This window comes from Acidobacteriota bacterium (assembly GCA_018268895.1).
GTDB lineage: Bacteria > Acidobacteriota > Terriglobia > Terriglobales > Acidobacteriaceae > Edaphobacter.
On record JAFDVP010000001.1, the window covers coordinates 171,186 to 286,528 of the forward strand.

At 56.3% G+C, this 115,343-nt stretch carries 93 protein-coding genes (2 of these 93 cut by a window edge); 45 read left to right on the top strand and 48 right to left on the bottom strand.

Annotated elements, in window-relative coordinates; genetic code table 11:
• Window positions 1-300 carry the 3' portion of a helix-hairpin-helix domain-containing protein gene (locus tag JSS95_00775; GenBank protein MBS1798335.1) on the top strand. 24 nt of this gene lie to the left of the window's left edge, so 300 of the gene's 324 nt are visible here — the last part of the coding sequence; the start codon falls outside the window, past its left edge; it ends in the stop codon at window positions 298-300.
• Window positions 301-368: 68 nt separating this feature from the next.
• On the opposite strand, the gene JSS95_00780 is transcribed toward JSS95_00775, so the two are convergent.
• Window positions 369-1,631, bottom strand: a complete 1,263-nt coding sequence (locus JSS95_00780; protein MBS1798336.1) for an LssY C-terminal domain-containing protein — start codon at window positions 1,629-1,631, stop codon at window positions 369-371.
• Window positions 1,632-1,673: 42 nt separating this feature from the next.
• Here JSS95_00780 and JSS95_00785 point away from each other — a divergent pair, with 42 nt between their 5' ends.
• A complete protein-coding gene (locus tag JSS95_00785; GenBank protein ID MBS1798337.1) occupies window positions 1,674-2,414 on the top strand; it encodes a DUF4397 domain-containing protein in 741 nt (246 codons plus the stop codon).
• Between the two features lie 234 nt (window positions 2,415-2,648).
• Window positions 2,649-2,996, top strand: a complete 348-nt coding sequence (locus tag JSS95_00790) for a hypothetical protein (protein MBS1798338.1) — start codon at window positions 2,649-2,651, stop codon at window positions 2,994-2,996.
• A gap of 90 nt (window positions 2,997-3,086) precedes the next feature.
• Here the strand turns inward: JSS95_00790 and JSS95_00795 are convergent, their stop codons facing one another.
• The 5 genes from JSS95_00795 to JSS95_00815 form a co-directional block, all read right to left on the bottom strand.
• Window positions 3,087-4,523 carry an adenosylhomocysteinase gene (locus JSS95_00795; GenBank protein MBS1798339.1) on the bottom strand — a complete coding sequence of 479 codons (1,437 nt, stop codon included), beginning with the start codon at window positions 4,521-4,523 and terminating at the stop codon, window positions 3,087-3,089.
• A gap of 149 nt (window positions 4,524-4,672) precedes the next feature.
• Complete coding sequence (locus tag JSS95_00800) at window positions 4,673-5,989, bottom strand: MFS transporter (GenBank protein ID MBS1798340.1); 1,317 nt, start codon at window positions 5,987-5,989, stop codon at window positions 4,673-4,675.
• A 4-nt stretch (window positions 5,990-5,993) separates the two neighbouring features.
• Entirely contained in the window at window positions 5,994-7,103 is a 1,110-nt protein-coding gene (gene ada, locus JSS95_00805) for a bifunctional DNA-binding transcriptional regulator/O6-methylguanine-DNA methyltransferase Ada (protein ID MBS1798341.1), read from the bottom strand.
• Window positions 7,104-7,253: 150 nt separating this feature from the next.
• The gene (locus JSS95_00810; GenBank protein MBS1798342.1) at window positions 7,254-8,465 is read right to left on the bottom strand and encodes a methionine adenosyltransferase; all 1,212 of its coding nucleotides are present in this window, start codon (window positions 8,463-8,465) and stop codon (window positions 7,254-7,256) included.
• A 133-nt stretch (window positions 8,466-8,598) separates the two neighbouring features.
• Window positions 8,599-9,018, bottom strand: a complete 420-nt coding sequence (locus JSS95_00815) for a helix-turn-helix domain-containing protein (GenBank protein ID MBS1798343.1) — start codon at window positions 9,016-9,018, stop codon at window positions 8,599-8,601.
• A 341-nt stretch (window positions 9,019-9,359) separates the two neighbouring features.
• On the opposite strand from JSS95_00815, the gene JSS95_00820 reads away from it, so the two are divergent.
• The 10 genes from JSS95_00820 (at window position 9,360) to JSS95_00865 (ending at window position 20,672) form a co-directional block, all read left to right on the top strand.
• On the top strand, window positions 9,360-10,775 hold the full coding sequence (locus JSS95_00820) for a hypothetical protein (GenBank protein MBS1798344.1): 1,416 nt from the start codon (window positions 9,360-9,362) through the stop codon (window positions 10,773-10,775).
• A 30-nt stretch (window positions 10,776-10,805) separates the two neighbouring features.
• Window positions 10,806-11,897 (top strand): ABC transporter permease, encoded by a 1,092-nt coding sequence (locus JSS95_00825; protein ID MBS1798345.1) that lies wholly within the window; start codon window positions 10,806-10,808, stop codon window positions 11,895-11,897.
• 142 nt (window positions 11,898-12,039) lie between these two features.
• Window positions 12,040-13,704, top strand: coding sequence for a phospholipid carrier-dependent glycosyltransferase (locus JSS95_00830; GenBank protein MBS1798346.1), 1,665 nt, complete (start codon window positions 12,040-12,042; stop codon window positions 13,702-13,704).
• Window positions 13,705-13,887: 183 nt separating this feature from the next.
• Window positions 13,888-14,721: a glycosyltransferase family 2 protein gene (locus JSS95_00835; protein MBS1798347.1), complete on the top strand. Its 834-nt coding sequence runs from the start codon at window positions 13,888-13,890 to the stop codon at window positions 14,719-14,721.
• A 530-nt stretch (window positions 14,722-15,251) separates the two neighbouring features.
• A complete protein-coding gene (gene rplM, locus JSS95_00840) occupies window positions 15,252-15,686 on the top strand; it encodes a 50S ribosomal protein L13 (GenBank protein ID MBS1798348.1) in 435 nt (144 codons plus the stop codon).
• Window positions 15,687-15,802: 116 nt separating this feature from the next.
• Complete coding sequence (gene rpsI, locus JSS95_00845; GenBank protein ID MBS1798349.1) at window positions 15,803-16,198, top strand: 30S ribosomal protein S9; 396 nt, start codon at window positions 15,803-15,805, stop codon at window positions 16,196-16,198.
• 191 nt (window positions 16,199-16,389) lie between these two features.
• A complete protein-coding gene (gene rpsB, locus JSS95_00850; protein ID MBS1798350.1) occupies window positions 16,390-17,304 on the top strand; it encodes a 30S ribosomal protein S2 in 915 nt (304 codons plus the stop codon).
• Window positions 17,305-17,422: 118 nt separating this feature from the next.
• Window positions 17,423-18,085: a translation elongation factor Ts gene (gene tsf, locus JSS95_00855; GenBank protein ID MBS1798351.1), complete on the top strand. Its 663-nt coding sequence runs from the start codon at window positions 17,423-17,425 to the stop codon at window positions 18,083-18,085.
• Window positions 18,086-18,752: 667 nt separating this feature from the next.
• Complete coding sequence (locus JSS95_00860) at window positions 18,753-19,457, top strand: UMP kinase (protein MBS1798352.1); 705 nt, start codon at window positions 18,753-18,755, stop codon at window positions 19,455-19,457.
• A gap of 72 nt (window positions 19,458-19,529) precedes the next feature.
• Window positions 19,530-20,672 carry an acyltransferase gene (locus tag JSS95_00865; protein MBS1798353.1) on the top strand — a complete coding sequence of 381 codons (1,143 nt, stop codon included), beginning with the start codon at window positions 19,530-19,532 and terminating at the stop codon, window positions 20,670-20,672.
• 195 nt (window positions 20,673-20,867) lie between these two features.
• Here JSS95_00865 and JSS95_00870 read toward each other — a convergent pair whose 3' ends face one another.
• The 6 genes from JSS95_00870 to JSS95_00895 all read right to left on the bottom strand — a co-directional run bounded on the left by JSS95_00870 (window position 20,868) and on the right by JSS95_00895 (window position 28,960).
• Window positions 20,868-22,064, bottom strand: a complete 1,197-nt coding sequence (locus tag JSS95_00870; protein MBS1798354.1) for a beta-propeller fold lactonase family protein — start codon at window positions 22,062-22,064, stop codon at window positions 20,868-20,870.
• Window positions 22,065-22,180: 116 nt separating this feature from the next.
• Window positions 22,181-23,431 (bottom strand): beta-propeller fold lactonase family protein, encoded by a 1,251-nt coding sequence (locus JSS95_00875; GenBank protein MBS1798355.1) that lies wholly within the window; start codon window positions 23,429-23,431, stop codon window positions 22,181-22,183.
• Window positions 23,432-23,512: 81 nt separating this feature from the next.
• Window positions 23,513-24,763, bottom strand: coding sequence for a beta-propeller fold lactonase family protein (locus tag JSS95_00880; GenBank protein ID MBS1798356.1), 1,251 nt, complete (start codon window positions 24,761-24,763; stop codon window positions 23,513-23,515).
• Between the two features lie 248 nt (window positions 24,764-25,011).
• Window positions 25,012-27,072 carry a M13 family metallopeptidase gene (locus JSS95_00885; GenBank protein ID MBS1798357.1) on the bottom strand — a complete coding sequence of 687 codons (2,061 nt, stop codon included), beginning with the start codon at window positions 27,070-27,072 and terminating at the stop codon, window positions 25,012-25,014.
• 190 nt (window positions 27,073-27,262) lie between these two features.
• On the bottom strand, window positions 27,263-28,348 hold the full coding sequence (locus tag JSS95_00890) for an MCE family protein (GenBank protein MBS1798358.1): 1,086 nt from the start codon (window positions 28,346-28,348) through the stop codon (window positions 27,263-27,265).
• A gap of 231 nt (window positions 28,349-28,579) precedes the next feature.
• Window positions 28,580-28,960: a holo-ACP synthase gene (locus tag JSS95_00895; GenBank protein ID MBS1798359.1), complete on the bottom strand. Its 381-nt coding sequence runs from the start codon at window positions 28,958-28,960 to the stop codon at window positions 28,580-28,582.
• 127 nt (window positions 28,961-29,087) lie between these two features.
• Between JSS95_00895 and JSS95_00900 the strand changes: the two genes are divergently transcribed.
• A complete protein-coding gene (locus JSS95_00900) occupies window positions 29,088-29,453 on the top strand; it encodes a hypothetical protein (protein MBS1798360.1) in 366 nt (121 codons plus the stop codon).
• Window positions 29,454-29,601: 148 nt separating this feature from the next.
• On the opposite strand, the gene JSS95_00905 is transcribed toward JSS95_00900, so the two are convergent.
• Together JSS95_00905 and JSS95_00910 are read right to left on the bottom strand one after the other, a co-directional pair.
• Window positions 29,602-30,153 (bottom strand): hypothetical protein, encoded by a 552-nt coding sequence (locus JSS95_00905; GenBank protein MBS1798361.1) that lies wholly within the window; start codon window positions 30,151-30,153, stop codon window positions 29,602-29,604.
• Window positions 30,154-30,276: 123 nt separating this feature from the next.
• Entirely contained in the window at window positions 30,277-30,867 is a 591-nt protein-coding gene (locus JSS95_00910; protein MBS1798362.1) for a hypothetical protein, read from the bottom strand.
• A gap of 36 nt (window positions 30,868-30,903) precedes the next feature.
• On the opposite strand from JSS95_00910, the gene JSS95_00915 reads away from it, so the two are divergent.
• Window positions 30,904-31,680 carry an ABC transporter ATP-binding protein gene (locus JSS95_00915; GenBank protein ID MBS1798363.1) on the top strand — a complete coding sequence of 259 codons (777 nt, stop codon included), beginning with the start codon at window positions 30,904-30,906 and terminating at the stop codon, window positions 31,678-31,680.
• 3 nt (window positions 31,681-31,683) lie between these two features.
• Here the strand turns inward: JSS95_00915 and JSS95_00920 are convergent, their stop codons facing one another.
• Genes JSS95_00920 through JSS95_00940 form a run of 5 tightly spaced genes read right to left on the bottom strand, consistent with a single transcriptional unit; the run spans window position 31,684 to window position 34,947 of the window.
• A complete protein-coding gene (locus JSS95_00920; GenBank protein MBS1798364.1) occupies window positions 31,684-32,106 on the bottom strand; it encodes a TonB family protein in 423 nt (140 codons plus the stop codon).
• 45 nt (window positions 32,107-32,151) lie between these two features.
• The gene (locus tag JSS95_00925; GenBank protein ID MBS1798365.1) at window positions 32,152-33,069 is read right to left on the bottom strand and encodes a hypothetical protein; all 918 of its coding nucleotides are present in this window, start codon (window positions 33,067-33,069) and stop codon (window positions 32,152-32,154) included.
• On the bottom strand, window positions 33,066-33,716 hold the full coding sequence (locus tag JSS95_00930; protein MBS1798366.1) for a carbonic anhydrase: 651 nt from the start codon (window positions 33,714-33,716) through the stop codon (window positions 33,066-33,068). Before JSS95_00930 ends, JSS95_00925 begins: the two co-directional genes overlap by 4 nt.
• A gap of 10 nt (window positions 33,717-33,726) precedes the next feature.
• Entirely contained in the window at window positions 33,727-34,299 is a 573-nt protein-coding gene (locus tag JSS95_00935) for a thioredoxin family protein (GenBank protein ID MBS1798367.1), read from the bottom strand.
• Window positions 34,300-34,353: 54 nt separating this feature from the next.
• On the bottom strand, window positions 34,354-34,947 hold the full coding sequence (locus tag JSS95_00940) for a D-sedoheptulose 7-phosphate isomerase (GenBank protein MBS1798368.1): 594 nt from the start codon (window positions 34,945-34,947) through the stop codon (window positions 34,354-34,356).
• 184 nt (window positions 34,948-35,131) lie between these two features.
• Here JSS95_00940 and JSS95_00945 point away from each other — a divergent pair, with 184 nt between their 5' ends.
• The 10 genes from JSS95_00945 (at window position 35,132) to mqnE (ending at window position 47,823) form a co-directional block, all read left to right on the top strand.
• Window positions 35,132-36,040, top strand: coding sequence for an alpha/beta hydrolase (locus tag JSS95_00945; GenBank protein MBS1798369.1), 909 nt, complete (start codon window positions 35,132-35,134; stop codon window positions 36,038-36,040).
• 14 nt (window positions 36,041-36,054) lie between these two features.
• Entirely contained in the window at window positions 36,055-36,333 is a 279-nt protein-coding gene (locus JSS95_00950; protein ID MBS1798370.1) for a hypothetical protein, read from the top strand.
• Window positions 36,334-36,689: 356 nt separating this feature from the next.
• Complete coding sequence (locus tag JSS95_00955) at window positions 36,690-38,087, top strand: ammonium transporter (protein ID MBS1798371.1); 1,398 nt, start codon at window positions 36,690-36,692, stop codon at window positions 38,085-38,087.
• Between the two features lie 38 nt (window positions 38,088-38,125).
• Complete coding sequence (locus JSS95_00960) at window positions 38,126-38,464, top strand: P-II family nitrogen regulator (protein MBS1798372.1); 339 nt, start codon at window positions 38,126-38,128, stop codon at window positions 38,462-38,464.
• Window positions 38,465-38,546: 82 nt separating this feature from the next.
• A complete protein-coding gene (glnD, locus tag JSS95_00965) occupies window positions 38,547-41,168 on the top strand; it encodes a [protein-PII] uridylyltransferase (protein MBS1798373.1) in 2,622 nt (873 codons plus the stop codon).
• A complete protein-coding gene (locus JSS95_00970; GenBank protein ID MBS1798374.1) occupies window positions 41,158-41,961 on the top strand; it encodes a hypothetical protein in 804 nt (267 codons plus the stop codon). The genes glnD and JSS95_00970 overlap by 11 nt, the downstream gene beginning before the upstream one ends.
• A gap of 65 nt (window positions 41,962-42,026) precedes the next feature.
• Window positions 42,027-42,638 (top strand): NADH-quinone oxidoreductase subunit B, encoded by a 612-nt coding sequence (locus JSS95_00975; GenBank protein ID MBS1798375.1) that lies wholly within the window; start codon window positions 42,027-42,029, stop codon window positions 42,636-42,638.
• Between the two features lie 219 nt (window positions 42,639-42,857).
• Window positions 42,858-44,486, top strand: a complete 1,629-nt coding sequence (locus tag JSS95_00980; protein MBS1798376.1) for a hypothetical protein — start codon at window positions 42,858-42,860, stop codon at window positions 44,484-44,486.
• Between the two features lie 118 nt (window positions 44,487-44,604).
• On the top strand, window positions 44,605-46,626 hold the full coding sequence (locus tag JSS95_00985; GenBank protein MBS1798377.1) for a hypothetical protein: 2,022 nt from the start codon (window positions 44,605-44,607) through the stop codon (window positions 46,624-46,626).
• A gap of 45 nt (window positions 46,627-46,671) precedes the next feature.
• On the top strand, window positions 46,672-47,823 hold the full coding sequence (mqnE, locus tag JSS95_00990; GenBank protein MBS1798378.1) for an aminofutalosine synthase MqnE: 1,152 nt from the start codon (window positions 46,672-46,674) through the stop codon (window positions 47,821-47,823).
• 651 nt (window positions 47,824-48,474) lie between these two features.
• On the opposite strand, the gene JSS95_00995 is transcribed toward mqnE, so the two are convergent.
• On the bottom strand, window positions 48,475-49,704 hold the full coding sequence (locus tag JSS95_00995; GenBank protein ID MBS1798379.1) for an MFS transporter: 1,230 nt from the start codon (window positions 49,702-49,704) through the stop codon (window positions 48,475-48,477).
• 85 nt (window positions 49,705-49,789) lie between these two features.
• Between JSS95_00995 and JSS95_01000 the strand changes: the two genes are divergently transcribed.
• Window positions 49,790-50,221, top strand: coding sequence for a GNAT family N-acetyltransferase (locus tag JSS95_01000; GenBank protein ID MBS1798380.1), 432 nt, complete (start codon window positions 49,790-49,792; stop codon window positions 50,219-50,221).
• A gap of 232 nt (window positions 50,222-50,453) precedes the next feature.
• Here the strand turns inward: JSS95_01000 and murA are convergent, their stop codons facing one another.
• The 3 genes from murA to JSS95_01015 all read right to left on the bottom strand — a co-directional run bounded on the left by murA (window position 50,454) and on the right by JSS95_01015 (window position 52,826).
• Window positions 50,454-51,737, bottom strand: a complete 1,284-nt coding sequence (gene murA, locus JSS95_01005) for a UDP-N-acetylglucosamine 1-carboxyvinyltransferase (protein ID MBS1798381.1) — start codon at window positions 51,735-51,737, stop codon at window positions 50,454-50,456.
• Window positions 51,738-51,843: 106 nt separating this feature from the next.
• Window positions 51,844-51,987 (bottom strand): hypothetical protein, encoded by a 144-nt coding sequence (locus tag JSS95_01010; protein MBS1798382.1) that lies wholly within the window; start codon window positions 51,985-51,987, stop codon window positions 51,844-51,846.
• Window positions 51,988-52,076: 89 nt separating this feature from the next.
• Window positions 52,077-52,826: a carbohydrate-binding family 9-like protein gene (locus tag JSS95_01015; GenBank protein ID MBS1798383.1), complete on the bottom strand. Its 750-nt coding sequence runs from the start codon at window positions 52,824-52,826 to the stop codon at window positions 52,077-52,079.
• A gap of 104 nt (window positions 52,827-52,930) precedes the next feature.
• Here JSS95_01015 and JSS95_01020 point away from each other — a divergent pair, with 104 nt between their 5' ends.
• A complete protein-coding gene (locus JSS95_01020; GenBank protein ID MBS1798384.1) occupies window positions 52,931-54,319 on the top strand; it encodes an amidase in 1,389 nt (462 codons plus the stop codon).
• A gap of 188 nt (window positions 54,320-54,507) precedes the next feature.
• Here the strand turns inward: JSS95_01020 and JSS95_01025 are convergent, their stop codons facing one another.
• The 6 genes from JSS95_01025 to aceB form a co-directional block, all read right to left on the bottom strand.
• Window positions 54,508-54,900 carry a DUF779 domain-containing protein gene (locus tag JSS95_01025; protein ID MBS1798385.1) on the bottom strand — a complete coding sequence of 131 codons (393 nt, stop codon included), beginning with the start codon at window positions 54,898-54,900 and terminating at the stop codon, window positions 54,508-54,510.
• Window positions 54,901-56,436, bottom strand: a complete 1,536-nt coding sequence (locus JSS95_01030) for an aldehyde dehydrogenase (GenBank protein ID MBS1798386.1) — start codon at window positions 56,434-56,436, stop codon at window positions 54,901-54,903.
• A gap of 125 nt (window positions 56,437-56,561) precedes the next feature.
• Window positions 56,562-57,917, bottom strand: coding sequence for a 4Fe-4S dicluster domain-containing protein (locus JSS95_01035; GenBank protein ID MBS1798387.1), 1,356 nt, complete (start codon window positions 57,915-57,917; stop codon window positions 56,562-56,564).
• Between the two features lie 8 nt (window positions 57,918-57,925).
• Window positions 57,926-59,146: an FAD-binding oxidoreductase gene (locus JSS95_01040; protein ID MBS1798388.1), complete on the bottom strand. Its 1,221-nt coding sequence runs from the start codon at window positions 59,144-59,146 to the stop codon at window positions 57,926-57,928.
• Entirely contained in the window at window positions 59,146-60,609 is a 1,464-nt protein-coding gene (locus tag JSS95_01045) for an FAD-binding protein (GenBank protein MBS1798389.1), read from the bottom strand. The genes JSS95_01040 and JSS95_01045 overlap by 1 nt, the downstream gene beginning before the upstream one ends.
• A 24-nt stretch (window positions 60,610-60,633) precedes the next feature.
• Window positions 60,634-62,283 carry a malate synthase A gene (gene aceB / locus JSS95_01050; GenBank protein ID MBS1798390.1) on the bottom strand — a complete coding sequence of 550 codons (1,650 nt, stop codon included), beginning with the start codon at window positions 62,281-62,283 and terminating at the stop codon, window positions 60,634-60,636.
• 98 nt (window positions 62,284-62,381) lie between these two features.
• On the opposite strand from aceB, the gene JSS95_01055 reads away from it, so the two are divergent.
• On the top strand, window positions 62,382-64,469 hold the full coding sequence (locus JSS95_01055) for a DUF4965 domain-containing protein (protein MBS1798391.1): 2,088 nt from the start codon (window positions 62,382-62,384) through the stop codon (window positions 64,467-64,469).
• Window positions 64,470-64,625: 156 nt separating this feature from the next.
• Window positions 64,626-67,367: a TonB-dependent receptor gene (locus JSS95_01060; protein MBS1798392.1), complete on the top strand. Its 2,742-nt coding sequence runs from the start codon at window positions 64,626-64,628 to the stop codon at window positions 67,365-67,367.
• 214 nt (window positions 67,368-67,581) lie between these two features.
• Here JSS95_01060 and JSS95_01065 read toward each other — a convergent pair whose 3' ends face one another.
• The 5 genes from JSS95_01065 to JSS95_01085 form a co-directional block, all read right to left on the bottom strand.
• Window positions 67,582-69,024 (bottom strand): sodium:solute symporter family protein, encoded by a 1,443-nt coding sequence (locus JSS95_01065; protein ID MBS1798393.1) that lies wholly within the window; start codon window positions 69,022-69,024, stop codon window positions 67,582-67,584.
• A gap of 4 nt (window positions 69,025-69,028) precedes the next feature.
• On the bottom strand, window positions 69,029-69,232 hold the full coding sequence (locus JSS95_01070; protein ID MBS1798394.1) for a DUF3311 domain-containing protein: 204 nt from the start codon (window positions 69,230-69,232) through the stop codon (window positions 69,029-69,031).
• A gap of 33 nt (window positions 69,233-69,265) precedes the next feature.
• Window positions 69,266-71,458 carry a beta-galactosidase trimerization domain-containing protein gene (locus JSS95_01075; GenBank protein MBS1798395.1) on the bottom strand — a complete coding sequence of 731 codons (2,193 nt, stop codon included), beginning with the start codon at window positions 71,456-71,458 and terminating at the stop codon, window positions 69,266-69,268.
• 31 nt (window positions 71,459-71,489) lie between these two features.
• Complete coding sequence (locus JSS95_01080; protein MBS1798396.1) at window positions 71,490-74,654, bottom strand: TonB-dependent receptor; 3,165 nt, start codon at window positions 74,652-74,654, stop codon at window positions 71,490-71,492.
• Between the two features lie 197 nt (window positions 74,655-74,851).
• Window positions 74,852-75,760, bottom strand: a complete 909-nt coding sequence (locus tag JSS95_01085) for an NAD(P)-dependent oxidoreductase (protein MBS1798397.1) — start codon at window positions 75,758-75,760, stop codon at window positions 74,852-74,854.
• Between the two features lie 155 nt (window positions 75,761-75,915).
• Between JSS95_01085 and JSS95_01090 the strand changes: the two genes are divergently transcribed.
• Window positions 75,916-76,653 carry a FadR family transcriptional regulator gene (locus JSS95_01090; GenBank protein MBS1798398.1) on the top strand — a complete coding sequence of 246 codons (738 nt, stop codon included), beginning with the start codon at window positions 75,916-75,918 and terminating at the stop codon, window positions 76,651-76,653.
• Between the two features lie 1,050 nt (window positions 76,654-77,703).
• Here JSS95_01090 and JSS95_01095 read toward each other — a convergent pair.
• Complete coding sequence (locus JSS95_01095) at window positions 77,704-78,693, bottom strand: aldo/keto reductase (GenBank protein MBS1798399.1); 990 nt, start codon at window positions 78,691-78,693, stop codon at window positions 77,704-77,706.
• A 331-nt stretch (window positions 78,694-79,024) separates the two neighbouring features.
• Here JSS95_01095 and JSS95_01100 point away from each other — a divergent pair, with 331 nt between their 5' ends.
• On the top strand, window positions 79,025-79,867 hold the full coding sequence (locus JSS95_01100) for a hypothetical protein (GenBank protein MBS1798400.1): 843 nt from the start codon (window positions 79,025-79,027) through the stop codon (window positions 79,865-79,867).
• 85 nt (window positions 79,868-79,952) lie between these two features.
• On the opposite strand, the gene JSS95_01105 is transcribed toward JSS95_01100, so the two are convergent.
• Window positions 79,953-81,044 carry a Gfo/Idh/MocA family oxidoreductase gene (locus JSS95_01105; protein MBS1798401.1) on the bottom strand — a complete coding sequence of 364 codons (1,092 nt, stop codon included), beginning with the start codon at window positions 81,042-81,044 and terminating at the stop codon, window positions 79,953-79,955.
• Window positions 81,045-81,152: 108 nt separating this feature from the next.
• Here JSS95_01105 and JSS95_01110 point away from each other — a divergent pair, with 108 nt between their 5' ends.
• From JSS95_01110 to JSS95_01120, 3 genes are all read left to right on the top strand, one after another.
• On the top strand, window positions 81,153-82,094 hold the full coding sequence (locus JSS95_01110; GenBank protein MBS1798402.1) for an aldo/keto reductase: 942 nt from the start codon (window positions 81,153-81,155) through the stop codon (window positions 82,092-82,094).
• A 54-nt stretch (window positions 82,095-82,148) separates the two neighbouring features.
• Entirely contained in the window at window positions 82,149-82,931 is a 783-nt protein-coding gene (locus tag JSS95_01115) for an SDR family oxidoreductase (protein MBS1798403.1), read from the top strand.
• A gap of 137 nt (window positions 82,932-83,068) precedes the next feature.
• Window positions 83,069-83,980, top strand: a complete 912-nt coding sequence (locus JSS95_01120) for a dihydrodipicolinate synthase family protein (GenBank protein ID MBS1798404.1) — start codon at window positions 83,069-83,071, stop codon at window positions 83,978-83,980.
• A gap of 177 nt (window positions 83,981-84,157) precedes the next feature.
• On the opposite strand, the gene JSS95_01125 is transcribed toward JSS95_01120, so the two are convergent.
• From JSS95_01125 to JSS95_01145, 5 genes are all read right to left on the bottom strand, one after another.
• Window positions 84,158-85,288, bottom strand: a complete 1,131-nt coding sequence (locus JSS95_01125; GenBank protein ID MBS1798405.1) for an exo-alpha-sialidase — start codon at window positions 85,286-85,288, stop codon at window positions 84,158-84,160.
• A gap of 87 nt (window positions 85,289-85,375) precedes the next feature.
• Window positions 85,376-86,152, bottom strand: coding sequence for a hypothetical protein (locus tag JSS95_01130; GenBank protein MBS1798406.1), 777 nt, complete (start codon window positions 86,150-86,152; stop codon window positions 85,376-85,378).
• 52 nt (window positions 86,153-86,204) lie between these two features.
• Complete coding sequence (locus tag JSS95_01135) at window positions 86,205-87,236, bottom strand: C-terminal binding protein (protein MBS1798407.1); 1,032 nt, start codon at window positions 87,234-87,236, stop codon at window positions 86,205-86,207.
• Window positions 87,236-88,447: an exo-alpha-sialidase gene (locus tag JSS95_01140; GenBank protein ID MBS1798408.1), complete on the bottom strand. Its 1,212-nt coding sequence runs from the start codon at window positions 88,445-88,447 to the stop codon at window positions 87,236-87,238. The genes JSS95_01135 and JSS95_01140 overlap by 1 nt, the downstream gene beginning before the upstream one ends.
• Window positions 88,448-88,522: 75 nt before the next feature.
• Complete coding sequence (locus JSS95_01145; GenBank protein MBS1798409.1) at window positions 88,523-89,173, bottom strand: GntR family transcriptional regulator; 651 nt, start codon at window positions 89,171-89,173, stop codon at window positions 88,523-88,525.
• A 199-nt stretch (window positions 89,174-89,372) separates the two neighbouring features.
• Here JSS95_01145 and JSS95_01150 point away from each other — a divergent pair, with 199 nt between their 5' ends.
• The 8 genes from JSS95_01150 to JSS95_01185 all read left to right on the top strand — a co-directional run bounded on the left by JSS95_01150 (window position 89,373) and on the right by JSS95_01185 (window position 104,057).
• The gene (locus tag JSS95_01150) at window positions 89,373-91,169 is read left to right on the top strand and encodes a family 10 glycosylhydrolase (protein ID MBS1798410.1); all 1,797 of its coding nucleotides are present in this window, start codon (window positions 89,373-89,375) and stop codon (window positions 91,167-91,169) included.
• Window positions 91,170-91,323: 154 nt separating this feature from the next.
• Entirely contained in the window at window positions 91,324-94,092 is a 2,769-nt protein-coding gene (locus tag JSS95_01155) for a VCBS repeat-containing protein (GenBank protein MBS1798411.1), read from the top strand.
• A gap of 111 nt (window positions 94,093-94,203) precedes the next feature.
• Window positions 94,204-94,893, top strand: a complete 690-nt coding sequence (locus JSS95_01160) for a GntR family transcriptional regulator (protein ID MBS1798412.1) — start codon at window positions 94,204-94,206, stop codon at window positions 94,891-94,893.
• Between the two features lie 376 nt (window positions 94,894-95,269).
• Window positions 95,270-98,605: a TonB-dependent receptor gene (locus tag JSS95_01165; protein ID MBS1798413.1), complete on the top strand. Its 3,336-nt coding sequence runs from the start codon at window positions 95,270-95,272 to the stop codon at window positions 98,603-98,605.
• 96 nt (window positions 98,606-98,701) lie between these two features.
• Window positions 98,702-100,519 carry an exo-alpha-sialidase gene (locus JSS95_01170; protein ID MBS1798414.1) on the top strand — a complete coding sequence of 606 codons (1,818 nt, stop codon included), beginning with the start codon at window positions 98,702-98,704 and terminating at the stop codon, window positions 100,517-100,519.
• A 116-nt stretch (window positions 100,520-100,635) separates the two neighbouring features.
• Entirely contained in the window at window positions 100,636-101,943 is a 1,308-nt protein-coding gene (locus JSS95_01175) for an MFS transporter (GenBank protein ID MBS1798415.1), read from the top strand.
• 73 nt (window positions 101,944-102,016) lie between these two features.
• Window positions 102,017-102,766: an MBL fold metallo-hydrolase gene (locus JSS95_01180; GenBank protein ID MBS1798416.1), complete on the top strand. Its 750-nt coding sequence runs from the start codon at window positions 102,017-102,019 to the stop codon at window positions 102,764-102,766.
• 55 nt (window positions 102,767-102,821) lie between these two features.
• Window positions 102,822-104,057, top strand: a complete 1,236-nt coding sequence (locus JSS95_01185; protein MBS1798417.1) for an SGNH/GDSL hydrolase family protein — start codon at window positions 102,822-102,824, stop codon at window positions 104,055-104,057.
• Window positions 104,058-104,066: 9 nt separating this feature from the next.
• Here JSS95_01185 and JSS95_01190 read toward each other — a convergent pair whose 3' ends face one another.
• The 5 genes from JSS95_01190 to JSS95_01210 are packed head-to-tail and all read right to left on the bottom strand — an operon-like array spanning window position 104,067 to window position 108,846.
• Window positions 104,067-105,119, bottom strand: coding sequence for a dihydrodipicolinate synthase family protein (locus JSS95_01190; protein MBS1798418.1), 1,053 nt, complete (start codon window positions 105,117-105,119; stop codon window positions 104,067-104,069).
• A gap of 56 nt (window positions 105,120-105,175) precedes the next feature.
• Window positions 105,176-106,666: a M81 family metallopeptidase gene (locus JSS95_01195; protein ID MBS1798419.1), complete on the bottom strand. Its 1,491-nt coding sequence runs from the start codon at window positions 106,664-106,666 to the stop codon at window positions 105,176-105,178.
• Window positions 106,663-107,043: a RidA family protein gene (locus JSS95_01200; protein ID MBS1798420.1), complete on the bottom strand. Its 381-nt coding sequence runs from the start codon at window positions 107,041-107,043 to the stop codon at window positions 106,663-106,665. Before JSS95_01200 ends, JSS95_01195 begins: the two co-directional genes overlap by 4 nt.
• Before the next feature lie 9 nt (window positions 107,044-107,052).
• Window positions 107,053-107,796: a glucose 1-dehydrogenase gene (locus tag JSS95_01205; GenBank protein ID MBS1798421.1), complete on the bottom strand. Its 744-nt coding sequence runs from the start codon at window positions 107,794-107,796 to the stop codon at window positions 107,053-107,055.
• 30 nt (window positions 107,797-107,826) lie between these two features.
• The gene (locus JSS95_01210) at window positions 107,827-108,846 is read right to left on the bottom strand and encodes a pyridoxal-phosphate dependent enzyme (protein ID MBS1798422.1); all 1,020 of its coding nucleotides are present in this window, start codon (window positions 108,844-108,846) and stop codon (window positions 107,827-107,829) included.
• A gap of 251 nt (window positions 108,847-109,097) precedes the next feature.
• Between JSS95_01210 and JSS95_01215 the strand changes: the two genes are divergently transcribed.
• Entirely contained in the window at window positions 109,098-110,048 is a 951-nt protein-coding gene (locus JSS95_01215) for a succinylglutamate desuccinylase/aspartoacylase family protein (GenBank protein MBS1798423.1), read from the top strand.
• Between the two features lie 32 nt (window positions 110,049-110,080).
• Window positions 110,081-111,421 carry an aspartate aminotransferase family protein gene (locus JSS95_01220; GenBank protein ID MBS1798424.1) on the top strand — a complete coding sequence of 447 codons (1,341 nt, stop codon included), beginning with the start codon at window positions 110,081-110,083 and terminating at the stop codon, window positions 111,419-111,421.
• Between the two features lie 49 nt (window positions 111,422-111,470).
• Here the strand turns inward: JSS95_01220 and JSS95_01225 are convergent, their stop codons facing one another.
• The gene (locus JSS95_01225; GenBank protein ID MBS1798425.1) at window positions 111,471-112,382 is read right to left on the bottom strand and encodes a dihydrodipicolinate synthase family protein; all 912 of its coding nucleotides are present in this window, start codon (window positions 112,380-112,382) and stop codon (window positions 111,471-111,473) included.
• Window positions 112,383-112,524: 142 nt separating this feature from the next.
• Between JSS95_01225 and JSS95_01230 the strand changes: the two genes are divergently transcribed.
• The gene (locus JSS95_01230; protein MBS1798426.1) at window positions 112,525-114,435 is read left to right on the top strand and encodes a hypothetical protein; all 1,911 of its coding nucleotides are present in this window, start codon (window positions 112,525-112,527) and stop codon (window positions 114,433-114,435) included.
• A gap of 141 nt (window positions 114,436-114,576) precedes the next feature.
• Here the strand turns inward: JSS95_01230 and JSS95_01235 are convergent, their stop codons facing one another.
• Window positions 114,577-115,343: the 3' portion of a 3-hydroxyacyl-CoA dehydrogenase gene (locus tag JSS95_01235; protein ID MBS1798427.1), read on the bottom strand. 187 nt of this gene lie beyond the right edge of the window; only the last 767 of its 954 coding nucleotides appear in the window; the start codon falls outside the window, past its right edge; its stop codon occupies window positions 114,577-114,579.

The window sequence follows — 115,343 nt, forward strand, 5'->3', positions numbered from 1 at the left end:
CTGGCACTTGCACTGATGTTCACCATGCCGCTGACCATTGCTGTGGCGCAGAAGCCTGCAAAAAATGCAGCCGCTCCGGCAGCCGCTGCCGCAACACCGGACAACAAGCTCGACATCAACACCGCCACCGCAGACCAGTTGAAAGCCTTCCCGGGCATCGGCGATGCGTACTCCAAGCGCATCATCGACGGACGTCCGTACACGGCGAAGAACCAGCTCGTCTCGCGTGGCGTGCTTCCTGAGAGCGTTTACAACAAGATCAAGGACTCGATCATCGCCAGCAAGCCCGCCAAGAAATAGTAGAGGTTCAGGTCGAAAAACGCAGGGCCGGCGCTATAAAGCAGCCGGCCCTGCTGTTTGCTCCAGTCTCACTTGAGATTCATCACAACGATGCGCCCGTCGGAGTGAAAGCTGCCTCCCGTTGCCGTTCGAGCTTCAAGCATCGGATTTGAAGGCGTGACGTAGGCAGCGCTCGCATAGACGCCTGCCGCGTCGAAGCTCTGCAACAGGTAGTCGCGCTCCTTGTCGATCTCGGGATCGATCTTGTGCGTTACTCCGCCCGTGCGCTGGTCCTTCTCGAAGCCGATATCATGCGTTGCCGAACCTACCCATAGAGGCCTGCCGTCCACGGTCTTGCCGGTCTGCCATACACGCAGGTGGTGTCTTTCGGCCGCCACCATCAGAGGATCGGCCCGGGCGAACGACATGTCCTGCGCCCGCCCGAAGAGGTAGAGCGTGCTCATCGGCATCTCGGTATAGGCCTCCTTGCTCAAGGTCTTCAGCAGGCCGTTGAGGAGGGCATCCTGCACCGACTTATCGACAGCAACCCATCCGGCGGCTTTATAAGCTGCTTCAACCTCCTCCTTCGTACCAATCAGCGCGAAGTTGACCATGTCTCCGGGATTGCCGGTGCCACTGGCGCTATCGCTGACCCGGCGTGGGATGTCGGCGAAGATCTCAGGAGTAAGCATTGAATCGATTGGCTTTGAAGGGGCCGCCAGAACATTGATCTTGAAGGTCGCCGGCTTTGAAAACCTGACCTTCACCTTGTATTCGCCACTAAATGTCAGGTCGCTGCCTACATTCACGGCGAGGTACAACTTTCCTGTAGTTGGCATAGCTACCTGCCCAGAGGCTCCAATAGAGAAGGGAACGGAGGCCCCCATATCGCTGATACGCCCAATCACGGCGCCGACCTTTGCCTGATTCAAAGGAAACTGGCGGAGCAGGTCCTTCCACCCGCGGTCGAGTCCGTCGGCTGTGGTCTGACGGTTGTCGGCCAGCGTGAGATTGCCGGTTACGGTGAAGTCAGCCAATTCGCCCGCGGCAAGAAAGACGCCGGTGTCCAGCCAACTGCCGTCCTTCAGCGTGAACTCGTAGTTCTGTTTGTGCGCCGGCACCTCCGTCGCGCTTGCCACCTTCTGGTTGCGCATGCCAATGATCGCCTCAATGTGCGGGGCGATGGAGGGCACGGACGAAGGAAGCGCTGGAATGGTGCTGCCCGGCTGCTCCTGGGCAATGGTGCGGTTCGGCGCAGCGGCACAAAGCCCCAGTATCAACAACAGTACGGCCTCGACCGGCAGACCACTCTGCCGTCGCTTATACCCTTGAAATCGTTTAGAGTGAATCATGTTACTTCCCTATATATGATGCTCAACACAGGCCAGCCGCGAATGTCGCTTCTCGACCTTGTAAGGAAAGGTGCCACCCTTGCCGCAACCGCCGCACTGGCCGTTGCGCTTGCCGGCTGCCAGGGTATTGTATCGAGCCAGAGCGGCTCGCAGGTGCGCATCATCGACGCATCCGCCGACGCCCCTGGGCTGGACGTCTACCAGAACAACGCGGCCATCGCCTACAACCTGGGCTTCGGCACCGTCACCTCGTATGTTCCTGTCGATCCGGGAACCTATACCACCACGGCAACACAGGCGGGCACGAAGCAGGTTCTCACGACATCCAAGGCGACCTTTGTAACCGGGGCCCAGTACACCGTGCTGATCGGCAACGCCGCCGCCAACCTGCAGCAGCTTATCTTGAAGGACCAGAGCCAGGCGGCGCCCTCCGGGCAGATTGGTCTGCGCTTCATCGACCAGGCAACACGAATCTCCGCGCAGGACATCTACCTGGTTCCCGCGGGACAAAAGCTCACGGCTGTCACGCCGGTTTATACCAACATCACCTTCGGCATCAACACCGGCTACCTGAACATCCCCACTGGAACTTACACGCTCGTCATGGTTCCAACGGGAACGGTTCCAGCCAGCGATACAATTGCTACCTACACCGGCGCGCAGGTGACATATACCGGAGGCTCTGTGACGACGATCATTATGATCGACCAGCAGATCGTCACGACACCTGGTCTTCAGGTGATTACAGCGCCTGATTACGTCTCTCCCACAGCGACAAGCTAGTCTGTTCGTTTTTCGTTGGAAAAGCACTCAGACACATATTGCCTGCGAGAGTAGCGCGAAGCTGGAATCGATTGCTCGCCAACCCAGCACGATATCAAAAGTCGTGTCAGAGTGCGCAAATATACTTTTGCGACGCAGCGCAACACGCGCTCGTCACCTGTGTCTACTCCCATCGTAAGACGAAGGACGCTGAAGCAAAGACGTCTTCATAACGAAAGCACAGGAGAAATATCCATGCAGATCACCCGCCTCGCACTCGCTCTTAGCTTTGCCATCGCACCGCTCGCTGTTCTCGCGCAGGCCCCAGCAACTTCAACGACAACCACGCCTCCCCCCACCATCAACCAGCGCAAAGAGAACCAGCAGGACCGCATCGCACAGGGCGTAAAGAGCGGCCAGCTTACTGCGGGTGAGACGCAGCATCTTGAAAAGCAGGAGTCGGCCATAAACCACGAAGAGCGTTCCATGCGCGCGCAGGACAACGGCCACCTGACCAAGGCCGACCGCAGTCTGATCAACAAGCAGCAGAACCAGGAGTCGAAGCGCATCTACCGCGACAAGCACAACAGCAGGAAGCAGTAGTAAAGACGCCGAAGCGAGCAGAGCGATTGATGCTTCACGTAAAAAAAGCCGCCGAGCGATACTCGGCGGCCCTGGTTTTCTGCGCGGATGTCAGTAGCGGTATTGCTCCGCCTTGTATGGTCCTTCGACGGAAACCCCCAGATACTCGGCCTGCTTCGGAGACAATGTCGTCAGCTTCACGCCGATCTTCTCCAGGTGCAGACGAGCAACCTCTTCGTCGAGCTTCTTCGGCAGGATGTAAACGCCCACCTTGTAGATATCCTTGTTCTTCCAGAGGTCCAGCGCTGCGAGCGTTTGGTTCGAGAAGCTGTTCGACATCACGAAGCTCGGGTGACCCGTTGCGCAGCCAAGGTTCACCAGGCGGCCTTCCGCCAGCACGAAGATGCTGTTTCCACCGGGGAAGGTGTATTTGTCCACCTGCGGCTTGATGTTCAGCTTGATAACGCCCTTGGCGCTGTTCAGCTGGTCCATCTGGATCTCGTTGTCGAAGTGTCCGATGTTGCAGACGATCGCCTGGTCCTTCATCTGCTGCATGTGCTCGAAGGTGATGATGTCGAGATTGCCCGTGCACGTGACATAGATATCGGCGCGGCCGAGCGTCTCTTCAAGAGTCGTGACCTCGTAGCCCTCCATCGCAGCCTGTAGCGCGTTGATCGGGTCGATCTCGGTCACGATCACACGAGCGCCGAGCCCGCGAAGCGAAGCAGCAGAGCCTTTGCCTACGTCGCCGTAGCCGCAGATCACGGCAGTCTTGCCGGCGACCATCACGTCGGTGGCGCGCTTGATGCCGTCGACCAGCGACTCGCGGCAGCCGTACAGGTTGTCGAACTTCGATTTCGTCACTGAGTCGTTGACGTTGATGGCGGGGACCAGCAGCTTGCCCTGCTCCATCATCTTGTAGAGACGGTGAACGCCGGTTGTCGTCTCTTCGGCGACGCCCTTCCACTCCTTCGCCATCTTCTGGAAGTAGGAAGAGTCCTCAGCGTGGGTCTTCTTCAACAGATCCTTGATCACCTGCTCTTCATGGTTGCCGGATGGCGTGTTGACCCAGCCGTCGCCCTTCTCAAGATCGACGCCCTTGTGGATCAGCAGCGTCACGTCGCCGCCGTCGTCGATGACGATCTGCGGTCCCAGGCCGCCTTTATGGCGCAGCGCCTGGTCCGTGCACCACCAGTACTCTTCGAGCGTCTCGCCCTTCCAGGCAAAGACCGGAACCCCGGCAGCGGCAATGGCGGCAGCAGCATGGTCCTGCGTGGAGAAGATGTTACAGCTCGCCCAGCGCACATCGGCGCCGAGGGCAACCATGGTCTCGATCAGCACGGCAGTCTGGATCGTCATGTGCAGCGATCCAGTGACGCGAACACCCGCCAGCGGCTTCGACGGAGCATACTTGTTGCGGATCGACATCAGGCCGGGCATCTCCTGCTCGGCGATGTCGATCTCTTTGCGTCCGAACTCTGCCAGCGAGATATCCGCGACCTTGTAATCAGTCGCACCTGCTGCTTTATCGATGGTTGCTGTGGCCATTACGGCACCTCATTTTTTTCTGAAATTGGGGAGACGTTAGAACTTGTTGTCTACCTATGAGGATATCATTCCGACGCTGGTCTTATTTGCCGCAAAAGCGTGTTCGAGTCGCCGGAGTAACAATAGGAAACCTCAACAAAACAGGCAAATTAGCTGTTTGCTTTTGCACTCTTCAACGCCGTCGTCGTCAGGCTGACGATCGCTGCAAGCAGCAAAAACGCTCCAATCGCATAGAGGCCACCAGCAAAGCTGTGAGTGGCTTCACGTGACCTTCCTGTCAGGTAAGGGCCAGTAAAGCCGCCCAGAGCGCCCAGCGTCGTGACCATGGCGACTGCTGCCGCCGCGGCAGGGCCGGTAACGCTGCGCGTCATCAGCGCCCAGAAGGGCCCCATTGCACTCAGCATTCCGATCGTCGCCAATGAAAAACCAATCATGGCGACCGACATTTTGCCTGCCATGCCAGACAGCATGAAGCCCGTTGCCGCGACAAACATGCAACCGGCAAGATGTCCGCTGCGCTCGTTCCAGCGATCGGAGCTCCACCCGGCAACGACCGTGAACACCGCGGCCAGCAGGTAGGGAATCGTCGAGAGTCCGGCGATCGTACTCGAATTATGCTTGACCGTCGAAAGGCTGCTGAGGATCAACGGCATCCACAGGTTTACAACGTAGACGCCGATCTGCACCGCGACATACACAAAGATCAGCAGCCAGAGAATAGGCAGTCTGAAAGCATCCGCGAAGGCATGATGCTGCGTAGCGCCATAACGAGAGCGGTCAAGCTCAAGCTCGCGCGTAAGCCACTGTTGCTCATGAGGAGCAAGCCACTCTGCCTGTGCGGGGCTGTCCTTGAGAACGAACAGCACAGAGATACCCAGCAGCATGGTCGGTATACCTTCAGCGATAAACAACCATTGCCATCCACTGAGACCACCGAATCCATCGAGCTTCAGCAAGCCGCTGGAGATGGGGCCGCCGAAGACTCCCGCCAGCGAGGTTGCCGTCATGAACTTCGCAACAGCGCGTGCGCGCTCGTGCGATGGAAACCAGTAAGTGAGGTAAAGCAACATGCCGGGTACAAAACCCGCCTCGCCCACGCCGAGGAGAAAGCGCATGGTGTAGAACGATCCCGGCGAGCGTACAAACGCCATCGCCGCAGCGATCAGTCCCCAGGTGATCATGATGCGAGCGATCCACAAGCGTGTGCCAACTCGTTGCAGCACCATGCTGCTTGGCATATCGAACAGCGCATAGCCAATGAAGAAGATCGCCGCGCCCGTGCCGTAGACCGAATCGCTGAAGCCGAGCTGGCGTTTCATGTCGATCGCGGCGAAGCCCACGTTCACGCGATCGATATAGGCGACGATGTAGAGCAGGAAGAGGTACGGAACGATGCGCCGCGTGACCTTCGCATAGAGCGCGCGCTCGTTCACCGTCTCGCGATCCGCCGCCTCTGCCTGAGCCATCGCACTACTGTAATAGGTTTGCCTGTGCCGTTGCGAAGCTCTTTTCAGCTTCGAGCAATCTGCGCTTGCGGTCCGTGCCCCAGCGGTAGCCTGTCAGCGAACCATCTTTGCCGACGACACGATGGCAGGGAACGACAATCGCCACAGGGTTCGCGGCACAGGCCCCGGCCACGGCACGGGTCGCCGATGGCGATCCCAACTCCGCAGCCAGGCCGGAGTAGGTGCGTGTCTCGCCGCGTGGAATCTGCTGCAAGGCCTTCCATACGCGCTGCTGAAAGGCTGTGGCGCGAACATCGAGCGGAAAGGTCGCGGCCAGGGGATGTTCGCCAGTCTGGCTGGCGATAAATTCGATCGCATCGGCAAGCCATCCGTTGGAACTGTTCTCCCGGACTAGCTTCGCGTTCGGGAACCTGTTGCGCAGGACCTCTTCGTTTTCGGCGTCGCTTGCACCGAAGGCGATGGTGCAGACCCCCTTGTCTGTCGTCGCGACGAGCAGGCGTCCCAGCGGACTGTCTGTCGTTGCATAGCGAACGGCGATGTTGGCTGCACCGTTCTTCATCTCGCGAGGAGTCATCCCCAGGCGCGCATTGCTGTTTTCGTACAGCCTGCTGCTCGATCCAAAGCCGGCTTCATAGATTGCATCGGTTACCGTCATCTCAGGTCTCCTCATCTTTTGTTGGAAGCGTTCCATCCGCTGCGCGCGCGCATACTGTGCAGGACTTACGCCAAGCACGCGGCGAAAGGCGCGCATCAGAGTCAGCCGGTCTACTCCGGCGGCGCGTGCAACGTCGCTCATTGTTCGACGCTCTTCAGCGTGTTCGCGCAGATGCTTTGCCACACGTCCTACCAGCTTTGCCTGCGGATCGGGCCGCGGAGAGGTTCTCTCCGGCTCGCATCTGCGACAGGTGCGGTAGCCTGCACCCAAAGCGTCGGCCAGCGTCGAGAAGAACTGCACGTTCTCTCGTGTCGGCCGCCTGCTCGGGCAGCTTGGTTTGCAGACGACTCCGGTTGATCGAACGGCATAGTAAAACGTGCCGTCGGCCGTTGAGTCGCGTTCAAGCACCTGCTTCCACTGATCTGTCGCCCGGACGCTATTGGTTTTACGCGCTGTCATTGCCATGCAAGTATCTTCCTACGCGCTGCAGGTACGCCACACTCCGTTTTGTTCGCGCAAACTTGCTGAAGCGAATCGGCGCTCACATATCGCGCTAAATAAAAGAGGCGAGCCTTAGGCCCGCCTCTCGCGTAATGTTGAACGCCTTGGTTACCTGGCTGCAACCGCGGCGGCCTGCTCCTTGAGAGCGGCTGCCTTGTCGGTCGCCTCCCAGGTGAAGTTCTCGCCACTGCGGCCAAAGTGACCATATGCGGCAGTCGCCTTGAAGACAGGACGGCGCAGCTGAAGCGTCTCGATGATGCCCTTTGGGGTCAGGGAGAAGTTTTTGCGTACCAGCTCAACCAGTTTGGTTTCATCCACCTTGCCAGTGCTGAACGTATCGACCAGTACACTGACCGGCTCTGCCACGCCGATGGCGTAAGCAAGCTGAACCTCGCAGCGATCGGCGAGACCGGCGGCGACAATGTTCTTAGCCACGTAGCGCGCCATGTAGGCAGCAGAACGATCGACCTTGGTTGCGTCCTTGCCGCTGAAGGCCCCGCCGCCGTGACGGCCCATGCCGCCGTAGGTGTCGACGATGATCTTGCGGCCCGTCAATCCGGTGTCGCCCATCGGTCCGCCCACAACGAAGCGGCCGGTCGGATTGATGTGGTACTTGGTGTTCTCGTCCAGAAGGTTCGAGGGGATCACGGCCTGGATCACGTTCTTCAGGATGTCCGAGCGCAGCTCCTCGTTGCCGACGGTCTCGGCGTGCTGGGTCGAGATGACGACCGCATCCACGCGCACGGGCTTATGGTTGGCGTCGTACTCCACCGTCACCTGGCTCTTGCCGTCGGGACGGAGATACGACATGGAGCCGTTCTTGCGAACTTCGCTGAGCTTCAGCGCAAGACGATGCGCCAGCGAGATCGGCGTCGGCATCAACTCCGGCGTCTCGTTGGTGGCGTAGCCGAACATCATGCCCTGGTCGCCGGCGCCGCCGGTGTCCACACCCATGGCGATGTCGCCCGACTGCTTGTTGATCGTCGAGATCACCGCGCAGGTGTTCGAGTCGAAGCCGTAGAGTGCGTTGTCGTAGCCGATCGAGGCGATGGTGCCGCGGACGAGGCTCTGGAAGTCGACGTAGGCCTTGGTCGTAATCTCGCCAGCGATGACAACCAGGCCGGTGCAGGTTAGCGTCTCGCAGGCCACGCGGCTGTAGGGGTCCTGTGCGAGGCAGGCATCCAGAATGGCATCGGAGACCTGGTCGGCAATCTTGTCGGGGTGTCCTTCAGTAACCGACTCGCTGGTGAAGAGAAAACGCTCTTGTGTAGACAATACAAACTCCTTGAAGGGTCGCGGAAGGTTCTCCGCGCCGTACATTTAGGTAACCCATCCATTCTACTCGCCGGGGCACTGGCACAACAAAGCGCAACAGGCATCTGTCGAGATTCGGCAGCCAGTGGTATCTATCTGCATTGAACGGGGTTTGTGTTGTGTATCAGGTCGAAGGGAGCTAAAGAAATAGACGTCCGTGCAGAACGAATTTCCACACGCCCCATCCCAGAACCACCAGCATCGCGACCATGACCGCGACGCCGATCCACTTTGAATGACCCATGTTCTGGCTGGCGCCCCTGTTTTTCCGGACATTTTCTGCGAATTCTACCCAGTCATGGTCGGATGAGGAGACAGCGCCCATCTCCCTGAGTGTGCTTTCGAAGCGTTCCAGCCACGGAGTCTCCTCAAGACCCACGGCACCAAGGTAGCTACGCACGATCCCTTTTCGGAACACTCCGCCGGGCAATTCGGTAAGACGGCCCGCCTCTAACAGTTCCAGATGACGGACAGAGACCTTCGTCATCGAACAGATCGTATCGAGCGTAACCTTCCTCTGCTCGCGTTCCATCCGCAGTTTGTCGCCGAATCGTTCCATCCCGCTCAGTCCCAGATACGCCGGAAAAATTCTACATGCCGGATTCTGCATGGTTTCGGCAGGATAGTCCCGGTTTCAACCTAAGTCAAAGCCCCGAATGGGGGAGGTGGCCGGAGTATCTAGCTAGTTAGTTATATTCCCGTAAATGATGGATGAGTAATGGTTTGCACCGTCACAACTGGCCTCCGGAGTCATGGCGCGGCAAGGCGGTGGGGTATTGTTAAATCGAGATCAGGGTGCGAATTCCTTTTCCAGTCCGTTGCCCCATGTGGGGTGCATGTCTGTTCGCAACCGTACTGCTTCTCCTCCAGTTGCTAGAGGGGACGTCACCCTATTTTGCATTGTGCAGCTTCGCATTCATCCTTGCCGCAACGGCGACGTTCAACCTCGCCGGGGGGTTCTCCAGGACCTCAGGGGCCTATGTCTTCTTTTTTTCGACTCTCACCCTGATCCTTGGCCTCTGCACCAAGGCGGTGATAGGCGAAGCTGCGGATTCCAATCTCCTGGTCCCTCAGAAGACCATTTCACTCTATCTGGGCAGCATGCTTGCAATGTACGGCGCGGTCTTTGCGGCTCGCAGACTCACACCGCCCAAAGCCATTCTGCAAAATCTTGTTACTGAGAAGAACATGCAGAATGCGACCGTCGGTTGCCTCGTCGCCGGCATCATCGTACAGATCGTGATGATCTTCGCGCCAAAGACAGCGGGATCGTTTCTCAGCGCTCTCGCACAGATCAACCGCTTCTTTCCCATGGCTATTATTCTTGGGGTCGTTCATCAGATACGAAAGAGCGGCGGAAGAAGCAGCATCAACTTACCTGTTTTGATTGCCGCAGCAAATATCTTTTACATAGGCATATTGGGATTCTCGAAAGAAGGAATGTTCACTCCCATCGCCTGTTGGATGGCCGCGGTAAGCTGCCAGAACTATAAGCTCTCCCGGACGCAGTTGATTGGAATCGTCGCTGTATTTGTTGGAATGTTTGTTTATCTGGTGCCCTACGCGCAGTATGGAAGGTCATTCGTGAATCCCGAAGACGGCATCGCCGTTCGCTTTAAAACCGCTGCGGGCCTTCTTTCCAATCTTTCTACTGTTCGAGAGGAATACAAGGCGACGCTCGATCCCGAGACGGAGCAGAAGCACGGGTACTTCAATTCCGATGTCGGATTCTTTGATCGCCTGCAGATGATCTCCATCGACGACAGCCTGATCGAGCTTACGGACCGTCTTGGACCGCATGGTCTATCCCCTATTGCAGAAGGCTTCCAAAATCTTGTTCCGCATTTCCTGTGGCCGAACAAGCCACGTGTCACGGGCGGCAACTCCTATGCGCATGAGATTGGCGGTATCGTCGGCGATGACGACGACACCACCGGGATCTCCTTCAGCGCCGTTGGCGAAGCCTACCATCTCGCAAGATGGTTTGGGATTTTGTTCGTGGCTCCTCTGCTGTGGATGATGCTCTTCATTCTTTTCGATTCTTTTTGCGGCGACATCCGGCTGTCGCCGTGGGGCCTGCTGATGGTCGTCTATTACTCCCATATGGCCCCTGAGGGAATGCTCGGCGGCGTGATCTATGCCATGGGGTACGTTGCCTTCGGATTGGTCGTCGCGGCCTTGTCCGCGGCTTATGTGATGCCTATCCTGGGCACCTTGTTCAAGGGGCCGGAGCGAACAGTAGTCCAAAGAGGCGGTCCGGTCCGCTCCTTTGCGCGCCGTAATCGAGAAGTGCCATTTTCCAGCATGGGCCAATAGACCGGCCGCTGCCATACACTGAATATCAGCATGAATAAGCTTGTTGTCGGCAACCTCGTCCATCGTCCTCTCCGTTCGCTCATCAGCGCCCTCGCCATCGCGATCGAGGTCATCATGATCCTCTCGATCTCCGCCATCCTGATGGGCAAGCTCAACGGTTTCAAGGACCGGCAGAACGGCATTGGCATGGACATGTTCGTGCGCCCCAGCACAACGAACAACTTCATCGGCATGAGCGCCGCCGGAGCCTCGATCAAAGTGGCGGACGTGCTGGCGAAGATCCCCCACGTCGTCGTCTCGGCCCCGGTCAACATCCAGATCACCAACTCGTTCGACAACATCTACGGCATCGACTTCAAGACCTACAACGACTTGCTGCCGTTTCAGTTCATCGCTGGAGGACCGTTCCAGGGGCCTGACGACATCATCCTCGACGACTACGCCGGAGAGGGCAAAAAGCCCGGCGATACGATCAAGCTCCTGGAGCACACCTTCCGTATCTCGGGCATCGTCATGCACGGCAAAGGCGGTCGCAAGTTCATCCCCATTGAGACGATGGGCGCCCTGACCGGCACCGAAGGCAAGGCCAGCGCCTTCTATCTCAAGACCGAGGACTACCCGAAGTATGTCGACGATGTGAAGAAGGCCATCCTCGCCACTCCCGGTATGGCGCAGTACAGCGTCGTGACCACGGACGAATACCTCTCTTCCATGACACCCGCGCGCCTTCCGGCGTTCAATATCGCGCTCCGTGTTGTCGTCGGTATCGCGCTGGTCATCGGTTTCCTGGTCATCTTTCAGTCCATGTACACGGCCGTCATGGAGCGCACGCGCGAGATCGGCATTCTGAAGTCCATGGGGGCCTCGCGTGCTTATATTGTTGCTCTCGTTCTGCGGGAGACCGGCCTGATCGCGGCGGTCGGTATTGCACTTGGAATTGCGTCCAGCTACGCCCTCAGCGCCGCTCTCGAGGCGCGCTTTCCCACGCTCGATTTCGTCATCAACCTGCCTTGGGTTTGGAGAGCCATCGGCATTGCATTTGTCGGCGCCCTGCTGGGGGCCATTTATCCCGCGCTCAAAGCGGCCAGCAAAGACCCCATCGACGCTCTCGCTTACGAGTAGAAAGATGTCGTCCTACGTCTCTCGCCAGGCCGTTTGGTGAACTTACCCCGCGAGATTCTCGTATCATTGATACGGCACGTCGCTGCTGCATCGCGCCCGCGCTCTTCTTTGACAGAAAAGGAGTCTTCCCGCTCAGCCAATCATGACCGACCCCTCTACAAGCGGCCCCCGTCCAACGCGGCCATTTTTTTCTGGTGCTCGATGGCTTGAGGTGAGTCTCCTCACCATTGCTGCCTTGTTTTTACTTCTTCACGGCATCCATCTCCGGGCCGACTTTCCCAACCACTCTCCCTGGATGGACTGGTCGAAGTACACCGACGAAGGCTGGTACGGCGACGCCGCAATCCGCCACTTCCAACGTGGACACTGGTACGTTCCCGGCGACTTCAATCCTGCCGCTGCGCTCCCCGTGTGGCCGCTGGCAGAGTCGGCAGTTTTTCGCTTTACCGGCGTCAACATCGTGGCCGCGCGGTCTCTGTCTGTGGCAACGTTTGTTCTCATCGTTCTTGGAGCGTATCTGCTCGTACGGCGCTCTGCGCGTCTCGCCCCATTGCAGCAGGAGCGCAGCTATTCGCTCGCGCCGGCGATTGCCGCCCTCCTGCTTGCGGTAAGTCCCTTCTGCTATGCCTTCAGCCGGTTGGCCATCCTGGAGCCAATGCTGATTCTGCTCACGGTCCTGGCACTGCTCGCTGCATCGTATCTTGCACCTCGCGGTGCGACCTCTGCGTTCCGTTACTGGGTTCCCGTCGTGGCGCTGGGGGTCCTGCTGCCGCTGATGGTCCTGACGAAGACCACAGCGCTCTTTCTCTTTCCCTGTGTCGCATGGATGGCCTTTGCGCGCTCCTGTTACAAGCCGCGGCAGTTCTTCCTCATGGTGGCCCCGGCCTTTGCGATCGGGGCCGTTATCTGGCTCACCTATTTCGGCTTCGTTGTGCGCCCGCGTTTCCTTGAGGACTATCGGTATCTCTTCAGCGCAAACTCCTACACAGGAATCACGTCCGGCAATGCCGTCTCCGTTGTCCAGGACACTCTTCTCGATGGCGAATGGCTGGGCAAGCTGCTCTACCCGCTGGCCCTCATTGCAATTGCCATCGTTCCGTTTGTGCGGCAACGGCTGCTGCGAAACCCTCTAGTGCCTTCGCTGATGCTCTGGGCCGCGGGATACGCATCGTTCCTAGCCTACCATAACAATCTTCAGCCGCGTTACTACCTCGTTCTTGCTGTCCCGATCACGTTGCTGCTGACCGTTGTCTTTGAGAGCCTGTGGAACCGCCGCAACGTCATCGCCCCCCTGCACCACTTCGCCGGGGCGGCTGCTGCATTCGCCCTTCTTGCCGTGGCTGTCTCCGATGCCCGCCAGACCGTCCACTACGTTTATCATCCCGAATACACCTTTGCGGACGCGGCGCAGCGCATTCACCAGATTGTCGCCTCCGATCGCGCGCATAACCCACTTGTGCTCTCCATCAGCGGCTCCGACCTCTCATTGATGACAGGGTTGCCCAGCATCTGCGACGACTTCGGCACGATGGATCTCGAAGACCGCGTCCGCGCCTATCAGCCCGGCTGGTACATCGCCTGGAACCAGGTCGACGACGACAAGATGGATGCGCTTACCCCCATCTACCACCTCAACCGTGTCGCTGCCTTTCCGGCGATGGACGATCCGGAGCGCAACCTGCTCATCCTCTACCGGCTCGATCCGCCAGTGCCGTCTACGCCGCGCCGCCGCCGCTCAAGACCAGTGCCTCGTTTTCTTGAGACAAACTTCGGCCAGCAGCCGTCTCTCCCGCAATTGCAGCATTAGGATGGTGAATCTGAAAAATTCACTCCTGCTGATTTGTCATCCCGACCGAAGCGTAGCGGAGGGATCTGCTGTTTGTAATTGGCTGGCACTACTGTTGGTCGTCGTCGCTGACGACTTCAGCACCAGCCTCGACTCTTTCTGTATCGTAGAGAGCAAGCCGTAAATCTCTCCCCGGGAGTCATGGTGCGTCCGTCGGTCATCATTCTCACCTTCAACTCCAGCGACTCGCTTCCGGCCACGCTCGCCAGCGTCAAGGCGATCACCGACGACATCCACATCGTCGACTCAGGCTCGACCGATCAAACCGTCGCCATCGCCGAAGCCGCCGGGGCCTCCGTCTCGCATCATCCGTTTGAGAACTATGGTGCGCAGCGCAACTGGGCGATCGATAACCTCACGACCCGTTACCGCTGGCAGCTTCATCTCGACGCTGACGAGCGCCTGACGCCAGAACTTCAGCAGGAGATCGCCGCTCTTCCCGAGGACTCGCCGCTTTCCGGCTACTTTCTCCCGCGCCTGCTTCAGTTCATGGGACGCATCCTGCACCATGGCGGCATGAACCCCACCTGGCACATGCGCCTCTTCGTCAAAGGTCAGGGACGCTGCGAAGCGCGCGAGTACGACCAGCACTTCCTTTGCACCGGAGCGACCGCGCGGCTTGGCAATCCCATGATCGACGACATCCGCATGTCTCTCTCCGAGTGGACCTACCGGCACAACCGCTGGTCCGACGCCGAGGTGCGCGAGATGCTCGTGCAGCAGAGCACCGAAGGCGACGTCGAAGGCCGCATCGGCGGCCGTCTTACCGGAAATCCGATTGAGCGCAAGCGGTTTCTGCGCCGCTTCTACACCGGCGCACCCGCCTTCACCCGCCCTTTCGCGCTCTTCTTCTATCGCTACTTCCTATGCCTCGGCCTCCTCGACGGCAAGGAGGGGTTCATCTTTTACGTGCTTCAGACCTTCTGGTTCCGCTTCCTCGTCGATGCGAAGCTCTACGAGGCAAAACAGAAGCGCTAGAAAGCCCCTCGGGCAAGCTGGCACCCCGGGAAGGCGTGGAACCATAAAGTGCAATTAAATCAATTGGATGCAGCTTGAGCGCCACTGTCGCCGACCTCTGGATCGTCGGCGGAAAATCCTCCGTAACCTCTCTTTCATCAGCGCTTTCTGGATTTTCCACGGCGCAGGAATCGTCGTTGACTGCCTGCAAAACCTCAGCTATTCTTAAATCTCGCGCAGTCTCGCGTCTGCACGACTGTGGGCCGTTACGCCCGCAGTTACGGTGAGACATCGTGGTGGATCCATCCGGGGCATTCTCTTCTTTGCTCCCAAAGCACCCACACCTCAGGCCCAGAACCAGGCTCTGTGCGCAATCCAGGCGGCTGGGTTAATCGCGTCCCGGAGATTCAAATCTCCTTCGCGGGTCCAGCGTCCCGGCAGCTTGTTGGTTCGAAATCGGTATTACGCAAGACGCAGCAAAAATCTGTTCCACGATTCTTCCGCACCACGCCGACCACGGAAGACGGCAGAAACAAGGAGTAAGCAAAACGATGTCCACCAGGATTCCGAGCGCGAAAGAGATTCAGCGCAAGTGGTTTGTCCTCGACGCCAGCGGTAAGACGCTTGGCCGCCTCGCCACGCAGGCAGCCAATGTGCTGTCGGGCAAGCTCAACCCGATCTACACGCCCTACATCGATACCGGCGACCACGTCGTCATCATCAACGCCGACAAGATCGTCCTCACGGGCCTCAAGGCCGACCAGAAGCTCTATCGCCGCTACACCGGCTTTCCCGGTGGTCTTCGCGAAGAGTCGTTCGTCGACCTGTTGAAGCGCCGCCCCGAGGCCATCGTCGAGCAGGCCGTCAAGGGCATGCTGCCGAAGTCGAAGCTCGGCCGTCAGATGGCCACCAAGCTCAAGGTCTACAAGGGCGACAAGCACCCGCACCTGGCCCAGAAGCCTGAGCCGCTCGAGGCGACCGCCTAAGGGTTTGTTAAGGGTACGGCTTTAGCTGTGCCGTAAGAGTTTGACTCAACGATGGGGCTGGTAGCCCAAGGCTTTAGCCTTGGGTCTCCCCTGAGGGAAAAGGTTCAAGGAGCATCATGGCAGATCTCGTCCAGTACTATGGCACCGGCCGTCGCAAGAGCTCGATCGCGCGTGTTTTCCTGCGCCCGGGCAGCGGCAAATTCTCCGTCAACAAGAAGGACGTTGACGTTTACTTCGTGACGGCGCAGCAGCGCGCCGCCGCCAAGCGTTCGCTCGGCATCAACGACATCGGCGAGACCTTCGACGTCATCACCACCGTTCGCGGTGGCGGCGTCATGGGCCAGGCCGACGCCGTCAAGCTCGGCATCGCTCGTGCACTGATGCAGTTCAACCCCGAGCTCCGCAAGGCGCTCAAGAGCGAAGGCCTCGTCACCCGTGATTCGCGCGCCAAGGAGCGCAAGAAGTACGGTCAGAAGGGCGCCCGCGCTCGCTTCCAGTTCTCCAAGCGCTAAGCTTCGGGAGCTGTTGGGCCATACGCTTTGGCGGCCGGTTCTTCGCATGACGACCCGGCCGCTCGCATCACCCTCCGGCAGCTTCATCGCTTGAGGCAAGGAGTTAAATCTCCCCCACGGGGGATCAATACAGTGCTTCGGATCATGTGCTGGATGTTCACACTCCGACGCCCTCAACCAAGGAGATCGAATTGGCTACCATTACGATGAAAGAACTGCTCGAGGCAGGCGTACACTTCGGGCATCAGACCAAGCGCTGGAACCCCAAGATGAAGGAATACATCTTCGGCGAGCGCAACGGAATTTACATCATCGACCTTCAGAAGACGCTCAAGATGTTCAAGGATGCGTCGAAGTTCGTCACCGACCTTACCGCCACTGGAAAGCTCATCCTCTTCGTCGGCACCAAGCGCCAGGCACAGGACGCCGTCGCTGAAGAAGCGACCCGCGCCGGAATGCCGTACATCAACTCGCGCTGGCTCGGCGGTCTGCTGACCAACTGGGTCACCGTGCAGAAGTCGGTCAAGCGCCTGCAGGAGCTCGACGACATGTCGACCGACGGCCGCTACGAGCTGCTCACCAAGAAGGAAGTCATCAAGCTCGAGCGCGAGCGCAAGCACCTGTCGACGAACCTCGCCGGCATCAAGAACATGAAGCGCCTGCCGGACGCGATCTTCGTGATCGACTCGAACAACGAGGCCATCGCCGTCTCCGAGGCACGCAAGCTCGGCATCCCGGTCGTCGCCGTGGTCGACACCAACTGCGACCCGACCGTCGTCGACTACGTGATCCCCGGCAACGACGACGCTCTCCGCGCCATCCGCCTCTTCACCACGAAGATCGCCGACTCGGCTTACGAGGGCGCGCAGATGGTCTCCGAGCGCGCGTTCTCCGACGAGGTTGCCGACGTCCAGCAGGCCGAGATCGCTCCCGAGCACATCGGCGAGGATGGCGAGCATGAGATTCAGGCCACCATCTCCGCCGCTGACGCCGATGAGGACGACAACGTCGACCTCGCCGCCGTCCTCGGTGGCAACATTCGCAAGGCGCCAGCCGCTGCCTCCGTCGATGAGCCCGACACGGCCATCGCAGAGACCGGAGCCTAAGCCCCTACGCACCGCGTTTGCAGTGCTGTAACCACCATCTGGCAACATCAGGGGGCGCGGGTCTTATCCCGCGCCCCCTTTGCCTGAATCATGCTTTACACCAAGAAGGGAACTACCAATGTCTGAGACTGCCGTAAAGATTGATGCGAAACTGGTCAAGGAACTCCGCGAAAAGTCCGGTGCCCCCATGGGCGACTGCCTGAAGGCGCTGCAGGAGGCCAAGGGCGATATGGAGGAGGCGTTCGTCGTCCTCCGCAAGCGCGGCATGGCATCTGCCGCCAAGAAGGCCTCGCGCACCACGAACGAAGGTTCAGTGGGAACGTACATCCACGCCGGCGGAAAGATCGGCGTCCTCGTAGAGCTCAACTGCGAGTCCGACTTCGTCGCACGCACGCCTGACTTCCAGGAGCTGCTCCGTGACATCGCGATGCACATCGCCGCGGTCGATCCGCGTTATGTGCGCCGTGAAGATGTCACTGCAGCAGACATCGAGCGCGAGAAGGAGATCTACCGCGCCCAGGCTGCCTCCTCCGGCAAGCCGGCCAACATCATCGAGAAGATGCTCGAAGGCAAGATGAGCAAGTTCTACGAAGAGGTCTGCCTGCTCGACCAGCCGTTCATCAAGGACCAGGCGCAAACGATCTCGCAGATTATCGCAACCCGCGTCGGCAAACTCGGCGAAAACATCAGCGTCCGCCGCTTCGCCCGCTTCAAGGTAGGCGACCCCAACTGGACCGTCGCCACCACCGCCCAGACCTCCTCGGAGGAGGCATCGGCTTAAGCGTATGGCTTTAGCCATACGATAGGCCTCGACATGAAGTTGTAGAGAAGTGAGCCCGGGCGACAGCCCGGGCTCTTCTTTTTGCTTTCGATGCGATGAGCGCTGACGGAGCAACCCAGCCCGGCTACCATTGGCCACAACCAGCCGGCAGCCAGAAAGGAACTATGGAACACCATGCAGTACATAGACAACATTCCCGTGTGGGGATCGCATGAAGAGAACACCTTGATTGACCTCGCGCCTCTCATCGAATGCTGCAAAGGTAGGAGGCCTTCTTCACCTCACGTTCAACATATCGCTCGTAGAATCTTGTCAAGAGGGGTAAGTAGGTAAACCCCATCAATCCAACAACATCTGTTTGCCGATTATCTGGCGTCAATTGCTATACTTAAATCAGTAGAAAAAACAGACGATCGCTTGATTCCTTCTCGACGCAAGCTGTTTATTTCTAATACTTTAGATGCAAGTCTCATGGAATGAAGGCTTTGAAATTAAAGTCCAACCCTAACTCCAATGGTTTTAATACTTTGCGCAAAACCGGTACGGGTGTACCCCGGTATGGATCTGTACTGATTCAGACGCTTGGATACGATAAACGCACTCGTGTCTGACATCAGGAAACGCAGCCATTACGTTCCATTCTCACCATGCGATACTAAGACCTGACATGTACAAAAGAGTCCTCCTCAAGCTCTCGGGAGAGGCCCTGGCCGCAGGCCGTGGCTTCGGTATCGACGCCGTATTCATTCACAAAGTAGCCGAAGAACTAGCCGCCGTTCACGCTCTCGGCTGCCAGATCGGCATCGTCGTAGGGGGAGGGAACTTCTTCCGCGGGGTCGCCCAGCAGGCCATCGACATGGATCGCGTCGCCGCAGACCACATGGGGATGCTCTCGACCGTGATCAACGCGATCGCTCTGCAGGACGCGATCGAGAAGCGTGGCATCTTCGCCCGCGTGATGAGCGCCATCGAGATGCACCAGGTCTCCGAGCCTTATATCCGCCGCCGCGCCATGCGCCACCTCGAAAAGGGGCGCATTGTCATCTTCGCCGCCGGAACCGGAAACCCTTTTTTTTCGACAGACACCGCTGCCGCCCTGCGCGCGATGGAGATCAAGGCCGACATCCTGTTGAAGGCCACCTCGGTCGACGGCATCTACTCCGCCGACCCGAAGAAGGTCGCCGATGCCGAGAGATTCGAGCAGATCACGTACAACGATATCCTGCGCCTCAACCTGGGCGTGATGGACACGACGGCGGTCTCGCTATGCCGCGACAACAACATGCCGATGATGGTCTTCAGCATGCGCGAGCAGGGAAACATCGCCCGGGTCGTTTCGGGCGAGAAGATTGGCTCCCTGGTTACTGCCTAAGGCTGTCGACGCGCAGCCTATTTCCCGCATCAAAAACGTGGGAACTGCGTTCAATGGAAACAGGACACCACGATTTTGGCGACAACAGCTACCACCCCGCCGGCTAAAACAGCGCGCAAGCCGCAGCTTCCTGCACTTACAGGAATCCGCACGCTGCTCGCGTTCAACATCGTTCTGTTCCACTTCACGCCGCCGTATCTTGGTCCGCTGCGTCCCTTCGTTCAGCACGGATTTGTCTTTGTCAACGTCTTCTTCCTCATCTCCGGTTTCATCCTTTCGTATAACTACTTCGACCGCGGCGCAAACCTGATCAAGCGAGATTTCTGGATGGCGCGCTTCTCGCGTCTGTATCCGGTCTATCTTCTGGTGTTGCTGATCTCCTTCAAGATGCTTGAGATCGAGTGGAACGCACGCTCACATACGGAGTTCTGGCAGGGACTCATCCTCACCCCGCTGCTGTTGCAGGGCTTCAGTCCATCGCTGGCAACATTCTGGAACACGGTTGCGTGGACGCTCTCCTGCGAGGTGGCTTTCTACGCAGCATTTCCCTGGATCATCCGCGCTCCCTGGCCGAAGAAGCCGTCGCGGCTGCTGCTGTTGCTGGGCATCTTTTGGATCATCGATCTGCTGCCCGCAATTCTCTACCTGCTGACCAATCCCGACCACCTCGCGACTCCGGTTGATCGTTATACGTCAACCACGCTGGTCCGCTTTCTCAAGTACACGCCTCTGCCATACGCTGCAACTTTCCTCTCGGGAGTGGTCCTTTCGAGGTTACAGCTTACCGTGATGGTTACACGGCGCCAGCGCTTTGCCATCGCGGCAGGAGCGCTACTCGGGCTAGGCCTGTTTTTCTTCTTCGCCTCAGAGCACGTACCCTATCTCTTGTTGCATGGAGGTCTGCTGCTGCCGCTCTTCTCGGTGCTCGTCTTTGGGTTGTGTGGGCCGCATCTCATATCGAGTATCTTCTCGTGGGGGCCGTTGCTGCTTATCGGTGAAAGCAGCTATTGCCTGTATCTTCTACACTTCAATGTTTTCATCCTGATCCACATGTATAAGCTGCCGGAGCGGCTGCATGTGGCCGCTCTCGATCCATGGATCTCCTACGCGGCCCTTATTGCGCTGTCCATTTTCGTCTACCGCTTTATTGAAAATCCAGTGCGTAAAGCGCTGCTGAACCGCTTTCCTCCAGCTTCCCGCAAACAAGCTGCTTGATGCACGACGCAGAGCGGTTCCAGAGTAGATATACAGGATCAAGGAACAAACAACAGCAAAGACAAAGACAAACGACGGGGGTTCTTCCCCTTCGCTTTGGTCAAGCGGAAGAACGACGGCAGTTACAGAGACTCCAGAATGGCAATAGAAAAGCCTCGCTGCGCGAGGCTTTTCTATTGAAGCAATGTAGCCAGCCTATGGTTGGACGACCTGCGTCGCATGAGCGCCGTTGGCCACGGCAACAATGCAGGTAGGAGTTCCGCTCGCGGGATACGGAGAGTTCTGAGTCGACTTCAACGTTCCGTTGTGCGGATCGAGCTGCATGCCTGTGGTGGTGTTGTCCAGGTTGTTCGACGAATACATGTAGATACCCAGCGCAGGCTCGATGGCCAGGCAGGTAGGCCCGGTGCCCACGCTCGTTGCGTTCGAACCGACCGCACCAACCGCGGCTCCGGTCGACTGGTCGATCACATAGGCCCCAACCGTGTTGGAGTTGAAGTTGGAGACATAGAGATACTTTCCGCGAGGATCGACGGTGACAGCAACCGGAAGCAAACCGGTAGCGAATGGCGAGTTCTGCATCGGCTGAAGCAGGCCGCCGGCGATTACCAGATTGCCGTAGAGCTGATTGGTTGCGCGGTCCGTAACATAGACGAATCGCGACCGCGGATCGACAGCGATTGCGCTGGGAACCGTTCCCGCACCGTAGCCGGTGGCAACCGTTCTGCCGCTGTTGTCGACCGTGATTTTAGTGGCGCCAACCGGGGTCAGTGCGCCGGAGGTTGCATTCTGCGAGAAAGCCAACAGGACGCCGAAGGGCGATCCGGAACCGATCGCAGGCTCAGCATCGATCGCGTATACATAGTTGTTGAAGTTCGTCGTTGCAACGCCAACCGGATTATTGCCGACATTTACGTTGGTCGGAGTGCCAAGCGAGTTGTCGGCGCTGACCGGAAAGATGTTGATGCCGCCAGGACCCGGGTTCGTTGCCGAGTAACCCGGCTGATAGGTATAGGTGACGTAGAGGAACTTGCCCGCAGCATCCAAGGCCTGGGATGTGGGGTGTGTTCCCGTCTTATAGGTATTCTTCGAGGTGAGCTTGCCATCCGTGCCGACCGCGAACTCCTGAACGGTTGAGTCGCCCTGGTTCAGCACATAGAGAAACAAGCCGTTGGAGGTCGCAACAATCGAGACCGGGTTGTTGCCCGTGGCTACCGGCGTGCCATTGATCGGCACCAACGCTCCCGACTGGTACGCGATGCCATACTCGTTGATAACGCCGGGCGCGTTATTGCCCGCGGCCGTGGCATAGAGATAAGCGACCGTGTAATCGCGAGAGCAGGCGGTCAGGCCCAGCATTCCGCTTAGCAGCACCACCGAGGCGGCTCGCATAGCCCTGACTTGCTTCTTCGCCGTCGATCCAAAGATCTTTTCTGTCAAACGCATCTGTTTCCTTCATCCCCGGCGGAACTTCCCGCCTTGATTGTCTATCTTCGCACCTTATCGGATCAGCGTCCTGATACTGCCGGCACCGTCACAAGGCAGGTGGGAAGCGAATTCGCTCCAAATGGAGTGTTTTGAATCTGTCTCAGGCTGCCGTCTGTAACGGACATCTGTGTGCCAGTCACGTTATTGCTCAACTGGTTGGAAGCGTAGAGATAAACTGCGTGAATCGGTGTACCGGTCGCGGGAGCGCCAATTGTGGCCAGGCATGTGGGGCCATTGCCAGCCTGAACACTTCCGGCAACGGTGGACTGAACAGGTTCGCCGCTTGCGCCGAAGGTGTACCCATTGATGGTGCCATCGGTGTAGCTGGCAACGTAGAGATACTTCCCGCTGGCGTCGATCGTCATGCCTGCGGGAAGTGCGCCTGTCTTGACGGAAGCGAAGAGGGTGGGAACTCCAGTAGCGGCAATGTTGTATGCCAGCACTGCATTCGCGCTCTGATCCGTAACGTAGAGGTGGGTTGCCGAAGCATCCTCGACGATTCCGCCAGGCGTCGTCCCCGCAGGATAGCCGGTCGAAACATTATTACCCGGGTTGATGACTATGCCGGGAAGGGGGGTCAACGCGCCGGTACTTGAGTTTTGAGCGAAGCCGAAGAGGTTTGCTGTTGTCGCCGAGTCCTGCGCAATCACATAAACGAAGTGGTTCTTGCTGGTCGCAGTAACTTTGACAGGAGCGCGGCCCAGGTTGAAGTTCTTCGCGCCGCCAAGCGATCCGTCGGAGTTGATCGGAAAGACGGTCACGCCGCCGGGGCCGGGGTTCGCCGGCGTATAGAGTTGGCTCTGCGAAGCGACAGTGCCGTCAGAATTGAGCGTAAGCGTGTTCTGGTACGTGTAGGTCACGTACAGAAACTTGCCCGCCGCATCGATCGAAGCATCGGTGGCAAAGCTGCCGCTGATGTTGTAGGTCTTCTGCGGGTAGATTTTGCCGTCGGTCCCGATGAGGAAGTGAACGACGTTGGAGTCGTCGCGATGCACGACGTAGATGCTCAGGTGGTCTGGTGAAGCGACAACAGTAACCGGGTTCTTGCCGCCTGACGGGGTAGGAGAGTTAGCAAGCTGAACGAGGTAGCCCTGCTGATAGTCCACCTTGTAGCCGTTGACCAGGCCTGCAGTTGCCTGCGCCGTGGTGGCGTAGACATAACCGACTGTGTAGTCGCGGCCGCACGCCGTAAGGCCAAGCCCCATGGCTATGGACAGAATCGAAGCCATCGCGCCATGCGCGGTTCTACGGCCCTTCGTCTTCAACGTCATGCGCTCCCTTGCTCCGATACCGATTCAGTTGCCGGTCGGTATCATCCCCGACCGGCCATGCTTGCTGCCGTTCCGAGCCGGCTAGTTGACGTTTCCGCTGAGCGCCATACAGGTCGGCTGCCCGACCGTGGGGAAGGTATTCCCGCGATTCAGGTCTCGCAACTCACCGGAGTTGGAGTCGATCCGCTGTCCTGTCAGCGTCGAGTCAATGTTGTTGGAGGTATAGACGTACTGGTTCGTCGGGTCCTCCACCATGCAGACTGGGCCGGAGCCGGTCTTATACGGATTGCCTGCCGCAGGGCTGCCGCCCGTTCCGAGGAAGGCGAGCTTGCCGGTCGTCGGGTCGATCGTAAAGGCCGAGATCGAGCTGGTCTTGTTGTTCGGGTCGAGCGAGGAACGGTTCAGCACGTACAGCGTCTTACCCTTGTTGTCGGCCATTGAATAGACCGGGTTCGAGGTCAGCGGCAGGTTGTTTACCGGACCGCCAGTCAGCGTGTTCAGTGAGCAGGCCGAGGAGCCGGTGCCTACCGTGTAAGCCAGAACGCGGCCGCCGGGGCTGTCCGGGGTGGGCGCGGCATCGGTCAGATAAACGTAGTTGCCGCTGTTGCTGATTGAGGTCAGGTTGCCTGCGCCGGTTGTAATCGTCGAGTTCGCTGTCAGCGTAAGCTGTCCGCTGGCGCCTGCCGAATACGGGAAGACTGTCTGGTCGCCGGAGTTGACCGTAAAGACGCAGCCATTGGCGACGCGCATCATGAGGGGCTTCGGGCCGACAGGGAAGAAGGTCAACTGCGTCTGATTGCTGTCCTTGATCTGCTGGTTCGGGACGAGCTGCAGACGTCCAGTGTCGTTTGCGATGGCAAAGACTGTAATGTCGCCCAGGCCGTTCGGATTCGGATACGACGGCGTATCCGGATACAGCGTATCGAGTACGTACAGGTAGCTGCCAGACGAGTCTACGGTTGCCCACACGGGGGTGGATCCTCGGCTGGTGTACGACTGCTGGAAGGTGAGCACACCGTCGCCGCCTACACTGAAGAGGGAGATGTTGCCGGCGGTCTTGGAGTCCCCTTTGTTGATGACGTATACATAGCGTCCGCCGGGCTTCACGACGATCGCAACCGGGTTTGTTCCATTGGAGCTATAAGGTGAGCGGACAACCTGGGTCAGATTGCCGGTGTAGTTGTCGACCTTGAAGCCGGCAACCTGGTTGTACTGCGTGCCAAGAACCCAGATATAAGCGACCGTGCCGCCGCCGCACGCTGTCATGCCCAGACCCAATGCAACGGACACTGCCAAGGCCAGGGAGAACCGGCCAATCCTGCTCAACCTCATGCGTTTCCTTAATCCTCGCCAGCACCGTTTGCCGGATGCCGTCTATTTGCGAGCAAATCTTAGGGATAATTTCCTCTGCATATTGTAGAAGGTGCGACGAGTTTGTGCCACCTTCGAGGGATGGAATCGTCGTGCAAATCGCGGACACCCTCCGGACGGACATCTCCCGTCTGCCACAATAGATAAGCCAAACAGATAAGCCCGGACTCAGTCCGGGCTTATCTGTGCTAAGAGACGGCGATGTATTGTTACCAGACCCGGCAGGCGTTGACCGGCATCATCGGCTGGCCGACTTTGCAGGAGAAGGCCTTGCCGAACTCGTCAAAGTTCTGCACGCTGCCGTTGATGCGCCAACGCCCCGATGAGTGCGGGTCGGTCTTCGCGCGCAGACGCGCAGCCTCTTCCCGCGTGTTCTCGCACCAGACCTGCCCGAAGCTGATGAAATAACGCTGCGCCGGCGTGTAGTTATCGGTCTTCGCCGTGGTCGATGCGTTTTGTTCTGCCAGCGTGTCCATCAGCGCCTTGTAGGCAATGCGGAGCCCGCCGTTGTCGGCGGTGTTCTCGCCGAGCGTCAGCTTGCCATTCAGGTTCTGACCGGGAGCGACCTCGAAGCCCGAATACTCCTTCACCTCGCAATCGGTGCGCTCGTCGAACTTTCTCCGGTCCTCGGCCGTCCACCACATCCTCACATTCCCCTGAGGATCGAACTGGCTGCCCTGGTCGTCGAAGCCGTGCGTCATCTCGTGGCCGATTACAACGCCGATGCCGCCGAAGTTCACCGCAGGGTCAACCTTGAAGTCGTAGAACGGCGGCTGAAGAATCCCGGCAGGGAAGTTGATGTCGTTCATGCCTGGGTTGTAGTAAGCGTTGACGGTCGGCGGCGTCATCGACCACTCCTTCTCGTCAACAGGCTTGCCGATCTTCGCCAGGTCGCGCCGGTCGTTGAAGGCCGCGATCTGCTGTACGTTGTAAATCGGATCGTCGCGCTTGATCTTTACCGAAGAATAGTCGCGCCACTTTTCGGGATAGCCGATTTTGCTGCGGAAGGCGTCGAGCTTTTTCTTCGCTTCGACCTTGGTGGCGTCGCTCATCCAGTCGAGATGCTTGATGTCGTCGTCAAGCGCGACCTCTAGCGCCTTCACCATCTTCTCCATGTTGTCTTTTGCCGTCGGAGGAAAGTTCTTTGCAACCCAGTCCTGCCCAACCGCCTCGCCGAGCGCGCGGTCGGTCGACTGCGTACAGCGCTTCCAGCGCGGAGCCAGCTCCTTCTGCCCCGTAAGCGTCTTGCCATAGAAGGCGAAGTTCTCATCGACAAACGCTTCGCTCAAGTTCGCGGCATAGCGGTGAACGGCGTGCCAGCGCATATAGCTCTTCAGCGCATCGACATCGGCTGTGGCGATCTGATGGTTCATTGCCTTGAAGAACTCCGGCGTGGCGACGTTGACGGTCTTCAGAACGCTCTGCTTTTTGGCGGTGAAGTATACCTTCCAGTCGAAATCCGGCGTCAGTGTCTGAAGCTGGTCGATGGTCATGATGTGGTAGACATTGGCTGGGGTGCGACGGTCGACGCGAGCCATCGAACCCTGCGCCAGCGCCGTCTCAACGGCGAGGACGCTCTGCGCCTCCTTGGCCGCCTGCTCGGGCGTGTCGCCAATCAGCGTAAACATCTTCGTAACGTGCTCGACGTATTGCTCACGCAGCTTCTTCGAGCGGTCATCCTGCGACAGGTAGTAGTCGCGATCGGGCAGTCCAAGACCTGCCTGGTCGATCTCGCCGATTTGTTTGGTAGAGTCCTTCTGGTCCTGGTCGGAGCCGAAGCTGAACAGAAAGCCCAGGGCGTATTTGTCTTCCGTCTCGCCCATCAGGGTCGCGAGCTTCTTGCGATCGCTCCAGCCGTTGATCGTCTTCAGAATCGGCTCGATCGGCTTGGCGCCCAGTTTGTCCGCAAGGTCCACATTCATGCAGGCCGCGAAGTAGTCGCCGTATTTCTTCTGCAGCGGTGTCTTTGGAGCATCGGCCGCAGCCTTCAGGTCGGAATAGAGCAGGTAGTTGTTGTACTCCGCCAACTCGTTGAAACGGCCCCAGCGGGTCTGGTCGGCTGGGATGGGGTTGTTCTTCTTCCAGTTCCCGCAAGCGTACTGGTAAAAATCGACGCAGGGGTCGGCCGAGGTATCGATTGCCGCCAGGTCGAAGATGACAGGCTTTTTGGGGACAGACTTCGGTCCGGAGGCATCTTCAGCGCCGGCGACGGGAATGATGGTTGCGCCCAGTGCAAGGGCGATCAGTGATTTGGATAATGTAACGTTCATGGCTCTCCTGAGGGCTGCAAATGCTCCACGTTGCTAATTGTTGGCAGAGTTCAACATACTCCCTGATCCTTGAGCGGATCAAAGACGGTCTGCGCATTTAACAGGATTGCTCTTGCCGGCCAACGGCGACGACGCATTTGGTCACAAAAACGCGGCCAATCCACGCTGCCGGGCCGCATTTTTCGCCAGATCAGAAGATCTTCAGATGGATGGTCAGGTATTTCTTCGGGTTTTGCCGGATTGCCGTGACCAGGTCGCTGCTGTTGGTCAGCAGGTTGTTCATGTTGGTATGGAGCGTGTCTTCCGTCGCCAGCTTGCCCAGAGTGCCGCGGCCCTGGTTGATCCCGGTTACCAACTGGTTGATCTGCGTGAAGGTGTCATCCAATTGCTTGCGGAATTTGGGGTCCTTGGCAATCAGGCCCAGCCCGCCCTTGCCCGCATCCGCATCGGCCATCAGGGAGTTGGCATGCTTCAGGGTCGAGTTCAGGTTGTCGAATAACGAGGGGTCCTTCAGCAGCTTCCCGGTTGTACCGTTGCCTTTGTCGAGCTCCGTGGCGATGTTGTCCAGCTTGGACACGGTATCGTTCAGGTGGTTATAGAGCGTGTCATCGCTCATCAGCTTGCCGATGGAACCCTTACCGTTATTCAGGTTCACCGTCAGCTTATGCAGCTCGTCGACCGTAGCATTGACCTTGTTGTAGAGATCGGGGTTATTGACCAACTGGCCGAGCGAGCCCTTGCCGGACTGCATGTTATCCACAATCGTGTTCATCTTGGCGAGGATCACGTTGAGGCTCTCGATCGTTCCCTGGCTTGCCTTGACGACATCGGTAAGGCTCGGGGTCTCCAGCGTCTTCAGTTCGTCGCCGTCGCGCAAGGGAGAGCCAACGGCGAATTGGCTGTTAATATCGACGACGGTATCGCCCAGAACGCCGATGGTGGAAAGCGACGCCTTGGAGTCCTTCCTCAAGTCGTCGGCATACTTCTCGTTGAGCTTCATCACAACCTGCACCGGCGTGAGCTTGCGCTCGGGCGAAGAGACGACAGTCACGGTCTTCACCGTGCCAATGGTGACGCCCTGCAGGTTGACGGCGGCCCCCGGCTTAAGACCGGCTGAGTTCTCAAAGTAAGTGACAACGGTGAGTTTGTGCGAGAAGATGCCCAAGCCGGCAGAGCTTGTCATCAGGAACAGCAGCGCGACCAGGATGACCGCAGCTACCACGACGATGACGCCGACCTTCAGTTGCGACCATCGTACCTCCTGCTGGCTGGGCATAGCTCTCCTTGAAGATCGGTCGTGCCGGGAGTCGTCTGTCGATCGGCACCCACCGATCCACTCCCCTCGCAAAGCTGGGTGCCTGTACCTGTTTGAGGATACATGACTGCCACCGGATTCCATCCGGTTCTTTTCTTCGAAACACTCCTGGGCGATTGCGTCCGAAGTGCTTTGCTTCTGTATGGATGCGCACGCTACGTTGAAGTTTCAGCGCGCCAGACAATGTCAGCTTCAATCTTCTGCGATGACGACTGCAAGGGCGACGTCGCGGCTGTGCGAGAGGCTCAATGCGAGGCGCCGGATCCCCATCGCACGGGCCCGCTCCGCGGCGCGACCGCTGAGGTGCAGCGTCGGCCTCTCGCCCGGCTCGCGGCGGACCTCAAGCTCCTTCCAGCTCACTCCGCGGCTGATGCCCGTTCCCAGGGCCTTTGCTCCGGCCTCTTTGGCCGCAAACCGGGCCGCAAAACTCTCAGCGGACTTCTTTGTCTTCATCCGGCAGTAGGCAATCTCGCCAGGGGTGAAGACGCGCGCGAGAAAACGCTCTCCGAACTGGGCGATGCTCTCTTCGATCCGGGTGATCTCGATCAGGTCCGTTCCTACGCCAAGCACCATTTGCTTACCTCTCCCTAACGCCGGTCACATGACCACCGTACCGCGCGACCCGTCACGCTTCAAGCCCGGCGCTCCGATGAAGAAGCTGACGGAAAAACTCAGCATGAACGGAGCAGAACGAACCTCGATGCAAGCGCTCGAAATCCAGAGCTTCAGTTACGACAATCGCACGGACCTGTTGCCGGAGCTTCTTTCGGGCCTTGCCGATGGTGGAGGCTGGGTGCTCGACCGCCGCACGCTCTCGCCCAGCATGGTGGAATTGCGTGTCGAGGCCCAACTCCGCTCGATCGTCGACCTGTATGGAGCCATCGTTGCCGCGGGGCTTGAGCTTACCCGGTCGTCTCACCTGAGCCTGACCGATCTGTGCACCTGCCGTCGAAATGCGCTGCGGTCGGCCGATCTCGGCCAGCTTCTTACCTTGCGTATCGAAATCAGCTTTCTCGAAGACATAACCCTGCACTCACTGATGGCAACGGGAGCTGCCCCCGCCTGAAAGAAAAATGGCGATGGAGATGTCGCCCATTGCACACTCCACCGCCGAGGCAGATGCAGGCCGGTTCATTGGACCTGCTCGCGTTGAAATAAACCTACGCCCAGCCGGACAGCGATTTGTCATGCAGTTGTCGTTGCGTTGTGATCTTTCAGTGGACATCCACTCGCGGTTTCCACAGGGTGCGGCGGAAGGGGAACGCCACGGAGAATTGAAGGTTTGGAGTGTCCGGAGTCAGGCCGACGCCAAAGCTGAGATCGACGGTTCTTCCAGCTGCGTACATATACGATGCGCCAAGGCGAAGCGAACCTTCGACAAGGTACGACGCTGGAATCGTCTGTCCGTTCAGAATCGTCGCCCGCGTGAAGCGCTGGTCCCAGCCGATGGTCATGGAGGTCTCGGGATTCAGCGCAAGAATAGATCCAAGCTGAAAGCCGATCGCAGCGCCCGGCTCAAACTTCCCGGGGATCATCTGTCCGGTGTTGTTCGGGTCGGGGATCGAGTGCGTGCCGTTCAGGTTGGCAGTGTAAGAGAGATTGCCGAAGAAGACGACGGGGTCGTTCGACTTGGCGGCGGTGAGATTACCCTGCAGAGCGTAGAAGCCTGTGCCCAGTGCGGTCTGGCTGCTGTTCAGGTTGAAGCTGTCGATACCGGTCGTCGTCTCAATACGGGCACGTAGGGAAGCAATTGCCGTGCCAATCATTAACCTTTGTAATGTGCATGATTTACAAAAGGTCGCGGGCTTTTCGTGCAAGGAGTTGCAAGGGAAACAGTAATCCCACGACTTTTACTCCGCGATATGCGAGCCAAGAGAGTAAAGCGAGCCTTATCTGGGCAGAAGCGCAATCGTTGGACGATGAAACAGGCTGTCGGAGTCACCGATCACCAGCACCCCGGGCTGCCATCGTCCATGAGTAAAAACGATGCCTTCAGGAACTGCATCGCCATCAACTTTAAAGACAGGCTCGCTGACCGTCGATCCTCCTGCGGGCACTCTCGTTGTAAGCCGTACACCGGACAGTCCAGGCACCTCACTCCAACCGCCGCCTTGCTTGCTTATCAGGAAGGCGCGAATCCGCGACTCGCTCTCAGGTTTGTGTCCCCGGTTCGCTATGCCTATCTTCACGCGCACCAGCCTGCTGCCATGCAGCAGATATCCCGGGATCTCATCGAAACCGAGCACCGTGAAGCACATCTTGCCGTAGCACTGTGGAGTGCCTGCGGCAACGAACTTCTGCGGCTGTAGAAGCGAAACCCCGATCAGAACAGCGAGATAGATTACCCATACTGCCACGATCCATGCGGCATGGCGCACTGCTTTTCGGCGTTGCCGCTGCATCAGGGAGACGCCAACACCCAAGGCTCCGACGGTCGTCCACCCCACCAATACCAGCAGCAAAAACTCCGTCGCGCGCACTCGGCCCCCCTAATCACGATAAACTCAAAGCAGCTCATGGCGATCAACGCATCCTCTTCCTCTTCGACCACCTCTGCGCAAAGCAGCGCTGGCAGGCCCATCATCGTTGCCCAGAAGCTGGGCAAGACCTATCGCTCGGGTAAGCTCGAGGTTCCCGCACTGCGCAGCGTCAGCTTCTCCGTCGATCCGGGCGAGTTTGTCGCCATCGTGGGGCCATCGGGATCAGGTAAATCGACGCTCTTCTATGTGCTGGGCGGATTGACCTCGCCCACAAGCGGTTCGCTGACGATCGATGGCGCCGACTTCTCACGGTTGTCCGATATTGAGCGAACACGCCTGCGTCGCGCCAAGATCGGTTTCATCTTCCAGAAGTTCAACCTGCTGCCCACGCTTTCAGCCATGGGTAACGTCGAGATCGCGCACGACATCGCCAATCTCGGCGCGCCAGAAAAGAAGCCGCTCGATCGCGCTCTGCTCGACCACCTCAGCGATCTTCTCGGCATCAACGGGCGCTTGGAGCATCGCCCCAACGAGCTTTCAGGCGGCGAACAGCAGCGTGTTGCCATCGCGCGCGCGCTCATCTCAAGGCCGTCGATCGTGCTGGCCGACGAGCCCACCGGCAACCTCGACACGAAGAACTCCGACGCCGTTCTCGACATGCTCCACCGATCGAGCCGCGAAATGAATCAGACGGTGCTGATGATTACCCACAACCCCGAGGCCGCACAGATAGCTGACCGCATTCTGTATATGCGCGACGGCGAGATTGTGAATGTAGAGCGGGGTTCGGGCCGAGTGGCCCACGAAGCGTAGCTGTCAGCCTCCGAAGTCGATGTTCATCATTATGGTTGTTTGAACCCATACTGCGGTTCCATTGAGTAGATAGGGTTTGTAGACCCATTGTTGCACGGCATCTAAGGCGCGCTGTCGGAGAGATTCGGGGCTGGAGATAACACTTACACGATCAACGTTGCCATTCGGCGTGATGATCGCATGCAAGATAACAGCGCCACTTTTATATGGCCCTTCTGCGACCGGATAGAGCGGTAGTTTATGTGCCAGCAAAAGACCTGCCATAACCCCAGAAGAAACCCGCACAGGATTCTTCGCGCTGCCTACAGGGGCCTGAGGGTCAATTTTTACCGTGGAATGAGGGGTATCCGCAGTCTGGCTGATAGTCGGGGTAGTACAGGTTGCCGACACCGCCGCAACGAGCAGTGAAAGAATCTGCTGTCTCATACAGAGTCGCCTCCGCATTGCACGGAGATGATAAATCCTGCACACCTACCAGAGCACATCCTTGACCGCAGCCACCGGCGGCGGCAGTTCCTGTTCGCCGAGCATCTGCCGCAGGTTGATCTCGATCGTTCGCGTGATCGACGTCAGCGGAATGTCATAGACGGTATTGTCGAAAGGGTCTTCGAGGTCGCGGCCGATCTTGTCGAGTGCAAGGAAGATGAAGCCAACCAGAGCCGAACCGAGCGGCGTGAACCATCCCATGCTTGCACCCATTGCAAGGGGAAGCACGACGCAGAAGATTTGCACGCACAGCTGCGGAATGTAGTCGTACTGCCGCGGCATCGGCGTGTTCTTGATGCGTTCGGCGCCGCCCTGCGCGTCGACGAGGTCGTTCAGCGTCTCGTCCATCGCGCGCCACCCGGCATGATCGAGCCAGCCCCTTGTGTGGAGATCCATCAGTTGCCTGCTTTGCCACTGCTGAATGGCGACGGGAACATTTACCTGGCTACGCAACTCGACGAGCTCCAGTGGTGAGAGGAGGGCTGCGATCTCTTTACCCGGATCCAGACGGCGAAGATGCTGACGAAGCGCATTGGCCCAGGCAATCTGGTAGTAGATCATGCGCTGCTGCACCTGCTGAAGCTCGTCGGCCGGGACGCCGGACGGCGGTCGAATCACAGTCGTTACCTGGCGTCCCCAGCTGCGTGAGTTGTTGACGATCGCTCCCCACAGAGTCCGAGCCTCCCACCAGCGCGCATACGATGTCGTATTGCGAAATGCGACAAGAATGCTGATGACCGAACCAAGCAGCGACACCGGAATAAGGTTCAACGCCGCCCAGTGGAGATAGCCGTGCTTATACAGCACCACAATGGTGACGTCATAGATCAGCAAAGCCAGCAGCGGCCAGCCGACGTAGCCTAACGTTGCCAGCACCAGCCTGCGCTGGCTGGGAGCGATCATGCCTTCGCGCCCTTTGCCGTCACTGGATGAAAGGTCCTCTCGCCGTTCTCGGAGATGCGTACCTGTCCTGGGCCGATGTCGTAGACCCAGCCGGAGAGTGTCAGCTCTTCGCGCGCCATTGCGCCGGCGACAGAAGGATGCGTTCTCAGATGTTGTATCTGGAGCAGAACATTTTCTTCGGTGAGCCGCTTCAGCCGTTGCTGGTGTGTCTCGTCTTTCCCGCTCAACGAATCGGTCACGCTGAGCGCCGCCTCTGCGTTCCGCATCCAGTTCTTTACTGCCGGCATGGAATCCATGCTGCCCGGACTTAGAAGGGCCTTCATGGCTCCGCAATCGCTGTGGCCGCAGATGGCGATGTGACGCACCTTCAATGCGCTTACTGCGTACTCAATCACAGCGCTGACGCCGCCCAGCATCTCTCCGTAAGCAGGCACAAGGTTTCCGATGTTGCGTGTCACGAAGATCTCGCCAGGCCCGGACTGCGTAATCAACTCAGGGTCGATGCGCGAATCGGCGCAGGTGACGATCAGCGACGAGGGCTGCTGCGGCTCCGTAACGGCCCTGCGATACATCTCCGCCTGCGCGGGGTAGACCTCTGCCTGGAAACGTAAAATTCCTGCCTTCAGCTTATTGAGCACGTCGTCGATCCCTTCCTCGTTATTCTTTCCACTTGATGCTGCATCCGACTGCGAACTTCTGGTTCGGGTCAGGGCGTTTTCCTGCAAGTACAGCCTCGATCGCCGCGCGAAGGTCCCTGCCGTCGACAGGCAGGTCGTTCCCAATGTCCTTGCGCTTCGGCCGGCTGCCGTCGATCTGGCCGCGATAGACCAGCTTCATTTCGTCATCAAACAAAAATATGTCGGGAGTGCAGGCCGCGTCGTACTCGCGCGCAACCTCCTGTGTCTCGTCGTAGAGATAGGGGAACCGGAAGCCGAGCCGCTCGGCCTGGTTCTTCATTTCGACAGGCGAATCCTCCGGGTAGGCGGCAACATCGTTCGATGAGATGGCCACAACGCCGATTCGATCCTGATAGTCGTGTCCGATACGCGCAAGCTCTTCTTCCACATGCTTCACATAAGGGCAATGCACGCAGAGAAACATGACGAGCAGGCCCTTGCGCCCCGCCGCCACATCGTCGCGTCCCACGGCCTTTCCCGTTACCACGTCCGGCAACTCAAACGGAGGAGCCACACTCCCCAACTGCACCATCGCCGACTGTGTTCTCGACATACATCCCTCACTCTATTTCGTCCCACGCTTGGATGCAGCATTGCGGGGGGCGGGTTATGTTGCGTCGATGTCTCTTCCGAAGTAAAAGCGTTCAACAGCCATGCAGAAGATGTGCTCCAGCGCGAGATGGCACTCCTGGATGTTCATCGTCACGTCTGAAGGGATGATGACGTTGTGATCGCAGAGCGGCTTCATCGCGCCGCCGCCATTGCCGCTGAAGCCAATGGTCGTAATGCTCATTTCTTTGGCCTGTTGCAGGGCCTGGGTAATGTTCTTCGAGTTTCCCGACGTCGAAATGCCAAGAAAGATGTCTCCCGGCTGTCCCAGGGCCTCGATCTGACGCGCGAAGATGCAGTCGAACCCGAAGTCGTTGCCGCCTGCCGTGATGATCGAGCTGTCCGTCGTCAATGCAATCGCGCGGAGTGCTGGCCGGTTCGCCTTCAACCGCACCACAAACTCGGCGACCAGGTGCTGAGCATCCGCGGCAGAGCCGCCATTGCCGGCGACCATCAGCTTTCGCCCCGCCAGCATCGCATTTGCCGTAAGCTCTGCTGCAAGCGAAACCGTGTCGGCGATGTGGAGATCGGCCAGTGTAGCCTGCATGGCAGCGATGGATTGGGCGAGTTGCTTCTGAACCAGGTGCTTCATCGAAACTCCAGAAAGGCATTTGCCGGCGTCGCTGACAAGGTTAAGGGATTGCGGTCGATAAATCCACACGAGCAGATTCAGCGCTTACGGATACTGCCGGTCTGCCGCCAATACCTCACTCCAGACAGGTGCATATTGATATCCGCGTTGTTACATTAGATGTGATTCGAAGTGAGGAGAAAGCATGAAGTCGGTCGTGAAGAGTTTTCTTGCCGTGGCGATGTTGCCCGTATTCAGTCTTGCGCAACAACCCGCAGCGCCTGTTGCCGATGTACCCGCGCCGTTGCTGCTGTGGCCGACGGGGGCTCCTGGAGCGACAGGGAACACCGAGGCCGACAAGCCCACGATTACCGTCTTTTTGCCAACGGTGCCCAATGCAACTAAAACGGGCGTCGTCGTCGCGCCGGGCGGCGGTTACTCCCATCTTGAAATGGAGAAGGAAGGCTTTGTCTACGCGCGATGGCTGAACCAGCACGGTGTTGCCGCGTTTGTTCTGCGGTACAGGCTTGGTCCGCAATACCATCATCCCATCGAGCTTGGGGACGCCCAGCGCGCTATCCGCTTCGTGCGCGCTCATGCTGCCGAGTATGGCATCGAAAAAGATCGCGTCGGCATGTGGGGGTCCTCCGCAGGAGGACACCTGACCGCCACCGCTGGCACCCAGTTCGATGCCGGCCAGCCCGGCGCCGCCGATCCCATCGACCGCGAGAGCAGCAGGCCGCAGTTCCTCATCCTCTCCTACCCGGTCATCACGCTGATGGCGCCAACGGCCCACGCTGGCTCACGCAAGTCTCTTCTCGGCGACGACCCCGATCCAGCGCTCGTAAGGTCTATGTCAGCCGAGACGCGCGTCACCTCGGACACGCCGCCCACCTTCCTCTTTTCGACCACCGACGACAAAACGGTGCCAGTGATGAACAGCGTCATGTTCTACGAGGCGTTAGTCAACGCTGGCGTTCCTGCCGAAATGCACATCTTCCAGCGTGGTGTGCACGGCGTCGGACTTGCCGCGGCCAACCCTGCTCTCAGCATCTGGCCCGATCTCCTGCTCAAGTGGATGCGCGAGCGCGGATACGCCGCACCAGCCCCGTAGTCGAGACTCCCTGAATGACCCTTGCCGATCTTCGTTCAACCGCCGCCGAACATCTCGACGGTCTTCTACTGGCGTTGTGGCTGGATGCAAAGGGCGACTGGAATCGCGCCCACGAAATTGCCCAGGAGGTAGCCGGACCCGATGGAGCCTGGGTGCATGCTTACCTGCATCGCAAGGAGAGCGACCTCGGCAACGCCGCCTACTGGTATGCGCGCGCAGGACGAGCCGTGGAAAAAGGTGACCTCTCAGCCGAGTGGGAGCGCATCGCAATTGAGTTGCTGACGCGAAGTTAGCGGTCACGAAATCCTGAGCGGGAGTGAATCTCCATTCAGGTAGAAAATGAGTCTTCTCCGCATGAGACCGCAATTCGTGCTTTGTGATGCGCGCTCCGTTGTGTAGATTGATAACTACACGACCAGCTTTTCAACTTCGCTCCCATGCCGCAGCGAAGTGGTTTCGCTCCCACGCCGCAGCGAAGCGCTACTGATGCCCCCACATTCGATTGCTCCACGATTGAGCTTCATGCGATAGGCACGGCATCGTCTCAGCATTTCTGACGTAAAGAAATCCAATCGGACAGGTGATGGAATCCATGCGTGTTGCCGTAGTGAAGGTGTTTTTAGGGCTTCTGCTGACATTGTTTGCAGGCATGCCGATCGTGGCCGGGCAAAATGCCATGGCCCAGACTGCCGCAAGTCCGGTGCCTGCAAGTCAGGCGCCCGCAAGTCAGATCGACCGTATCGCGGCGCTTGAGAAACAGGCTGCCGCCAACGCCACTGCAATCTCTTCTGCCCAGACCTCGGGCGACAACGCCTGGATGCTTGTCTCCGCTGCTCTTGTGCTGATGATGAGCGGCCCCGGTCTGGCACTGTTCTACGGCGGCCTGGTGCGCAAAAAGAATGTCCTCGGCACCATGATGCAGACCTTCGCCATGATGGCGGTCATCACCGTGCTTTGGGCGGTGGTCGTCTACTCGCTGGCGTTCGGGGACGGCAATGCCTTCATCGGTGGCTTCCATAACATCTTCCTGCACGGAGTCGGCCTGACGCCCGACGTCTACGCGCCGACGATCCCATCGCAGACCTTCATGGTCTATCAGTTGATGTTCGCCATCATTACTCCGGCGCTCATCTCCGGCGCCTTCGCCGAGCGCATGAAGTTCTCGGCCATGCTGGTCTTCATAGTTCTCTGGGCACTGTGCATCTACAGCCCGATGGCGCACATGGTCTGGGGCAAGGGAGGCTTCCTCAATGCCGCCATGGGCGGCCGTATCCCATGCCTCGACTTTGCAGGCGGAACCGTCGTTCACGTGACCTCGGGAGTCTCGGCGCTGGTCACGGCAATCTTCCTCGGCAAGCGCCTCGGTTTTCCCAGGGAGCCCATGCCGCCGCACTCCGTGGTCCTGAGCTTTATCGGAGCTTGTCTCCTGTGGGTGGGTTGGTTCGGCTTCAACGCCGGTTCTGCTCTCTCGGCTGGAACACTGGCAACCTCCGCCTTTGTGGCCACGCACTTCGGCGCGGCCGCCGCGGCAGTAGGTTGGAGCGCCGCCGAGTGGCTTCGTCAAGGCAAGGCCTCTGCGCTGGGTGCTATCTCGGGCGCGGTCGCCGGACTTGTGGCCATCACTCCGGCAGCGGGCTTCGTGACGCCGATGTCGGCGCTCTGGATCGGTCTGATCGCTGGCGTCTTCTGCTATCTGATGGTGGTGAAGGTCAAGGCGTGGTTCGGCTATGACGATTCCCTCGACGCCTTTGGCGTTCACGGCGCGGGCGGAACGCTGGGAGCGATCCTTACAGGCATCTTCGCCAACAGTGCCATCAATCCCATCTTTGGCGCGGGCAAGGCGACAGGCCTGCTGGAAGGCAACTGGCGCCAGCTCTTCAACCAGTTTCTGGGCGTGGCCATTGCCTGGAGCATTTCGATTGTGGGTACGCTCATCATTTTGTTCCTCGTCGACAAGACGATCGGGCTTAGGGTGAGTGAGGACGACGAGCGCACCGGTCTTGACCTCTCGCAGCACGGCGAAGAAGGCTACGATTGGGCACACTAGACTGATCCAGGCGAAACGCCGAGAGGAACGAAACGGATATGCAGAAGATTGAAGCAGTCATCCAGCCTTCGAAGCTGGATTCGGTTAAGGACGCGCTGGTCGAGATAGGCATCAACGGAATGACCATTCTCGAGGCGCGCGGACATGGACGGCAAAAGGGGCACACCGAGGTCTATCGCGGGCGCGAGTACTCGGTGGACCTGTTGCCCAAGGTCAAGCTCGAGCTCGTCGTTCCCGACGAGATGGTCGACCAGGCCGTGCAGGCCATTCTTACCTCGGCGCGGACAGGGACCATCGGCGACGGAAAGATATTCATCTCGAAGATCGACGAAGCAATCCGTATCCGTAACGACGAGCGCGGCGAGACCGCGCTGTAAGCGTTCGGGCTTGTTGTCCGGACGGAATGCATCGGCTCTCGCAAGCAACTGACGCGATATTCTGAAGTCTCAGAGGGAGAAGATGCAGGCGGCGACAGGCAGCGATCTCGACAGCCAGCGGCAATACCAAAGGAAGATGCTGGAGATCCGCGGCGCATTTGAGGCCGGGGCAACCGGCTCCGCCACTATTGCGGCCCGCACTGCCGCCATGGACGATCTTGTCGCCGGCCTCTGGAACCGCGCCGCGGCGAGCGATCCACGGATTGCAGGCGGAGTTGCGCTGCTTGCAATCGGCGGCTATGGGCGCAGGGAGCTCTTCCCCTACTCCGATGTCGACCTCCTTTTTCTGCTTGACGCCCGCGTTCAGGAGAAGGATGTCAAGGAGACGATCCGGCGCATCGGGCAGCACCTTTGGGACTGCGGCATCCGAGTCTCGCCCGCGACGCGAATGCTTGCCGAATGCCTGCGCTTCTCTGAGGACAACGCCGAGTTCACGCTGTCGCTGATGGATCAGCGGTTCCTCGCGGGCGACTCCAGCTTCTACGCAAAGTTCGCCTCCCAGACGGTCCCGAAGCTGATCGACCGCGACAGGAAGTCCATTCTGGCGAGCCTGCTCGAACTCACACGTGAGCGCCACAAGAAGTATGGCGACACGCTCTTTCATCTCGAACCCAACATCAAGGACTGCCCCGGGGGCCTTCGCGATGTCCACGTCTGCGGTTGGCTGGCGCAGCTTGAGAACGCCGGCGAAGCCGTCAATACGGACGTCGAAGATATCGAGTTTCGTCAGGCCATCGAGTTCCTTCGTCTTGTCCGCTGCTTTCTGCACTACCGCCACGATCGAGACGACAACACGCTCGACTGGCAGGCGCAGGCCGCCGCAGCGGAGACCGGTATCGGATTGAATGGCCGCGATACGCAGACCATCGATGCAGCCTACTGGATGGGCTTCTATTTTCGCCACGCGCGCAGCGTTGAACGTCGTCTGAAGCGAAAAGTAGAGGACATCCCTGAACCAAAGAGCGCGCGCCGTCTCCTGCTTCGCCGCGAGCGCGGAGTGGAGCCTCAGAGCGGCTTCCGTATGGACCACGGACGTATCGTTCTCGACCCCGCGCCCAAGGGCTACACCTCGGGCGCCCGCGATGCCGCGCACGATCCGGAGATCGTTCTCGATGTCTTCGCGGCCATTGCTCGCACCGGGTGCCGTCTTGGACGCGAAGCGGAAGAGCGCATCTCGCAGGCGCTCCCGCTTCTCTCCGCAAATCTGGAGGAAGGTCCAGGACTGTGGCGTCACCTGCAGGCCGTTCTCATTGGACGATATGCCGGGCAGGCCCTGCGTTCCATGCACGCTCTCGGCCTTCTGGAACTCCTGCTCCCGGAGTTTCATGGTATCGATGCACTGGTCATACGCGACGCTTACCATCGCTACACCGTCGATGAGCACACCTTCGTTCTGATCGACACGCTGCACGGGCTGGAAGCATCGCAGTCCTCAAAGCCCGGCGAATGGGGAACGCGCGTGGGGACGTTGTTGCGCGAGTTGCCTCATGCTCCCACGCTCTACCTGGGGGCCCTTTTGCACGACACCGGCAAGGGGCGCAGCACAGGTGATCATGCGCAGGAGAGCGCGCGTCTGGCGCAAAGCGTGGTCGCCCGTCTGGAGCTCGATCCCTACGAGAGCGACCTTGTGCTCAACGTGATCGGGCTTCACCTCGAGATGTCTTCCGCGCTTCGCCGCGACATCTTCGACATGGAGACGGTCCGTGCCTTCGCCGGAAAGGTGCAGACACCGGAGATGCTCCGCATGCTCACGCTCTTTACCTATGCCGACATCAACGCGGTGCATCCCGACGCGCTCACGCCCTGGAAGGCGGAGAATCTCTGGAGGCTGTATATCGCGACGGCAAACTATCTCGACCGCAGCGTGGATGACGAACGCGTCGGCGGTCAGGAGGCCCGCGAGCTTGTCGATCGCGTTGCCGCGCTGCTCCCGGATCGCAGGGATGCCGTCGCCGGCTTCCTCGAAGGCTTTCCCGAGCGGTACGTTCTCACGCGCTCGCCCGACCAGATACGCACGCACTTCCGCATGGCCGAGCAGCTCGCCGCAGATCGCGTGCAGTTGGATTTCCGCTACACGCCGGTCTTTAGCGAGTTGACCGTCGTTACGCCGGACCGTGCACAGCTCTTCGCGAACATGACTGGAATTCTTGCGGCATGGGGCATGAATATCGTGACGGCCGATGCATTCGCCAATCGCAATGGAATCGTAGTCGACAGCTTCCGCTTCACCGATACCTTTCGCACGCTCGAGATGAACGCCTCCGAGCACGATCGCTTCGTGAAGAGCGTGCACGACGTTGTCTCTGGTACAACCTCAGTAGAGAAGTTCCTCAGCAGCCGACGCCGTGGCCGCCGCAAAGCGCCAAAAGTCATTGTGACTCCGCGACTGGAGTTCGACGATGAGGCATCCTCGCACAGCACGCTGCTCGAGGTGATCGCGCAGGACGTCCCCGGCCTGTTGCGGGCGCTCTCGCTCACCATCGCCGCGCACGGACACAACATCGAGGTGGCGCTGATCGATACCGAAGGCGAGACCGCAATCGACGTCTTCTACCTGACGAACAACGCCGCGAAGCTTGAAAAGAAACAGCAGCGAGCCTTGAAGTCCGCCCTGCTGGAGGCGATGGAACAGAATGCGTCTTAAGCAGGCAGAGCTTTTATCAAAGAGCAAGAAACCGGGTGCCCCATCTTCGACCGCGAAGCGGGCTAAGGTAGGCCATTCGAGCAAAGCTCGAACCATTTTTGGCGCAGTATTGTTGGCGGCGCTCACTTCGATCGCAGGCATCTCACAGCAACCAGTAAAGACTGCACAGTGCCGCGTCGGTGTGCTCGAAGGCCAGCTCCGCGCCGGCGAGTCCTTCGTTCGTCCCATCGGCGGCGGCCTTGAGCTGATGCTGGAGCCCCTTGCCGCCGGCTGGATCCTTCGTGTTCTGCCTGAAGGCAAGCCGCGGCCTGCGCACGACTATGCCGAACTGGCGACGCCGCCCTATCACTCCGTGAGCCCGCTGCTGATTAGCACGGACTTCAGCTTCCGCGCGCAGGATGCAGTCGGCTGGAACCCTCGGCGGTTCCGCTTCGCGGCGAATGAAATGACCTTCAGCAAACTCCTCAAGGCATACAACGAATACGAAGCGAACCCAAGCCAACCATCGGCGGCGCAGCAGAATCTTGCAGCACTCGTCAGTCAATCTCCCGAGGCGATGCTGACGATTCTCGACGCGCACCTCGTCCCGGGCACCGCCGATCAGGCCCGCACAGCCGCAACCGTGGCGGCGCATTTTCTAACGACACCGCACACGGTCGAAAATCCATCCGACGGAAGGCCAACTTCGCTCGGCAGACTCACATGGATACGCTTTCGCATCGCACTCGATCTTCCCCAGCCATTCAAGGCCAGTCGCGACCTCAAGATCGAACAGCGGCCGTGCATCCAATGAGCCGGAAATCGACGCGAGGGCCCGTTTAATTCGTCCAAAGGCCGCCCACCGTCTATCATTGACGTATGAGCACATCTGACAACACCAGCAGTGGACGCCCCACGGAAACTCCGCAAAAGGGCGACCGGTACCTGTTCGGCAGCCTCGATAGCTTTGCCAAAAATCAGGAGAAGCTGAAGGAGGTCAACTGGGGGGCCGAGCAGCCTGAAGGTATCGTTCTTGCATCGCTCGATGCCGCCATCAACTGGGTCAGAAAAAACTCGGTCTGGCCCATGACCTTCGGCCTCGCCTGCTGCGCTATCGAGATGATGTCCATGGGCGGCTCGCGTTACGATATCGCCCGCTTCGGCGCTGAGGTCTTTCGTCCTTCACCGCGGCAGAGCGATCTGATGATTATCGCCGGACGCGTTTCACAGAAGATGGCACCTGTTATTCGTCGGCTCTATGAACAGATGCCCGAGCCGAAGTGGGTCATTTCGATGGGCGCCTGCGCCACCTCGGGTGGAGTCTTCAACAACTACGCATTGCTGCAGGGGGTTAACCAAGTGATACCGGTTGACATCTATGTTCCAGGTTGCCCGCCGCGCCCCGAACAACTGCTTTATGCCATTACTTTGTTGCAGGAGAAGATACAAAGTGAGCGTGGAACGCTGAAAAAGACACTGAATCTCGCATGATCTTGCAGGCTATCTTTGGTAACTGCGAAGATTCTCCCGTCTTGCAGTTCGAAAATCCAAAGGTAAGCTATTGAAAATAGTGTTGCGGCAGAGTATTTTTTTACCGGTACCATTAGCAACTAAGGTAAGCTTTACTGAATCGAAGCAATTTATTGGGATTCAATTTGAACCTTTATCGGTTCATTTCACTATGGAAGAATTTTGAGCGGAGGAAGTGTAATGGTTTATAGCCCTAAACGTATTTTTGGCCGGTTCGTACTGGCTGCTTGCGCAGTCAGCCTTGGAGTCGCGAGTCTGGGTGCGCAGACTCCCAGCACAGCCGCCCCCACGGGCGCAAACCCATCGCGCTTTGATCTGTTCACCGGATACTCTTACTTTGGCGCGCACGGACAGTTGAAGCCCGCTGGCATCAACTATTCGTCGATTGACCTCGGAGCGATCGGCAGTGGCGCATACTACTTCAACAAGTACTTCGGTGGAGAAGTTAACTTTGTTGCTCACCCCGACGGTAAGAACGACGGTCTGTACAGCGCTTCGGCCGGACCGATCTTCCGCGCCCCCATGCAGAACTTCACGCTCTTCGCTCACGGCCTGGCCGGCGGCGCCAAGCTGGTTGGACCCAACCTGTCCAACCCGTTCATCTATCACAACCCCTGGACGTGGGGACCGGCCCTGACGGCCGGCGGCGGTATGGACTATGACCTGCCGTTCTTCAACAACCGGTTTTCCTTCCGCCTCTTCGAGGCCGATTACCGTTACGTTCACGCCAACTTCGGTCCCTACACTGCCCCTCCGACGGCCGGTCAGATGGGCGGCCGCGCGAACCTCAGCGGCGTGGATCTCAGCACGGGTATCGTGACGCACTTCGGTCACATCGTTCCTCCGCCCCCTGTCACCTATAGCTGCTCGGCCTCGCCTTCGACGGTCTACCCCGGCGACCCGATCACTGTGACCGGAACTGCGGCGAATCTGAACCCCAAGAAGACGGCGACGTATAACTGGACCTCCGACGGCGGCACCGTCTCCGGGACCAGCAACACCGCCAATGTGGCCACCACAAACCTGAATGCCGGCAGCTACACCGTCAAGGGACATGTCAGCGAGGGTGCGAAGCCCGGCGAGATGGCAGACTGCTCGGCCCCGTTTACGGTTCAGCAGTTCCAGCCGCCCACGGTCAGCTGCTCGGCCAATCCTTCCACCGTTGCTCCTGGAGACTCCTCCACGATCACGGCGAACGGCTCCAGCCCGCAGAACCGTCCTCTGACCTACAGCTACAGCTCGACGGCTGGTTCGGTTAGCGGCAATACCTCCACGGCAACCCTCAACACCACTGGCGCAGCTCCGGGATCCATTACCGTGACCGCGAACGTGGTTGACGACAAGGGCCAGTCGGCTTCCTGCACGGCGACCGTAACGGTCAACGCACCTCCGCCGCCGCCGCAGCCGAAGACCTCGGCACTCTGCTCGATCACCTTTGATCGCGACAAGAAGCGTCCGACCCGTGTCGACAACGAAGCCAAGGCCTGCCTCGACGATATCGCCCTGAACCTGCAGCGCTCCTCCGATGCCAAGCTTGCCCTCGTCGGCAACGCAGCCGGCAACGAGAAGGCTGGCAGCAAGGCGGCGGCATCCCGCGCAGCCAACACCAAGGACTATCTGGTCAAGGAGAAGGGCATCGACTCCAGCCGCATCTCGCTCTACACGGGATCGCAGGATGGCAAGACGGTAACCTCCACTCTGATCCCAACCGGAGCTACGCTCGACCAGGCTGGTCTCACCTCAGTCGACGAGAGCGCTGTGAAGGTTGCGCCGCGGACAGCACCCCGCAAGCACAAGGCGAAGAAGTAGTCCTCTAAAGCAAATCCAACCGAAAAAGGCTGACTGGGAACCTACCCAGTCAGCCTTTTTCCTGTCTGGTTGTTGCTGACCTGTGCAACGGTGTTAGCTAAACTGATAACAGGTCACCATGCGAAATTGTAGAAACCTCCTCGCCCTCGTCGTCGCCCTGGTCTTCTTCTCCCTCTATGTCAACGCAGCGCCCCCAGGGTGGCTTCCGTTTGGGCCGAACGGCGGAGATGCTCGTTCCTTTGCCTCCGACCCTCACGATAAGAACCATCTCTACCTCGGTACCGCGAACGGCTGGATCTACGAGTCGCACAACAACGGCAGCGACTGGAAGCGTCTCGCGCGCGTCGGTCAGCGTGACGATCTGGTACTCGATTCGATCGTGTTGGATCCACTCAAGCCGAATCGCATCTTCGTCGGGGCATGGGTCCTCGGCGGCCAGGTGGGCGATCTCTTTGTCAGCGACGATGCAGGCGCAACCTGGAAGGTGGTTCCAGAGCTGAAGGGCCAGTCGGTCCTCGCCCTGGCGAACTCCGCCTCCGATCCGAAGATGTTCGTCGCGGGAACGCTGAAAGGCGTCTACCGCACCAACGACAGCGGCGAGCACTGGACCCTGATCAGCCCCCCCGGAAGCACCGAGATCCACGAGGTGGAGTCGGTAGCGATCGATCCTAAAAACCCGAATGTGATCTTTGCCGGGACCTGGCATCTCCCCTGGAAGACCACCGATGGCGGCGCGAACTGGACCAACATCACCTCGAAGAACGGAGTCATCGACGATTCGGATGTCTTCTCCATCATCATCGACCCGGTAAATCCTGGCGTTATGTATGCGAGCGCATGCTCTGGCATTTATAAGAGCGAAGATGCCGGTTCTATGTTTCGCAAGATTCAGGGCATCCCCTCCACGGCGCGCAGGACACGCGTTCTGATGCAGGACCCCCTGCACCAGAACATTGTCTTCGCCGGAACGACTGAAGGACTCTATCGCACGGTTGACTCGGGCAAGACCTGGGTCAGGACCTCCGGGCCAGAACTGATTGTCAACGATGTATATATCAATCCCTCCGATACCAACCGCATGCTGCTGGCCACCGACCGTGGCGGCGTCCTCGTCTCGAATGATGGCGGCACCAGCTTCCAGCCGGCGAACAACGGCTTCTCCTCCCGCCAGATCACCTCATATATAGAGGACAGCCGTCAGCCCAACACGATCTACGTTGGCCTGGTCAACGACAAGGCATGGGGAGGCGTCTTTGTCAGCAACAATGGCGGCCTCACCTGGATGCAGAAGAACGCCGGGCTTGAAGGCCATGACGTCTTCAGCCTCGGACAGGCTCCCGATGGGGCGATCGTCGCGGGCACACGCCACGGTATCTATCGTTTTGGAGGCGATGCCTGGAGCAAGGTCACCAAGGTTTCGCTTGAGCTGCCGGTCGTTGAAGTTCCAGCAGTGGCAAAGCCCGTCACCGTCAGAAAGGGCGCGCGCAAGGCTCCGGTCAAGGCCCCTGTCAAGAAGACCGTCAAGCCCCCGGCAAAGCTCTTTGACGGCACGGTCTTTGCATTCACCCGCGACGATGACGCCATGTTTGCGGCAACCTCCGATGGCATCCTCAAGAGCACCGATTCCGGCCAGAGCTGGCAGCTTGCGGCGAACCCTGAAGGGCACGTCTGGTACACCGTGGCAGCGGCTAAATCGACTGTTCTTGCCACGTCGCTCACCCGGGCGGCTCTCACCTCCGACGCTGGAAAGACCTGGACGCCTGTAACTCCTCCCTCTGACCTCACCCAGATCACGGCAGTCGCTGTCGACGGCTTCGGCGGCCTCTGGATGGGCGGACGTGAGGGGGTCTACCTCTCTGAAGACAAGGGCACAAGCTGGCATGTTGTGCATAACCTCTACGTGCGCGATGTCAACAGCATCTTCTGGGATGAGCGCGGTCAGCGCGTCCTGGTTACGGCAAACAGCCCAACCACCTTCGCCTTCTCGGCGCACCTGCCGGACAAGAAGGTCACCTACTGGAACACAGGATGGAACCTTCGCCTCGTGCGTCCGGTCGGCGATCATCTCGTCGGCGCAACGCTCTTCGACGGCATCGTGATCCAGCCTGAGATGACCAACTCAGCTGAGGTAAAGCACTAGGCCAGAGGGGCCGCAGGGCGTGTCCGGAGAGGATAGAATCATCCTATGAGCTTCGAGACGACGACCCAGCGGCCCCGGCACTCCTTTCAGACCGACGATCGGGCCCTCGGGTCTATCGCTGAAAAGGTGTTCGCTGGAGAGCGGCTGAGCTTCGACGATGGCGTGGCTCTCTATCGCAGCGGCGACATTCTTGCGGTTGGCTGGCTGGCCAACCACGTCCGCGAAAAGCTCCATGGCGACATCGCCTACTTCAACGTCAATCGTCATATCAACCCGACAAATGTCTGCGTCGCCTCCTGCCGCCTGTGCGCGTTTGGCAAGAAGAAGGGCGAGGCCGGCACCTACACCATGGCCCTCGAAGAGGCCTGGGAGGCCGCCGGTGCCGGTTATACCGAGGCGGTCACCGAGTTCCACATCGTCGGCGGACTGCACCCCGATCTTCCTTTTGAATACTTCATGGATCTCGTCCGTGGGCTCAAGGAACGCTTCCCCAAGGTGCACATCAAGGCGTTCACCATGGTTGAGGTCGCCTTTCTTGCCAAGCGCGGCAAAATGACCATTCCCGAAACCCTTCAGCGCATGAAGGAGTCAGGGGTCGACTCCATGCCTGGGGGAGGGGCAGAGATCTTCGCAGACCGTATCCGCCACATCATCTGCGATCACAAGATCGACGGCTCCGAGTGGCTGGAGACAGCGCGTACAGCCCATAAACTTGGTCTCCGCTCCAATGCGACCATGCTCTACGGGCATGTTGAGAACGATGAGGACCGGGTCGACCATATGATCCGTCTGCGTGAGGTTCAGGACGATACTGGCGGCTTCCAGACCTTCATCCCGCTGTCCTTCCACCCCGACAATACGGCCCTGGCTCATATCCCCAAGACGACCGGAATGCTTGACATCAAGCAGATTGCCATCGGTCGCCTGATGCTCGATAACTTTGCGCATATCAAGAGTTACTGGCAGATGGTCTCGCCCAAGATTGCCCAGATCTCTCTGCGCTTTGGCGCCGACGATATCGATGGAACCGTTGTGGAGGAGAAGATTTACCACAATGCCGGTGCGACGACCCCCCAGGGCCTTCGGCGGCAGGACCTGGTTCGGCTGATTACCGAGGCTGGCCGTGTTCCGTTTGAACGGGACACGATGTACCGCGCCGTCACCCGCTCGGAAGACACCTTCACCATCGCAGTCTAGTCACCTATCTGAAGTCAGGTCTGCACATCCAGCAGTCCGGTCATTTATCTTGACGCCAAGATAAATTACCGGACAACCTTTTGCCCAGGCAGTGGATACTCCTTTTGGGGAAATGTGAAAACTTTTGCCATGCAAAGTGGCAAAGTTTTGGAACTGATTTTCCCACTGTTCCCCCGATCTACCCTTCATACCCCGTCCTCAGGGGGTAAAACGTCTGTTTTTGGGTGGCTAAAGGCGTTTTTCAGAATGGCCGCACGTTTGCAATAAGCCAGAGTGCAGCAACAAGGTTTCTGAAACACCTGAACTCTACTTATCTGCCTGAGGAGGCTCTATGTACATCTTCTTTCTGCCGTCGATTCTCGCTCTCGTTGTTATCGGTTCCATCTGCCTTCGCGACCAGTTCCGCTTCTCGGCCACGACCCGCTAACTGCGGGTAGTGGAGGGGCGGAAGGCCGTTGATCCGGCCATCCGCTTGTGTGGACCAGTTCGGCGACCTCTCACGGGGTGACCTGTCTCGGAAGAGACAGGGTGATTGGGCACCGGTTCACGGCTTTCAACCGCAGTATTCGATGCCGTATTTTGTAGCTTTATTGAAGGGTGGGGAGCCGGGCCTTTGGCCTGGCTTTTTCGTGTCTGGATACCTTGTGTTTGTTATATGTGCGACGTATCGGCGGCAGCCGGCTGTCGACCGGCGATGCCGGTTGAAAGAAGCAGCAGAAGCACAACTCCCAGAGCAGGGGCAAGCAGGCCGGTACGCAGGCTGCCGAAGTGCGTGGAGAGCGCTCCGGTCAGCCATGGGATGAGCGCTCCGCCGAGGGAGGCGCAGGAGAAGAGCGCGCCGACCCGTGGGTGTTGACCTGTGGCTGAAAGCAGGGATGCTACCAGAAGCGGAAAGACGGGGCCGAGGCAGACGCCGATGGCGACCACGGCTAGAATGAGGAACGGTCCGTCAGGGTGGGGTGCCAGCAGGATGGCAACCTGTGCACCGAGCAGCAGGATCAGGGAGCCGCGGTAGATCGCGGCCTCGGAGAGCAAGGGGGCGATGGAAGCCAGTAGCAGGCGGCCAGCCAGCTCCGCCATCCAGTACCAGAATGCAATCGTGGCAGCTTTGAGAGCGGGATCGTGGCGCAGGGCATAGCTGGGCAGCCAGCCTCCGAGAGCGTTTTCGCAGCCTACGTAGAGCATCATCGAGACGGCAAAGAGAAGGATCACAGGCCAGGCAGGCGAGAGCTTCGGGGATGTCGGGATTTCCGTAGCGGCTGGAGTGGTTCTCTGCGGATTCATCGAGACCAGGAGGACGAGGCCGGAGGCTGCGGTCAGTCCTGCGGCGAGTAGAAAGAAGGATTCGCCGGCAAAGCGAACGATGGCGGGGCAGGCAATGGCTCCCAGGCTCCAGCAGACATTGAGGATAGCGAGCACGCGGGCTCGGCTGGCGGCACCGGTGCCGGCGACGACGTTTCCGGCGGTCAACCCTGCACTGAGGCCTATGCCGCAGAAGAAGAGAGCGAGGTGGGCCCCGTGAAAGCCGGTCAAGGAGAGAGAGGCGCAGGCAATTGCGGAAAGGGCCGCCCCCGCGACAAGGCTCAGGCGAAGGTTGCGCGCGGCGAACCAGGAGCCTGTGAATTGTCCGGCAAAGAAAGAGGTAAACAGTGTGCCCGCCTGGGCGTCCCTGAGGTGCCAGCGTTCGATGAAGGTGGGCAGTAGAGGACCGAGCATGACGGTCACGATGCCTGCCGCGGAGAAGTAGAGAAATAGAGGCGCCAGCGATCGCCAGGAATTCAGCGGAGGTATTTTTGCGTCGAAGGTTTGAGTCGCGGCGATGGAGTCCTGGGGCATTCGATTGTTGAGCGTATCAGGTTGGCGCGGTCTGTGGAGCTTCACGCTTTCCCTTAAGGTGGCGATGTGATGGCATGGAGAGATGAAGCCGAACGGCCCTATCATTCTTCGAAGTTACGAACGACGTGATTTGGAGGCTATCGTTGCGCTGGATGCGGTCTGTTTCTCGCAGCCGTTTCGATTCAGCCGCGCCGCGATGCGTCAGTTTGCCGAGGCGGAGAATGCTTCGACGGCGATTGCAGAGACGCCAGAAGGGATAGCCGGGTTTTGTATCGTGCACCTGGAGGAGTCGGAAGGCGCCACGATCGGCTATCTCGTCACGATCGACGTTGATGAGAGGTTCCGCCGTGAGGGTTTAGGGCAGCGGCTGCTCGCAAGCGTAGAGGAGTGGGTAAGGGAGTCTGGCGGTGAGGCGATGTATCTCCACGTCTATCTGAAGAATGAGGCTGCGATTGGGTTTTATGAGCGCAGCGGCTACAGGAGCGCTGGCGAGCAACGAGGGTTTTACGGACCGGGCATCGACGCGGTGTTGTATTGGAAGCAGCTTGATCTGGCGCGATAGTGCTGTCATAAAGCGGCTCTGACAATTGAATCGCACCACTCAAAGATGATTGCCAATAAGAACGAAATGCAGATCCTTCGGCTCCGCTGCGCTTCGCTCAGGATGACACGGTGGATTGGGAGCAGTTGTGCTGCAGCGATGCGGGTGAAATGCGGGGGTTCCTCGACTACACGGCGGTGCCGCTTCGCTCAGAATGATACTCATCGAGGACGCGGGTTCTTCTGTGAGGGAGTTATTTTTTGCCGAAGACATCTCCCATGCGCCTGATCTGTGCGCCTACGCCGCGCAGCTTGTCTTCAAAGTTTTCGTAGCCGCGGTCGAGGTGGTAGACGCGATCAAGGATCGTCTCGCCGTCGGCGACGAGCGCAGCCAGCACGAGCGAGGCGGAGGCGCGCAGATCGGAACACATCACGGCTGCCGATTGCAGCGGCGACTTGCCGCGCACCGTGGCGGTGCGTCCCTGTACAGTGATGTCGGCTCCCATGCGGTTGAGCTCGCCGACGTGCATGAAGCGGTTCTCGAAGATGTTCTCGCTGACGATGGACGTGCCTTCGGTCTGGGTTGCGAGCGCCATGTACTGCGCCTGCATGTCGGTGGGGAAGCCTGGGTACTCCTGGGTGGAGATGTCGGCTGCCTTGAGCGGGCCGGAGCCGGAGCGCACACGTACATGGTCCTTGCCGACATCGAGCTTGACGCCGCACTCTTCGAGCTTCGAGATGAGTGCGCCGAGGTGGGCGGGCTCGCAGGCATCGACGTTCAGGTCGCCGCCGGTGATCGCTCCCGCGATGAGGAACGTGCCGGCTTCGATACGGTCGGGATTGATGCGATGACGCGCGCCGTGCAGGCGTGTGACGCCCTGCACTTTGATGGTGGAGGTCCCGGCGCCCTCGATCTTCGCGCCCATGGCGGTGAGCAGGGCGGCGAGGTCAGTGACCTCGGGCTCGCGTGCGCAGTTCTCGAAGATGGTCTCGCCGTCGGCGAGGACGGCGGCCATCAGCAGGTCTTCGGTTCCGGTGACGGTGATCTTGTCGAAGACGATGTGCGCACCTTTGAGGCGGTCGGCTTTCGCTTCGAGGTAGCCGTGGTCGTAGGTGACGGTGGCTCCCATGGACTCGAGGCCTTTGATGTGGAGGTCGATGGGGCGTCCGCCGATGGCGCAGCCGCCGGGCATGGCGACGCGGGCCATGCCGGTGCGCGCGATGAGTGGACCGAGGACGAGCGAACTGGCGCGCATGGTCTTGACGATCTCGTATTTGGCGACGGGGTCGGAGAGGATGCCGCACTTGATACGGGTGCGATGCTGCGCGCGGCCGTAGCCCAGCTCAACCTCGGCGCCCATGGAGGAGAGCAGCTTGCGCTCGGTCTCGATGTCGCGGACCTGCGGAATGTTTTCGAGGATGACCTCGTCTTCAGTGAGGATGGCGGCGGCCATGCAGGGAAGGGCGGAGTTTTTGGCCCCGGAGACTTTGATGGTTCCGAGAAGGGGGTTTCCGCCGCGTACAACGAACTTATCCATCACCCCAGTTTACGGAAGAGTTACGAGGAAATGGGTGATGAGATTGGTGCGAAAGACGGCGAAGCCGCACACCGGATGGTGCAGGTGTGCGGCTTTGGGAACGGCGCTAGCTGGCTGAGGGCGGCGTCGCTGCCTCGGGCTGTTGGCCCTTGCCGCGGCGGCCGTGGCGCATCGAGCGGAGCTGCTGCATCTGGTCGGCGTTGAGTACGGTTGCCAGTTGCGATTGCGTGTCCTTGTGGATTGCCTTCATCTGCTCGCGTCGCTGGTCGGGCGTGAGACTGGTGTTGGAGCGGGCGCGTCTTTTCCGATGCGGAACTCGTCCAAAGCACGCCGTTGGCGCTAGCGGAAACGCAGGTAACCCCACTTCTCCGGGATGTGCATGTTGACGACGCCCTGCGGCGACCAGACCCAGTTGTCCTCGCGTTTCTGGCCTGCCTTCCATTCCACGCGGCTGAAGTTTGCGCGCCACTCGGTGCCGGCTGTTGGCCGCTCGACGGGGAGGCGCGAGGTGAAGGCTGTCCACGGAATGGCGATCTCGACGCTCCAGCCTTTGTCCTTGTCGCTGGGGTTGTTGAGTGTGCCTTTGAGGGCTACGGCCGTCTTGAGGCCGGGGATGTCCCAGGAGTTGTCGGCCTTGCCGCCCTCGCGGTAGGGCTTGTTGAGGAAGAGGTCCCACGAGGTGTTGAGGGCATTGATTTCGAACTCGAAGTAGCCGGGGGTGCCCGTCGGCGGTTTGAGGAAGACCTCGAAGTCGTTGTCGTGGAAGATGACGGAGTCGTGTTTGGTGAGTGTGGCCTTGATCTCCGGCTCTTCAAGCTCGGCGCCGATGTACAGATAGTCGTCGTCCCAAAGCATCTTCATGCGCGTGCGAAAGCGGGGCTTCGGTTTTGCATCGCCTTCGATGTCGACGAAGTCGTCGGTCCATGCGGCCTTCTTCCATGCTGCGTCGTTCAGTTTGCCGTCGATGTTGAGCGGCCTCTTCGCGCGGAGGCAGTCGTAGCTCTTCGGTGTTTGCGCATGGAGAGAGGGAACGGCGGCGGTGAACATCAACAGGACGAGCGGCGTGGCCCAGCGGGAAGCAAAGTTCATAAGCATAAGAGTGTGCTGCCATCATACGCGACGAATTTTATGCGACGATAAGGAAGATTTTGGCGAGGCGCCAGAGATGCCGATGCCGATATAGAGTGTCATGCATGGGAATTCTCTCTTCGGCTTACTCGGTGCGATCTGGTCGCGATGCTTTGGATTCGGGACGCGTAAGCAGTCGCCGGCTTGTTGAAGATTGCATGGAGGCAGCGCTCGATCCGTCGGGCGAAGGCGCGCGCGTGTTTACGCGGCTCTTCGAGTCATCGGCGCGGGCCGCTGCCGAGGCTGCCGATTATCTGCCGGTGGCTCCGGAGCTTCCTCTGCGGGGAATACCGATCTCGATCAAGGACCTGTTCGATGTTGAGGGGCAGACGACGTGTGCTGGGTCCGTGGTGCTGGCAGACGCGCCTGAGGCTGCGCGCGATGCGGTTGTTGTGGCGCGGCTGAAAGATGTAGGCGCTGTGATCGTGGGTCGCACAAACATGACGGAGTTTGCGTTCTCGGGACTGGGACTGAATCCGCACTACGGAACCCCACGCTCGCCCTATGCGCGGGGTGAAGGGCGTATTGCGGGAGGGTCGTCGTCCGGAGCTGCTGTGTCAGTAAGCGATGGCATGGCGGTGGCAGCGATCGGGTCAGATACGGGAGGATCGATTCGGATCCCTGCGGCGCTGTGTGGCTTGACGGGCTTCAAGCCGACGGCGCGGCGCGTGTCGACCGAGGGGGTGCTGCCGCTCTCGCACACGCTGGACTCGATCGGACCGATCGCTCCCACCGTGGAGTGCTGCGCGTTGGTCGACGAGGTGTTGTCGGGGGAGAAGCATTCGCTTGTTGCTCCAGAGGCGAAGGGGATTCGCCTGGGGATACTGCAAGGGTATGTGCTTGATGGATTGGAGAAGCATGTTGCGGAGTCCTTTAGCTTAGTGGTGAGTGCGCTTTCGCGCGCAGGTGTGGTGGTGGCGGATGTAGGGTCCGATGCGCTCGATCAGATTCCGAAGAGCTACCGCAGCGGCGGCCTGGCAGCGGCGGAGTGCTATCAGTGGCATCGCGAATTGATTGAGCACAGAGGGAATGAGTACGATCCGCGCGTGCTCACGCGAATTATGCGGGGCCGCGATATCACACCGACGGAATACAGCGAGATGCAGAATGAGCGCCATGCCACGATCGCCGCTGCGGAAGTGGCCTTCTCGCAGGTGGATGCGTGGATCATGCCCACGGTGCCGCGCATCGCTCCGAAGGTGGCGGAATTGGAAGCCAGCGACGAAGTTTATTTCGATGCGAACGCTGCTATGCTGCGCAATCCTTCTGTGATTAATTTTCTTGATGGGTGCGCGTTGTCGATGCCATGCCATCGGCCGGGTGAAGCTCCGGTTGGTTTGATGCTTGCCATGCGTGGGGGCGCGGACTCGCGGCTTCTGCAGATTGCGTTGGCTGTGGAAGGTGTTCTTGCCGAAGCCGGGTGCGCGATACAGGGTCGTACTCGATTCGAGTAGGGCTGTTGCGCGAATGTTCCTGGTGAAATACGTCAACATGCGAAATCTCGTGCAGCCACGAGCAAAATATGGGGATTCTTCGCCCGTTCGGCTTCGCTCAGGGCTGGCTCTTCGGCTCAGAATGACGGCGTGGGGAACAATGGCTCAGATTAGTGGGGACAATAGCTCAGAATAATGCAGACTGAAATCTAGCTGATACGGCCTGCTGCGCGCAGAGCGGCGATCTCATCGTCGGTGAAGACACGTGAGCGCGTGAGGAAGCGGACGCCGTCGGGGCCTTCGAGTGAGAACATGCCGCCGCGGCCTGGGACGACGTCGAGGATGATCTGCGTGTGCTTCCAGTACGCGAACTGTGCGCGGCCGATGTAAAAGGGCGCGTCGCCGACGGTACCGAGCAGAACGTCCTGATTGCCGGTGAGGAACTCGCCGAGGGGATAGCACATGGGCGAGCTGCCGTCGCAGCAGCCGCCGGACTGGTGGAACATGATGTTACCGTGCCGGGCCCTGAGCCTGTCGATCAGGCCCAGGGCGGCATCGGTTGCGGTGACCTGCAATGGTACCGAGGTTGCGATATTCTCCATTTAGAAGAATCCCAGGGGTTGCGTGCTGTAGCTGACGAGCTGGTTCTTCGTCTGCTGGTAGTGGTCGAGCATCATCTTGTGGTTTTCACGGCCGATACCGGACTGCTTGTATCCACCGAATGCGGCATGAGCGGGATACATGTGATAGCAGTTCGTCCAGACGCGGCCCGCCTCGATCTCGCGACCGAAACGATAGGCGCGGTTGAGGTCGCGCGTCCAAACGCCAGCGCCGAGGCCATAGAGCGTGTCGTTGGCGAGCGCAAGGGCTTCGTCGTCCGTCTTGAAGGTGGTCACCGACAGGACGGGTCCGAAGATCTCCTCCTGGAAGATGCGCATCTTGTTGTTGCCCTTGAAGACGGTCGGCTCGATGTAGAAGCCGCCTGCGAGGTCGCCGTCTCTCTTTGCGGCCTTGCCGCCGATCAGCACCTCTGCGCCTTCCTGTTTGCCGATGTCGAGGTAGGAGAGGATCTTCTGTTGCTGCTCCTCGGACGCCTGGGCACCGATCATCGTGTCCTTATCGAGAGGGTTGCCACCCTTGATCGCCTTGATGCGGCCGAGTGCGCGTTCCATGAAGCGGTCGTAGATCGACTCGTGAATCAGCGCGCGCGATGGACACGTACAGACCTCGCCCTGGTTGAAGGCGAAGAGCACGAGTCCTTCAATGGCCTTGTCGACGTAGGAGTCATCTTCATTCATGACATCGGAGAAGAAGATGTTGGGCGACTTGCCGCCGAGCTCGAGCGTGACTGGGATGATGGTTTGCGAAGCGTACTGCATGATGAGGCGGCCCGTCGTAGTCTCGCCGGTGAAGGCGACCTTGTTGACGCGCGGGCTGGAGGCAAGCGGCTTGCCCGCTTCGACGCCGAAGCCATTGACGATATTGAGGACGCCCGGAGGCAGGAGGTCTCCGATGATCTCCATCAAGAGCAGGATGGAGACAGGCGTCTGCTCCGCGGGTTTGAGGACGATGCAGTTGCCAGCGGCCAGTGCGGGCGCGAGTTTCCACGTTGCCATCAGCAGGGGAAAATTCCAGGGGATGATCTGGCCCACGACGCCGAGCGGCTCGTGATAGTGATAGGCGATCGTGTCGCCGTCGATCTCGGAGATGCCGCCTTCCTGTGCGCGGATCGCTCCGGCGAAGTAACGGAAGTGGTCGGAGCAAAGCGGGATGTCAGCGGCGAGCGTTTCACGGATTGGTTTGCCGTTGTCCCACGTCTCCGATGTTGCGAGCAGTTCGAGGTTGTCGTCGATGCGCTGCGCGATCTGCTCGAGGATGCGCGCTCGCTGCGCGACGGAGGTCTTGCCCCAGGCCTTCTTGGCTTTGTGAGCGGCGTCGAGAGCGCGGTCGATATCAGCCGCGTTGGAACGCGGTATCTCGCAGATCACCTTGCCGGTTACTGGAGTGACGTTGTCGAAATACTGACCCGAGAGCGGCTCAACCCATTCGCCCCCAATGTAGTTGCCATAGCGCTTGCGGTAGGGAACGGCATAGCCGTATTGTCCCGGTGCGATGCTTGGAGTGGTTGCTGTAGCCATCGTTAGTTTCACCTTTCAGGGCTCACGTAAAGAACCGATCACGAAAGTCTGCGCCTTACTGCGCCTCTGGTCAAGTGTTGGGTTGGGAGGCCCGCGTTCCGTTGAATTTAGGGCGGAAGGGCGGGCTAATTTCGGCGATTCAAAAGCTCGTTTACGCTAACCCCGCGGATGCTGGCGTCGATCAGTTCGACCATATGGAAGGTGGGTATCTGCGCGAAACCGCGGCGTCGGAGGCCGGCTTGGAGTTGCAACAGGCATCCGGGGTTGGCGCTGATCAGCGCCTGTGCCTTTGCCGCAAGCAGATTTTCGACTTTGCGATCGCCAAGCTCGTTTGCCGGTTCCGGATGCAGCAGGTTGTAGACGCCTGCGGAGCCGCAGCACAGGTTGGCCTCGGCGATCTCGGCGACGTCGAGCTGTGGGATGCTGTGCAGCAGCGAGCGAGGCTCGGCGTGAATGGCTTGGGCGTGGCGAAGATGACAGGCGTCCTGATAGGCCACCCGGAGCGGAAGCGGGTTTCGCGTTTGTCGCGGCGGGTTCATGAGGAGAACCTCCGAGATGTCGCGACACTGGGCCGAGAATGCCTTCGCTCGCTCAGCCCACGCGGGATCGTCGCGCAGCAGGTGTCCGTATTCCTTCATCGTCGAGCCACATCCGGCGGCGTTGATCACGATGTAATCCACCTTGGCAGCTTCAAACAAGGCGATCATCTTTCGAGCCAGCGAGCGCGCTTCGTCCTCAATGCCACTGTGCACCATCAACGCTCCGCAACACGATTGATGTTGTGGCACAACGACCTCATAGCCTTCGGCAGAAAGGACACGCAGAGTAGCTTCGTTGACGTGCTGGAAGAAGACCTGCTGCACACAGCCAGCAAGCATTCCTACGCGAAGCCGCTTGTGTTCAGATGCCGATGTTACTGCGGGGAGTTTGTGAAAGAGACTGCCGGGGACGGTCGGCAGCAAAGCTTCCATGGCGGCAAAACGCTGTGGCAGAAGTTTGAGTAGTCCGCTTGCACGTACGATCTTCTGGATGCCGGTGCGCTGGTAGACGAGCATGGGAAGCGCCAAGACGCGCAGGCGGTTTGCGAAAGGGAAGGTTGCGAAGAGCAGCTTGCGGAAGGCGGAGTCGTCTGCGGGTCGCGGGATGTGACGCTCGATCTGCGGGCGTGTGTCCTCGATTAACTTGTTGTACTGTACGCCCGAGGGGCACGCGGTCATGCAGGCCATGCAACCCAGACAGTTATCCATGTGCAGGCGAAAATTCTGATTGAGTGGGGCCTCGCCCTGACTGGCCTTCGCCATCATGTAGATGCGCCCGCGTGGCGAGTCCATCTCTTCTCCCCATAGGACGTAGGTGGGACATGCAGGGAGGCAGAAGCCGCAATGGACGCAGTCGGCGAGCAGCTCTTTCGACGGGGGATTGTGCGTGTCGAAGCTGCTGGGCTTTGCGGCTGCGTTCGCAATCTGGGTCGGGTGGGCCATGGTCGTGGTTATGCTCCAGCGAAGAACTTGCCAGGGTTGAGAACGCCGTCCGGGTCGAAGTTGCGCTTGACGGACTGCATCAGCGACTGGACTGAGGGATTGATGACGAATGGCTGCGCTTCTACTCCGGGGGCAGCCTGCAAGACGGTGACAGTGTTTTGCGCATCCGTGCGGAGTTGAGTGATGGTTGAAGCGACAGCCTCTGGCGAGCCGCGAAGAGCGACGTTGTGGAGTCCGATTGCTTGTGAAACGGAGACAGCTTCTATGCTGGGCTGCAAGGTCTGCAGCTGGTCTACAAGCGAGCACGCATGGGTCGGCAGTGTGGAGATGCGCAGCACAGTGGCGCCGGTGGCGAAGATCATCTCACGCTCGCGCCAGATGGCGGCCGGGGATTCTTCGAGGGTGAAGCCCTGCTGTTTGGCCATCTGCTCAAGGATGGCATGTTGATGTGCTTCAGGGTGAGCGTTGAGACAGATATCAAGGCGCGCTTCTGCGACGCTGCGACGCAATTGCAGTGACTGCGTGAGTAAATGACTGGCGCGGAGGTCGGCAAGCAGTGGGGCAAGGTGCGATGCCAGTGCTGCTGCGATGGTGAAGCTGCGCTCGTATTGCGGCAACGGGTGGAGGCGGAAGTTCGCTTCCGTAATGACCGCCAGTGTACCCAGGCTGCCGGTGAGCAGCTTCGAGAGATCGTAGCCTGCAACATTCTTGACGACCTTGCCTCCGGTTCGAGCGATCGTTCCGTCAGGAAGGACGAGAGTCATGCCGATCACGAGGTCGCGCAGGCTGCCATATCTCTGACGCAGCGCGCCGGAGTCGTTCGTAGCGAGGATCCCTCCCACGGTAGCGCGATCGCTGAAGAGAGGGTCGAGAGCGACGAACTGCCCGTGTTGCGCTAGTGTCTGTTGCAGCGAAGACCAGGTGCATCCTGCCTGCACGGTGCAGGTGAGGTCCTGCCAGGGATGCTCGATGACTTTGTTGAGGCGTGTGAGCGAGAGATAGATGTGCGGCGTGGCGCCCTGCCCCCAAAGCTGTTTGGTGCCGCCGCCTTGCGGAGTGACAGTAAGCCGGTGCTTCGAAGCAAATGCGAGAATTGCGGAGACCTGTTGTGTGTTCGCCGGTGAAACCGCGATCGTGCCGGTATCGCTTGTGCGAACGAACCCGGCGCCTGCGATGGCTGCGAGTTGTTCCAGGGCTTGCTGCGACTGCGTGAGCGAAGAGGAGTTCATTAGAAGACCTCCGCGATGCCGCTTGCTTCGATTGGGTGCGGGGCGTAGGCTCCGCGCGAACGCTCACCGCAGATGCGAGGGGTAGGGAAGAGCTTTTCTGGATTGGAGAGGTTCAGGGGATCGAAGGCGCGACGCACGCGCTGCATCGTCTCAAGGTCGGGGTCGGAGTACATGTAACTCATGCTGCACTGCTTCTCACGCCCTACGCCGTGCTCGCCGGTGATGGAACCGCCCGCCTCAACGCAGACGTCAAGAATGCGCAGCGAGAGATCGATGGCGCGCTCCTCCTCGCCGGGGTTGTCGCGGTTGTAGAGGACGATCGGATGAAGGTTGCCGTCTCCGGCGTGAAATACATTTGTGACGCGAAGATTTTCCGCTGCGGCCATGGCGTTCAGCTTCTCAAGTACAGCAGGAAGCGAGGTTCTCGGAATCACTCCGTCCTGAACGATGTAGTTTGGCGACAGCCGTCCAGCCGCAGCGAAGGCTGCCTTGCGTCCCTTCCACACGAGAAAGCGTGCGTTCTCATCGACAGCGAGGCGCGTCTCCCAGGCCCCGTTTTTCTTGCAGATGTCGATGACGGTCGCCATCTGAAGATCGACCTCAGCCTGCGGTCCATCGAGCTCGATCAACAGGAGCGCCTCGCATAGCGGATAGTTTGGATGGACGGAGATCTCGGCGGCCTCGATCGAGAGCCTGTCCATGATCTCCATCGCAGCAGGGAGCTGGCCGTTTGCGATGACGTCGGAGACGGACTGTGCCGCGGCGGTGATGCTGTCGAATGCGGCGAGAATCACCTGCACTGTCTCTGGCTTGCGCATGATGCGAAGCGTCATTTCGGTGGCCACGCCCAGCGTGCCTTCGCTGCCGATAAAGACACCGGCGAGATCATAGCCAGGCGCGTCGGGAACCTTGCTGCCGAGAGTGACAACTTCGCCGTCGGGAAGAACGACGGTCATCTCCAGAACATGTGTGACCGTGAACCCGTACTTCAGGCAATGCGCGCCGCCCGCATTCTCCGCGATGTTTCCACCAATCGAGCAGACGGTCTGAGAGCTGGGATCGGGCGCGTAGAAGTACTCCTGCGGAGCAACCGCTGCAGTCACGTTCGCATTGATGACGCCTGGCTGCACCGTCACTTGCTGGTTAGGGATGTCGATGTTCAGGATGCGATTCATCCTCGAGAGGGCGATGACGATAGAGCCGTCAGCGGGAAGCGCTCCGCCCGACAGGCCAGTGCCCGCTCCGCGTGCGACGAACGGAATGCGCTCGCGATGACAGAGACGAAGGATGCTTTGCACCTGCTCGGTTGATTCGGGAAGCAGCACGGCCGCAGGCGGAACGCGGAACGCGGTCAGCCCGTCGCACTCATAAGTCTGCAACTGGTTCGGTGCTGTAATCAGGCCGCGGTCTTCTACGATGCGTCGCAGCTCTGACAGAACTCCTGGAGTGAGTGACAAGGGCATATGTTTTGTCAGTAAAGATCGCGGCTAAGCGAAGACTTCCTCCCTGAGGACTTGTTCGTAAGCAGGCAGAGTAAGAAAGTCGGTAAACTTTTCGCTTCGGATAAGGTCGCGCATCAGGTTTGCGGCTTTCTCGTAGGCGGTGTAGCGTTCAGTATCTGCTGCGGGCTTGACTCTGGCGAGTTCATCGTCGATGAACTTGTCGCAGAGATCAGCGGTGATTCTGCGGCCATCGCCCAAGGTTGCGTCGTGATGTACCCATTGCCAGAGCTGCGCGCGGCTGATCTCCGCCGTTGCAGCATCTTCCATGAGATTGAAGAGAGGGACGCAGCCGATGCCGCGCAGCCATGCTTCGACGTAGCCCAATCCAACGGCAACGTTCTGCCGCAGGCCAGCCTCCGTGATCTCTCCTGAAGGAACCTGGAGAAGGTCTGCGGCTGTGGTGGTGAAATCTGCGAGCTTCCTGTCGATCTGGTTGGGCTGCGGCATCACGCGATCGAAGACTTCGAGGGCGACTGGAACGAGGCCCGGATGTGCGACCCAGGTGCCGTCGTGCCCGTCCGTGGCCTCGCGCTCCTTGTCGGCACGCACCTGGGTCAGGGCCTTCTCGTTGGCCACTGGATCGGATTTGATCGGAATAAACGCCGACATGCCGCCCATGGCGTGGATCTCTCGGTTATGGCAGGTCTTGATGCAGAGCTTCGAGTAGCTGCGCATGAAGTGCGTGGTCATCGTGACCTGCGAACGATCGGGCAGGATGACCGAGCGGTCGGCCGCTAGCTTCTTGATGAACGAAAAGATGTAGTCCCATCGTCCGCAGTTGAGTCCGGCGGAGTGGTCGCGCAACTCGTAGAGGAACTCGTCCATCTCGAAGGTCGCGAGGATGGTCTCGATCAGGCAGGTGGCACGAATACTGCCCTGTGGGATGCCGAGCTTGTCCTGAGCGCGGACGAAGATCTCGTTCCACAGGCGGGCTTCAAGGTGCGACTCCATCTTGGGGAGATAGAAGTAAGGTCCGCTGCCGCGAGCGAGAAGTTCTTTGGCGTTGTGAAAGAAGTAGAGGCCGAAGTCAAAGATGGAGGCGGACATGGGCTCGCCATCGACCAGCATATGCTGTTCGACCATGTGCCAGCCTCGCGCGCGCACGAAGAGCACGGCGATCATTTCATTCAACGTGTATGCCTTCCCAGTCTTTGCGTCATCGAAGGAGATGGTGCGGCGGATCGCATCGCGCAGATTGATCTGCCCGTCGAGAAGGTTGTGCCATAGAGGCGTGGAGGAGTCCTCGAAATCCGCCATAAACACACGCGCTCCCGAGTTGAGAGCGTTGATGATCATCTTGCGATCGACGGGGCCGGTAATCTCCACGCGGCGGTCCTGAAGATCGGCTGGGATCGGTGCGCAGCGCCATGTGCCTTCACGAACGTGCTTCGTCGCGGGAAGAAAGTCTGGCCGCTCGCCGGCATCCAGGCGGATCTGCCGCGCCGCGCGTGCTACGAGCAACTCCTTGCGACGCGCGTTGAAGCTGCGTTGCAGATCGACTAGAAAAGCAATTGCTTCAGGTGAAAGAATGGCGACGTACGCGGTGGTGATTGGAGCGTTAATTTCAACGCCAGCGGGAAGATTCGACACCGTAGATCTCCTGATCGAGAAGACTGTTGCGGCCCTGCATAGCAGGGTCTTTTATGGAAGCAACTATACGGAAGCGCAAATCGCAATGTCTAATCGCGGATCAGTTGTTATGATGGGCGGAAAATATATAAGGACAGACGACGATGCGAATGGAAGTAGCGGCTGTAGCCGCATTGGTTGCAATGTGTCTCCCCGCTGCCGGACAACAGCACCGCGCGCCTGCGGTTCCGCTTGTCACCAACGATCCCTTCTTCAGCCTCTGGTCGATGTCCGACAAGCTGACGGACACTCCAGTGAAGCACTGGACGGAGGTTGCTCAACCAATTACCGGCCTGGTTCGTATCGATGGAAAGACCTATCGCTGGATGGGGACGACGCCGCGCGGATATTACGGCATGGCTGCCATCGATGCCATGGAACAGAGCGCTGTGGAGATTACGCCGCTGCACACTCGATACACCTTCAACGCTGCTGGAATCGAGCTAAAGGTTACGTTCTTTTCTCCGCTCTTCCCCAAGGACCTCGATGTGATGTCCCGTCCGGTGACCTATTTGAGCTGGAGCGCGCGATCCACGGACAGCAGACCGCATAACACAGACCTGATGGTGGATGTCGACCCGTTGATTGCCGTCGATCAACCTGGTCAACAGGTCACATGGTCACGCACTCGTGCCTCCGGCCTTACGGTGCTAAGCGTCGGCAATCGAGATCAGCCCACGCTGCATCAGTCGGGCGATCGCGTGCGTATTGACTGGGGTTACTTCCACCTAGCCATTCCCGATTCCGCAGCTCCGGCTACAGCCCTGTCATTCATGGCGATTCCGGCGTTCGCTGGCAATGGCAACCTACCCGATGCCGATGATCTCACGATGCCGCGTCCGGCTGCACGACGCGGACATGCCGCGCACCTGGCAGCAAAGCTGTCTCTCGGGGCTGTCGGCTCTGTGCCTGTGGAGCGTCACGTCGAACTGGCTTACACGGATGGTTACTCCATTGAGTATCTCGGACGAAAACTTCATGCCTACTGGCAGCGGAATGGTATGACGGAAGGCGAGCTGCTCTCCATTGCGGAGAAGGACTATTCTCAGCTTGAACAGCGCGGCGTGCGTTTCGATGAAGAGACCATGGCGCAAATGGAGAAGGCGGGAGGCGCCGATTACAAGTACCTCACCTCTCTTCTCTTCCGCCAGACCATTGCAGCACACAAGCTGGTGGCCGACATTGACGGTACGCCGATGTTCTTCTCCAAGGAGAATGACAGCAATGGCTGTATTGATACCGTAGATGTCACCTATCCCTCGTCGCCGTTCTTTCTGCTCTTCAATCCCAAACTGCTTGAAGCGCAGCTTGAGCCGTTGATGCGCTATGCGGCACTTCCGCGTTGGCGCTTTCCGTTCGCGCCTCACGATCTCGGGACGTACCCGTTGGCGAACGGTCAGGTCTATGGAGGCGGCGAAGAGAACGAGGCAGACCAGATGCCGGTGGAGGAGAGCGGCAATCTCATCATCATGATTGCCGCGCTCGGTCGCAGCGAGGGCAACTGGGATTTCGCGCGGCGGTTCATGCCGCAGCTTACGCAGTGGGCCGAGTACCTCGAAAAGAAGGGCATGGATCCCGAGAACCAACTGAGCACCGACGACTTCGCCGGTCACCTTGCGCACAATACCAATCTTTCCATCAAGGCGATTGAAGCCCTGGGAGCGTTTGTGCAGATTTCGCGCGGAGTTGGAGACACAAAACTCGCCGATCGGTACGAGGGGATCGTGCGCAAGCTGCCGGCGCAATGGGAGAAGATGGCGTTCGACGGCGATCACTACAGGCTGGCCTTCGATCAGCCCGGAACATGGAGTCAGAAGTACAACCTGGTCTGGGACGATCTCCTCGATCTTCATCTTTTCTCTAAAAAAGTCATGCAGACGGAGTGGAGTTTTTACAGCAAGCAGATGCAGCGTTACGGCCTTCCCCTCGACAATCGAAAGACGATCACCAAGCTCGACTGGGAGGTGTGGACAGCGACCCTTGCGCCGAAGCCCGAGCAGTTTCAGAACCTGATTCATCGTCTCGTCGTCTGGGCCGATGAGACGCCATCTCGTGTTCCGGTGACCGATTACTATGACACGGTCAGTGGAAAGCAGATGGGATTCCAGGCGCGTTCGGTTGTTGGAGGCGTGTTTATTAAGGCGCTCGCAGACAAGCAGATCGCAACAGGACGTGCTGCCTCAGGGAAGTAAGCAAAGAATTCGGAAGAGATGTGAACAAATCGGGTCTGTTCGGAATATACGAGCAGACTCCAAATTTCCGTCATAGGTGGTAGCCGTAGCTGGGTTCCACTTCGACGAAGAGGATATGTGGCCATTTTCCGAAGCCGTCTTCTTGTTGTTCTCTGCATCGTTCTTTCTGGCGCTATTAGGATTTTTGCGCAAGCGTCTAACGGATCTGCAAACACAGGCGAAGCCCGCGTGCTGGTCAAGGACGTCGATGGGCATCCATTGCAGGCGCGCGGTACGCTGGCCGGGCCTGCTCCAGGTAGCCTCCGGGAGGTGGAAAGCGCGCCGGACGGTTTGTTGCTTTTATCGGATATTGCTCTTGGCCACTATCAGTTGACGCTCGACCGGCCTGGCTTCACGGCTCAAACGATCGATATCCGGCTACGATCGGGAGCTCCTGTGACTCGCAATGTCATTCTTCTTGTCGGCGGCCCTTCCACGACGATCAGTGTCATCGCTACGACTCCCATCAGCAGACTGGACGTGCCGCTGTCGGATGTTCCATTGCCGGTTCAGACGCTGACTTCACAGGCGCTCGAGAACGCCAATGCGATTGACCTGACCGATGTCATGAAGCGGCGGCTCAATGGCGTTTATGTCAACGAGAGCCAGAACAATCCCTTTCAGCCTGATTTAAATTACCGCGGGTATACGGCTTCGCCGCTCGTGGGATCGCCTGCGGGACTCTCTGTTTACCTCGATGGCGTTCGTCAGAACCAGCCGTTTGGGGACGTCGTTGCGTGGGACCTCATTCCCAAGGTAGCTATCAGCACGACGGAGCTGATACCCGGCTCGAACCCGATCTATGGTCTGAATACTCTTGGTGGCGCTATTGCGGTTCAGACGAAGAACGGCGTATCCAATTCAGGCTTTTCGATCAGCGGCTATGGCGGCAGCTTTGGCCGCCGCGCAATGGAGGCTGAATACGGCGGCAGCAATCGCGCCGGTCTCAACTGGTTTGCTGCGGGCACTCTCTTTCATGAGGACGGATGGCGTATGCAGTCGCCGTCCGATGTGCGGCAGTCCTTCGCCAAACTAGGGTACAACCATGGCTCGACGGTTCTTTCGCTGTCAGGCGGATATGTCATCGACCACCTGACAGGTAACGGCACGCAGGACTTCCGTGCGATCAATCGCACGGCTGGCCTCAATCACGGCTACAACAGCGTTTACAGTGTTCCGGATACTACCTGGCAGCACTCGCCGTTTCTCACGCTAAACGTTACGCACGCTATAACGAGCAGCCTCACATTCAACGGCAATGCATATGTCCGATACACGCGAACTAATACAACGAATGGCGATATCAATGACAACTCATTCGATCAGTCGCTCTACACATTGAGTAACGCCGACAAGCAGGTGTTGACGGCTGGCGGAATCCCGTTCCCGCCAAGCATTACTCCGGCCAACACGCCCTTTCCATATCTTCGCTGCATAGCACAGGGGCTGGAGAAGGACGAGCCTGGAGAGAAGTGCACAGGCGTTGCTACCGACACAGTGAACAAGCAGCACGCCTATGGTCTTTCAGGCGTTCTCTCCTGGCGTACGGCTCGCAATCAACTTGCGGTTGGAGCGGGATGGGACCGTGGAACGCTCACCTTTATGCAGAGTGCACAGTATGGCTACCTCAATACGGATGGCCTGACGATTACCCGAATTCCGACATTCCTTGATGGCTCAACGCAAATAGATGACATACCGCAGGACAATCGTGTCAATCTCCATGGCTCGTCGAACACCCCCAGCTTTTTTCTGACCGATACATTCACCGCGGGCAAATGGGCGGTGACTGCTTCAGGGCGGTACAACCATACCAGTATCAACAATGTTGATCGTCTGCCACCGGTTCCTTATCGCGGCTCGCTTACGGCGGTGAATGTTTTTCAACGCTTCAACCCTTTGGCGGGTGTCGTCTATAAAGCGTCGAGCCGGATTCAGGCTTACTTCAACTATGGCGAAGGCAGTCGCGCCCCCACATCGACAGAACTTGGGTGCGCCGATCCGGACTTTCCGTGCAGCCTGCCCAACGCACTGGTCAGCGATCCTCCGTTGAAGCAGGTCGTGAGCCGCACGTATGAGATGGGAGTACGAAGCAACCCGAACGATCATCTTCGTTGGAGCGCGGGATACTTCCACGCGAATAACTACGACGACCTGCTGTTTATCGCATCGGAACAGACCGGGTATGGGTACTTCACTAACTTCGGAAAAACACGCAGGCAGGGGATGGAAGCCGCACTCAGTAGACAGTTCAAAAGCGCAGACGCAGGCATCGAGTACACGTTCCTCAGCGCGACGTATCAAAGCAGCCAGACGATCAGTGGTGGGAGCAATAGCAGCAATAGCAATGCACTTAGTGGCGGCAAGGGAGTCACGGATGGTGGGGAGATCACCATTAATCCGGGAAACCGGCTCCCGCAGGTGCCGCAACACATGATGAAGATCTATGCGGACTACAACCCATGGCGAAGGTTGTCGATCAACGCCGACTTCAATCTGATTGGCTCCTCGTATGTGCGCGGCAACGAAAACAACCGGCATCATCCGGATGGTGTGTACTACCTTGGCAGCGGTCAGAGCCCCGGTTATGGTGTCTTCAACCTGGGGTCGCGATACAAGTTTGGAGCGCACTATGAGCTGTTCGCCCAGATCAATAATCTTCTCAATCGCCACTACTACACGGCTGGGCAATTGGCTTCCACCCCGTATGACAGTAACGGTAACTTCACTGCGCGACCGTTCGGCTCCATCAGTTTCGGCGGAGACACGGCCTATCCTGTGCGCAACACAACATTCCTCGCTCCAGGAGCGCCAATCACCGTATTTGGAGGATTAAGGGTAACGTTCGGGAAGAAATAAGGGATGAGGGGCGCACGCTGCCGCGCATAACTCAATACATGTCCTGTATACCGAAGAAGGCCTGGACTGGAAGAATTCATTGGACGGCTGCTCAATTACCGACACCTTGGGGATGAAAGTGGCGAGATGCGCAGGGGGGCGATACTGGATAAATGAAATGCCATCGTATGCAGGGCTTGTCTGTGTCCTCATCTTCTGCTGTCGTCTATGAGGTTTAAGCCAAGGGCAGCGGATTCGTCTGCGGTGGCGTGAGCAGGCTTATCAGCCAGGTAAAGAACGCATTCAGGAGCAGCGAGAGGAACCCGGCGTTGATTCCGTAGAAGGGATCGTGATGTGAGAGCATGAATGTCGAGACCGAGATGAGGCCAATGATGAGTCCACTGGCAACGCCGACAGTCGTTACGCGAGACCAGAACAACCCGAAGATGACAGCGGGAAAGAACTGCGAAACGCCAGCGTATCCCAACAGCAGGAGCGCGACTAAAGTCGTTGAATTATGCAGCGCGAGATAAAAGCTGACGGAGGCAAGGATCAGCACCATTAGCTTCGCGAGTCGCGCAACGCTCTGTTCGTTCATCTGAGGCGAGAAGAGAGGGCGGTAGACATTCTTCGCAAAGAGGGTCGATGAAGTCAGAATGATGATAGCTGCCGGGACCATGGCCGTCAGAGCACCTGCTCCTCCGATCACCCCGAGAAACCAGGCAGGGAAGGTTCTGCGGGCAAGCACCAGCAACGACATATCGGGGTTTGTGAGATTCGGAATCAGCAGAACCGCGGAGAACCCTGCGATGAAGATGAAAACCAGGCTTACCGTGTAAAGAGGCGTGATAATCGCATTGCGGCGCAGTGTCTCGTTGCTTTTGGCTGTAAATGCTGAACCAAAAGTGTGCGGCCACATATAGAAGCCACATGCACTGAGCAGAACTGTGGAGATGAACCACGAATGGCCCATAACCTTTGTTGCGCCAGGCATGGTCAGGTGCGTGGGATGCGTGGTGGCGAGCTGATGAAACAGGGGAGTTACTCCGCCAAAGAAGTGATAAGGGATGTAGATTCCGATGGCCAGTGCAGCAACGATCATCAGGAAGTCTTTGACGACGGAAACCCACGCAACTGCACGCATCCCTCCTAGAAAGACGAAGCAAGCCACAATTATGACGGCGATCAGAATGGCGAGATTCCGAGGGATCTGATCGAAGCTGCATACCTGCACGATGATACCGAGGCCGACCAGCTGAATTTGGAGATAGGGAATGATGAACAGGACGCCGGTAAGAGAGGTGAAGATCGATAGCGCCTTACTGTTATATCTCCTTTCAAAAAAATCCGACTGTGTCTGCAGGCCATGTTTACGTCCCAGGTGCCATATATATGGCAGAGTGAAGAACGATATCACGTAGCCAAGGGTGATGTAGGCCATGATGTAGAGCGCCGGACCACCGCGCGAATAAGCCCAGCCACTTGCTCCCAGGAAGGCAAAGGTGGTGTAAAGCTCGCCGGCCATGAGAAGCCATACGAAGACGAATCCCAGGCTGCGGCCTGCAACGGACCATTCTTCCAGGCTCTTTGTCTGGCCGACACCTGCTCGAAGCCCCACAAGCGTACCTGCGAAGACAATAAAGAAGATGACGCTCATGGCTACGACGGTTTGAGTCATATCGTTAATCTCGATCGCGTTTTTCTTCGATTGAATTGGCCAGGGCAATACACAGACTGCTGATAGCAATCCAGGCAATGAGCCAGAAGAGGTTGAAGGGTAACCCGAAGATCATCGGGGTTATCCGATCCCACAAGGGCACGGTGAAGCACATGCCGATGAAGGGAATCAGGCCGAGTCCTACAGCTTTTAAAGATGGCTTCTGCATATCGATGGGCTTGCATAGCGTACGAAGGTGATATTAGACAAGGTCAATGGCGATGACCTCATAGTCCAGGACAGACGGAACCCGGAATTTCAGCGTGCTTCCATTGACAATATGTTGTACTGCACCTGTCTTCATCAATGCTTGAACCTTTGTAACGCGCTTGCCCTTTGGAATCTCCACCTCCACATCCTGCGGAGGCGAAGCGATCAACTCGTGCATCTGTGGGCGCATGGCCATTGGATTTGTAAGGTTTACCAGATGCACGGTCATGGAATCCTTCTGCAGCCATGCCGTTGCATCGAACATTCCCTGGCCCTGTACTCGTAAAGGATGAGGCTCGTTGTTAGCCCAGTTGATTGCGTTGAGCAGGAGAAGCGCATGGTCGTAGGCCATCACCTCCCAGTACACGCGATCAATATCCCACGGGAAATAGACGACTCTTCCAGCGCCCACCTGGTTCATGAAGACTTCTGGAGCGTCGGTTTTGTCGAGGGTCCAGAAGGTCTTTTCCATTGGAAGATTTGCTACTGCGGGAATACGCAGGAGAGGCTGTTTACCTGCTCCGTCATGCGACTTTACGGTGAGCTGCCATGTTCCGCCGATGATTGTATCGGCATCCTCAAGGCCTTTAAGCATCGATCCATAAAGGGGACTGGATTTTTCGGGATAGAGATAGGTGTTTTGCAGGGCGGTCTTACCGTTTGTGCGGTTGACAAATGACGCTCCGAAGAGATCGGCCAAAGCGAAGTCCTGCCTGAGATTGCCTTGCTCGTCGTATAGCGAAGTTTCGTACGTTGCGACCAGGCTGCCTCCTTTCTGCACGTAGTTGCGCAGTTGTTGGCACTGCTGATCGGAGAGCGCGGCGATGTTAGGCAGAATAAGGGTCTTGAAGCGGCTCAGGTTGGCAGCATCCAGATTGAGCTCGTGCACCAGCTCGAATGGAATTCTAGCCTCAATAAGGGCCTGATAGAAGCCCAGCTGGGGATCTTCGACGAGCCGATGTACATCCGCGGCTCCTGCGTAGAACTCTGCGGTCTGCTGCGAGTAGACGATGCCGATTCTGGCTATTGGAGCGGTGTTGCGGAAGTATTTCTCATTCTTGTAGTGCCAAACGTAGAGATCTTCAATGACCTGCTGGCCGCGTTTGTCGTGCAGCTGACCGGAGACCATGTTGAACCACGGACGCAGACCATTGGCCATACCGTCCTGCACCCAGAGGCGTGTCTCGGCAGGGCTCTTGGTTGAGTTGAGCCACCGATAAGGGGAGACGATACCGACGTTGAAGATGCCACCGATGGCCTTGTTGCCCAGGGTGGAGCGATATTCTTTGCCGTTCTTTCCGTTTGCCCAAGGCACCATAATGCGCTCGCGGCACTGTCGATCAGCAAAAAGTGTAGGCGCAAGCTCGCCGACCTTCTTCATGTTCAGGCCGCTTGTCGCTCCTCCACCGGAGTTTGCGATGTAACGGGCATTCGGTCGAACTTTACGAATGACGCCATCCCACTTCGCCCATATCTCGAAGCGGCGCGCCTGCTCCCACTTCAGATAGTTGCGATACACCGGGTTGCGCGGATTGCGATCGAGCGGGAAGTCCTGGTTGTAGGCGGCGCGGAAATCCTGACGGCAGTGCTCGCAGTAGCACATGCCGTTGCCGGTCCAGCGGTTGGCGAAGATGCCGTCCACGTCATACATCTCGACGATCTCTTGTGTGACCTCCGTCATGAAGTCGAGATTGTATGGTCCGAGAGTGCAGGTGAGCCACATGCCGGGATAGTCCGGATGAGGCCGCTTCTTTCCATCGGGTCCAACGGATATCCAGTCGGGATGAGCCTCTGCGACGTCATCATAAGTTGCATGAGGATCGGTTCGCGCAAGGACGACCATGTTCTGCTTACGACAGCCATCGAGCATCACCGACCAGAAATCCTCGTGTCCTTCGAGCCACTTGCTGCGGTGCTGATACTTGATCTTTGTGGGATAGAACGCCACAACACCGCCGGCGGAAAGGCATAGAGCATCGGCATGAATTCTGCGGAAGAAATCGAGCCAGTAGGCACGGTCCATTTTGGCGACGTCGTCTTCGCTCAGGTTAAGCTGCGCCCAGCGCATAGGGCGATCAAACCACTCGGCACCTATGGGAGAGAGGGGAGCCGCACCGCCCGGCGAGGTCATCGCAAAGGCGGTCATCGCGGCCGAAGTCTGCAGAAAATCCCTACGAGTCATCATTTGATCTTTCTCCATATAAAGGCAGTTGTTGTTAGAACTGGTAGCGCAGAGCAAATTGCATGATACGAGGATCGCTTGCCGAGCGAATGGAGGCGAAGCTTGTGGAGAAGTTATTGAAGTTGCTGTCGGGCTGACCGAAGTTAGCATGGTTCAGCGCATTGAAGAACTCCGAGCGGAATTGAACCTTTCCATATCTTTCTCCGATAGGGAAGCTTCTTACCAAGGAGAGGTTCACGTTCTGCAGGCCAGGTCCGCTGAGCGAGTTACGTCCGGAGTTGCCGTATTGTCCTGGATTGTTTGCGGCATAGGCGTTCTTATTGAAGAACTGCGCAAGCCTGTCTGGCTGGCCGTTGTAGCTGGATCTATATGGAATGCCGATTACGTTCGGACGATCGTAGCCAACGCCCGTTAGGGATGCGTCGCGTCCAGTGACTACGTTGAAGGGCAGGCCGCTTGACATCTGAATGAGGCTGTCGACGGACCAGTTGGAAAAGACCTGGCGAAGGACAGGATTGGAGTTCTTGTAGAACGGAATCTGGTAGACGATGGAGCCGGAGAAGACGCTACGGCGATCGAAGTCAGAGCGCGCACGGTCGGCGGCAGGGTTGGCAGGATTCTGCGGGAACTGTCCGAGATTTGTCGCAGAGTATTGATCCAACAGTTTTCCCCAGGTATAGGCCAGCTTGAAGGTGAGCCCGTTGGAGTAGTTCTTCGAGAGCGATGTCTGCATGGAGTGATATGTTGCCGGCGAGCACATGCAGATCAGACGAACACTTGCGTAGGTTCCCTGGAGCAGCGGGCGTCGCGCATCAGTATTTGCCAAGGTTGCACCGGGTCCGTAGACGGCGGGGTTTGCCTGGGTCATACGCACAAGTCCGTGTTCCAATTTGCCCACATAACCGATGTTGAACTGCATTCCGCCAAAGATCTCCTGCTGAATGGAGGCGCTAATGTTATGCACATAAGGCGCATTCAGCGTCGGAGCAAGAACAGTGAAGAGGCTCATGGGGAAGGTGAAGCGCGGACTTGCAGGGTTATAGGTGTAGGGAAAGGGATTAACCGTGCCACGGTATGGATCTGTCAGGCTGGAAGGCACGTTGAGCGTGTTCGAGATCACGAAGGGCTGATTGACGGCCGCATAGGTGAAGATGTCGGAGCGCAGATCTTCAAAGAACAGACCGTAAGCGGCGCGTATGCTCATGCGTCCGTTACCGAACGGATCGTATGCAACGCCGATACGAGGGGCTATGTTGGTGTAGTCAGTCGCCACTAGGCCATTCTGAATACCTTTGTCCCCAGGAAATACCATGCCGAGCGGGGCTGAAGGAACGGCAGTCGATTGCTGTCCGGCGCGAAATGTATTCGTACGATTTCCTGTGATGCCAAAAGGCTGGAAGATGGAGTAGCGCAGGCCGAGGTTGAGGGTGACCTGGTCGGTAAGACGATAGTCGTCCTGTACAAATGCGTAGCCATCCCACGTCTTCGCGTTGCGATGGTATGGGCTGGCCTGCAGCAGGGTTGCAGGGCGGCCGATGAGGAAATCGGCGAATGCGTTGCCAGTTACTGTAATCGTCGAGCCTGGGTTCGACGGATTCGGAACGGTTCCAGCAGTCCTGGTTCCGTTGAAAGTAAATGTTCCGTTGTTACCTGATGAGCCAAAGTTGTAAAGCTCGAGCCGCTCAATCTCACCGCCAACGCTGATGGAGTGCTTGCCGTGCGTCCAGCGGAACGTATCGCCGAGCTGGTAGATATTGTCATGCTCGTTGAACAGGTCGGTTACATTGAGATTAACAAAACCGCTGATATTGATATTTGGCAGCTGCGGTGTAATGACTCCGGGGAAGTTCGCACCGAAATCGGAGAGCTGCCGGTTGTCCTTCTGGGTTACGTTGGAATCGATTCTAGCTACGGAGAGGCGAAGCTCGTTCAGCAGAGAAGAAGAAAAGGCATGTGTTGCTCCCAGAACCCAACTTTGCAAGCTGAGTGAGGTATTGCTGGTTGCGTAGGGAGCGAAGGTTCCAGCCTGATTTGTCAGTGTCCCCTTATCACGGAAGTAACGGACATAGAGAGAGTCCTTCTGGGTCATGTTGTAGTCGCCGCGTCCGACGTACTGATCATCCACTGACGGGTTCGGGACCTGAATGGAGACATTGGAGCCTGTGGGAGAGGAAGCAACAAACTGATTCAGGATGCGGACGGCGGTGGGGTCGAAGTCCGAGGTTGGAATCTGACCGACATAGACGCTGTTGTGAATAGGATCGCGCATGATGAGAGGATTGCCCGACGCATCGGTGAACGTTCCATTGCGTTGTGCCTGCGTGGGAATAAACGACGGTGCAAGAATCTGTGTCTGGTGAATGCGAGTTCCCTGATAGGAGAAGAAGCCGAAGAGCTTATCGCGTAGGACGGGTCCACCGAGGGTGCCACCAAACTGGTTCTGAATCAGGGTCGGCTTCCGGTTGGGCGGGCGTGTAAAGTAGTTTCGCGCATTCAACGCGGTGTTGCGCAGGTAGTCATAGGCGGAACCATGAAACTTATTGGTCCCGGCGCGTGTCACGGCAATAAATATTCCGCCTGAGTTGCGCCCATACTCGGCGCTGGGGCTGGAGGTCAGGATCTGAAACTCCTGGAGCGCATCAGGATTGGGAAGATTGAGGGCCGTATTCTGTGTAATGTTCTTCCACGAGGCCCCATCGAAACGAAACTCATTTTGCGTATCGCGGCCTCCGGCTACGGTAATGCTGGGGCCGCTGCGGCTCTGCGTCTGTACCGTTGGCGCAGCAAGAATATTGGTCACGCCCGGCACTACTGCAGCGAGCTGCATCGCGTTGCGTCCGTTGAGGGGCAACTCCTGGATGCGTTCGCGATCAACCAACTCGCCCATGACGGCAGAGTGCGTATCGACGGTGTTGACCTGCGCATTGACCTGCACTGTCTGTGACGCGGTGCCTAGTGAAAGCGCAACGTCGACACGTGCATTCTGGTTAACCACAAGCGTAATGCCTGTCTGCGCAAATGTCTTAAAGCCGTTCATCGTTACCTTAAGCTCGTAGGCTCCGATGGGGAGGTTCGTGAACAGATAACCTCCCTCATTGTCGGTGGACATCGTGCGTGTGAAGGACGTGCCAGTATTGGTAACTGTCACCTCTGCGCCGGGTATAACAGCTCCGGTGGAATCATGCACGACACCCAGCATAGAGGCTGTCGTGCTCTGAGCATGAAGCTGGTGAGTTGATAGAAGACCAAAGAGAAAAAACGCAACAAAGGCCAAGCGAGAGAGAGTCCGGAACATATATGTGCCCTCCGTACGATTAATGACAGTCCAACTTCACGCCCCCGAGCATTGAACCTTCAAGCTCGATACTTGCGAGGACGATGCATCTTTCGAAACAGCTAAACCTGGCTTCTTGACTCAGCGTGCCGAACTTTGCAGAATGCGACATCCTCCAGCGCACGAATGGAGCCGCTGATATCTTCGTCGCCATATCCCATTGCAATGGCCGAACGAAGCTGTTGCTGTGAAGAGGCGGTGACTGGAAGAGGTATCGTTAGCTCGGCCCCCACGGCGATCGCTAGTGCAAGGTCCTTTTCCAGCCACCGCACCGAGAAGGTCGGTGAAAACTCTCCGCGAAGTACGGCTTCCGCTTTTGCGGCCACATAGCCTGACCGCGCTCCGGTGTTGTTGATGATGTCGATCATCACCTCCGGAGCCACTCCACCCTTTGTGCTGAGAACAAGACCTTCATTGAAGGCCTGAATGATATTTCCAAGGATCAGGTTCTGCGTCACTTTGGCGTGCAGACCTTTTCCATGCTCTCCGCAGTAATACAGCCGCTGCGCCATTGCTTCAAGCAGGGGGCGCGCCTCTTCGAAGACGGTCTTGTCACCGCCGACCATAAACGACAATGTTCCTGTCTCCGCACCGGCCTTCGAGCCTGTACACGGCGCATCGAGAAAGCGAATCTGCTTGCTGCCAAGCTCCACGGCGATCTTTTTGCTTACCATCGGAGAGATTGTGCTGCAATCGACGATGAGTGAGCCAGGCCGAGCGGTCCTGATGAGGCCGCTTGCGCCAAGAATGACCTCGCGTGACATCTTTGTGTCGCCCACGCAGAGGAAGATGACGTCGCTGTTCCGGGCGACTTCTGCTGGCGTGTCCGCCAGCTCGCAAGCGTTCGCTTTCGCAAAGCGTGCAGCCTTCTCGCAGTTATGCGACCACACCGTCAGGTGATGACCTGCCTGAATGAGCCGCAGGGTCATCGGAGCTCCCATAATTCCCAGACCTAGAAAACCGATATTCATGGAGGCAGAACCCTCTGGCACAAGATATGGTGCTTTCGCGACGGAAAACGAGCTGATCCTCTCTCGTGAAAGTATTAGAAAGTTGTCATATTGTCAGACCAATGTCAAGTGATTTTAATCTTGCTTTGCTAAACGACTCATGTACCTTGAAAAAGATGGAACGTACACAGATGTCTCTTAAGAAGACAAGCCAGATAAAACTCAAGCCCATTCACAAGAGCTCGATTAGCGACAACATTGTTCAGCAACTCATCGCTCTGATCTCGAGCGGCGAGCTGAAGGCGGGGCAGCGCCTGCCGTCAGAGAGAGACCTCTGTCTGCGCTTTGGCGCCGGACGCTCGTCGTTACGGGAGGCATTGCGTTGCCTTTCCATCATGGGCATACTCACAGCCCGTGTGGGAGATGGCACCTCGGTCGCCATGGATGGAAACAAGTTTCTGGAGACGGTGCTGCAATGGCGGATGAGCACGCAGCAACATAAGATCGAAGACCTGATGCAGGTGCGTATTGCCCTGGAAGGCATCAGTTCAGAGGCAGCAGCAACCAATGCAGATGAGGCTGATCTTAAAGCCCTGGAAGATCTGATCGCGAAGATGGAGAATGTTGTCAGCGATCCCAAACGCTTCGCTGCTTTAGATCTGGAGCTTCATCTTGCACTGGCGAGAAGCTCGAAGAATAAACTTCTTCTCGATCTGATTACTCTGATTCGGGGGCAGCTCGAGCGTGGTGTGGCAACGGTTCTGCAGACACAGAATGCCATCCCCCTTTCTGTAAAAGAACATCGCAATCTCATTGCTGCGATCGTTGCGCGTCGCCCGGAAAAGGCACATGAAGCGATGGATATCCATCTGAAAGCAGCTGTACGGCGTTATCGGAGCTCAATATCCGAGTGATCGACTTTCGATGAAAGTCCGTGAGAAAGGCTCTGAAATTGGTTCCAGCAAGCCGTGGCGTAGCTGGCTTGGGTGATATCCGCACTGTCGATGATGGAACTTATTTCTGGAGGAGTACGCCGACCGACAGGCTGGCTCATGGCAGGGTCGACAGCGGTGAAGACCACCCGAGATCGTTGTTGTGGCTGCAAACGTCGGAGCACAGAAGGAATGCAGCGTGGTGTCGTGGTGGAATGAACTGGTGGAGATTTTGGGTCATCTCTGCACAGCGGCAGTTGCCTGGGCACGCTGCCCGTTCCTCACCACACCATGCCAAGGCGCTATAAATAAGCCTCTTAATGAGAGGTTTACGACATAGAGTCAGCCTCTTCAGCATTAGGGTCGAAGCTTATCAGGAGCTTCGCAATCGCTTGGTTTGCTGACATTTGGGATGATTTCCTCACCAGGTTCCCGTATTGTTCCCAACCTATCAACTCGACCGATTTCTCCGCGTATGCAAGGCCGTCCTCGCTTATACGCGTTCCTATGTTGCCACAACACTAGATCGATGCTAACGGCACTTTAAGGCCGGTGCCGAAAACCATAGAAGGCGCTTCGAATGTCGCCTCCCATTTCCTTCAGGGCTTCCCAGATCGCCAATGTGCGCTCAAGGCAGGCAAAACATTTGAATTCCCAAATGTCATGAGCTGGACGAGGTCAAAGGGCGGATTTGGCGGGAAGTGGGAGTAGAACGCGTTTCGTGTAGAGCTCAGCCATTTCTTCCTCGTTGCACGAATGAAGTTGATGATGTTTTGGTGAGCTCTGGCCAGATGGTTGTCTTCTTACTGCTCGTGATCATCTTGATCCGTAGTACGGACGAGAAGATGCGGAGCAAGATTTTAGTCCCGCTTTAATGCGGTAAGGGTTATTTGAGGGGGTTTGGACAATCGGGAGGCGGCACTGTCAATCTAGTAACGAAGTCGGGCACCGAAAGTTCACGGGATCAGTGTACGCATTATTATCATGCGGTAATTTTATGATTTTCCTCTATGCACTGAGTTGCCTAGTCAGTTAGCTCCATCCATTCATCTCATCAAGCAACAAGTCCGGCAGACTTTCTAAGGACTGGATGGCATTGTCAATATGAGCAGTAGTTCTGGCGCCAATCAGTACACATTGAATCGCCCTGTTAGAAAACACCCAGCTCATTGCAAGGCGCGTCATGGATATCCCTGAACGTTCGGAGAGTATTCGTAGTGCATCTACAAGCTTGAAGTTCTTCGGACTGAAATACTCGTCGCCATGAGCGGGGATCACATCAAAACGCGAACCTTTAGGAAATGGAGTACCTGCCTGATATTTGCCGGCGAGAAATCCTGCTCCGAGTGGGCTGTATGATGTGATCGCCATGTGTTCCTGTTGGCAGAGCGGTATCAGATCTAGCTCAATCTCTCTGCGCGCCAAGTTATAGACGGGCTGGACTACTTCAAATTGGGCCAGGTCATTTTTGCGAGCATGCTCGATGCAATGACGCAGCTGATCCGCAGTGATATTGCTGCAGCCGACGGTCCGCGCCTTCTGCGCTTGCACGACCATATCCATAGCAGACACAGATACTGCGGGCGGTGTTTCAGGGTCGTACTTGTGAAGCAGATAGATATCGACATAATCGGTCTGAAGTCGTTCAAGACTTCGGTCCAGCGCTTCGGATACATGGAGCGGGGTAGAGCATGAGGTCACTTTCGTCTGAATCACAACCTCTTTGCGCAGCTTTCTCGATGTGAGCCAGCGGCCGATAATTTTTTCGGACGAGTGCAATTCGCCGGTGACCTCGCGTACATCATCTATCCCCAAGTATTGCTGACGATATTGCCTGGCTTGCCCGCCTCCATAAGCCTCTGCGGTATCCAGGAGTGTGATACCTCGCTCAAAGGCATAATCCAGCAACATGAAGGACTGAGCTTCATCCACTTCCCGTCCGAACGTGGCGCAGCCCAAGCCAATTCTGGGAATAGCAATGCCACTTGTTCTGGTTAATGTCGTTTGCAGTGGTGATTTCATCCTGGCCCTCCACGCATACATCTCTTATGCGGTTCCTGTGAGTGTGTGCCTGCGGTCAAAGTACGAAACGTACGACTATCGACAGAGTCGATAGCGCGAGAGAGGTAAAAGGAGCAGTTGATTTAGAGGTGTTTCATGGTCTGGAAGATTTTTCTTTCTTTATATCTGTCGACAGAATACTATATGAGTCTATCTTGTTGCCTGCCTATCGGGGAACCAGGAAGTAAATGCTATGACATACATAATATTAATGGGGATATTGATGGCTCCGCTTGCAGGGATTTTGTGGACACCGTGTGCACCCATGCCACACCCAAGATCGGGCTACGCAGTGGGTGTGCTGTCTTCAAAGATCATCTTTGCCGGCGGCAGTTCCTGGGACGGCGATACGAAACAGAGGACTGCGCGGGTTGACGCCTTCGACACCGCGACCAATGAATGGAAGGAGCTTCCATCCTTGCCGGTCGCTGTGAACGATCCCGCATATGTGACGGTTGGCGGTCACATGATTGTCTTCGGTGGCAGCGATGGACCTCATCTTCTACAGGATGCGTATTCTTTTAATGGAAGTTCATGGAAGGTCCGTCTTGACCTGAGACTGCCGGAGCCCCGGATTTATGCATCTGCATTGACAGATGGGAAGCGCATCTATGTTGTGGGTGGGCTTCAGGCTCAGGATAATTTTGCATCTGCCTCTCGTGAGGTCTGGACAATTGATCCTGCGCATTCTTCGGGTGGATGGACCCGCCTGCCGGATTGTCCTTGCAGCCCGCGTGTGAACTTTGGCGCTGCTTTTGTTCAGAACAAGATCGTACTTATCGGTGGCCTTGCCGGTAAGGCAGGGGCGCCGACGAACTTGTCCGATATCTGGTCGCTTGATCTTGCCACGAAGGCGTGGAAACATGAAGGCGATCTTCCGGAAGGCAGGCGTGCAATGGGTGTTTCCACCGTAGGTGATGACATTTATATCTTCGGTGGTTACACAGACAACTTTCGGACAGACGTCCTGAGAATCCGGAATGGTTCCATCGCCCAGATAGGAACTGTTCCTGAAGCAGTAGCCGCTGCGCCATTTGTGCGCGTGGGCAGCAGGTGGTATATCACGGGTGGGGAAGTGGGCGTTCACATCAGAGGCAAAAATACTTGGTCTGGAACCCTTTCTGGGGCTGACTGAGGTCTGCGGCTGTAATTCCCAATTATTTACTGAGGCACGTCTATGCCTACCTGTTACATGGCCAGTGCCGGCTTCCTGGCTTCCATTACAGATCAACCCATCGCCGTTCCCGTGAGGAAGTGAGCATGGCAAGACAGGTCGCGATCTCTGCACGGCCATCGATGCCGGATGCGCCAGTGAGAGGCTTCCCGTCAATGGCATCAAGGAATGATTGAATCTGGTCCCAGTAGGCCTGCATGCGGGCAGGCGCAAATGCGGTGTCTGTATCTTTGTGACCGACATGCGACTGAGTCGCGACCAGCCGCCAGCCGTCTTCGTCCTCGATTTTGAGTTCTCCATAAGGATCAAGGTCGATGAGGCCCTTGGTTCCTATGATGCGGAATCGGAAGTTGTCATCAGAGAATTCTGGAGCAGGAAGAGCATTGCTCGAGAATAGCGACATCAGGGTACCATTCGAGAATTCAAGGAGAGCGAAAGTCGTATCCTCCACCGATCGACCAGGTAGAAAGGTACGACAGAACGCAGATACGGTGACAACATTTGCGCAAAGTATCCAACGCATAAGATCAATCGCATGCGGGGCGCTATTGATGACATGGCCGATACTTTCCGAGTTTGCCCACCACGCCCAGGATCCTCCAAAGCCACCTTGCTGAAGACTGCCTAGATAGAAGGGCAGCGATACGTTCACAGTCAGGACGCGCCCAATCGCCCCGGATTGAATCAATTCGCGAGCGCACTTGTTATTGTTTCGGAAGCGCTGTTGATGAACCACGGATAGCACAACACCCATGCGGTCGGCCGCTTCGATGAGTCGATCGGCGTCTTCAACGGAAGTCGTGATCGGTTTTTCCACCAGAACATGCTTACCTTGTTCGATAGCGATCAGGGCCTCGCCGGCGTGCAAATGATGGGGAGTGGAGACAATCACCGCATCCACATCCGGACGGCGAATGAGATCTTCCGCTGCCGCTTCGCACGCGACTCCAAACTGTTTGGCGAGCAATGGAGCTCGCGTACCGCCCCACACCGCTACAAGTTCCGCGCTGTCGAGGTGAGCAATTGCCTCGGCATGTGTTCGACCAATGTAGCCACACCCCAGAATGCCAAACCGTATCTTAGCCATATCTTTGTCCTTCCACTGCTGGGAAATTTCGATAATTGTGCCCGGATACATCTTTGCGATTGTATTTAGAATTGGTATACTGTCGACAGAAATTTATTTGCGCATCTGTGTTCCATGGAGTGGCTTTCAGCCTGTCGGGAACGGAGGAACCGAGGATCGATGCAATATTCCTTGCTTGGCAATACCGGGTTGAAAGTCTCACGCCTTGCCCTGGGGACTGTGGCATTAGGTATGGATTATGGTTTCCGAGGATCCCCTGATTACACAAAGCCAGATATGCAGGATGCTATTCGGATTATTCACCGTACGCTCGACCTTGGGATCAACTTCATCGATACGGCGCGTACGTACGGCGAAGCCGAAGAAGTTCTAGGTGTTGCGCTGAAGGGGATGCGGGATAGGGTTGTGATCGCGAGCAAAGTGGTCATCGATCCTGACAAACTGTGTGACGAGGAGGTCCTGGTACAGTCGATTGAATCATCCATCGAAATGAGCCTGCGCGCATTACGTGTGGAAACTCTCGATCTGGTGCAGATTCATAATGCAACCCCAGAGATTCTGGCGAATGGCGCAGTTCTCAGCGCTCTTGTGGGCACCCAGAAAAAAGGCAAGGTCCGTTTCCTCGGCACAAGTTGTGTAGGTGAAGATGCGCCTCTAGCAGCTTTGAAGCTGTCTCAGTACCGAGCGATGATGGTGCCTTTCAATATATTGGACCGGTTGATGATACCGCGTGTGTTTCCACAGGCACAGGCACAGGGCGTGGGGATTATGGCGCGATCGGCTTTCTTGCGCGGGGTGTTGACCGGAAATCTGTCAACCGTGCCAGAGGCATTGCTTCCAGTTAAGCAAGTGGCCACTGCTGCGGCACAACAATGTGTCGATGAAGTGCAGACCTTATCTGAACTCGCTCTCCGTTTTTGCCTCTCTTACGATGCAGTTTCGACTGTTGTGATTGGCGTTCGGTCGATTAAAGAACTGGAGGTGAACGTGGCTGACGCGGAGAAAGGACAGCTTTCTGCAGATTGCATTGCGCGGTTAAGCGGTCTTCAGATAGAAGACCATACGTTAGTCACTCCAGGAACCTGGCAGGGACTTATTTAGAGTTGGTCACGCATTACAAGAATTATTAACTGCGCGGTTTGAAAAGGATGCTTTATGGGCGTGTTGGACCGCTTCTCTCTCTCTGGAAAAGTTGCACTGGTAACCGCAGGCGCCGGCCCCTTGTTCGGCAAGAGTATCTCGGAGGCGCTGGCAGAAGCAGGTGCAACGCTGATTACCGCTTCCCGCTCAGAAGAGCATAATTTGGCTTTTGCCGAGCAGATGCGCAAGAGAGGATATGACGCGCACGGAACCTCAGTCGATATAACGAATTCAGAGTCTATTGAGAAGCTGAGAGCCTATGTGATCGAGAAGTTTGGTCGCCTGGACATCCTGGTAAACAATGCATTGGCGCGTGTCGGAGGAGATCTGGAGACACAGACTCCGAAGGAGTGGATGTATAGCGCCGAGGGCGACATGGTGGGGCTGTTCGCACTATGCAAGACCTTCTTGCAGCCCATGCTGGCGCAAGGCAAAGGCTCAATCATCAATATCGCCAGCATTTACGGCGTGGTTGCGAGCGACCCCTCTTTATATGAGGGAACGGACATGCTTCATCCGCCGCACTATGACTTCATCAAAGCAGGCATGATCAATTTCACCCGGTACCTGGCAACTACCTACGGAAGGCGTGGCATTCGCGCTAACTGTATCTCTCCTGGTGGATTTTTCGATAATCAGCCGGAAAGATTTGTTCAGGCTTATTCGAAGCGGGTGCCAATCGGGAGAATGCTCAACAACGAAGACGTCAAGGGTGCAGTTGTCTTTCTCGCCTCTGATGCTTCTGAGTACGTGCTAGGAGCGAACCTGATGGTAGATGGCGGCTGGACAATCATCTAGTAGTTGTGCGTTTTGTTGTGAAGCATCATCCTATGCTTCTTCATCTATTCGCGAAGATCGTTCTCGACAATAGTCGATGTGTACAGTTAAACTGTCGACAGTTTTAAAGTCATATAAACAGACAGGGGATGCTCAGAATGTCGAAAATATCCGGTGTTGTACCTCCTATTGGCACTCCTCTTGCCAACGGAGATACAGTTGATGAAAAAGCACTTCGGAAATTGGTCCGATACCTTATTGATGCCGGGGTCGATGCCATCCTGGCAAACGGCACCATGGGAGGGTTTGCATTCCTAACTGATTCTCAACAACTACGTGCTATTTCAACCGTAGTTTCTGAGGTTGTCGGTGCTGTACCGGTTCTGGGCGGTATTGGAGAGACGAGTACAAGCCGTGCAGTCTACAAAGCACGCGAGATTGCAAAGCTGGGCGTAACACATCTGAGCTTGTTGTCGCCTTTCTATTTTTCAGCTAACCAGGAACAGTTGTATGCGTATTTTGCAGAGATTGCCGCTGCCGTTGATCTGCCGATTCTGCTCTACGATAACCCTGTCCTGACGAAAAACAGTATTCATCCGGAGACCGTGGCGCGCCTTCGCGAGGATGTACCGCACATTGTTGGCATCAAAGAGAGCAATCAGGACTGCGTTAATCTGCAGAGTCTCATTGAGTTGAATGCATCGGAAGACTTTTCAATCCTGACCGGAAGCGAGTTCCTGATTGTAGTCGGATTGCAGATGGGGTGTGATGGATGCGTAGGAGGATCGCATAATCTTGTTCCCCATCTTGCTGTCGCACTCTACCGCGCCTATCGGAACGGAGAGATCGCCAAGGCGCGTGAATTACAGCGCGATCTAATTGAGGCCTGGCAACTATTTCGGTACGGCAATATCTGGGGAGCTTTCGATGAGGCACTTCATCATCTTGGAATTGCGGAACGTGCTACAGGAGCACCGTATATCTCCAAACTGACCTCGGAAGCGGCTCAGAAGGTAGACGCGATTGTTGATCGATATGCGAAACCGTACCTCAATCTGGCTGCGCGATAAGACAATGCAGTGCCAAATGAACCTCATAAATGTTGGCTGCCGTCGCTTTGCCGGTAGAAGTTCTTGAGCCTTGTGAATTTGGGTGTTTGCGACAGAAGAACACCACATTGCCGGGCCGCAAGTAGTTCTCACGTATTGCTCCTGAGAAGTGATACGTGCAGCCCAGCTTACGGTCTGCTATCTGGAAACCAGCCATGCCCTATTAAAGCGGGCGATATGAACCTCGCGGCCTCCGCTTTCCAGTGCCTGCTGCCAGGCTACGAGGACTATCCCTGCCTTTGTTTGTTTTACCGAAGGATACGATGCCTGGTATCCGTGGGAACTGGCAATAATCTTGGAGGGCGACCAATGAACACCGCCATCGCTCGAAAGCGCCGCCGCTAATGGGTACCGGTTTGTCGAGGACTCGTCCCATGCTACGACGATCTCTCCCGACTTGTTTAGCTTGTCGAGTGCAGCGGGATCATTGTGGGCGGTCAAGGCACTCTCAACTGGTTTGCTCCATGTCGAGCCGCCATCGGAACTCCATGCTTGATATAACCTGGTACCACCTGCTCGCATAAGCGTCATCACTCTTCCATCGGCCAGCACCACGGTTGCCGGCTCAGCAACTCCCCACGTAGCGTTTGGCGACGTTTTAGCGAGTTCTATCGACATATCGGCGCCGGGTGTCCACGTCTTTCCTGCGTCTTTTGAACGCAAGACTCCTGATTTCAGGATCATTTCGCCCTCTGTGCGTGGTGGCATGTTCTGCTCTGCCCATGTATCCCAGGAATACCCCATGATCAACGTTCCGTCAGAGAGCTTATATCCGTGATGGATTTTGCCGCACACGTACCGATGCGGCAACCTGATCTGCGATTCGTCGCCCCAGTGAACTCCATCTTTGCTCTCGCGCATGTAGACGTTTGTCTGATCGATCTTTCCTGGATAGACAAGCGTCGTGACAAATGCCAGAATTCGGTCGCCATCGACGATGAGGTTTGGATCGCCATCGGGCAGGCCGGCGTGGTCAAAAACCACTACCGGAGTGGACCAGCTTTTCCCATCATCGTCCGACGTAACGGTTACGATCTTCATCTTCGCGGACTTGCCGTGATTCTGAGTTGCATAGATGCAGATGAGACGCCCCGATGGCAGTTGATCCAGCACCGGATAGGCATTGATCCAGGCATCCTCGCTTGAAGGAGCGGGCACGACAGTTTCGAAGAATGGATGATCGTCTGATCCTGAAGCAACTGCGGTTGCGACCGTCATCAGGAATCCAAAAGTACAAACCAATTGCATGCGTGCGTAGAAGCTGGGCATAGAGGCTCCATTCCGAAGTAGTAATTGTAATTCTGTCGACAATAAAATGTCGACTAAACCCTTGTTTGTATTCCTTCGAATGCATCGTCAATGCACTCTGCGCCGATCCAACACGTTTCTGCAGCGATCTATCAGCGCGCTCGCAATTTTGGCGTGTCCTTCAGGGTTTGGATGGACGCCGTCCACCAGGTATCGAGCATAGTTTTTCTCAGAAATCCACTCGTGAAAAACATCCACAATCTCGGTGTGAGTCGAAGACGCAACTGAGATAACAATGTCGGCATATTCGCGAACAGCTTCGTTTATGTCGTGGTCGCGATAGTAACCGACATTTGAGTAAGGATAGCTCCTCGACATTGGGATTGGAGTCACAAGGATCGTAACTGCCCCAGTTGTTTTTACCCGGTTCAGGATATCGATCAAATTCTTGCGGAATTCTTCGGGAGGTACGCGCGGCTGTGAGCGAGCAATGGCCCCTTTCCCTTGCGGAGCGCCGTCTACGTATGCTGCGTCGTTCGTCCCAATCATCAGAATCACCAGGTCGGGCTTTTGTTGCAGAACATCCCGATCTAGTCGTTGCAGAACGTCTCTGGTGTTATTCAGCGGTATTCCTGCATTCACCATTCGCAGGCCGAAAAAGTCGGGCTGAAGCAGACGATCCAGCCGGTTTGCGAATGTTTGCTCAGGGAGTACACTCCCATCCTTGCGGACGCCATAGGTGATGCTGTCCCCCAAAGCAATAATCAAAGGGCCGTTATGTGGATTGCCGTCGGCAGGCGAGGTTGCACTCAATGCCAGCGGCGTAAGCGTTATGTACGATACTGCAATCAGAAGCCAGGACATCTTGTGTGCCGCATCTCTCATCGATGTTCGAAACTCCTGGGTTGCGAGATCGTAAATAACCAGTTCCCCGGATCTACACGGTGAATTTTTTTATAGGCCATTCAATGTGCGGGCGAAGGCCCTGGCGGTTGACAGCACTTTGGTTCACAACATAGGGCGGCGCAAATCCATCTATAAACGCAGCAACGGATTCCAAAAACGTGCGGCGCAAATGTACTAACGCTTCGGCCGATTGGGCTCCAAAATGTGGACTCATCAGGACGTTTGGCAGGGTCCGTAGTGGGCTTGTCTTGTCGGGGGGCTCTTCGGCTGCGACATCAATTGCTGCGCCCGCAATCTGCCCGGATCGCAGGGCTTCAATCATGCAGTCTTCGTCAATAATTGGTCCACGGCTCGTATTGATGAGGAATGAATGGTTCTGCATCAAGGCAAACTCCCTCTCGCCAATGAGATGATGCGTCGCCTCACTTAAGGCGACGTGCAGAGAAACATAGTCTGCCTGTTGCAGCAAGGACTCCAGAGAGACAGATTCAACCGCATGCGCCCGAAATACCACGTCTTCAACGCCTGGGTCGCAAGCAATCAGACGCATCCCCCAACCTTTCAGCTTTTCTGCAACGCGCCGAGCGATTCGCCCAAAGCCCACGAGTCCTACCGTCTGTGATTGCAGGCGATGTATGGGAGCATCCAGCCTGATCTCGTTCCATCCACCTGATCGAACATGGCGATCAAATACGGGAATGCGCCGCGCGCAGGCAAGAAGCAGAGCGACTGCATGATCGGACACTTCCTCCGTACAGAAATCAGGAATATGCGCAACAACAATACCGCTATCAGTCGCAGCGGGTATATCGATATTGTCTATACCCACTGCAACTTTGACGACGAGCTTGCACTTGGGAAGTGAAGTCATTATCTGCCTGGTGATGGGTGTGGAGGGATGTTCCACAATCAGAATTTCCGCCAATTGCGCGCCACTGCAGATGGCGCTCTCACTGCTAAAGGTATGCAATTCGAGGTCGCAGCCAAGATTAGCAAGAATGCGTTGCTCAATGGCGTAGCCATGTGCTGACTTATAGAAGCTATCCACATTGATGGCAAGCATCAATGTGTACCTTTCGATTCTGTATCCGAAGTGTCTTTCAACGCGATGCCGCCGGAGTACAAAGCAGATACAGGGAACGAGACGATATCCGTTTCGGAAAGTTTTGGCTGATCTTTTCCGGTAGCGCAAAAAGCGAGCAGAACCTGATTGTCTACGAAATAGACGGCAAAGTAGGAATACCATCCATTCGGGTCGGCAAGGAGATGATGAACATGAATCCAGCTCTTGCCTTCATCGCGAGAAATAGCTACAGAGACAGGTGTTCTTTTTCCGCCGGACTGAGGCGACGCTCGAAATGATGGGTCGATGCGGCTATGGTCGTTCCACACCAGAAGCAAATCTCGGGTGGATGGTATGCGCTTTATCTCAGCGTTGCTAAGGGGTGAAGTGATAGCAGAAGGCTGCGGGGGCGTCCATGTATCTCCGTGATCTTTAGAGTAGGAGAGATACTGACTACCCAACTGTGTGCGAATGAACATAAGAAGTGTTCCATTCTTAAGTTCCACGATGCCAGGTTCCTGTAGACCTGCACGACCGGCCTCTGGAAGTCGAAGTTGAGATGAACTACGTCGCCACGTCTTGCCCGCATCGTCGGAGATATATGTCATGGCGGCGCCAGGCCCCAGATGGTCATCGCCTTCATCTAGGTGCAGTGCGATCGGAAGCAGAATTCTTCCATTCTTAAGCTGAATGGCCCGATCGTTATTCATCACGTAGTACCCAGGTTCGGCAATCGTAAGGATTGGCTCGCTCCATGTCTTTGTTTCATCAGTGGAGTAGCGCAAATAAAAGTGACAATCCGACGTCGAATTCTTGCGTCCATAAAAAAGCGCAATCCTGCCATCCTTCAATCGCAGTAGGCTCACGCTCATCACGTTCATATTGCCCTCGCCTTGCACGATGAGCTTGTCATCAGATGTCCAGCTGTGTCCCCCATCACTCGAATATCTGGCGGCGATAATAGCGTGGCCGTAGTCGCCGCCGTCGGAGCCAAGGAATTTCGAATATGCAAAGAAAAGCCGCCCGTCCTTTAACTTTAGAAAGGCGCCCTCGGAGTTTCGAGGATTGCCCGGTCCCGGGATCAGCCATTTCAGCCGATGCATTTCAGGCAACTGTGGGCTTTGTTCCGAGGGAAGAGCAGCAAGAACTGGGACGATGCTCGCCATCAAAGCCAAGGAAGCGATGACAACCGATGAAACCTGCAGACGCATGTCGGAATCTCCTTAGTAGGAACATCCTAATGCGTGTTCTTTATATCTGTCGACAGATTTATTGTAAGAGATGCGTTATTGCATCCGTCCCCAGCTCATGGTGAGATGTTCCATGAGCAACCGCCGTGCTTGTTCTCTGCGCTCGCTCCCCAGGACGAACTGCAACAACGGTCGATGAGTCTTAAGTACAACGGACTGAGAGGCCAGAGATGTTGTGATCAGAGCGTGCGCAAACTGCGGAGCTGTTAAACTCCGCAATGTTCGCTCCAGGTACTCATTTCCCGACTGCTTCCAAATCATCTGGTGAAATGCCATGTCCATGCGGACGGCGTCTAAGGGAGTGGCCTTCGAAGCTCGCTCCATCTTTTCGACTTGTGTTCTAAGCTTATGCTCATTCTCCAAATTGAGGTTTGAGCGGCAAAGCACCATTGCCTCGGACTCCAGAACAACACGAAGACTGTTGATTTTATTGATCTCGCTCTCAGTAAGGCGGACCACATACATTCCGCGCCGAGACTGATGGACCACGAGTCCCTGTTCCTGAAGTCCCTTCAATGCTTCGCGAATCGGGGCTCGGCTAACCTTAAGATCGCGGCTGAGCTGGCTCTCATTTAATCGACTGCCTGCTTTTAGCCTACCCAAAAGAATTGCATCAACGAGCTGCTCCGCAATATCCTGCGAGAGGATTGAACTCTTGGCGACGAGAAGTTCCTTGTGTGAGCGCATCTATCCTAGACCAGAGCCCAGAGTATAGTGCGGACGAATCCGTCTGACAAGCCCACTGAGGTGTGTTGAGCTGTTCGCTGACAGCGGGCACATGCCTCTACGGATCAACGCCCCCGAATTTTCTGTTGACTCGATTCACAGACGATGTACTATGGCCTAAATCTGTCGACAGATGAATAATTCCAAAAAGGGTAATCGCATGTCACCATCCGTATCGAGGCGAGTATTTCTGGAAATGGGTATCTACGCGGCCGTCCTTCCGGCATTACTGAGGGCGGAAGATAAGGCGCCTGTGTACATCAAAGACATGGGGGCATGCCGGCCCGCCAGTGCGCTGGCGAACGAATCGAGTCGGCATCATTGGGCGCTGCTTCCTTATCGGACGGAACGCTTTGAGGGAACGATGGTGATGGCTGGGCACAACACGGCAGCCCCCGAGATTCGTCTTCCGATTCCCTATAGCGGATGGTATGCAATTTCCTTCGGCATTCGCTCGTATGGTGACGGGCCGGACTTTGATACGCGGCTGCAAGTGAGGCTGGACTCTGATTCGACGTTTTCGCTCATTTCGCATTCAGAAGGCCGTTCTGACCGCATTGATAACTATTTTTGGAAGGCTGCCAGACTAGACCATAACGAAATTGTTATTCGGCAGCTGACATTGCAACGTGTCCCCGAAAATCCCGATTCGGAAGGTAACACTTCCGCCGGAGTGTGGCTGGCCTATGTCGAGCTGTTGCCTCTAAGCGGTGCCGAGGTGCGTGAATTGCAGACTGACCGCTCAACCAGCCGGAACCGCAGGCTATTTGCGCACAATGATGCGTGGAGCTATACCTATGAATTCCGGCCGACAGAGGAAGCGGATATTCGGCGTGAGTTAGAAGCGTATCGAGACACGGATTTTTCCCGCATCTATTGGGAGGCCGGTGCCGGTGATCGCATGTACTATCCAACCCGTTTTGGGCTTATGCCAAGTGATGACACGACGAATGATGAATTCAGGGTGGGAGATCGACTAGCTGCGGAAACCTGGCGCATCTGGCACAAGAAGAACATCGATCCATTCCGCACCGCTCTTGAGCACGCTCATTCCATGGGGCTTGAGTTTCACGCTACTTATCGCGTAGCCGGCTTCCACTTTCCCGTGCCTGAGAATGTATGGAACAAGGGCGGTTTCTACGACCACCATCCTGAGTTGCGGGGGACAGACCGCGATGGCAACCGCACTCCACGTCTCTCCTATGCTTACCCGGAGGTTCGCAAGGAGGTTATTCAGTTCCTTACCGAGATGACTGGCTACCCGATAGACGGTCTCTGTCTTGCCTATAACCGCCGACCTCCATTGCTTGAGTATGAACCGCCAGTGGTTGAATCTTTCAAGGCAAAGTACGGTGTGTCGCCCTTGAGTATCGATGATCGCGACCGACGTTGGCTAAAACATCGAGCCGAGGTGCTGACGGAATTCATGCACGAGGTCCGTGCAGTGGCCAGGCATGCTACGGAGCAGCACTCTTCAAGACCGGTTGAGATCACTGCAATCGTGTTGGGTTCGGAAGAGGAGAACCTTTATAACGGCATCGACCTTCGAGCCTGGGTGCAGGAAGGCGTCGTAGATACGATCGTTCCTTACACCTCAGTCGCAGGACTTACAAGCTCGTCGACCTCGTGGACTAATCCAGAGGCAGTCAAATTCTTTCTTGAAGTCGTAAAGGGGACACATGTCAAACTGGCGCTGAACCTGATGCCGCGCCGGATTGCGCCAGAAGAGTACCGGAAGCGGGCTCACATGCTCTATGAGATGGGGCTTGAGAACCTGTTCTTCTGGGATACAAATGCGCGTGACGATTTCGGTCCGTCCTGGTCAGTATTGCGTCGGTTGGGCCATCGTGATGAGTTGGCAGAATGGGTACAAAAAGGGTCTGCGACCATAGAGCAGCCCGGTCAAAAACTGTATAAGCTTGGCGACTGGGATCTCCATTATGTGACTCCAGGATAGCCTGCGATTGTTGAAGCTGCCAGGGCAAGGCCAAAGCCTCAACGAAGCAATCTTCCCAGCCCCATTCGACCCCGACTTCGTTCGGACGGGAAGGGGAGAGGGTCTGTCTGGCCAGATCATGTTCGCGGTTAAGCCAGGAAATGAGATACCAGAAATGCCGACACAACTTCACCGTATGAGTAGCGACAATCGAAATCGCTGGGTGCGCAGTGGCATTCCGTTATGGATCCCCTCCCTGGCAATGTTTGCAATGGTCGCTCTAATTTTTGTTGGCAAAGTTTACTGTCAGTCAGCTGAGCCGAAGTGGCAGACTCATGGATTTGATGGATTTCGTTCAGGAACGTTTGATTCGAGCGGTGCAAATTTATACGTATCGAGACAGGGCAATCTCGAAACAATTCACAGTCTTGACGTCAATAGCGATGGCTACATCGATGTGTTGTTCAATAACACGCATGACATCGCTTACGTAGTCCCCGCATATGAATATGATTTTCACGACCGCGATAAGCCAACGTTAAAGACTTATCCAGGGCCGGGAAGTGTGCGTGTCCGGGCAAGTGATCTCAACGGCGATGGCCATCCGGAACTGGTGATTGCGCGAGGGTTCGATGACACGACTCGGGTGATGAACTCATGGGTCTACTGGGGAAGCGATAAAGGCTGGACGGCAAACCGTCACCAGGAACTCCTGACGCCGTATGCCCAGGATCTCTGCATCGGAGACCTGAATGGTGATGGGAAGAAGGACCTGATATTTATAGCGAGTTGGCCCACAGGGAGTAACAAGTCGATTATCTATTGGGGCACAGACGATGTGTTCAGGCCTCTGAATGCATCGTCCATCAACACTCCTGGCGCAACGTCCTGTTTGAGTGCTGATATCGATGGAGATGGTAAAGATGACCTGCTCATCACGGGGATGACGAAAGGCGCCGAGATTTTCTGGGGAAGATCAGGCGCATTCCAAGATCAGCCGCGTGTTCTTGATGATGCTCCAAAGGCGGTTGGGGCCTCATTTATACAAGGGCACCTGGTACTTGGGACTGATGATGGCCCGCTGGTCTACGCAGTGAAGGGCAAAAGCATACATCTGGAACAGCAGATGAAATTCACTGGTTCATCACGGGTGGCTGTTCAGGATCTCAATGGTGACCAAATCCCCGATTTGGTGGTAGCCCGATCAAAGAATGGAAGTAACTGGAGAACTGAATCTCGAATCTATTGGGGAAAGAATCGACCGAATGGCAGTCTTTTCGATGAGAGTGACATCACAAAACTTCCGACGATGGGTGCTGTGGATGTTGCAGTTGCCGATCTGGACAAGGACGGCCATCCGGATCTGATTTTCGCCAATTCGCGAACATATGAATCCTACGATATCGACTCCTATGTCTATTGGGGTAGCTCGAATGGATATTCAGTAGACTGGAGAACCAAGCTTCCGACGCATGGTGCCGCATCCGTGAGCGTTGAAGGAACGTCAGTCTACTTTGCAAATGGAATGACAGGAGGCCCAATTGGGCGTCTGGAGGCATACGCTTATCTGGGTGGACCGGGAGGAAAGTTTTCGACGGATAAGGTGCTTCGCTTGCCGACTGTAGGCGGCTACGAATCCTGCGCTGCCGATCTCAACGACGATGGATTTACCGACCTCGTTCTAGAGGGCTCGCATGAAGGGGATCTCAATGGCCCGGAGCCGTCCACCATATTCTGGGGCAATGCACAGGGGCTTTCAAAAGATAGAAGTACAACTGTACCGACGCGAGGCTCCATTGGTTGCGCCATCGGAGAACTGAATCGTGACGGCTACCTGGACCTTGTTTTCACCAACATGGATGATGGAACAGTCGCCTTGTTCTATGGTGGTGCCGATCATTTTTCTCATCCGGTAGAGCACACCCTTCATGTGTCCAAGCCCCGTTTCCCGGCAATTGCGGATCTCAACAAGGATGGGTATCAGGATCTTCTGATCCCATTGGTCGATGATGGGCTCTGGATATTCTGGGGCTCCCCCGCAGGCTACAGCCAGGACAATCACACGGTGTTGCCCGGGATGGGAACTGTAAGCGAGCAGGTGGCAGACTTGAACAATGATGGCTACCTCGATATTGTCCTTTGCAATCTATATGATCCGGGAACCGCCCGCTACCATGGCGTGAATAGCTATATTTACTGGGGATCCCAGCAGGGATATCGGGCAACAAACCGTTCGGAATTGCCTTCACTGGGTGCCCATCACGCGGTGATTGAAGATTTCAACCGAGACGGAGCGCTCGATATATTCATTTCGAATTATCAGAGCGAATTCACGCGCGATCTCAATTCGAGTATTTATTGGGGAAATTCGGAAGGTTCTTATACTGCCGCACACTCGACGCCCTTGCACGTCGGCTCAGCAGCGGGAGTGCTCGCGGCTGATTTAGATGGTGATGGATGGATCGACCTCGCCGTGTCCAATCATGTAGTCGGTGGAGACCATCACACCCGGTCTCCTATCTTCTGGAACAGTTCAAACGGCTTTCTCCATAGGCCTATAACATGGCTTCCAACAATCGGACCGCATATGATGGCGGGCGTTGATGACGGGAATCTATATACGCGTCGACATGAAGAAAGCTACGTGTCGGTTGTTCATCAATGCAAGAGTGCCTGCCGTCCGCAGAAGTTGAGTTGGGAGGGCCGTGACCGCTTCGGGTCTTTTATAGACGTTGACATCCGAGGAGTCGATACAGAAGCCTCGTTATCGACGTCCCCTTGGGATACTGTTTGTTCGCATTGCTCCAAGTCGCAGCAAATCGAGAGGGAAGGTCTCCATCGATTCTGGCAGTACCGAATCATGTTTCACACGGTGGCCACTTGGTCATCCGTTGTCACGAGCGTAAACATTGATCTGGATAACAATATGGGCAAACCGCGATGATGCCTATCGGCTGCCCATATACCCGATTTTGCAATTGTTTATCTGTCGATAGTACAGCGCTCAGCTGTGCTATAATCAACCTAGCTAAGCTGTAGCAGGATTTGCGATTCGGTGCGAGTAAATAAAGAGATCATAAGCATCAAATCCTCGACGCTTTCGCAAAACATCGCAGAGCGCCTGGTTGAAGCAATTGTGTCGGGTAAGCTTATTGCTGGCGTTCGATTGAACGAGAGCGAGCTTAGCCGCCAGTTACAGGTTAGCCGTGCTCCCATTCGCGAGGCTCTCAATCAACTGCAGGAGCAGGGATTGGTCGTCCATCACCCTCGAAGGGGGATGTTCGTAGTCAGCCTCTCAGATAGCGATATTTTCAAGATTCAACAACTTAGAGTAGCGCTCGAATCTGAAGCCCTGCTGCTTTGCCGCGAAAACCTCACGCCCGCTAATGAGCGGAGACTGGTAGCGCAGTTGGAGAAGATGGAAAAGGCGGGCGATAGTATCTCCAGCTTAGAAGCAGTGCGCCTGGATATTGCTTTCCATCAAACGATCTGGAGCCAGAGCGACAATCAATATCTTGAGAGGATACTCACCAGTTTGACCGCCCCTCTCTTTGCTTACGCATTGATCAATAGATCTTTAGCTGGCCAGAGGACGATCCTCGATTCCCATCGTCCGCTTCTTACCTTCATTCAGGGGGGGATGCGGAAAGGTTTGGCGAGACAGGTCATGATCGATCACATTACCTTGCGCTGGGGCCAACTTGATAGCCAGAGGCTCAAACAGCTTTCGAGTGCCGGATCTTAGCAACTCCAGTCTTATTGGCTAGGGGTTCGAGTCTGACGATGTTCTCCATCACTCACAGCTGACCGCGATAATATCGGCATCCGATCATCCGCCAAACACGGTTCGAGCTCTTGTGGAGCAAGTTATTGGTATTGTTCGCTGATAGCCGATAGACCTCTTTGGCTCTAACCTCTCTGCACGGCCGTCGACTCGCCTCGGTCGGCGTGTATCTCAAAAAACTTCAAGTCAGCGCTGACGGTATTAGAGCTGCCGCACAGTCGGAGGCGCGCCCACACGGCGCGAAAATTTCATTAAAAAGAACTTGCTATCTGTCGACAGATTTAATTAGGGTATCAGCACTGACACCACCAATAGCTGATTCGCTGGAGGAAGGCTTATGCTCGCAAACCGCTGTCCCCGATTTATCGCTGTATTCAGTGCAGCATTCATCCTGCTGCTGTCGAGTGCCTCTTTCGCGCAAATTACCGCAAGCATTCGCGGCACGATCACTGACCCTTCCAATGCCGCTGTGCCCAATGCCCATGTAACGGCGACCAATGTTGATACGGGCTTTGCTGTAGAGACCACCTCATCGAACGACGGTAGTTACACCATCACCTTGCTCCCAATTGGTCACTATCGCCTGAGGATTGCGGCGACAGGCTTCGAAACCCAGGAGCAAGCTGGCATCACTCTGACGACAAACCAGGTAGCGGGTATCAATACCACCCTTAAGATCGGCAATGTTTCGCAGACTGTCTCAGTAACCGGCGGACTTCCCATTATCAATACGCAAACGAGCGAGGTGGGACAGCTTATTAACTCAGAACAAGCCAGGGAACTGCCGCTCAATGGCAGAAATCCGATCCAATTGGCAACGCTGGTGAACGGAGTCAGCGGCGCACAGGTTGTCACAGTGATCGTGGGCGCCGACGAGCGCAATTCCAACTACATGAGCGTGAATGGAAACCGTCAGTACATGACGGAGTATTACCTGGACGGAGGCGAGTATCGTGGTCCAAAGATGAACTCGGGGCTGGTATATCCGAATCCAGATTCGCTTGAACAATTTCGCTTCATCACGAATAACTACAGCGCAGAGTTTGGAAAAAATCCTGGCGGCTTGATGAACGTCGTCACAAAATCGGGAACCAACACGCTGCATGGCGACTTGTGGGAGTTCAACCGCAACAGTGCGTTCGCGGCTCGTAATTACTTCCTTAACTCGGTTGCCCCTCTCAACCAGAACCAATTTGGATTCACTGTGGGAGGCCCGTTCAAGAAGGAAAAACTCTTCTTCTTCGGGTCGGGGGAATGGTTGAGGATTCGTCAAGGTGTGGCGACTAGCAGCGTTTTTCCTCCGACGGCAGCTCAGCGCACAGGCGACTTCTCAGCGATTACGACACCAATCAAGAATCCTCTTACGGGGACACCATTTCCGGGCAATATCATCCCCAAGAGTCAACTCGATCCAATCGCGGTAAAACTTGTGAATCTATTACCTCTTGGTAACACGCCGTCTGGTTTATTTGTCGGCGCCTTTTCCCAGCCGACAAACACCCACCAGTATCTGATCAAAGCTGACGCGAACCTGACCTCTCGCAACAGGCTGTCTGGTTCTTGGTTTCAGGATTCACTCTACGCCACATCGCTGCTCGACTTCGGTCGCCTCGCTACTCCGTTCGTAAATAACACTGGACAGAGCTACAAGTGGGAACAGTTCGATATCAAGAGCGCGATTGCAAATGATACGTTTGTCATTACCCCAAATCTATTGAACCAGTTTCGCTTCGGTTATCTCGGCGTTGCATGGGTTGTCTCTAACGTTGGCCGTGGCCCGGGACTTCGCGAGCTGGGAAGCAATTTCCCGGTGTCGAATTATAGTGACATCCCTCATATGGCCGTTGCGGGCATCATTAACAACTCTGGCGGCAACGACACCTATACGCACTCTAACGATTTTCAATTTAGCGATAATCTCAACTTCATTCATGGCAAGCACAACATCAAGGTTGGGTTTGAGATAACTAAATCTCAAGTAAGCACCCTGTCCAGTGGAAACAGCGCAGGTGCGTTCATCTCCTCTGGCGGCGTCGTTACTGGAAATGCGCTCGCGGACTTCATGCTTGGCCAAGTTCCAATGTACGTCTCCAACGCTTTAGGGGGCGATCTGCGGCAGAGCTACATCGGCACCTATGTACAGGATGATTTTAAGGTAACGCGCAACCTCGTCCTGAATCTCGGAGTACGCTACCAGGTATCGAGTCCTTACAAGTCTCTGAAGACAGCCACTCTTCTTGACGGAACTCACATCGCGCCTTACTCGACATTTAATCCGGGGCAGCAGTCACAGGTATTCGTAAACGCACCAAAGGGACTCGTTTATCCGGGCGACACTGGGATCCCAGACTCAATCGTTCACGCTGACACCAATGATATTGATCCGCGATTTGGGCTTGCCTGGGATATCTTCGGCACCGGAAAGACAAGTCTGCGCGCCGGTTATGGCATCTTCCATGCCACTCCGAATGGCGACGGTAGCACTCTGGTTCTCTACAGCCCGCCATTCTTCGTCAACTTCTACGTTCCGCAAACTCCGAGCATGACTAATCCTATTCCGGCTAATCTGGTCAGCGCATTTCCTGTGCCAACCGCGAAGAATATGGACTTCTCACCCTATGAGCCGCTTACGATCCAGGGCATGCAACCGGACGTGGTCAATCCGATCGTTCATCAGTTCAATGTTTCTGCGCAGCAAGAGTTGCCAGGAAAGGTGTCGCTCCAGATGGCATGGGTTGGAAATCTCACAAGAAACCTCATCAGCTACACTCAGGAAAATGGGGCTGTGTTCATTCCCGGAAACGATTCCAACGGCAATCCACTGTCTACTACTGCAAATACAAACAGTCGGCGCATACTCAACATCCAGAATCCTCCAGCGGTCGGCAAGCCGTTCCAATACGGTCAGGTGGCGATCGGTCAATCTATTGCTCATAGCAGCTATGAATCCTTGCAGACGGAGGCGCGTAAGGAGTTTTCGCATGGTGTAAATCTTCTGGCCTCGTATACCTGGTCGAGAGCAATTGATGAGGCGTCGGTCTTCCTGCAGAACGGCTTGGCCACGGATCTTCCGCAGAACCCGAAGGATTTGCGTTCAAACCGCGGCCTGTCGAGCTTCGATCTGCGCCATCGTTTCGTGGGTAGCGTCGTGTACGACATTCCTTCGATTACGCGAGTGCTTGGAGCGAATGCAGATTCGGTTGCCAGCAAAATAGTAGACAACTGGGAACTTGCCGGCATTGTCACCTTATCTTCAGGATCTCCCTTCAACGTAGTGTCCGGCGCAGACAATTCCCTTACGAACTATGGGCAGGATCGTCCCAACCTGATTGGGAATCCGCATCTGTCAACCAGCAGGCCGCATCCGCAACTGCTCCAGCAGTATTTCTATACTGCTGCCTTTACGCCGAATACACGCGGCACCTTCGGTAACTTCGGACGAAATGTTCTGATCGGGCCCGGTCGTGAAAATGTCGACCTGACCGTAAATAAGAACTTCCCCATTTCGGATCGCCTGGGCAGGTTTCAATTGCGATTTGAGTTCTATGACCTTTTCAACCACGCAAACTTTGGGAACCCGGGTGGAAACCTTTCCGCAGCAACAACCTTCGGTAAGATCACCACTGCAACTTCATCCCGGCTTGTCCAATTCGGCGGAAAGTGGTCATTCTAATCGTACTTTGACCGGCTTCGCGGGCGTGATTCTGCATGACACCTACGCCCGCGCTAGTCCCGCATCGCAAACACAAGTGGAGTGAAGGAAATGCAAATGAGCTACAGTCGTCGTGGATTTCTGAAAACCGGATTGACGACCACGGCCACTGGCGTCGTTCTGAACGTTGCTGGTGGTAAGTCCTTATATGCTGCTTTGATAGGTACGCCTGATGGATACTCGATAAGCGGTCCGGAGCTCTTTGAAGTAAAGGGGCGTCTCCAAGCAGTATTCAGTCTGGCCGATGGTCGTTTGATGGGATGGTGGGTTGATGGGAACCTCAAGAATCAAGAGGCGGTCGCTCGGAATGACGCCATCAGGAAAGCGATGGCTCGCTACTCTTCAGATGGTGGCAAGACCTGGACTGATCCGGAGATGTTATTCGAGTTGCCCAGCGCATTTGGGGTTTACAGCCATGGACCGGGGTTTATCGATCAGAAGGGGACCATTCATCTGTTTGGCTTGCATTACGAAGGCTGCGGGGGGGGGGGATTTGCAAATGTAGCGAGTTGCCGCTGCCGCCTGTACCATGTGTCGTCGGTTGACAGAGGTAAAACATGGAACTCTCCTCAGTATTGTGACTTTGGCCATGAATATACGGGTGCGATCAATTCTGTGATCCAACTCCGAAGCGGGCGCATCCTTGCCCCAGTCAGTTATTTCTCTGAGCGGCGGACAGGAAAATTTATAACTAACCTGACCTTATCCGATGACAACGGTAAAACCTGGCGCCCCTCAAAGGGAGAATGCATCGTCGATTCTGGGGGAAATCTCCTTGAATCCGGAGCGGCCGAGCCAATCTGTATCGAGTTGAAAGATGGGCGTGTATGGATGCTGTTGCGAACACAGACAGGCTATCAATATGAGGTCTTTTCGGCCGACGGCGGCGATACATGGACCGATCCTGTTCCATCGCGTTTCATCTCCTCGAATTCGCCGGGCGCATTTCTGCGCTTGCGCGACGGCAGGCTTGTTCTGGTTTGGAACAACTGCATGGGGGCAGAGCACAAAGAAGGTGTCATGAGCAGCTATGATCGCCAGGTTCTTGTTGCGGCAATCAGTGTGGACGACGGCAAAACATGGAAGGGATATCGCGAGGTAGCGAGAATTCGAGAAGGGGAGTACCAGGTATCCTATCCAACCCTTACCGAGAGTTCGGATGGATACATCATTGTTTCTTCGCTTGCCGAGCCTGAGTACTTTCCGCAGGGCGTGGTTCGCGTACATCCAAACTGGCTGACTGAAACTCATGTTCGGGACAATTTCAAACATGGCCTTGCCGACTGGGTAACCTTTGGCTGCGAAGGCGCCACGGCAATACAGCATCCCAACCATCCTGGTTCCGATGTACTCTCCTTGCGTAAGCCTAAGGCGGATATACCGGCTGCCGCCTCATGGAATTTTCCATTCGGCACTAGCGGGAAACTTCATCTCCGGCTCCAAATGGAACCGTCCAGGGAATTCACGGGTCTATACCAGTATTTGTCTCTGGCAGATTTCTTTAGTCTTCCGCGTCTCCCTCGCCATTCGGCGAATCAATCGGCGGGGTGGGACTTTTTTCCAGCAGAGGATTGTTTCAGTTTGCGGTTAGCTCCAGACGGGCAACTGGCATTCGCCTCCGCTCCGGGAATCTTTCAGACTCTCTTTACATCTACCCGTACACGGCTTACCAGGGGACAATGGTACACTCTCAACCTTGCGTGGGATTGCACCAGGTCGATCTGTTCGCTGGACATTGATGGTCATCGTGTAGCGGACCTTCCGTTGCTTCGTGCCGCAAAAGGAGTGTGCTACCTTCGCCTCTGTGCTACTGCGGAAATCGTCGAGTACAGTGGATTACTTGTCGAAAGCGTGGAGTGCACAGTCAACTCATAACTGAGTCCGGGTTTTTAGGGCTCCATTTTTATTGATTGGCGCGTTAGTTCTGCAAGACTCTGCGCACTGATGCCGGTTGGTCGACCTGCGAGGCCTTGATGTTTGTAGTAGATGCATTGAAGAAGCGAAAAATCTCTGATAGAGGTGGCTCGCAGGCCAAGTGGATAGTGGTTGCTCTTCTGTTCCTCATATCCGCGCTGAATTATGGAGACCGCAGCGCACTCTCGTCGATTCTTCCGCTATTGCAGCACGAATTCCATCTGAGTGACATCCAGCTTGGCCTGCTCCAGACCGGTTTCCTATGGACTTATGCAATCGGTGTCCTCTTTGGCGGATATTTGGGCGACATGCTTTCGAGGAGTCGGCTCATTACGCTAAGTCTTGTCGGGTGGAGTATTGCCACGCTGCTTGCCGGCCTCTGTCACAATTTTCCGCAACTTGTTCTGTGTCGTATTTTGCTTGGCATAGCGGAGTGTTTCTATATACCCGCAGCTCTCGCCTTGATTGCCGATCATCACGAGACGGGTACACGGGGTACCGCTCTGGCGCTCAATCTTTCCGGGATGAGTGTTGGTCTGATTGTCGGCGCGGCGGTGAGTGGATGGTTGGCAGAAAGATACCATTGGCAATTGCCTTTTTTGCTCCTTGGCTTGTCGGGTCTGACTATCGCGCCTTTCTCCTGGTTATATGTCAATGATGTGGAGCCGCGATTCGTTTCTGATTCGCGCGATTCTCAACACATATTGTCAAAGCTGGCTTATCTGATGGGATGCCGCAGCTACCTTCTTATCGTATTTGCAGGGATGCTGGCGTCCTGTGGTGCATGGATATTCTGGACATGGCTTCCGCTCTACTACCACGACATGTTCCATCTGAGTCTGAGCGCCTCGGGTTTCTCGGGAACATTCATGCTGCAGTCTGCAGCGGTCATGGCAATTATTGTGGGCGGGTATTTCTCCGATCGAATTGGTGCTGACCGCCCGAAACGGAGATTGCTCGCCCTCTCGCTCTTTTGTTTCTGTTCTATTCCATTTTTGAGCGTTTTCTATGGACGACAGAGTTATGCTGTCGTCAGCATAGGTATCTTCCTCTCCTCATTCATTCGTACCTTTGGCCAGGGAAACGAACACCCTATCATTTGCGAGCTTGTGCAGCCGCAGTTGCGCTCAACAGCATTGGGAGTGCTGCTTGCCGCTGAGATGGCCGGAGGAGGAGTGGCTGTATTGTTCGCGGGATACGTTAAGCAGAATCATGGCCTGAGTTTCGCCTTTCTTTGTACTGCCGGTTTTCTACTGCTGGCTGGTCTGTCTACGCTAACTGCCTACATCTTTTTCTTTAACAATGATTTAGTACGCAGACCAGAGTCTCCTATGGATATGCGTCGGTATTCGATCGAAGCAGAACCTGAGAACGGGAATCTATGAAAATAGCTATGTTTCGAATCAGATCATAGCGATATACTCTCGGCTCAAGCGATAACGAATACCCTTAAATCCTATGCGAATCAATTCCAATCTAGCTATTGTCGGGAGCGGTCAATTTGCTCTGAGTGGTCCCTATGACTGCCATGTCTATGCGGTTCGCGGCCCAGAGGGGATCGTTCTGATCGATTCCGGCTCAGGACTTCACGAAGCGCAAATCGTAGACAACCTCCACGAAGATTTTCCGGGAGAACCGGTTGTGGCCGTGATCGTAACCCACAGCCATATAGATCATGCCGGTGGAGCTGCGGGCCTTAAGGAGTGCTTTCAATGCCGCGTCGTTACGAACAGAGTGACAGCGCCAACTTTGCGTGATGCGGATGAAGAGCGAAGCGGGTTGCGACATGCTCGCGAAGCAGGTGCCTATCCAGTAGATCTTCGGATGAAACCCTGCTTGGCGGATACAGTATTTAGCGATGGAGACCAGCTGCGTATAGCTGGCCTGGAATTTCGTGCTCTCCACATACGAGGGCATGCAGAAGACACTTTTTGCCTGCTCGCGAAGCTCGATGGGCACCTTGCGTGCTTTTCTAGCGACGTGATTTTCTATGGCGGCATCCTCGGGGTTATCAATTCAGGAGATTCAGGAATGCAGGGCTATGTTGCAGACTTGCCAAAACTAGCGAACCAGGAAATCGAAATGCTGTTGCCGGGACATGGACTCTTCACTCTCAGGAGTGGGCAAAGGCACATCGATGTGGCACTCGATGCCATAAAGAAAGGTTTTCTTCCGCAACAAATTGGACAAGGGGCGATCATTTTCTGATGCAGTAGAAGTCCGCCGCTTTGTGCTTGACTTCTTCGAATCGGAGAATAGGGCGATGGTTCAGCGTATTTTATCGGGAGCGCATGTGAGCAAGCTTCACGTATTTCTACTTCTTGCATCCTGCCACTTGACTTGCTCGGGACAGGAAACCGGAACTGCCTGGGTAGGAACCTGGGCGGCCGCTCCAATTGGAACTACAGTGAATGCAGGTCAGCCGAGCCCTGATAATGTGACGTATCGAAATATCGTACATATCAGCATTGGTGGATCCGTGGCGCGCGTCCAGCTCACAAACGAGTTTGGCGTAGCAAACTTAAAGGTTGGATCTACCCATATTGCCATCAGTGCGGGCAAAGGCGCGATCCAGCCGGGGTCAGATCGTGAGCTTACGTTCTCCGGTATACCAAGCGTAGAGATTCCGGCAGGGGCATTTGTCCTAAGTGATCCAATCGCCATGCCAGTGGCTGCTCTCGCCGACGTGGTTATTAGTATTTATTTGCCCAGCCAGCCAATCAGAGTTACCACATGCCACACATGGGCGTACTCGACGCAATATGTCATGAAGGGTGATGCAACGTCTTCGCCAACAGCAGGCGCCTCCAGCACTATCTCTGCCTGGTGCTTCCTAAAGGGAATCGATGTACTTACTAGCACATCTGAGCATGCTGCAGCGATTGTTACGCTAGGCGATTCGATTACTGACGGAAGTGTGTCGACACCAGATACGAATCGGCGCTGGCCAGATATTCTGGCTGCACGCCTCCAGGGGGATAAACGAACCGCGCATATTGGTGTTCTCAATGAAGGGATCGGCAGCAATCGCGTTCTTCACGATGGTTACGCGCAGAATGCGATCGCGCGTTTTGATCGAGATGTCATTGCGCAAAGTGGCGTGAAATATCTGATCATCCTGGAAGGCATTAACGATATTGGACGGTTGGATGCTGCGGATCAGATTACTGCGAACGATCTGATCCGTGGCATGATGCAGCTTATCGCCCGGGCGCACCAGCATGGAATCAAGGTCTTTGGCGCCACCTTAACCCCCTATATGGGCTTTGTTCGTTCAACTCAGGACGGGGAGCAGATACGGCAGACATACAACCAATGGGTTAGGAGCGGAGGCATGTTTGACGGGGTGATTGATTTTGATAAGGTAACTCGCGACCCCGCTCATCCGGACGCGTTCCTGCCCCAATACGCCGGCAGCGATCATATCCATCCAAACGATGCCGGTTATAAAGCGATGGGAGACGCGATCGATCTTTCGTTATTTATGAGCACCCGATGAGCGAGCGCGCTACAGCATCCCATGCTGGCGTAAATAGTCTTTCAGCTGCGCTACAGTTTCGTCGCTTGCAGAAAGATACGGGCGAGGCAACCACTTCTTCGTGATTCCGTGAATCGAGAGGATGGCATGCATCCCCGCATTCCATCCGCAGGGCAGCGCAAGCAGATAGTCAAAGAAGGGATTTTCATATTGTTCGATCAAAGCCTGCGCACCAATTGCATCGCCATTTTGCAGGCGCGTCCAATAGTGTTTCTCTATGGCAGGTGCGAAGGCAAGAAAAGTAGCCATAAATGTCTGCCCACAGCCCTGCTGCCACAACCACAGGTGGTTCTTCATCCGACCGCCGGCAAAAAGGATGGCCCCGGTGCCATTGACAACTTTGCATATTCCGGAACCCAGATCACCTAGCACATCATCCTTGATAGCTACGACCTTCGGTGATGCTCGAACGGCAGTTTTGACAGCCTCAATACCCATTGTGTGATTGGAGCTGAAGACATTCGTAACAATCATGACCAGGATGTTCTGAGAGATCGCAACATAATGGTCGGCCAGGCTCTTAGCCGAAACCGTTGCCCAGGTTGGCGGTTGGCACATAAGGACACTTGCACCCACGCTCTTCGCATACTCCGCAAACTGCAAACTGGAAGCGGTCCTGGAATTTCTATCGGCGGCGACAACCATGGCCCGTCCTGCTGTGTGTTCGCACACCGCACGAGTGAGGGTGGCAATTTCTTCATTCGTCATGCAGGTAAGGTGACTGTCACCTGCCGTAAGAAGAATAGTCTTGCTCCCTCCGCTGATGCTGCGGTCGACAAAATTCCGTACACCGTCATAGTCGATCGTACCGTCCTCGTTGAAAGAGGTGCGAAAAGATTGAATAGGGCCATTGAGAAACTCTGCCACGGAGGTTCGATCATGAATCTGGCTGCTAAGTTTTAATTGATTGGCCAGACCTGTAGACGGAGTCGACGTAGCAGGACCGGCTTTAGCTGTAGCAGGATAGATGGCGTTTCCCAGAACGCCGGTTCCCATTGTCGACAAAAACTTTCTTCGATTCATAATGCCTCCGGTATCGGATTTAATATGGTTCTCGCCCTGCGGATAGGGAGAAAAGGTCACACAGCAGTAGAGAACGTTGTGTCCTGTTCGAGTGGATATAGCGGTATTCGTCGATGCTTATACGAGAAGGCATACGGATCGTCGGCAGTCACTCCCGATGTCCCAACGAGGATGAATTCTCCTGCGACAAGTTCATATGCGGCACGGGGCGCTACGACTCCTTTTACGATGAGTATGTCTTTTCGCTCCGGATGAACCCCTAGACTGATGATTTGCTCAAGGCTCATGGGAGCCATGCGCTCACTTGTAAGGATGATGGTGTGTCCTTCTTCCGTTTCTACTACCGCCGTGATGCCTTGATCGCCGCCTCCCCATCCGCCATGGCGGATCTGGGTCTCGACGAACCTTCCATCAGAAAGCGTCTTGACGTAACCACGGATGTGAACCGGGGCCCCATGCAGGTCGTCGGTTTTGCCTCCAACGTCTAGCTCAATCGATTGGCGTATTCCAACCGCAAGACATTGGCTAACTGCCTCCGGGTCATAAAGGATCACGAGCGCATTGCGGGCCTTCTGCTGTTGAATCTCGTGGAAAAGAATTGTTGAGTCTGCCGGGCTTCCTCCACCGACATTGTCGCCAATGTCCAGGAGGACGACGGGCTTTCTGGTCAAAGTCATGGCGCGCGCCACAGCAGCAGCAGCATCGGGAAGAGGACGATAGAAGTGGTCTCGCATCTCCCACGCCTTGCGCGCCATCCGATCTGCGGTCTGCTGTGCCAAGGCAAAGTCGCTGTCCGCCACAGCAAGGAACGACGCTCCCATTTCAGCAACATCCGAGTAATAAAAACCCATTGCTGCACTCGCGCTCAGAATACCTGGTTGCTTCAGAGTGGCCAGAACGTCGTCATAAAGGAGTTTTGCAGGCTCTTCTGCCGTGTATTGGCAAGATATCTGGATTACCAGCGGAGGGGCGGCCAAAGCCTGCACTGGATGTACCTCTCCGCGCAGTGTCCGACCTATCAGAAGCGCTGCTTCTTTACCGCGCTCGTACTGATCCAGGTGAGGATTGCTTCTGTAGCAGATAAGCGCATTGCTGTAGAGGACCATGTCGCTGGAAATATTGGCATGCAGGTCCAGTGTCGCGATAACAGGAATATCCAGTCCAACTATCTGTCGGACGCGCTTTAATATCTCACCATCCGCATCGGGATAGCCTGTGCTGACAGTTGCTCCATGAAGTGCGATGAGCACCCCTTCAACAGGCAAGATATCTTTGAGAGCTAAAGTCAATTCATCTGCAAGCTGTTCATATGCCGTTGCGGTGATTGTCCCGCTTGGGATGGCAAGGGTTGCCATCCCTCCAGCAATTGTCAATCCCGTTTCTTCACAACCATCGATCATGCCCCCCAGCTCATGATGAGCACCTTTCCAACGCTTCAGCATTGCATCGTGACGTGTCAGAGAAGTCCGGGAAAAATTCTCATAATGCGTAGGCGCGGAAAGAAACGTATTGGATTCGTGTAAAAAACCAAGAAGTGCAACCCTCATAGGATTGCTCCAGATGCAAATTCTGCAACGAAAGCTGCTTCTACCAGCATTCCAACCTGGAGATCGACCCCATATGCCCTGCGATTGGGAGAATGCAAACCAAAATATTCCTTATACACCTCATTGACGGGTGCAATGTCGTGGTTCACATCCTGCAGGTAGAGACGAACCGATGCTATCGACGATTTTGTGAGGCCAACCTCTGCGAGAATCGCATCGAGCTGCCGGAATATCTCCTGCATCTCAGCAACAACGCCACCTGAAACAGGTTTTGCACCACCGCGAGGAATTCCAGTCAATACAGTTTCAAGAACTTGACCTGAATGAACAACACCTTGGCTAAACGGAAAATTTGGGTTGGTAAAAATGAAACGCATATTGCCTCTCTAGTAGGATAGAAATCCGCCGTCGACCGTTAGCGTTGTGCCCGTGATAAACGAGGCCTCAGGACTGAATAGGAACGCCACTGCATTTGCAACATCTTCGGGAGTTCCTCGTCGGCCCAGTGGAGTAATCCGGCTGTAGCTTCTCGCGTTTCCCGAAGGATGGGCCATGTCGCTAGTGCGGGTTTGAATATCTCCTGGAGCGATCGCATTCACACGAATCCCGTGAGGGGCTAATTCGAGGGCCATGCATTGTGCGAGCGATACCTGCGCCGCTTTGCTCGCACAATATGCCGCGGCACATTCCTGGGCGGCAAAGGCACCAACGCTGGCGATGTGAACAATACATCCTGGAGTTGCGCTGCCAATCATGGCGCGGGCAACCGCTTGGGAACACCAGATTGTCCCCTTCAAGTTTGTGTCAAGGATATTGTTCACCTGTTCGGGAGGCATGAAGGCAAAATCGCCAGTAGCCGCCTCACCGCTCACGGCTGCATTATTCACAAGCCCGTCGATACGTCCGAAGGTCTCGGCTACGCAATTAGTCATAGCCTCTACTTGAGAGCGATTGCTAATGTCGGCAGCAAAACCGACGGCTCCAGAAATAGACTGTGCTGCTTGTCGAGCCTCTTCCAGTGTGATCTGGACAATGGCCAATCGGGCGCCTTTCGCCGCCAGTACGGTAGAAATCCCGCAACCGATTCCTGTAGCGCCTCCGGTAACAATGATGACTTTGCCGTCCAGCATTTGATTCTCCAGTGCCGCAAAATCCGGGTATTACGATAGCAATCGAATGATCGTCTCGGCGAGCTTGGGGGCTTCGATGATGAGCGAAGGATTGGATTCGGCAAGGCGCTCGATCGAATCCGGGTCTTTAAATCCATGACCGGTTACGAGACAAATGCTTCGTTCGCTTTCGCCAACAATTCCTTGTTTCACCGCGCGCCGCCATCCGGCAAATGCGGTTGCACCTGCCGGTTCGCAGTAGATACCTTCCTCATGAGCAAGTAATTTCTGCGCGGCGAACACATCATCGTCGCTAACAGGAATTCCAGTGCCATTGCACTGCCGCAGCAATCGCAGCCCCCTGCTGGCGTCCAGATCGTTTGGAACGGACAACCCGCTGATGCGTGTTGTACTCTGAACGCATTGTATGTCGGTCGAGTTGTTGAGATAACCTGCAACCAGTGTCAGGCAGCCTTCAGGCTGCACAGCATGGACTCGTGGAGAGGGTTGCTTATGGTTGAGAAATCCCTGCACGACGGCGCTGTATAGGCCGCCGCCTCCTACCGGAACAAAGATGTGGTCTGGTTTGTGAGCCAATAATTCCGCTGCAATCGTCTCCACGCCGCGCATCCCTTCTGGACAGACGCGAAAGGCAGAAACAACGAGCGGCACCGAGTAGGTTGAGGAGAGGCTGCGCAATACATCAAAAACCGTAGTGGAGATGTTTGCATCGGAGACGAAACCGGGAACCCGCAGCACATGGGCGCCGTGTGCCAGCATCTGGGCCAGTTTGCCCGTCGGCGCATCTGCGTTGACAACGATGAGGCATTTGATCCCAAAGCGGGCTGAATATGCCGCCAGCGATGAGCCTGTATTTCCTGACGAGGTGGCCAAACATGCCTTAGCCCCTCTCTGGACAAGGCGACGCATCTCTGCCGCGATAAAGCGGTCCTTATACGAGCCGGACGGATTGCAATTCTCGAGTTTGAACCAGAGCTCCCCGAAGGAACTTCCAGAGATGCTCTGGACCAGGGGAGTATTGCCTTCGCCGAGCGACTTGAAAGACGGCAAACTCACTTCCGATGATTGCATAAGAAATTTTATCTACAAATTCTGTCGACAGTATATCAAAAAATAAATAAAATTCTTGAAAGAATTTAGCGGGATGGAGATGAAAACTTCCAGTAGGCGACGCGAAACGATAGATTATAGGATTCTGCCTAAATTTCCTCATAGAGATGTTTATCTCTGGGTATAATCTGTCGACAGATAGTCGAAAACAGTGAGGGAGGTTTCGGGTTCCCGGAACCCTCAGGTGAGTGATGACGCCAGATCAATTCAAGCTGAATAATTTTGCGCCTGCAGCTAAATATCGGGACAGCCTAAAAATTGATGACTCTATAAGTTTGCCTTTGCTGATTGCAAGGGGCAGATCGGCGGGAAAGACACTGGTTGTAACGGCCAATATTCATGGCGATGAATATGAGGGTGTGCGGGCTATCTTCGAATCCTTCGATAGTCTCGACCCCGATCAGATGTCGGGGAATTTAGTCGCTGTTCCTGTGGCCAATCCACCTGCGTTTTGGGGAGGCAAGCGTTCTAGTCCAGTGGACGGAAAGAATCTAGCCCGAACTTTTCCAGGATCGCAGGATGGAACCATTTCGGAAAAAATAGCATTTGCCCTCGGATATTCTGTCATTTCGCTGGCCGATTTTTACATTGACCTCCATAGTGGCGGGGTAGTAAGCAGTATGCCTTCGATGGCCGGATATTTTACGGCAGACCGTAGGAGCTATGAAGGGGCTGTAGCATTCGGCGCATCGGTCATATGGGGACACGATACGGTTGCGCCAGGACGAACAGTGTCTTTTGCCACATCGGCTGGTATTTCCTGCATCTATACAGAGGCGCGTGGAGCAGGCCGGATACATCCTGAAGACCTGGACATGATGAAGACCGGTATACGAAATCTCTTGGTGTATCTCCAGATTCTTCCTGGTTCACTGGAGCCGCGAGAAATTCCGTGGCGTCTGAGGGGAGACGGAAATACCGATGAAGGGATTATTGCTTCGCAGGCAGGTTTTTTGCTGACGAAGGTTTCTCTCTTACAGGAAGTCAAACAGGGCGACATTCTTGGCTCTCTTGTGAATATGCACGGTGAGGTACTAGAGGACTACCATGCTCCACAAGATGGCGTAATTGGTTTGGTGCGCGAATTCCCCGTAGTCGCCCCGGGCGACTCCTTGTTCCTTCTGACGCGACGAGAGATATGACTTTTAACCTAAATGAACAGAGAAGGTGGGAGATGATGGGGACTTATGAGGCACCGAAGCTGAACGTCCATCAACGAGAAGAAAGCCTCAGACGGAAAGCGCCAGGTTCAGTGAGCCGGCATGAGCGCGCATTGAAGTCGTTGGCAGGTGGTGTTTCGAGTGGTTTGCGGAGAAGCGCAAAACCGTTCCCACTATATTTCAGCAGCGGCTCCGGTCCTCATATCGAGGATGTTGATGGCAATCGTTATGTCGACTATATGCTCGGGTGGGGCCCACTTATTCTCGGTCATGCTCCGGCCGCTGTCAGCGAAGAAATTCGTCTCCATTTAGGCCGGGGCTATACATTCGGTGGTCAGCACGATCTCGAATTCGAAGTAGCAGAGATGATTCAGAAGATTGTGCCGTGCGCGGAACGTGTTGCATTTGCCAACAGCGGTACAGAGATTGTGCAGGTCGCTCTCCGGTTGGCGCGTGCCTATACAGGAAGACAGAAATACTTAAAATTCGAAGGTCACTATCACGGATGGGATGACAGTGTTCTGTTGAGCTACCACCCAAGTGCAACGCAGATTGCTCAATTTTACCCGTCTCCTATTCCGGTCGGGTTGGGGCAACGTGTTGACTCAGGGGCTGTGGTTGTCGAGTGGAATAACCAGTCTGCGGTCGAGGAGGCATTTCGTGTGCATGGAGCGGAGTTGTCTGCTGTGATCTGCGAGCCGCTCTTGTGTAATAGCGGGTGCATCCCTGCCAAGCCGGGCTTTCTTGAATTTCTACGCAAGATTACACAGGCAAACGGGACTCTGCTGATCTTCGATGAGGTGATTACAGGGTTCCGACTGGCTCTTGGCGGAGCGCAGCAGCACTATGGCATCGTTCCAGATCTTGCTACCTTCGCAAAGGCAGTTGGGGGTGGAATGCCATTGAGCGTGCTTGCCGGCCGGGAAGTTTATATGGACAGAATCGCTTCAGGGGAAGTTGTTCATGCAGGTACTCTCAATGGCAATCCGATTGTGCTTGCCGCGGCGAAGGCCACTCTACAGGTACTGTCTGCCAATGGTGGAGAGGCATATCAAAGGATGTGGTCTCTTGGAGAAACTCTGAAGGAAGGCCTACTGCGACGATTTAAGGAAAGGAATATCCCAGTTGTCGCTACGGCTGGAGGCCCTGTTTTCCAGATTCACCTACAAAACAAAGAACCACATACATATCGCGATACTCTCATGTCCAATAAGAGCTTCTATGTTGATTTTGCTGTGGCGATGCTCGATGAGGGCATAGTCCTGTTGCAGGACGGTCGCTGGTATATTTCTGCCGCGCATGGAGATGAGGAAATCGCAAGGACTTTGGATGCGACGAGCCGGGCGTTGGCATGATGCTATTGCGTGCCAACGCCGCCATTGTGACAATGGGGATGGCTTGGATTTAGCTTACGGTTGCCACCAGATAAGGTTTGACATACTGGTCTAAGAGATCGTGCACAATTCCGGTTTCTTCGTGGGACAGTTTTGTTATATAAGGAGCACCTGTTGCTCGCTGGGCAATGCCAAGATAACGAAGCGCCTCGTCGAATGCTCCCCAGATGCTGCCGTAACGGAAAATCTGCCAGACTGCAGTCAGGTCACGTTGCAGTTTCTTGGCCTGTTCGAGATCGCCGCGATGGAACGCGCGATAGAGGGCAACCGCGATTTGAGGGCAGATATTGTGTAATCCGCCGACGAATCCCGAACAGCCCATTTGCATTCCGACGACAATGAGGAATTCGCTGCCGGTCATGATGCTGAATCCCTCTACCTGATTTAGCTCAATCAGCTTTTGAAGATTGACGCAATCCTGATTGCTCTCCTTGACCCCGACAAAATGGGGTATCTGCTCGCGCAGAAGGGCCACAGTTTCAGGATGAATGTAGGTCTTGGTCGCGCCTGGATTGTCGTAGATGAAAATCGGCAGATCAACTGCGGCGGCTATCTCAGAGAAGTACGCAATCAACTGTTCTTGAGTAGGGGGGTAATAGAAAGGTGCCAGAAGCGAGAGAAAATCGACGCCCTCTCTGGCTATTAGTTTTGCCTTTTGCACAGCCCTTACCGTACTAGTCTCACCGACACCGGCCATGACTGGAACTGTATTGTTTACCTCCGCGGCGACTGTGGCTATTGCTCGCAGTTGTTCATCGTCGGTGAGGAACGCGAATCCTCCCATGCTACCGTTTGTGAAAATACCGTCCACACCGGCTCCCAGCAAATACTGTGTCAAGCGTCGAAGACCTGCTTCATCTACGCGATCTCCATCGGTAAGCGGTGTGCCGATGGGAGGAACTACACCTGTCAGGGTGGCCAATGTGTCTCCTTTATACGCCCCGCAGGCTTAATTGAAAAAAATGCCATCGGCGGAGTTCAGTAGACTTATTATACTGTCGACAGATGATCATATTTAATTTTTTCAATATGATTTTTTTTCGTATCAATCGGGAGCGCATGGTATGGAGCGTCGAGACTTTATCAGTGGGCTGGCTTCGATTAGCTTAAGCGGGCTTGGAACGAATAACAAAGCAGCATGGGCAGAGCTAACGAAGAATGTCCAGAGAAGCTTCATGGAACCGGAGCAGGCAGGCCGTTGCTTCACGGATATCCGGGAAGCCCGGGCAGCAAGGCTGAATCCTGGCGACCAACTGCTCGTTCGAGAGCTGGACTCCATTGCGGCAAAGTCTACCTGGTCGAAGGAGCGAATGCGCGGCAAGTGGGAGCTTCACCCTTATCAGTTGTCCGATGCGCAAATGGGTAGGCTCCTGCTGGTGAACGATGTCGCGGGAAACGATGGGCCTTCCGCAATTCCTCCGGAATTGGAAATGAAGTTGGATCTCCCGGGTTGGTATGCGATCTGGATCGGTGTGCCAATGCTGGACCTTAAACCTACTGTTGCGTCTTATTACGGCGGCGTTGATGCAGCTTTGGATAACGATTCCGATTACGCACAGGTAGCGCCTGATCGCGGCACACGCCATTCGAAAATCATGGGTGCTATGAACGTCGAGGTTAGCTGCTATTGGAAGTGTGCTCGCTTGGATGGACGTACTCTGCGCCTGCGCGTGCCCTATGGGACGTGGATATCATTTCCGTGGGGCATGGTCCGGGGCAGCATCTCCTCCCTAAATTTAGTGAAGCTCAGCAATCAACAAGTTGAAGCCTATAAAAGAGACATGTACGATTCCTCCACCAAGCGGGTAATCGTTGTGAACGATGGTTTCAGTCCTATTTTCAATGCAGGAGAGCTGGAGAGGGGCATTACTACCAGGTTTCCAGAGACGTATCGAGATAGCGATATCAAAATGTATTTTCTGCAGACGCCCTCAACCGGGGTTGCGAGTTGGCCCAGCGAGGTGACTTCGTCGCTGGGGGAGGGCATGACCGATGCGGAGTGGAAAGAACGACGCCAGGGTGACCGACGAGCCGGCGACTACATCCAATGGTCGATCAAGAACCGCCAGGAAAGTTTTCGCGTGGCTCCCCCAATCTGCCGGAAGGGAGCAGAAGAATTTCATGCTTCGCTGCGCATGAACCTGTTTTTCAGGGACGGTTCTATGGGCAAGGCGCTCGAAAGCTATTTCAATGGCCGTTTCTGGAAGGAGTATCCAGAGTTGCGCAAGCGGGCGAGGAGGAGCTTTGATGGTCAACTGTCGGAAAGCATGCAGCTCGACTATGCCCAACCCAAAGTGCGCCGCTACATCATGGATATTTTGATGGAACTGGCGACTCAATACGATGTCGACGGGATCAACATGGACTTTACACGGTGGCCCCCGATTGCCGACCCTGCGCGTCACGATTTCGACGTGCTGACGAGTTTCATCAAGGAAGTCCGGGAAGAACTGGATCGGATAAGCCACAAGAAAGGCCGCAAACTAGCTTTGAGCGCGATGGTTGTGGATGGTTACCATGCGAAGATGACTTTGAGCGAGCAGAAGATTGATCTGCATGCATGGCTCGCTAGCAGAGCATTAGACTTCATCTGTGTTCAAGCATGGGATCACAGTCAATTCCTGGCCTGGGCAAAGCAATATAAGACTCCCTACTACCTGGTCCATGACCAAGACCCCTGGGTTCAGGGCGGATGGCGGAATGATCCAGACTGGACGGACAACCATGACCCGCTGCCCGGAGAGGATTCACAAACGCAACCTCCCGTCAACAACACATTGGATCCAACAGAGTATGAAGCCGGCTTCCGGGAGCGATACAAACTAGGTATCGACGGTGTCTGTCTCGTCAACAGCGCAGGAAACAGCGTGGGAAATTTCTGCCGCCGTCTTGGACATGTAAGAGAGATAGAGGAGCGGGTACAACGGCATGAGATCTGGGGGCAAAAGAGTGGATCGCATATTCAGCTTTTATAAAGGCAAATGATTGCGGGCTTACGGTGCGTACTTTTGTGGGTGAACCATTCAGTACGCTTTATAGGAGTCATCTTGCGGCCGACCGGTATCTGGGAGTGTCCAGCCATCAATGATGGACATTAAGAGAGGTGAATTGTGTGTTCAGTACGGCAGTCTTTTGTCTGCACCCTTTGCCTTGAGTGTCTGCAACAAGACATTGTCACGTGCCGCGACAATGTCCGCGGTTTGGTGCACTTTAAGAATCTCATTTATGCCTGATTCCACCTTCTCAGCCATCTGGGGAGTTATATGTTCGATGTAGCCGAGGTCTGCCCACCAAGCTTCTATCGCTGGGCCAAGATGATCGAGGAAGTGTTTGATTCCCGTATCACCACCACCCAAATTCGCGTTCATAAACTGGCCAAGAACAGCCCATCGTAGCCCAGGGCCGTGTGCGATAGCGATGTCAATGTCGGTGAGGGTGGCTACCTCTTGATCTAGTAGATACAGCACCTCGCGGAAGACCGCCGCCTGAATACGGTTCGCGATATGTCCCTTTATTTCTCTCTTCATGCGGATTGGCTTTTTACCGATTTGTGCATAAAACTGGACGGCCTGTGTAATGTTTTCCGTGGATGTTAACTTGCCTCCAACAACTTCGACGAGTGGGATTATATGTGGTGGGTTGAAAGGGTGCCCAAGCAGGACACGTGCTGGGTTAGTTGCCTCTGTCTGGAAATTCGAAACAGGAATACCCGAGGAACTACTCGCAATGATGACATTGGGGCCGACAGCGTCGGAAATATCTTTGAATAGTTGGAGCTTGAGATCTACTCTCTCTGGACCGTTTTCCTGGACGAAATCGACGTCGTTCAGAGATTCTCTCAGATTCGTAGAAAACGACAGGTTGTTTTTATCAGCGCCAGGCT

What these genes read in the sequence shown, in the direction of transcription:
- rpsI (MBS1798349.1), top strand. Translation starts at nt 15,803, where the DNA reads ATGGCAGATCTCGTCCAGTACTATGGCACCGGCCGTCGCAAGAGCTCG.
- JSS95_00920 (MBS1798364.1), bottom strand. Translation starts at nt 32,106, where the DNA reads ATGAGACAGCAGATTCTTTCACTGCTCGTTGCGGCGGTGTCGGCAACC.
- JSS95_00885 (MBS1798357.1), bottom strand. Translation starts at nt 27,072, where the DNA reads ATGAACGTTACATTATCCAAATCACTGATCGCCCTTGCACTGGGCGCA.
- mqnE (MBS1798378.1), top strand. Translation starts at nt 46,672, where the DNA reads ATGAGCTTCGAGACGACGACCCAGCGGCCCCGGCACTCCTTTCAGACC.
- murA (MBS1798381.1), bottom strand. Translation starts at nt 51,737, where the DNA reads ATGGATAAGTTCGTTGTACGCGGCGGAAACCCCCTTCTCGGAACCATC.
- JSS95_00890 (MBS1798358.1), bottom strand. Translation starts at nt 28,348, where the DNA reads ATGCCCAGCCAGCAGGAGGTACGATGGTCGCAACTGAAGGTCGGCGTC.
- JSS95_01045 (MBS1798389.1), bottom strand. Translation starts at nt 60,609, where the DNA reads ATGCCCTTGTCACTCACTCCAGGAGTTCTGTCAGAGCTGCGACGCATC.
- JSS95_01165 (MBS1798413.1), top strand. Translation starts at nt 95,270, where the DNA reads ATGCTCGCAAACCGCTGTCCCCGATTTATCGCTGTATTCAGTGCAGCA.
- JSS95_01185 (MBS1798417.1), top strand. Translation starts at nt 102,822, where the DNA reads ATGGTTCAGCGTATTTTATCGGGAGCGCATGTGAGCAAGCTTCACGTA.
- JSS95_01035 (MBS1798387.1), bottom strand. Translation starts at nt 57,917, where the DNA reads ATGGCCCACCCGACCCAGATTGCGAACGCAGCCGCAAAGCCCAGCAGC.
- JSS95_01200 (MBS1798420.1), bottom strand. Translation starts at nt 107,043, where the DNA reads ATGCGTTTCATTTTTACCAACCCAAATTTTCCGTTTAGCCAAGGTGTT.
- JSS95_01145 (MBS1798409.1), bottom strand. Translation starts at nt 89,173, where the DNA reads ATGCGCTCACACAAGGAACTTCTCGTCGCCAAGAGTTCAATCCTCTCG.
- JSS95_01125 (MBS1798405.1), bottom strand. Translation starts at nt 85,288, where the DNA reads ATGCCCAGCTTCTACGCACGCATGCAATTGGTTTGTACTTTTGGATTC.
- JSS95_00935 (MBS1798367.1), bottom strand. Translation starts at nt 34,299, where the DNA reads ATGTCGAGAACACAGTCGGCGATGGTGCAGTTGGGGAGTGTGGCTCCT.
- JSS95_01150 (MBS1798410.1), top strand. Translation starts at nt 89,373, where the DNA reads ATGTCACCATCCGTATCGAGGCGAGTATTTCTGGAAATGGGTATCTAC.
- JSS95_00860 (MBS1798352.1), top strand. Translation starts at nt 18,753, where the DNA reads ATGTACAAAAGAGTCCTCCTCAAGCTCTCGGGAGAGGCCCTGGCCGCA.
- ada (MBS1798341.1), bottom strand. Translation starts at nt 7,103, where the DNA reads ATGACAGCGCGTAAAACCAATAGCGTCCGGGCGACAGATCAGTGGAAG.
- JSS95_00780 (MBS1798336.1), bottom strand. Translation starts at nt 1,631, where the DNA reads ATGATTCACTCTAAACGATTTCAAGGGTATAAGCGACGGCAGAGTGGT.
- JSS95_01030 (MBS1798386.1), bottom strand. Translation starts at nt 56,436, where the DNA reads ATGGCTACAGCAACCACTCCAAGCATCGCACCGGGACAATACGGCTAT.
- JSS95_00795 (MBS1798339.1), bottom strand. Translation starts at nt 4,523, where the DNA reads ATGGCCACAGCAACCATCGATAAAGCAGCAGGTGCGACTGATTACAAG.
- JSS95_01155 (MBS1798411.1), top strand. Translation starts at nt 91,324, where the DNA reads ATGCCGACACAACTTCACCGTATGAGTAGCGACAATCGAAATCGCTGG.
- JSS95_01010 (MBS1798382.1), bottom strand. Translation starts at nt 51,987, where the DNA reads ATGAAGGCAATCCACAAGGACACGCAATCGCAACTGGCAACCGTACTC.
- JSS95_01230 (MBS1798426.1), top strand. Translation starts at nt 112,525, where the DNA reads ATGGAGCGTCGAGACTTTATCAGTGGGCTGGCTTCGATTAGCTTAAGC.
- JSS95_01180 (MBS1798416.1), top strand. Translation starts at nt 102,017, where the DNA reads ATGCGAATCAATTCCAATCTAGCTATTGTCGGGAGCGGTCAATTTGCT.
- JSS95_01105 (MBS1798401.1), bottom strand. Translation starts at nt 81,044, where the DNA reads ATGTATCCGGGCACAATTATCGAAATTTCCCAGCAGTGGAAGGACAAA.
- JSS95_01130 (MBS1798406.1), bottom strand. Translation starts at nt 86,152, where the DNA reads ATGAGAGATGCGGCACACAAGATGTCCTGGCTTCTGATTGCAGTATCG.
- JSS95_00900 (MBS1798360.1), top strand. Translation starts at nt 29,088, where the DNA reads ATGCAAGCGCTCGAAATCCAGAGCTTCAGTTACGACAATCGCACGGAC.
- JSS95_01090 (MBS1798398.1), top strand. Translation starts at nt 75,916, where the DNA reads ATGGAACGTACACAGATGTCTCTTAAGAAGACAAGCCAGATAAAACTC.
- JSS95_01135 (MBS1798407.1), bottom strand. Translation starts at nt 87,236, where the DNA reads ATGCTTGCCATCAATGTGGATAGCTTCTATAAGTCAGCACATGGCTAC.
- JSS95_01190 (MBS1798418.1), bottom strand. Translation starts at nt 105,119, where the DNA reads ATGAATCGAAGAAAGTTTTTGTCGACAATGGGAACCGGCGTTCTGGGA.
- JSS95_00960 (MBS1798372.1), top strand. Translation starts at nt 38,126, where the DNA reads ATGCAGAAGATTGAAGCAGTCATCCAGCCTTCGAAGCTGGATTCGGTT.
- JSS95_00905 (MBS1798361.1), bottom strand. Translation starts at nt 30,153, where the DNA reads ATGATTGGCACGGCAATTGCTTCCCTACGTGCCCGTATTGAGACGACG.
- JSS95_00970 (MBS1798374.1), top strand. Translation starts at nt 41,158, where the DNA reads ATGCGTCTTAAGCAGGCAGAGCTTTTATCAAAGAGCAAGAAACCGGGT.
- JSS95_01025 (MBS1798385.1), bottom strand. Translation starts at nt 54,900, where the DNA reads ATGGAGAATATCGCAACCTCGGTACCATTGCAGGTCACCGCAACCGAT.
- JSS95_01085 (MBS1798397.1), bottom strand. Translation starts at nt 75,760, where the DNA reads ATGAATATCGGTTTTCTAGGTCTGGGAATTATGGGAGCTCCGATGACC.
- JSS95_01040 (MBS1798388.1), bottom strand. Translation starts at nt 59,146, where the DNA reads ATGAACTCCTCTTCGCTCACGCAGTCGCAGCAAGCCCTGGAACAACTC.
- JSS95_01110 (MBS1798402.1), top strand. Translation starts at nt 81,153, where the DNA reads ATGCAATATTCCTTGCTTGGCAATACCGGGTTGAAAGTCTCACGCCTT.
- rplM (MBS1798348.1), top strand. Translation starts at nt 15,252, where the DNA reads ATGTCCACCAGGATTCCGAGCGCGAAAGAGATTCAGCGCAAGTGGTTT.
- JSS95_00985 (MBS1798377.1), top strand. Translation starts at nt 44,605, where the DNA reads ATGCGAAATTGTAGAAACCTCCTCGCCCTCGTCGTCGCCCTGGTCTTC.
- JSS95_01015 (MBS1798383.1), bottom strand. Translation starts at nt 52,826, where the DNA reads ATGAACTTTGCTTCCCGCTGGGCCACGCCGCTCGTCCTGTTGATGTTC.
- JSS95_00830 (MBS1798346.1), top strand. Translation starts at nt 12,040, where the DNA reads ATGACCGACCCCTCTACAAGCGGCCCCCGTCCAACGCGGCCATTTTTT.
- JSS95_00975 (MBS1798375.1), top strand. Translation starts at nt 42,027, where the DNA reads ATGAGCACATCTGACAACACCAGCAGTGGACGCCCCACGGAAACTCCG.
- JSS95_00785 (MBS1798337.1), top strand. Translation starts at nt 1,674, where the DNA reads ATGTCGCTTCTCGACCTTGTAAGGAAAGGTGCCACCCTTGCCGCAACC.
- JSS95_01140 (MBS1798408.1), bottom strand. Translation starts at nt 88,447, where the DNA reads ATGCGTCTGCAGGTTTCATCGGTTGTCATCGCTTCCTTGGCTTTGATG.
- JSS95_00815 (MBS1798343.1), bottom strand. Translation starts at nt 9,018, where the DNA reads ATGGAACGATTCGGCGACAAACTGCGGATGGAACGCGAGCAGAGGAAG.
- JSS95_00950 (MBS1798370.1), top strand. Translation starts at nt 36,055, where the DNA reads ATGACCCTTGCCGATCTTCGTTCAACCGCCGCCGAACATCTCGACGGT.
- JSS95_01170 (MBS1798414.1), top strand. Translation starts at nt 98,702, where the DNA reads ATGAGCTACAGTCGTCGTGGATTTCTGAAAACCGGATTGACGACCACG.
- glnD (MBS1798373.1), top strand. Translation starts at nt 38,547, where the DNA reads ATGCAGGCGGCGACAGGCAGCGATCTCGACAGCCAGCGGCAATACCAA.
- JSS95_00940 (MBS1798368.1), bottom strand. Translation starts at nt 34,947, where the DNA reads ATGAAGCACCTGGTTCAGAAGCAACTCGCCCAATCCATCGCTGCCATG.
- JSS95_01115 (MBS1798403.1), top strand. Translation starts at nt 82,149, where the DNA reads ATGGGCGTGTTGGACCGCTTCTCTCTCTCTGGAAAAGTTGCACTGGTA.
- JSS95_01095 (MBS1798399.1), bottom strand. Translation starts at nt 78,693, where the DNA reads ATGAAATCACCACTGCAAACGACATTAACCAGAACAAGTGGCATTGCT.
- JSS95_00880 (MBS1798356.1), bottom strand. Translation starts at nt 24,763, where the DNA reads ATGAGGTTGAGCAGGATTGGCCGGTTCTCCCTGGCCTTGGCAGTGTCC.
- JSS95_00915 (MBS1798363.1), top strand. Translation starts at nt 30,904, where the DNA reads ATGGCGATCAACGCATCCTCTTCCTCTTCGACCACCTCTGCGCAAAGC.
- JSS95_00980 (MBS1798376.1), top strand. Translation starts at nt 42,858, where the DNA reads ATGGTTTATAGCCCTAAACGTATTTTTGGCCGGTTCGTACTGGCTGCT.
- JSS95_00875 (MBS1798355.1), bottom strand. Translation starts at nt 23,431, where the DNA reads ATGACGTTGAAGACGAAGGGCCGTAGAACCGCGCATGGCGCGATGGCT.
- JSS95_01020 (MBS1798384.1), top strand. Translation starts at nt 52,931, where the DNA reads ATGGGAATTCTCTCTTCGGCTTACTCGGTGCGATCTGGTCGCGATGCT.
- JSS95_01215 (MBS1798423.1), top strand. Translation starts at nt 109,098, where the DNA reads ATGACGCCAGATCAATTCAAGCTGAATAATTTTGCGCCTGCAGCTAAA.
- JSS95_01055 (MBS1798391.1), top strand. Translation starts at nt 62,382, where the DNA reads ATGCGAATGGAAGTAGCGGCTGTAGCCGCATTGGTTGCAATGTGTCTC.
- JSS95_00800 (MBS1798340.1), bottom strand. Translation starts at nt 5,989, where the DNA reads ATGGCTCAGGCAGAGGCGGCGGATCGCGAGACGGTGAACGAGCGCGCG.
- JSS95_00810 (MBS1798342.1), bottom strand. Translation starts at nt 8,465, where the DNA reads ATGTACGGCGCGGAGAACCTTCCGCGACCCTTCAAGGAGTTTGTATTG.
- JSS95_00945 (MBS1798369.1), top strand. Translation starts at nt 35,132, where the DNA reads ATGAAGTCGGTCGTGAAGAGTTTTCTTGCCGTGGCGATGTTGCCCGTA.
- JSS95_01205 (MBS1798421.1), bottom strand. Translation starts at nt 107,796, where the DNA reads ATGCTGGACGGCAAAGTCATCATTGTTACCGGAGGCGCTACAGGAATC.
- JSS95_01075 (MBS1798395.1), bottom strand. Translation starts at nt 71,458, where the DNA reads ATGATGACTCGTAGGGATTTTCTGCAGACTTCGGCCGCGATGACCGCC.
- JSS95_00790 (MBS1798338.1), top strand. Translation starts at nt 2,649, where the DNA reads ATGCAGATCACCCGCCTCGCACTCGCTCTTAGCTTTGCCATCGCACCG.
- JSS95_00870 (MBS1798354.1), bottom strand. Translation starts at nt 22,064, where the DNA reads ATGCGAGCCGCCTCGGTGGTGCTGCTAAGCGGAATGCTGGGCCTGACC.
- JSS95_01065 (MBS1798393.1), bottom strand. Translation starts at nt 69,024, where the DNA reads ATGACTCAAACCGTCGTAGCCATGAGCGTCATCTTCTTTATTGTCTTC.
- JSS95_01120 (MBS1798404.1), top strand. Translation starts at nt 83,069, where the DNA reads ATGTCGAAAATATCCGGTGTTGTACCTCCTATTGGCACTCCTCTTGCC.
- JSS95_00825 (MBS1798345.1), top strand. Translation starts at nt 10,806, where the DNA reads ATGAATAAGCTTGTTGTCGGCAACCTCGTCCATCGTCCTCTCCGTTCG.
- JSS95_01220 (MBS1798424.1), top strand. Translation starts at nt 110,081, where the DNA reads ATGATGGGGACTTATGAGGCACCGAAGCTGAACGTCCATCAACGAGAA.
- JSS95_01080 (MBS1798396.1), bottom strand. Translation starts at nt 74,654, where the DNA reads ATGCTGGGTGTCGTGCATGATTCCACCGGAGCTGTTATACCCGGCGCA.
- JSS95_00925 (MBS1798365.1), bottom strand. Translation starts at nt 33,069, where the DNA reads ATGATCGCTCCCAGCCAGCGCAGGCTGGTGCTGGCAACGTTAGGCTAC.
- JSS95_00955 (MBS1798371.1), top strand. Translation starts at nt 36,690, where the DNA reads ATGCCGATCGTGGCCGGGCAAAATGCCATGGCCCAGACTGCCGCAAGT.
- tsf (MBS1798351.1), top strand. Translation starts at nt 17,423, where the DNA reads ATGTCTGAGACTGCCGTAAAGATTGATGCGAAACTGGTCAAGGAACTC.
- JSS95_01195 (MBS1798419.1), bottom strand. Translation starts at nt 106,666, where the DNA reads ATGAGGGTTGCACTTCTTGGTTTTTTACACGAATCCAATACGTTTCTT.
- JSS95_00895 (MBS1798359.1), bottom strand. Translation starts at nt 28,960, where the DNA reads ATGGTGCTTGGCGTAGGAACGGACCTGATCGAGATCACCCGGATCGAA.
- JSS95_01070 (MBS1798394.1), bottom strand. Translation starts at nt 69,232, where the DNA reads ATGCAGAAGCCATCTTTAAAAGCTGTAGGACTCGGCCTGATTCCCTTC.